104 protein-coding genes, 2 tRNA genes and 1 riboswitch (2 of these 107 running past the window's edge) are annotated in these 112,290 nt (G+C 68.1%); of the genes, 38 read left to right on the forward strand and 68 right to left on the reverse strand.

Annotation, left to right across the window (positions count from 1 at the left end; all coding sequences use genetic code 11):
* The 6 genes from pheT to thrS all read right to left on the reverse strand — a co-directional run.
* On the reverse strand, positions 1–1,151 hold the 5' portion of the coding sequence (gene pheT, locus ACS5PN_RS24675) for a phenylalanine--tRNA ligase subunit beta (protein WP_439466677.1). It extends 1,276 nt beyond the left edge of the window; the window shows 1,151 of its 2,427 coding nt (coding positions 1–1,151); it begins with the start codon at positions 1,149–1,151; its stop codon lies beyond the left edge, outside the window.
* A 13-nt stretch (positions 1,152–1,164) separates the two neighbouring features.
* Positions 1,165–2,208, reverse strand: a complete 1,044-nt coding sequence (pheS, locus tag ACS5PN_RS24680) for a phenylalanine--tRNA ligase subunit alpha (RefSeq protein ID WP_439466678.1) — start codon at positions 2,206–2,208, stop codon at positions 1,165–1,167.
* An 84-nt stretch (positions 2,209–2,292) separates the two neighbouring features.
* Complete coding sequence (gene rplT, locus ACS5PN_RS24685) at positions 2,293–2,649, reverse strand: 50S ribosomal protein L20 (protein WP_025564000.1); 357 nt, start codon at positions 2,647–2,649, stop codon at positions 2,293–2,295.
* Between the two features lie 26 nt (positions 2,650–2,675).
* On the reverse strand, positions 2,676–2,879 hold the full coding sequence (gene rpmI, locus ACS5PN_RS24690) for a 50S ribosomal protein L35 (RefSeq protein ID WP_119042821.1): 204 nt from the start codon (positions 2,877–2,879) through the stop codon (positions 2,676–2,678).
* Positions 2,880–3,002: 123 nt separating this feature from the next.
* Positions 3,003–3,548 carry a translation initiation factor IF-3 gene (gene infC, locus ACS5PN_RS24695; protein WP_082532663.1) on the reverse strand — a complete coding sequence of 182 codons (546 nt, stop codon included), beginning with the start codon at positions 3,546–3,548 and terminating at the stop codon, positions 3,003–3,005.
* A gap of 68 nt (positions 3,549–3,616) precedes the next feature.
* Positions 3,617–5,524, reverse strand: a complete 1,908-nt coding sequence (gene thrS / locus ACS5PN_RS24700) for a threonine--tRNA ligase (protein ID WP_439466679.1) — start codon at positions 5,522–5,524, stop codon at positions 3,617–3,619.
* 261 nt (positions 5,525–5,785) lie between these two features.
* Between thrS and ACS5PN_RS24705 the strand changes: the two genes are divergently transcribed.
* Complete coding sequence (locus ACS5PN_RS24705; RefSeq protein WP_439466680.1) at positions 5,786–6,706, forward strand: PEP-CTERM sorting domain-containing protein; 921 nt, start codon at positions 5,786–5,788, stop codon at positions 6,704–6,706.
* Here ACS5PN_RS24705 and ACS5PN_RS24710 read toward each other — a convergent pair.
* From ACS5PN_RS24710 to ACS5PN_RS24725, 4 genes are all read right to left on the reverse strand, one after another.
* Entirely contained in the window at positions 6,703–7,791 is a 1,089-nt protein-coding gene (locus ACS5PN_RS24710) for a patatin-like phospholipase family protein (RefSeq protein WP_439466681.1), read from the reverse strand. The genes ACS5PN_RS24705 and ACS5PN_RS24710 overlap by 4 nt on opposite strands.
* A gap of 138 nt (positions 7,792–7,929) precedes the next feature.
* Positions 7,930–10,182 (reverse strand): TonB-dependent receptor plug domain-containing protein, encoded by a 2,253-nt coding sequence (locus tag ACS5PN_RS24715; protein ID WP_439466682.1) that lies wholly within the window; start codon positions 10,180–10,182, stop codon positions 7,930–7,932.
* A 183-nt stretch (positions 10,183–10,365) separates the two neighbouring features.
* Complete coding sequence (locus tag ACS5PN_RS24720) at positions 10,366–12,696, reverse strand: Tex family protein (protein WP_439466683.1); 2,331 nt, start codon at positions 12,694–12,696, stop codon at positions 10,366–10,368.
* A gap of 45 nt (positions 12,697–12,741) precedes the next feature.
* A complete protein-coding gene (locus ACS5PN_RS24725) occupies positions 12,742–13,509 on the reverse strand; it encodes a substrate-binding periplasmic protein (RefSeq protein WP_439466684.1) in 768 nt (255 codons plus the stop codon).
* 203 nt (positions 13,510–13,712) lie between these two features.
* On the opposite strand from ACS5PN_RS24725, the gene ACS5PN_RS24730 reads away from it, so the two are divergent.
* The 3 genes from ACS5PN_RS24730 (at position 13,713) to ACS5PN_RS24740 (ending at position 16,504) form a co-directional block, all read left to right on the forward strand.
* Entirely contained in the window at positions 13,713–14,567 is an 855-nt protein-coding gene (locus ACS5PN_RS24730) for a hypothetical protein (protein ID WP_439466685.1), read from the forward strand.
* A complete protein-coding gene (locus ACS5PN_RS24735) occupies positions 14,564–15,736 on the forward strand; it encodes a hypothetical protein (RefSeq protein WP_439466686.1) in 1,173 nt (390 codons plus the stop codon). The genes ACS5PN_RS24730 and ACS5PN_RS24735 overlap by 4 nt, the downstream gene beginning before the upstream one ends.
* A gap of 138 nt (positions 15,737–15,874) precedes the next feature.
* Positions 15,875–16,504 carry a hypothetical protein gene (locus tag ACS5PN_RS24740; RefSeq protein WP_439466687.1) on the forward strand — a complete coding sequence of 210 codons (630 nt, stop codon included), beginning with the start codon at positions 15,875–15,877 and terminating at the stop codon, positions 16,502–16,504.
* A 24-nt stretch (positions 16,505–16,528) separates the two neighbouring features.
* Here ACS5PN_RS24740 and ACS5PN_RS24745 read toward each other — a convergent pair whose 3' ends face one another.
* Positions 16,529–17,410: an AraC family transcriptional regulator gene (locus tag ACS5PN_RS24745; RefSeq protein WP_439466688.1), complete on the reverse strand. Its 882-nt coding sequence runs from the start codon at positions 17,408–17,410 to the stop codon at positions 16,529–16,531.
* Between the two features lie 132 nt (positions 17,411–17,542).
* Between ACS5PN_RS24745 and ACS5PN_RS24750 the strand changes: the two genes are divergently transcribed.
* Entirely contained in the window at positions 17,543–18,298 is a 756-nt protein-coding gene (locus ACS5PN_RS24750; RefSeq protein ID WP_439466689.1) for an SDR family NAD(P)-dependent oxidoreductase, read from the forward strand.
* On the opposite strand, the gene ACS5PN_RS24755 is transcribed toward ACS5PN_RS24750, so the two are convergent.
* The 14 genes from ACS5PN_RS24755 to kduD all read right to left on the reverse strand — a co-directional run bounded on the left by ACS5PN_RS24755 (position 18,278) and on the right by kduD (position 32,226).
* Positions 18,278–19,534: a TIGR03862 family flavoprotein gene (locus tag ACS5PN_RS24755; protein ID WP_439466690.1), complete on the reverse strand. Its 1,257-nt coding sequence runs from the start codon at positions 19,532–19,534 to the stop codon at positions 18,278–18,280. The two genes, ACS5PN_RS24750 and ACS5PN_RS24755, sit on opposite strands and share 21 nt — an antisense overlap.
* 27 nt (positions 19,535–19,561) lie before the next feature.
* Positions 19,562–20,377 (reverse strand): DUF6585 family protein, encoded by an 816-nt coding sequence (locus ACS5PN_RS24760; protein ID WP_439466691.1) that lies wholly within the window; start codon positions 20,375–20,377, stop codon positions 19,562–19,564.
* An 85-nt stretch (positions 20,378–20,462) separates the two neighbouring features.
* A complete protein-coding gene (locus ACS5PN_RS24765) occupies positions 20,463–21,353 on the reverse strand; it encodes an SDR family oxidoreductase (protein ID WP_439466692.1) in 891 nt (296 codons plus the stop codon).
* Positions 21,350–21,802 (reverse strand): GNAT family N-acetyltransferase, encoded by a 453-nt coding sequence (locus ACS5PN_RS24770; RefSeq protein WP_439466693.1) that lies wholly within the window; start codon positions 21,800–21,802, stop codon positions 21,350–21,352. The genes ACS5PN_RS24765 and ACS5PN_RS24770 overlap by 4 nt, the downstream gene beginning before the upstream one ends.
* Positions 21,802–22,821, reverse strand: a complete 1,020-nt coding sequence (locus ACS5PN_RS24775) for an NADP-dependent oxidoreductase (RefSeq protein ID WP_439466694.1) — start codon at positions 22,819–22,821, stop codon at positions 21,802–21,804. The genes ACS5PN_RS24770 and ACS5PN_RS24775 overlap by 1 nt, the downstream gene beginning before the upstream one ends.
* A gap of 86 nt (positions 22,822–22,907) precedes the next feature.
* Positions 22,908–23,708 carry a DNA-binding transcriptional regulator KdgR gene (kdgR, locus tag ACS5PN_RS24780; protein WP_439466695.1) on the reverse strand — a complete coding sequence of 267 codons (801 nt, stop codon included), beginning with the start codon at positions 23,706–23,708 and terminating at the stop codon, positions 22,908–22,910.
* Positions 23,709–23,752: 44 nt separating this feature from the next.
* Positions 23,753–25,006 (reverse strand): pectate lyase family protein, encoded by a 1,254-nt coding sequence (locus tag ACS5PN_RS24785; RefSeq protein WP_439466696.1) that lies wholly within the window; start codon positions 25,004–25,006, stop codon positions 23,753–23,755.
* On the reverse strand, positions 25,003–26,088 hold the full coding sequence (locus ACS5PN_RS24790; protein ID WP_439466697.1) for a pectinesterase family protein: 1,086 nt from the start codon (positions 26,086–26,088) through the stop codon (positions 25,003–25,005). Before ACS5PN_RS24790 ends, ACS5PN_RS24785 begins: the two co-directional genes overlap by 4 nt.
* Positions 26,085–27,251 carry an oligogalacturonate lyase family protein gene (locus ACS5PN_RS24795; protein ID WP_439466698.1) on the reverse strand — a complete coding sequence of 389 codons (1,167 nt, stop codon included), beginning with the start codon at positions 27,249–27,251 and terminating at the stop codon, positions 26,085–26,087. The genes ACS5PN_RS24790 and ACS5PN_RS24795 overlap by 4 nt, the downstream gene beginning before the upstream one ends.
* Positions 27,252–28,541 carry an ABC transporter substrate-binding protein gene (locus tag ACS5PN_RS24800; RefSeq protein WP_439466699.1) on the reverse strand — a complete coding sequence of 430 codons (1,290 nt, stop codon included), beginning with the start codon at positions 28,539–28,541 and terminating at the stop codon, positions 27,252–27,254. It lies immediately after the preceding gene.
* Positions 28,538–29,644 (reverse strand): ABC transporter ATP-binding protein, encoded by a 1,107-nt coding sequence (locus ACS5PN_RS24805; RefSeq protein ID WP_439466700.1) that lies wholly within the window; start codon positions 29,642–29,644, stop codon positions 28,538–28,540. Before ACS5PN_RS24805 ends, ACS5PN_RS24800 begins: the two co-directional genes overlap by 4 nt.
* Before the next feature lie 3 nt (positions 29,645–29,647).
* Positions 29,648–30,520 (reverse strand): carbohydrate ABC transporter permease, encoded by an 873-nt coding sequence (locus ACS5PN_RS24810; RefSeq protein WP_439466701.1) that lies wholly within the window; start codon positions 30,518–30,520, stop codon positions 29,648–29,650.
* A complete protein-coding gene (locus ACS5PN_RS24815) occupies positions 30,517–31,404 on the reverse strand; it encodes a carbohydrate ABC transporter permease (protein WP_439466702.1) in 888 nt (295 codons plus the stop codon). Before ACS5PN_RS24815 ends, ACS5PN_RS24810 begins: the two co-directional genes overlap by 4 nt.
* A 60-nt stretch (positions 31,405–31,464) precedes the next feature.
* Positions 31,465–32,226 carry a 2-dehydro-3-deoxy-D-gluconate 5-dehydrogenase KduD gene (gene kduD, locus ACS5PN_RS24820; RefSeq protein WP_439466703.1) on the reverse strand — a complete coding sequence of 254 codons (762 nt, stop codon included), beginning with the start codon at positions 32,224–32,226 and terminating at the stop codon, positions 31,465–31,467.
* A gap of 546 nt (positions 32,227–32,772) precedes the next feature.
* Between kduD and ACS5PN_RS24825 the strand changes: the two genes are divergently transcribed.
* The 4 genes from ACS5PN_RS24825 (at position 32,773) to ACS5PN_RS24840 (ending at position 39,892) form a co-directional block, all read left to right on the forward strand.
* Entirely contained in the window at positions 32,773–35,667 is a 2,895-nt protein-coding gene (locus ACS5PN_RS24825) for a TonB-dependent receptor (protein ID WP_439466704.1), read from the forward strand.
* Between the two features lie 138 nt (positions 35,668–35,805).
* Entirely contained in the window at positions 35,806–36,372 is a 567-nt protein-coding gene (locus tag ACS5PN_RS24830) for a PEP-CTERM sorting domain-containing protein (RefSeq protein WP_439466705.1), read from the forward strand.
* Complete coding sequence (locus ACS5PN_RS24835) at positions 36,369–39,179, forward strand: pectinesterase family protein (protein WP_439466706.1); 2,811 nt, start codon at positions 36,369–36,371, stop codon at positions 39,177–39,179. Before ACS5PN_RS24830 ends, ACS5PN_RS24835 begins: the two co-directional genes overlap by 4 nt.
* Positions 39,180–39,205: 26 nt before the next feature.
* A complete protein-coding gene (locus tag ACS5PN_RS24840) occupies positions 39,206–39,892 on the forward strand; it encodes a rhamnogalacturonan acetylesterase (protein WP_439466926.1) in 687 nt (228 codons plus the stop codon).
* 6 nt (positions 39,893–39,898) lie between these two features.
* On the opposite strand, the gene ACS5PN_RS24845 is transcribed toward ACS5PN_RS24840, so the two are convergent.
* The 6 genes from ACS5PN_RS24845 to ACS5PN_RS24870 all read right to left on the reverse strand — a co-directional run bounded on the left by ACS5PN_RS24845 (position 39,899) and on the right by ACS5PN_RS24870 (position 43,883).
* On the reverse strand, positions 39,899–40,822 hold the full coding sequence (locus tag ACS5PN_RS24845; RefSeq protein ID WP_439466707.1) for an ADP-ribosylglycohydrolase family protein: 924 nt from the start codon (positions 40,820–40,822) through the stop codon (positions 39,899–39,901).
* Positions 40,823–40,866: 44 nt separating this feature from the next.
* Positions 40,867–41,193 carry a divalent-cation tolerance protein CutA gene (cutA, locus tag ACS5PN_RS24850; protein ID WP_439466708.1) on the reverse strand — a complete coding sequence of 109 codons (327 nt, stop codon included), beginning with the start codon at positions 41,191–41,193 and terminating at the stop codon, positions 40,867–40,869.
* A gap of 22 nt (positions 41,194–41,215) precedes the next feature.
* The gene (locus ACS5PN_RS24855) at positions 41,216–41,881 is read right to left on the reverse strand and encodes a hypothetical protein (protein ID WP_439466709.1); all 666 of its coding nucleotides are present in this window, start codon (positions 41,879–41,881) and stop codon (positions 41,216–41,218) included.
* Positions 41,878–42,192: a hypothetical protein gene (locus ACS5PN_RS24860; protein ID WP_439466710.1), complete on the reverse strand. Its 315-nt coding sequence runs from the start codon at positions 42,190–42,192 to the stop codon at positions 41,878–41,880. Before ACS5PN_RS24860 ends, ACS5PN_RS24855 begins: the two co-directional genes overlap by 4 nt.
* An 81-nt stretch (positions 42,193–42,273) precedes the next feature.
* Complete coding sequence (locus tag ACS5PN_RS24865) at positions 42,274–42,678, reverse strand: hypothetical protein (protein ID WP_439466711.1); 405 nt, start codon at positions 42,676–42,678, stop codon at positions 42,274–42,276.
* Positions 42,679–42,776: 98 nt separating this feature from the next.
* Positions 42,777–43,883 carry an alpha/beta hydrolase family protein gene (locus tag ACS5PN_RS24870; protein WP_439466712.1) on the reverse strand — a complete coding sequence of 369 codons (1,107 nt, stop codon included), beginning with the start codon at positions 43,881–43,883 and terminating at the stop codon, positions 42,777–42,779.
* A gap of 71 nt (positions 43,884–43,954) precedes the next feature.
* Here ACS5PN_RS24870 and ACS5PN_RS24875 point away from each other — a divergent pair, with 71 nt between their 5' ends.
* The gene (locus tag ACS5PN_RS24875) at positions 43,955–44,713 is read left to right on the forward strand and encodes a substrate-binding periplasmic protein (RefSeq protein ID WP_439466713.1); all 759 of its coding nucleotides are present in this window, start codon (positions 43,955–43,957) and stop codon (positions 44,711–44,713) included.
* On the opposite strand, the gene ACS5PN_RS24880 is transcribed toward ACS5PN_RS24875, so the two are convergent.
* The 8 genes from ACS5PN_RS24880 to ACS5PN_RS24915 form a co-directional block, all read right to left on the reverse strand.
* Positions 44,710–45,990 (reverse strand): TRAP transporter large permease, encoded by a 1,281-nt coding sequence (locus ACS5PN_RS24880; RefSeq protein ID WP_439466927.1) that lies wholly within the window; start codon positions 45,988–45,990, stop codon positions 44,710–44,712. The genes ACS5PN_RS24875 and ACS5PN_RS24880 overlap by 4 nt on opposite strands.
* A 25-nt stretch (positions 45,991–46,015) precedes the next feature.
* Complete coding sequence (locus ACS5PN_RS24885) at positions 46,016–46,510, reverse strand: TRAP transporter small permease (RefSeq protein ID WP_439466714.1); 495 nt, start codon at positions 46,508–46,510, stop codon at positions 46,016–46,018.
* On the reverse strand, positions 46,507–47,460 hold the full coding sequence (locus tag ACS5PN_RS24890; RefSeq protein ID WP_439466715.1) for a TRAP transporter substrate-binding protein: 954 nt from the start codon (positions 47,458–47,460) through the stop codon (positions 46,507–46,509). The genes ACS5PN_RS24885 and ACS5PN_RS24890 overlap by 4 nt, the downstream gene beginning before the upstream one ends.
* Before the next feature lie 10 nt (positions 47,461–47,470).
* The gene (locus ACS5PN_RS24895; RefSeq protein ID WP_439466716.1) at positions 47,471–49,066 is read right to left on the reverse strand and encodes a family 43 glycosylhydrolase; all 1,596 of its coding nucleotides are present in this window, start codon (positions 49,064–49,066) and stop codon (positions 47,471–47,473) included.
* Positions 49,063–50,376: a pectate lyase family protein gene (locus ACS5PN_RS24900; protein WP_439466717.1), complete on the reverse strand. Its 1,314-nt coding sequence runs from the start codon at positions 50,374–50,376 to the stop codon at positions 49,063–49,065. The genes ACS5PN_RS24895 and ACS5PN_RS24900 overlap by 4 nt, the downstream gene beginning before the upstream one ends.
* A gap of 269 nt (positions 50,377–50,645) precedes the next feature.
* A complete protein-coding gene (locus tag ACS5PN_RS24905; protein WP_439466718.1) occupies positions 50,646–51,599 on the reverse strand; it encodes a sugar kinase in 954 nt (317 codons plus the stop codon).
* A 239-nt stretch (positions 51,600–51,838) separates the two neighbouring features.
* Positions 51,839–52,603: a hypothetical protein gene (locus ACS5PN_RS24910; protein ID WP_439466719.1), complete on the reverse strand. Its 765-nt coding sequence runs from the start codon at positions 52,601–52,603 to the stop codon at positions 51,839–51,841.
* Between the two features lie 297 nt (positions 52,604–52,900).
* Positions 52,901–53,539 (reverse strand): TetR/AcrR family transcriptional regulator, encoded by a 639-nt coding sequence (locus tag ACS5PN_RS24915; RefSeq protein ID WP_439466720.1) that lies wholly within the window; start codon positions 53,537–53,539, stop codon positions 52,901–52,903.
* A 51-nt stretch (positions 53,540–53,590) separates the two neighbouring features.
* Here ACS5PN_RS24915 and ACS5PN_RS24920 point away from each other — a divergent pair, with 51 nt between their 5' ends.
* From ACS5PN_RS24920 to ACS5PN_RS24940, 5 genes are all read left to right on the forward strand, one after another.
* Positions 53,591–54,871, forward strand: a complete 1,281-nt coding sequence (locus ACS5PN_RS24920) for an MFS transporter (protein WP_439466721.1) — start codon at positions 53,591–53,593, stop codon at positions 54,869–54,871.
* Entirely contained in the window at positions 54,868–55,929 is a 1,062-nt protein-coding gene (locus ACS5PN_RS24925) for a dipeptidase (RefSeq protein WP_439466722.1), read from the forward strand. Before ACS5PN_RS24920 ends, ACS5PN_RS24925 begins: the two co-directional genes overlap by 4 nt.
* Positions 55,926–57,896, forward strand: a complete 1,971-nt coding sequence (locus ACS5PN_RS24930; RefSeq protein WP_439466723.1) for an amidohydrolase family protein — start codon at positions 55,926–55,928, stop codon at positions 57,894–57,896. Before ACS5PN_RS24925 ends, ACS5PN_RS24930 begins: the two co-directional genes overlap by 4 nt.
* Entirely contained in the window at positions 57,893–58,285 is a 393-nt protein-coding gene (locus ACS5PN_RS24935) for a RidA family protein (protein WP_439466724.1), read from the forward strand. Before ACS5PN_RS24930 ends, ACS5PN_RS24935 begins: the two co-directional genes overlap by 4 nt.
* 99 nt (positions 58,286–58,384) lie before the next feature.
* Positions 58,385–59,482 (forward strand): hypothetical protein, encoded by a 1,098-nt coding sequence (locus ACS5PN_RS24940; protein ID WP_439466725.1) that lies wholly within the window; start codon positions 58,385–58,387, stop codon positions 59,480–59,482.
* A 120-nt stretch (positions 59,483–59,602) separates the two neighbouring features.
* On the opposite strand, the gene ACS5PN_RS24945 is transcribed toward ACS5PN_RS24940, so the two are convergent.
* Complete coding sequence (locus ACS5PN_RS24945; RefSeq protein WP_439466726.1) at positions 59,603–60,373, reverse strand: hypothetical protein; 771 nt, start codon at positions 60,371–60,373, stop codon at positions 59,603–59,605.
* A 329-nt stretch (positions 60,374–60,702) separates the two neighbouring features.
* Between ACS5PN_RS24945 and ACS5PN_RS24950 the strand changes: the two genes are divergently transcribed.
* Positions 60,703–60,858, forward strand: a complete 156-nt coding sequence (locus ACS5PN_RS24950) for a hypothetical protein (RefSeq protein ID WP_439466727.1) — start codon at positions 60,703–60,705, stop codon at positions 60,856–60,858.
* 103 nt (positions 60,859–60,961) lie between these two features.
* Here the strand turns inward: ACS5PN_RS24950 and ACS5PN_RS24955 are convergent, their stop codons facing one another.
* From ACS5PN_RS24955 to ACS5PN_RS24970, 4 genes are all read right to left on the reverse strand, one after another.
* Positions 60,962–61,534, reverse strand: coding sequence for an ABC-type transport auxiliary lipoprotein family protein (locus ACS5PN_RS24955; RefSeq protein ID WP_439466728.1), 573 nt, complete (start codon positions 61,532–61,534; stop codon positions 60,962–60,964).
* Positions 61,531–62,487: an MlaD family protein gene (locus ACS5PN_RS24960; RefSeq protein ID WP_439466729.1), complete on the reverse strand. Its 957-nt coding sequence runs from the start codon at positions 62,485–62,487 to the stop codon at positions 61,531–61,533. Before ACS5PN_RS24960 ends, ACS5PN_RS24955 begins: the two co-directional genes overlap by 4 nt.
* A 6-nt stretch (positions 62,488–62,493) precedes the next feature.
* Complete coding sequence (locus tag ACS5PN_RS24965) at positions 62,494–63,342, reverse strand: ABC transporter ATP-binding protein (protein ID WP_439466730.1); 849 nt, start codon at positions 63,340–63,342, stop codon at positions 62,494–62,496.
* Positions 63,343–63,456: 114 nt separating this feature from the next.
* Entirely contained in the window at positions 63,457–64,638 is a 1,182-nt protein-coding gene (locus ACS5PN_RS24970) for an MlaE family ABC transporter permease (protein ID WP_439466731.1), read from the reverse strand.
* 85 nt (positions 64,639–64,723) lie between these two features.
* Between ACS5PN_RS24970 and ACS5PN_RS24975 the strand changes: the two genes are divergently transcribed.
* The 13 genes from ACS5PN_RS24975 (at position 64,724) to ACS5PN_RS25035 (ending at position 78,543) form a co-directional block, all read left to right on the forward strand.
* The gene (locus tag ACS5PN_RS24975; protein ID WP_439466732.1) at positions 64,724–66,931 is read left to right on the forward strand and encodes a hypothetical protein; all 2,208 of its coding nucleotides are present in this window, start codon (positions 64,724–64,726) and stop codon (positions 66,929–66,931) included.
* 95 nt (positions 66,932–67,026) lie between these two features.
* Positions 67,027–67,665 carry an RNA polymerase sigma factor gene (locus ACS5PN_RS24980; RefSeq protein ID WP_439466733.1) on the forward strand — a complete coding sequence of 213 codons (639 nt, stop codon included), beginning with the start codon at positions 67,027–67,029 and terminating at the stop codon, positions 67,663–67,665.
* Positions 67,665–68,285, forward strand: a complete 621-nt coding sequence (locus tag ACS5PN_RS24985) for a zf-HC2 domain-containing protein (RefSeq protein ID WP_439466734.1) — start codon at positions 67,665–67,667, stop codon at positions 68,283–68,285. Before ACS5PN_RS24980 ends, ACS5PN_RS24985 begins: the two co-directional genes overlap by 1 nt.
* The gene (locus ACS5PN_RS24990; RefSeq protein WP_439466735.1) at positions 68,282–69,493 is read left to right on the forward strand and encodes a S8 family peptidase; all 1,212 of its coding nucleotides are present in this window, start codon (positions 68,282–68,284) and stop codon (positions 69,491–69,493) included. The genes ACS5PN_RS24985 and ACS5PN_RS24990 overlap by 4 nt, the downstream gene beginning before the upstream one ends.
* Complete coding sequence (locus ACS5PN_RS24995) at positions 69,493–70,197, forward strand: TorF family putative porin (protein WP_439466736.1); 705 nt, start codon at positions 69,493–69,495, stop codon at positions 70,195–70,197. Before ACS5PN_RS24990 ends, ACS5PN_RS24995 begins: the two co-directional genes overlap by 1 nt.
* A gap of 70 nt (positions 70,198–70,267) precedes the next feature.
* Complete coding sequence (locus tag ACS5PN_RS25000) at positions 70,268–70,717, forward strand: hypothetical protein (protein WP_439466737.1); 450 nt, start codon at positions 70,268–70,270, stop codon at positions 70,715–70,717.
* Complete coding sequence (locus ACS5PN_RS25005) at positions 70,714–71,796, forward strand: hypothetical protein (protein WP_439466738.1); 1,083 nt, start codon at positions 70,714–70,716, stop codon at positions 71,794–71,796. The genes ACS5PN_RS25000 and ACS5PN_RS25005 overlap by 4 nt, the downstream gene beginning before the upstream one ends.
* Positions 71,783–72,775, forward strand: coding sequence for a radical SAM/SPASM domain-containing protein (locus ACS5PN_RS25010; RefSeq protein WP_439466739.1), 993 nt, complete (start codon positions 71,783–71,785; stop codon positions 72,773–72,775). Before ACS5PN_RS25005 ends, ACS5PN_RS25010 begins: the two co-directional genes overlap by 14 nt.
* The gene (locus ACS5PN_RS25015; protein ID WP_439466740.1) at positions 72,772–73,437 is read left to right on the forward strand and encodes a class I SAM-dependent methyltransferase; all 666 of its coding nucleotides are present in this window, start codon (positions 72,772–72,774) and stop codon (positions 73,435–73,437) included. The genes ACS5PN_RS25010 and ACS5PN_RS25015 overlap by 4 nt, the downstream gene beginning before the upstream one ends.
* Complete coding sequence (locus ACS5PN_RS25020) at positions 73,434–74,546, forward strand: amidohydrolase family protein (protein ID WP_439466741.1); 1,113 nt, start codon at positions 73,434–73,436, stop codon at positions 74,544–74,546. Before ACS5PN_RS25015 ends, ACS5PN_RS25020 begins: the two co-directional genes overlap by 4 nt.
* Positions 74,543–76,021: a B12-binding domain-containing radical SAM protein gene (locus ACS5PN_RS25025; protein WP_439466742.1), complete on the forward strand. Its 1,479-nt coding sequence runs from the start codon at positions 74,543–74,545 to the stop codon at positions 76,019–76,021. Before ACS5PN_RS25020 ends, ACS5PN_RS25025 begins: the two co-directional genes overlap by 4 nt.
* A gap of 3 nt (positions 76,022–76,024) precedes the next feature.
* Entirely contained in the window at positions 76,025–77,134 is a 1,110-nt protein-coding gene (locus ACS5PN_RS25030) for a glycosyltransferase family 4 protein (protein WP_439466743.1), read from the forward strand.
* On the forward strand, positions 77,131–78,543 hold the full coding sequence (locus ACS5PN_RS25035; RefSeq protein ID WP_439466744.1) for an oligosaccharide flippase family protein: 1,413 nt from the start codon (positions 77,131–77,133) through the stop codon (positions 78,541–78,543). The genes ACS5PN_RS25030 and ACS5PN_RS25035 overlap by 4 nt, the downstream gene beginning before the upstream one ends.
* Here the strand turns inward: ACS5PN_RS25035 and ACS5PN_RS25040 are convergent.
* A complete protein-coding gene (locus ACS5PN_RS25040) occupies positions 78,504–79,319 on the reverse strand; it encodes a class I SAM-dependent methyltransferase (RefSeq protein ID WP_439466745.1) in 816 nt (271 codons plus the stop codon). The genes ACS5PN_RS25035 and ACS5PN_RS25040 overlap by 40 nt on opposite strands.
* A 14-nt stretch (positions 79,320–79,333) precedes the next feature.
* Between ACS5PN_RS25040 and ACS5PN_RS25045 the strand changes: the two genes are divergently transcribed.
* On the forward strand, positions 79,334–80,425 hold the full coding sequence (locus ACS5PN_RS25045) for a glycosyltransferase family 4 protein (RefSeq protein WP_439466746.1): 1,092 nt from the start codon (positions 79,334–79,336) through the stop codon (positions 80,423–80,425).
* Here ACS5PN_RS25045 and ACS5PN_RS25050 read toward each other — a convergent pair.
* Complete coding sequence (locus ACS5PN_RS25050; protein ID WP_439466747.1) at positions 80,401–81,648, reverse strand: nucleotidyltransferase family protein; 1,248 nt, start codon at positions 81,646–81,648, stop codon at positions 80,401–80,403. The genes ACS5PN_RS25045 and ACS5PN_RS25050 overlap by 25 nt on opposite strands.
* A gap of 13 nt (positions 81,649–81,661) precedes the next feature.
* Here ACS5PN_RS25050 and ACS5PN_RS25055 point away from each other — a divergent pair, with 13 nt between their 5' ends.
* Positions 81,662–82,669, forward strand: coding sequence for a hypothetical protein (locus ACS5PN_RS25055; RefSeq protein ID WP_439466748.1), 1,008 nt, complete (start codon positions 81,662–81,664; stop codon positions 82,667–82,669).
* Here ACS5PN_RS25055 and ACS5PN_RS25060 read toward each other — a convergent pair.
* Both ACS5PN_RS25060 and ACS5PN_RS25065 read right to left on the reverse strand, forming a co-directional pair.
* A complete protein-coding gene (locus tag ACS5PN_RS25060) occupies positions 82,659–84,059 on the reverse strand; it encodes a B12-binding domain-containing radical SAM protein (RefSeq protein ID WP_439466749.1) in 1,401 nt (466 codons plus the stop codon). The genes ACS5PN_RS25055 and ACS5PN_RS25060 overlap by 11 nt on opposite strands.
* A 68-nt stretch (positions 84,060–84,127) precedes the next feature.
* Positions 84,128–85,585 carry a PLP-dependent aminotransferase family protein gene (locus ACS5PN_RS25065; RefSeq protein WP_439466750.1) on the reverse strand — a complete coding sequence of 486 codons (1,458 nt, stop codon included), beginning with the start codon at positions 85,583–85,585 and terminating at the stop codon, positions 84,128–84,130.
* 156 nt (positions 85,586–85,741) lie between these two features.
* Between ACS5PN_RS25065 and ACS5PN_RS25070 the strand changes: the two genes are divergently transcribed.
* Positions 85,742–88,993, forward strand: coding sequence for a di-heme oxidoredictase family protein (locus ACS5PN_RS25070; RefSeq protein WP_439466751.1), 3,252 nt, complete (start codon positions 85,742–85,744; stop codon positions 88,991–88,993).
* A gap of 90 nt (positions 88,994–89,083) precedes the next feature.
* On the opposite strand, the gene ACS5PN_RS25075 is transcribed toward ACS5PN_RS25070, so the two are convergent.
* From ACS5PN_RS25075 to ACS5PN_RS25100, 6 genes are all read right to left on the reverse strand, one after another.
* Complete coding sequence (locus tag ACS5PN_RS25075; protein WP_439466752.1) at positions 89,084–90,016, reverse strand: hypothetical protein; 933 nt, start codon at positions 90,014–90,016, stop codon at positions 89,084–89,086.
* A gap of 134 nt (positions 90,017–90,150) precedes the next feature.
* Complete coding sequence (locus tag ACS5PN_RS25080; protein WP_439466753.1) at positions 90,151–90,762, reverse strand: immunity protein Imm33 domain-containing protein; 612 nt, start codon at positions 90,760–90,762, stop codon at positions 90,151–90,153.
* 125 nt (positions 90,763–90,887) lie between these two features.
* Positions 90,888–90,963, reverse strand: a tRNA-Asn gene (locus ACS5PN_RS25085).
* Positions 90,964–91,016: 53 nt separating this feature from the next.
* Positions 91,017–91,092: transfer RNA gene (locus ACS5PN_RS25090), tRNA-Asn, on the reverse strand.
* Positions 91,093–91,128: 36 nt separating this feature from the next.
* The gene (locus ACS5PN_RS25095; RefSeq protein ID WP_439466754.1) at positions 91,129–93,252 is read right to left on the reverse strand and encodes a TonB-dependent siderophore receptor; all 2,124 of its coding nucleotides are present in this window, start codon (positions 93,250–93,252) and stop codon (positions 91,129–91,131) included.
* A gap of 66 nt (positions 93,253–93,318) precedes the next feature.
* Positions 93,319–93,424: riboswitch (TPP riboswitch) on the reverse strand.
* Positions 93,425–93,474: 50 nt separating this feature from the next.
* On the reverse strand, positions 93,475–93,906 hold the full coding sequence (locus ACS5PN_RS25100; protein WP_439466755.1) for a YciI family protein: 432 nt from the start codon (positions 93,904–93,906) through the stop codon (positions 93,475–93,477).
* 258 nt (positions 93,907–94,164) lie between these two features.
* Here ACS5PN_RS25100 and ACS5PN_RS25105 point away from each other — a divergent pair, with 258 nt between their 5' ends.
* Positions 94,165–94,557 (forward strand): DUF2845 domain-containing protein, encoded by a 393-nt coding sequence (locus ACS5PN_RS25105; protein WP_439466756.1) that lies wholly within the window; start codon positions 94,165–94,167, stop codon positions 94,555–94,557.
* Between the two features lie 24 nt (positions 94,558–94,581).
* On the opposite strand, the gene ACS5PN_RS25110 is transcribed toward ACS5PN_RS25105, so the two are convergent.
* From ACS5PN_RS25110 to ACS5PN_RS25170, 13 genes are all read right to left on the reverse strand, one after another.
* Positions 94,582–95,670, reverse strand: coding sequence for an NAD(P)/FAD-dependent oxidoreductase (locus ACS5PN_RS25110; protein ID WP_439466757.1), 1,089 nt, complete (start codon positions 95,668–95,670; stop codon positions 94,582–94,584).
* A 16-nt stretch (positions 95,671–95,686) separates the two neighbouring features.
* Positions 95,687–96,010 carry a ferredoxin FdxA gene (gene fdxA / locus ACS5PN_RS25115; protein WP_310268918.1) on the reverse strand — a complete coding sequence of 108 codons (324 nt, stop codon included), beginning with the start codon at positions 96,008–96,010 and terminating at the stop codon, positions 95,687–95,689.
* 27 nt (positions 96,011–96,037) lie between these two features.
* Entirely contained in the window at positions 96,038–96,799 is a 762-nt protein-coding gene (gene cobA / locus ACS5PN_RS25120) for a uroporphyrinogen-III C-methyltransferase (protein ID WP_439466758.1), read from the reverse strand.
* Positions 96,799–98,088: a sulfate adenylyltransferase subunit 1 gene (locus ACS5PN_RS25125; RefSeq protein WP_439466759.1), complete on the reverse strand. Its 1,290-nt coding sequence runs from the start codon at positions 98,086–98,088 to the stop codon at positions 96,799–96,801. The genes cobA and ACS5PN_RS25125 overlap by 1 nt, the downstream gene beginning before the upstream one ends.
* Complete coding sequence (gene cysD, locus ACS5PN_RS25130; protein WP_439466760.1) at positions 98,088–99,053, reverse strand: sulfate adenylyltransferase subunit CysD; 966 nt, start codon at positions 99,051–99,053, stop codon at positions 98,088–98,090. The genes ACS5PN_RS25125 and cysD overlap by 1 nt, the downstream gene beginning before the upstream one ends.
* Entirely contained in the window at positions 99,050–99,808 is a 759-nt protein-coding gene (locus tag ACS5PN_RS25135; protein ID WP_439466761.1) for a phosphoadenylyl-sulfate reductase, read from the reverse strand. Before ACS5PN_RS25135 ends, cysD begins: the two co-directional genes overlap by 4 nt.
* Complete coding sequence (locus tag ACS5PN_RS25140; protein ID WP_439466762.1) at positions 99,805–100,299, reverse strand: DUF934 domain-containing protein; 495 nt, start codon at positions 100,297–100,299, stop codon at positions 99,805–99,807. The genes ACS5PN_RS25135 and ACS5PN_RS25140 overlap by 4 nt, the downstream gene beginning before the upstream one ends.
* Positions 100,300–100,304: 5 nt before the next feature.
* The gene (locus ACS5PN_RS25145) at positions 100,305–102,020 is read right to left on the reverse strand and encodes a nitrite/sulfite reductase (RefSeq protein WP_439466763.1); all 1,716 of its coding nucleotides are present in this window, start codon (positions 102,018–102,020) and stop codon (positions 100,305–100,307) included.
* Between the two features lies 1 nt (position 102,021).
* The gene (locus ACS5PN_RS25150) at positions 102,022–102,789 is read right to left on the reverse strand and encodes a sulfite exporter TauE/SafE family protein (protein ID WP_439466928.1); all 768 of its coding nucleotides are present in this window, start codon (positions 102,787–102,789) and stop codon (positions 102,022–102,024) included.
* Positions 102,790–102,904: 115 nt separating this feature from the next.
* A complete protein-coding gene (ybiB, locus tag ACS5PN_RS25155) occupies positions 102,905–103,828 on the reverse strand; it encodes a DNA-binding protein YbiB (RefSeq protein WP_439466764.1) in 924 nt (307 codons plus the stop codon).
* Between the two features lie 63 nt (positions 103,829–103,891).
* Positions 103,892–104,476 (reverse strand): outer membrane beta-barrel protein, encoded by a 585-nt coding sequence (locus ACS5PN_RS25160; protein WP_439466765.1) that lies wholly within the window; start codon positions 104,474–104,476, stop codon positions 103,892–103,894.
* 21 nt (positions 104,477–104,497) lie between these two features.
* Complete coding sequence (locus ACS5PN_RS25165) at positions 104,498–105,133, reverse strand: outer membrane beta-barrel protein (protein ID WP_439466766.1); 636 nt, start codon at positions 105,131–105,133, stop codon at positions 104,498–104,500.
* A gap of 91 nt (positions 105,134–105,224) precedes the next feature.
* Positions 105,225–105,800 carry an outer membrane beta-barrel protein gene (locus tag ACS5PN_RS25170; protein WP_439466767.1) on the reverse strand — a complete coding sequence of 192 codons (576 nt, stop codon included), beginning with the start codon at positions 105,798–105,800 and terminating at the stop codon, positions 105,225–105,227.
* Between the two features lie 239 nt (positions 105,801–106,039).
* Between ACS5PN_RS25170 and ACS5PN_RS25175 the strand changes: the two genes are divergently transcribed.
* Positions 106,040–108,262 (forward strand): GAF domain-containing protein, encoded by a 2,223-nt coding sequence (locus ACS5PN_RS25175; protein ID WP_439466768.1) that lies wholly within the window; start codon positions 106,040–106,042, stop codon positions 108,260–108,262.
* Positions 108,252–108,974, forward strand: coding sequence for an HD-GYP domain-containing protein (locus ACS5PN_RS25180; protein ID WP_439466769.1), 723 nt, complete (start codon positions 108,252–108,254; stop codon positions 108,972–108,974). Before ACS5PN_RS25175 ends, ACS5PN_RS25180 begins: the two co-directional genes overlap by 11 nt.
* A 1-nt stretch (position 108,975) precedes the next feature.
* Here ACS5PN_RS25180 and ACS5PN_RS25185 read toward each other — a convergent pair whose 3' ends face one another.
* Positions 108,976–110,013, reverse strand: coding sequence for an ornithine cyclodeaminase (locus ACS5PN_RS25185; RefSeq protein WP_439466770.1), 1,038 nt, complete (start codon positions 110,011–110,013; stop codon positions 108,976–108,978).
* 124 nt (positions 110,014–110,137) lie between these two features.
* Here ACS5PN_RS25185 and ACS5PN_RS25190 point away from each other — a divergent pair, with 124 nt between their 5' ends.
* The 3 genes from ACS5PN_RS25190 to ACS5PN_RS25200 all read left to right on the forward strand — a co-directional run.
* The gene (locus ACS5PN_RS25190) at positions 110,138–110,563 is read left to right on the forward strand and encodes an Lrp/AsnC family transcriptional regulator (RefSeq protein WP_439466771.1); all 426 of its coding nucleotides are present in this window, start codon (positions 110,138–110,140) and stop codon (positions 110,561–110,563) included.
* A gap of 90 nt (positions 110,564–110,653) precedes the next feature.
* Entirely contained in the window at positions 110,654–111,541 is an 888-nt protein-coding gene (locus tag ACS5PN_RS25195) for a patatin-like phospholipase family protein (RefSeq protein ID WP_439466772.1), read from the forward strand.
* A 165-nt stretch (positions 111,542–111,706) separates the two neighbouring features.
* Positions 111,707–112,290, forward strand: partial view of an LON peptidase substrate-binding domain-containing protein gene (locus ACS5PN_RS25200; RefSeq protein ID WP_439466773.1) — the 5' portion only. 52 nt of this gene lie beyond the right edge of the window; the window shows 584 of its 636 coding nt (coding positions 1–584); the start codon lies at positions 111,707–111,709; the stop codon falls past the right edge of the window.

Consider the following 112,290-nt stretch of genomic DNA (forward strand, 5'->3'; position numbering starts at 1 on the left):
ATGAGCTGGGTGATGCGCTCGATGTGCTCGACGGTCTGCGAGGCATCGACGCCGCGCTCGAAGCGGTGGCCGGCGTCGGTCGAGAAGTTGTAGCGGCGGCCGCGGCCCATGACGGCCTCGGGCCACCAGAAGGCGGCTTCGACGTAGACGTTGCGCGTGTCATCGGACACGGCCGTGTGGTCGCCGCCCATGATGCCGGCGAGGGACTCGACCTCGCGCGCATCGGCGATGACGCCGACCTTCTCGTCGACTGTGATGGTGTTGCCGTTCAGCAGCTTGAGCTGTTCGCCCGCCTTGCCCCAGCGCACGACCAGCTCGCCGCTGATCTTGTCCAGGTCGAAGATGTGCGACGGGCGGCCGTACTCGAACATCACGTAGTTCGAGATGTCCACGAGTGCCGTCACCGAACGCTGGCCGCAGCGCTCCAGGCGCTGGACCATCCAGGCCGGCGTCTTGGCCTGGGTGTCGATGCCCTTGACGATGCGGCCCGAGAAGCGGCCGCACAGGTCGGTGGCTTCGACGCGCACGGGCAGCTTGTCGTCCAGCGTCGGCTTGACGGCCGGGAACTCGGCCTTCAGCAGCGGCGAGCCGGTCAGCGCGGCCACTTCACGGGCGACGCCGAAGACGCTCAGGCCGTGACCCAGGTTGGGTGTGAGCTTCAGCGTGAACAGCGTGTCGTCGAGGTTGAGGTGCTTGCGGATGTCCTCGCCGATGACGGCGTCGGCGGGCAGTTCCAGCAAGCCGCCATGGTCTTCGCTGAGCTTGAGCTCACGGGCCGAGCACAGCATGCCGAAACTCTCGACGCCGCGCAGCTTGCCGACGCCGATCTTGAAGGCCTTGCCGTCTTCACCGGGCGGCAGCTCGGCGCCGACGGTGGCCAGCGGCACCTTGATGCCGACGCGGGCGTTGGGAGCGCCGCAGACGATCTGCAGCGGTTCACCGCCGGCATTGACCTTGCAGACGCGCAGCTTGTCGGCGTTGGGATGCTGCTCGGCTTCGAGGATTTCGGCGACGACGATGCCGTGGAAGGGCGGCGCGACCGGGCGCAGCTCTTCCACCTCCATGCCGGACATGGTCAGCAGTTCGGCCAGTTTTTCAGTGGACAGCGGCGGATTGCAGAACTCGCGCAGCCAGGACTCGGGGAATTGCATAGCTCTTGTCGAATTACTTGAACTGGGCGAGGAAACGGAGATCGCCGTCAAAGAAGGCGCGCAGGTCGTTGACGCCATAGCGCAGCATGGCCAGGCGGTCGATGCCGGAGCCGAAGGCGAAGCCGATGTAGCGCTCGGGGTCCAGGCCCATGTTGCGGATGACTTGCGGGTGCACCTGGCCGGAGCCGGAGACTTCCAGCCAGCGGCCCTTCAGCGGGCCGCTCTCGAACATGATGTCGATCTCGGCGCTGGGCTCGGTGAAAGGGAAGTAGCTGGGGCGGAAGCGCAGCTGCAGCTGGTCGGTCTCGAAGAAGGCGGTGATGAAGTTCAGGTAGACCGCCTTCAGGTCCTTGAACGAGATGTTCTCGCCCACCCACAGGCCTTCGACCTGGTGGAACATGGGCGAGTGGGTGGCGTCGCTGTCGACGCGGTAGGTGCGGCCCGGCGCGATGACGCGGATCTCGGGCATGGTCTCCTGGCCGGCATAGCGCTTGGCGTGGGCCTGGGCGTAGCGGATCTGCATCGGGCTGGTGTGCGGGCGCAGGTTAAGCCACGAACCGTTCTCGTCCTTCATGTCGACGTAGAACGTGTCCTGCATGGAGCGGGCAGGGTGGTTCTCGGGGTTGTTCAGCGCCGAGAAGCTGTACCAGTCCGTCTCGATCTCGGGACCGTCGGCGACGTCGAAGCCCATGGAGGCGAAGATGGCCTCGATGCGCTCCATGGCGCGCGTGATGGGGTGCAGGCCGCCGGTGCCGCGGCTGCGGCCGGGCAGGGTCACGTCCAGGGCCTCGGCCTTGAGCTGCTTCTCGAGTTCGGCGGCGGCCAGGGCGTCGCGGCGGGCGGTCAGGGCGGCCTCGATGGCCACCTTGGTCTGGTTGATCTCGGCGCCGCGGGTCTTCTTTTCCTCGATGCTGAGGGCGCCCAGGCCCTTCATCAGTTCGGTCACGCGGCCGGACTTGCCGAGGAAGCGGGCCTTGGCGTTTTCCAGTTCGGCGGGCGTCGGCGCGGAGGCGAAATCAGCCTTGGCCGCTTGCAACAGGGCGTCGAGATCAGACATCAGGAATTTGGAATGAAAAAGGGCCGACCCAGTGGGGCCGGCCCTGAAAGTTTGCGTATCCCGACGGATCGGGATGATTCGCAATCAGGCGAGCGCGGCCTTCACCTTGGCGAAGATGCTGGCGAAACCAGCCGGGTCGTTCACGGCCAGATCGGCGAGGACCTTGCGGTCGATCTCGATCTGGGCCTTCTTCAGACCCGCCACGAACTTGCTGTAGGACAGACCCAGACCACGCGATGCAGCGTTGATACGGGCAATCCAGAGCTGACGGAAGACGCGCTTCTTGGTGCGGCGGTCACGGTAGGCGTATTGGCCCGCCTTCATCACCGCCTGCTTGGCGATGCGGAAGACGTTCTTACGACGACCGCGGAAGCCCTTGGCCAGAGCCAGGACCTTCTTGTGACGGGCACGAGCGGTTACACCACGTTTGACGCGAGGCATGTGTTTCTCCTTGAGTCGTTAGTGGATTACAGACCAGCAAAGGGCAGCATCTGAGCGATGTGACCCATGTTGGTTTCGTGCACGTTCACAGCGCCGCGCAGCTGACGCTTGTTCTTCGTGGTCTTCTTGGTCAGGATGTGGCGCTTGAACGCCTGACCGCGCTTGACGGTGCCACCCGGACGAACGCGAAAACGCTTTTTCGCGCTGCTCTTGGTCTTCATCTTGGGCATGTGAATGCTCCTTTTAAGTGTGTCCCTGGGGCGGTGACGAAAGAGCCCGTCACGCTTGTTGGCCTCAGGAGACTTGTGAACCGGCAGGCGACCAAACCTGCCGGTTGAACTTCAAAAACCTGCTTACCGCTTCTTGGGGGCCAGCACCATGATCATCTGGCGGCCCTCAAGCTTCGGCATGTTCTCGACGATCGCCACGTCGGCCAGTTCGTCGCGGATCCGTTCCAGCAGGCGCATACCGATGTCCTGGTGGGTGATCTCACGGCCCCGGTAGCGCAGCGTGACCTTGCCCTTGTCACCGTCTTCGGCAATGAAGCGGCGCAGATTGCGCATCTTGATCTGGTAGTCGCCTTCGTCCGTGCCCGGACGGAATTTGACTTCCTTGATTTCGATGATCTTCTGCTTGGACTTGGCTTCGGCGGCGCGCTTTTGTTCCTGGTACTTGAACTTGCCGTAGTCCATCAGCCGGCAGACCGGCGGATTGGCGGTGGCAGAGATCTCGACCAGGTCCACATCCATGTCGCCCGCCATACGCAGGGCTTCCTGGATGCTGACGACCCCGATGGGTTCATTCTCGGGACCGTTCAGACGGACTTCGGGAGCCATGATTTCGCGGTTCAACCGGTGCTTGCGCTCCGGAATCGCACGACGGTCGGCAAACGTAGCGATGGTGTAGACCTTTCAGCGGGCCCCAGGCGATGGGGCCCCAACAAAAACAAATCGCGCCCGGGTGGCTTTCAGACCTTGTTGGTGATGTCTGCGGAGATCCGATTGAGGAAGTCCTGCAGGGGCATCACGCCGAGGTCTTGGTTGCCACGGGCGCGGACCGCAACGCTGCCATTCGCCTTTTCCTTGTCACCCACGACGAGGATGTACGGCAGCTTTTGCATGGAATGCTGGCGGATTTTATAGGTGATCTTCTCATTGCGCAAATCCGCTGAGGCCCTAAGCCCTTGTTTTTGCAGCGATTTCACAATTTCAGACACGTAATCGGCCTGGGAATCCGTGATGTTGGCCACCACAACCTGCGTCGGCGCCAGCCAGACGGGCAGGGCGCCCGAGTGCTGTTCGATCAGGATGCCGATGAAACGCTCCAAGCTGCCGACGATGGCGCGGTGCAGCATGACGGGCGTCTTGTGCTGGCCGTCCTCGTCGACAAACTCGGCGCCCAGGCGGCCGGGCATCGAGAAATCGACCTGCATCGTGCCGCACTGCCACTGGCGGCCCAGGGCGTCCTTCAGCGTGTATTCGATCTTGGGGCCGTAGAAGGCACCGTCGCCCGGGGCCATGACGAAGTCCACGCCGGAGGCGCGCAGCGACTCCATCAGCGCGTGCTCCGCCTTGTCCCAGACCTCGTCGGAGCCGATGCGCGCCTCGGGGCGCGTCGCGACCTTGTAGATGATGTCCGTGAAGCCGAAGTCCTTGTAGACCTTCTGCAGCAGGGCCGTGTAGGCGACGCATTCGGCCAGGATCTGGTCTTCTGTGCAGAAGATGTGGCCGTCGTCCTGCGTGAAGCCGCGCACGCGCATGATGCCGTGCAGGCCGCCCGTGGGCTCGTTGCGGTGGCACTGGCCGAACTCGCCGAAGCGCAGCGGCAGGTCGCGGTAGCTCTTCACGCCGTGCTTGAAGATCAGGATGTGGCCTGGGCAGTTCATCGGCTTGAGCGCGTAGTCGCGCTTTTCCGATTCCGTCGTGAACATGCCGTCGCGGTACTTGTCCCAGTGGCCCGTGGCCTCCCACAGCGACTTGTCCAGCAGCTGCGGGCCCTTGACCTCCTGGTAGCCATTGTCGCGGTAGACGCGGCGCATGTACTGCTCCACCTCCTGCCACACCGTCCAGCCCTTGGGGTGCCAGAAGACGACGCCGGGGGCGTGCTCGTCGATGTGGAAGAGATCCAGTTCCTTGCCGAGCTTGCGGTGGTCGCGCTTCTCGGCCTCCTCCAGCATCGTCAGGTACTTCTGCAGGTCGTCCTTCGTCGCCCAGGCCGTGCCGTAGACGCGTTGCAGCATCTCGTTGCGGTGGTCGCCGCGCCAGTAGGCGCCGGCCACCTTCATCAGCTTGAAGTGCTTGAGCTTGCCCGTGGACGGCACGTGGGGCCCACGGCACAGGTCCTCGAACTTGCCCTCCGCGTACAGAGACACGTCCTGGTCGGCCGGGATGCTGCCGATGATCTCGGCCTTGTAGGCCTCGCCCATGGCCTTGAAGTGTTCGACGGCCTCGTCGCGCGGCAGCACGCGGCGCACGACCTTCTCGTCCTTCCTGGCCAGCTCCGTCATCTTGGCTTCGATGGCGGCCAGGTCCTCGGGCGTGAAGGGGCGCTTGTAGGCAAAGTCGTAATAGAAGCCGTTCTCGATGACCGGGCCGATGGTGACCTGGGCGTCGGGGAAGAGTTCCTTGACGGCATAGGCCAGCAGGTGGGCCGTCGAGTGTCGGATCATGTCCAGGCCGTCTTCGTCCTTGTCCGTCACGATGGACAGCTGGACGTCGTGGTCGATGACGTGGGACAGGTCGACGACCTTGCCGTCGACCTTGCCGCCCAGGGCGGCCTTGGCCAGGCCGGCGCCGATGCTGGCGGCGACATCGCCGACCGACAGCGGGGCCGGGAATTCACGGCGCGAGCCGTCGGGGAGTTGAATCGAGATCATGGGTGCTCCGGGAGCGAGAAACAAAAAAGCGCGGCCACTTGCCGCGCTTGATTGGTGAAGTCCGAAAAGGACTGGCGTGACGAGCCGCGGCCGACTAGGTACCTGTGAAGGTGGTCGTAGTTCGCGGTGTCATAACCAGGGTGCCTTTCTCGCTCTTGTGAGGGGAGGAGGGGTAATTCTAACGTCCCCTAGCTTGCAGACTATTGCGCTGGGGCCGCGAAGCGTAGCCTGCGGCGCATTGTTGCCAGCTGGAGTTCCGCCATGCGCCTCGCCGCCATCGCTCTCTGTGCCCTGCTGTCGGTCGGTGTTCAAGCCGCGCCGCGCCAGCTGGACGTCGTGCCGCCGGGCGGTTTCCTGAACGTCTGCGCCTCCCCCATTGGCGGGGGTAGCGGCTTCTGGGCTGGGGATGACATCAGCAGCCAGTTCAGCGGCGGTGTCTGCAACACCCACTACTTCAGCAGCGGCACGGTGTCGGACACGGCCAGCTCCAGCGGCGTGCAGATCAGCAACAGCGCCGCGGGCGCCGCCCGCATGGGCTGGGTGCAGATGAGCGCCGAGAACCATTCGCCGGCAGCGACCTGGTTTGCCCACGGCGGCGTCAATGGCGGCTACACCGACAGCCTGTCGGTCAACGCGGCCGGGCATGCGGGCGAGTCGGGCTATCTGCTGCTGCGCGTTGCCGTCGTGGGCACGATGTGGGCCACGGCGGAGGCCGGCGGTACCGGCTTCGAGGTCGTGCCCTATGTCAACCAGGCCCAGCTCAGCGCGGCCAACCCGGGTTATGACGACGGCACGTCCAACCACCTCTGGGCCACGGACCGCCAGGTGGGCGCCTGGGGCGTGGGCTCCGCACCCGATTCCAGCCTGGCCATCAACGAGGTCATCACCTTCAGCCTGCCGGTCGTCATCGGGCAGAGCATGGACGTGGGCATCTACACCCAGGCCGACGCCGGTCAGCGCGCGTCGGGCGGCTTTCCGGGCTGGATGGCCAACAGTGGCCTGTCCTTCACCAGCTATCTCGCCGGTGCCAGCCTGGTGCTGAGCGGGCAGAACGTGGCGAGCTTCAGCATCGCGTCGGCCTCGGGCGCTAACTGGGCGGTGGCGGCCGTGCCCGAGCCTGGCGTCTGGCTGCTGATGCTGGCGGGTCTGGGTATGGTGGTGCTGCGCCGCCGCCGCGGTTAAAGAGGCAAGGCCTGGAGGCTGTCACGCTGCGCCAAGGCAGCGAATTCGTCGGCCAGGCGCTGGCTTTCACTCACGGCGACGCGCCAGCGCTTGCGGCGCTCGTCGGCCTCCAGGGCCATGAAGTCATTGCGGTCGGGCAGCTTGGCGCCGGGCAGCTGGGCGATGAACTCCGGTGAAGGGCAGAGCAGCACGACGTTGTCGAGGAACTCGGTCGAGCGATGGCGGTGCTTGAAGGCCTTGTCCAGCCAGCCGGGTACGACCTGGCGCTGGAAGTGGGGATACAACACCAGCGGCGCCTGTGCCTGCTGCAGGGCCCGGTAGTCCAGGTGCAGGTGGTAGTCGGTAATGCCGCCGTCCCAGTAGGCGCCGCGCGGCGCGCCGGGCAGGTCATGCTGGGCCTGCAACCAGAAGGGGATGGAGCAGCTCGCCAGCAGCGCACCGCGCAAATTGGCGCGCGACAGATGCACCTCGCGGCTGGTGAAGTCGGACAGCTTCAGCGGCAGACGGTCGCGGGGGTCGGAGAAGACGACGCGCTCCAGGAAGCGCCCCAGCAGCGGCCGCGACACGGCATTGGCTGCGAAGGCACCGAGATAGCCCAGCGGCGTGCGCAGCTTGCCCTCCCGGGCCAGCAGGCCGGCGCGTCCACGCGAGGTGACGACATGCAGGCGCAGACGCGGGTGAGCCAGCACCTCGGATTCGCGGCCCTGGAAGATCTCGCCCAGGATCTCGCCGAAGCGCTTGCTGACGCCTTCGGGGCGTGGCCGCTTCTCGCCCGGCAGCACGTCGTACTCCTGGGTGACGTAGGCCTCGGCCATGGTGTTGAAGGCGCCGGCCACGTCGCGATGGGCGAGGGCGGCCGTGGCCATGCGCCAGGCGCCGATGCTGGCACCGACGAGGTGCACGGTCTGGCGGCTCTGCGGCAGCCAGTCGCCGAAGACGAAACGGTCCAGGCCGTTGAGGATCAGCCCCTTGGGGCCACCGGCGGCGGCCGGCATCAGGCCGACGTCCTCGGCGCGCAGGCCGCGCTCGGCCAGGCGTGCGCGGGCGGCCGGGCCGGCAAAGATTTGAAGTGCTGCGGAAGTCATTTCCCGGCAGCGTAGCCGAGACCGCCAGCATCTCATGACGCGGTCGGGACGGCGCGCCGGATCATGCCCCGTCGCTGGCAGGCGCCGGGTCCTTCGGCAGCCGTCGCACAGGCCGCAGGGCCTGTGCTCGGTGCGGCCTCAGAACTTGTGTTCCCAGTTCACGGCCCACCAGGCCACCGGCTTGCGCTCGTTCAGCACGAAGTCCTGCAGGTTGGTGTAGGTCACCAGCGTGCCCTGCTTGGGCTGGAACAGGCCGTTGACGCTGAGGCGCACGCCGTCCTGCTTGCTGACCTGCATGGCCGCGAAGGCGTCCAGCGAGCGTGAAGGCAGCGTCTGCTGAGCCTGCAGCGCGCTCTGCTGCACATTGAAGCGGGGCGCGATCTGGGCGCTGAAGCCCATGTTGATCGGCATGCTCTTCATGCGGTAGTCGGCGCCGAAGTTGAACTGCCAGGGCTGCTGGCCTTCGAGGCGGTTGTCCGGGCCCTGGATGTCCTGGACCTTGGAGCGGTAGAGGTTCAGCGAGGCGCGCAGGCTCAGCGCCGTCGTCGGCTCGAACAGGCTGGGGAAGAGTTCGCCGGCGCGGCCCTTGATCTCCAGCTCCAGGCCGTCGGTCGTGGCCTTGGCGAGGTTGATCTGGGTGATGACCCAGCGCTGCGCCAGCGTGCCGTCGGGGTTGTGCGGGACCCAGTCCACGGCCAGCAGGCGCGGCTGGTCGGTGCGGATCAGGTTGGTGATGCTGCGGTGGAAGACACCCACCGACACCAGGCCGCCGGCCGGCAGATAGCTCTCGTAAGCAATGTCCAGGCCGGTGGCCAGTTCGGGCTTGAGGCCGGGGTTGCCGATACGGTCGGGCGTGGTGCGCGTGTTGCCCGAGGTCAGCGGTTCGGTCGTGTTGATGGACGGGCGGTTGATGAGTTGCTGCACATCGGGCGCCTTGTAGCTGCGCGTCAGGCTGGCGCGCACCAGGTCGCGACCCTTGGGATCGGGCTTGAAGTTCAGGTGCAGCAGCGGCGTGGTGACCTTGCTGGTGCTCTGGAAGTCGCTGTTGCCGACCGTGCCACTGCCTTCACTCTCGGTCTTGATCTGCTCATGGCGCACGCCGAAATAGGCCGACCACTGCTTGTTGATCTCCCACTCGTCTTGGGCATAGACCGCCGTGCGCGTGATGGTGGCGTTGAAGGGCTGGCCTTCGATGCCGGGCAGCAGCTCGACGCCGTTTTCTAGGGTGGTGCGGTTCTCGTCGCGCACGCGGCGCTCCAGCTCGCTGCCGACCGTGACGGTGTGGGCCTCGCCGGCGTACTGGCTGTACTTGCCGCCCAGCGTCGCTTGGTGGTTGCGGTTCTTGCCGGTGGTGCGGCGCGAAATGGGCGTGGGGCCGTTGCGGCCTTCGAAATCAAAGTCGAAATCGGCGCCGCCCGAGCCCGCACCGGCGCGCAGCTCGATGCGGCGGTCCTCGTTGAAGCGGTTGTTGTATTGCAGATTGAGGCGGTTGGCCGCGAAAGTGCCCTTGTTGTACGTCGTCTCGTCGATGGTGCGCGGCGTGTACAGCGGGTCGTTGTCCGGCCGCTTGGTGACGGTGTTGGCGCCGTCGGTGCGGAACTGGTTGTTGACGAAGAAGCCCTGCAGGGTCAGCGTCTCGTCGTCGCCCAGCTTCCAGTTCAGGCGCGGCGACACATTGAAGCCGCGGCCATGGTTGTGGTCATAGCCTTCGTTGCTGACGTGCTGGCGCAGTGCCAGCGGCGGCGTCGGCGTGGCATTGGTCAGGCGCTCGCCGTCCACGTCGTTCTTGAAGTTCCACTGGTAGACCGAGATCGGGATGACGAAGCCCATGCCGCCCAGCGCCCGGTCGCCATAGGTGAACCCGGCGTTGATGACCGGCTTCTCGCTGGCATAGGCCACGCCAAGCCGCAGGTCCTTCTGCACGACGCGCGGCGCGTCCTTCAGGATGATGTTCAGCGTGCCGGCGATGGCCTGAGCGCTCTGATCGGCCGTCGGGGCCTTGGTCACTTCCAGGCGCTCGACCTGGGCGGGGTTGAGGTTGTCCAGGCTGAACCCCGGGGGCGCTGGCTCGCCGTTCACCAGGATCTGGGTGTACGCGCCGCCAAGGCCGCGCATGCGCAGCTGGCCGCCCGAGACATTGATGCCCGGCAGGCGCTTGAGCACGTCGCTCAGCTGGGTGTCACCGTATTTGTCCAGCTCGTCGCGGCCGTAGAGCTGCTTGGCGACGGGCTCGCGCCGGCGCAGGTCGGTGTCGGTCTGCTGGCGCGTGACGGAGACACGCTCGAGCTGGTTGCCCTGCGAAGGCGAGGTGGCAGCGCGGTCGACCTCCTGCTGGGCCAGGACGAGGGCCGGGCAGAGCAAGAGCAGGGAGGCGAGGGCGGGGGTTTTCAAGACGAACTCCGGGGATGCTTCGAGGCGGCGCGCACCATAACGGCAGCGCTGTCGTGGCGCAGCGGCGCTGCGACCAGTTGCGGGTTTCAGGGCGCCAAGCGACGGCCCGTGGTGCGGGCCGCGATCATGGCAAAGAATTGTTGCAATGACGAAGGTCAGGCCCCGTGGGGCCTGTGTCCGCCGTCAGCGCTTGAGCTTGGCAAATGCCGCGGCCATGGCGTTGCCGCCGGTCGGCTGGGCATCACGCGAACCGCCGCCCTGGCGCTCGTTGCGCGCTGCAGGGCGGAAGCCGTTGTCGGTTTTCGGACCGCGCGGCGCCTGCGCATCCAGCTTCATCGTCAGCGAGATGCGCTGGCGGGCCAGGTCGACCTCCAGCACCTTGACCTTGACGATGTCGCCCGTCTTGACCACCTCGCGGGCGTCGTTGACGAACTTGTTGCTCAGCTGGCTGACGTGGATCAGCCCGTCCTGGTGCACGCCGAGGTCGACGAAGGCGCCGAACTGCGCGACGTTGCTGACCGTGCCCTCCAGCAGCATGCCGGGTTGCAGGTCCTTGACGTCCTCGACGCCATCGTTGAAGCGGGCCACCTTGAAGTCGGGGCGCGGGTCGCGGCCGGGCTTTTCCAGTTCGGCCAGCACGTCCTTGACGGTGATGAGGCCGAACTTGTCGTCGGCCAGCAGTTCGGGCTTGAGCGTGCGCAGCACCTCGCTGCGGCCGACGATCTCATCGGCCGTGCGCTTGAGCAGGCCAAGAGCCTTCTCGACCAGTGGGTAGGTCTCGGGGTGGACGCCCGAGAAGTCCAGCGGGTTGTCGCCGCCGCGGATGCGCAGGAAGCCGGCCGACTGCTCGAAGGTCTTGGGGCCGAGGCCCGTCACGTCCAGCAGCTGCTGGCGGTTCTTGAAGGCGCCATTGGCGTCGCGCCAGCGCACGATGCTGCTGGCGACCGAAGCCGACAGGCCGGACACGCGGGCCAGCAGGGCCTGCGAAGCGGTGTTCAGGTCCACGCCCACCTTGTTCACGCAGTCCTCGACGACGGCGTCCAGGGCGCGGGCCATCTCGCTCTGGTTGACGTCGTGCTGGTATTGGCCGACCCCGATGCTCTTGGGGTCGATCTTGACCAGCTCGGCCAGCGGGTCCTGCAGGCGGCGGGCGATGGACACCGCGCCGCGCAGGCTCACGTCGAGGTCGGGCAGTTCCTTGGAGGCGAACTCGGAAGCCGAGTAGACCGAGGCACCGGCCTCGCTGACGACGACCCGCTCGATCTGAACGTTCGCATCCAGGGTCTGCAGCTTTTTGATCAGCTCGCCAGCCAGCTTGTCGGTCTCGCGGCTGGCCGTGCCGTTGCCGATGGCGATCAGGTTGACGCCATGCGTGGCGCACAGCTTGGCCAGGGTGTGCAGCGCGCCGTCCCAGTCGCGGCGCGGCTCGTGGGGATAGACGGTGGAGGTGTCCAAAACGCGGCCCGTATCGCTCACCACCGCGACCTTGACCCCGGTGCGGATCCCCGGGTCCAGGCCCATGACGACGCGCTTGCCGGCGGGGGCAGCCAACAGCAGGTCGCGCAGGTTCTCGGCAAAGACCTTGATGGCGGTGGCCTCGGCAGCCTCGCGCAGGCGGGCGAACAGGTCGCGCTCCAGGCTCAGCGACAGCTTGACCTTCCACGTCCAGGCCACGGTCTTGCGGATCAACGCGTCGCTGGCGCGGTTGGCATGGCGCCAGCCCAGGTGAGAAGCGATGCGGCCTTCGGCAAGGGTGGGTTGGCCGGCGACGACTTCCTCGTCCAGCACCAGCTTGGCATCCAGCAGTTCCAGCGTGCGGCCGCGGAACACGGCCAGCGCTCGGTGTGAAGGCACGGTGCGGATCGGTTCGGCGTAGTCGAAGTAGTCGCGGAACTTGGCGTTGTCGGGCGTGTCGGGGCTCTTGCCGTCCATGATCCTGGACTGGAACAGGCCTTCTTCCCACAGCCATTCGCGCAGCTTGCCCACCAGCACGGCGTCCTCGGCCCAGCGTTCGGACAGCAGGTCGCGCACGCCATCCAGCACGGCAAAGGCATCGGCAAAGCCGCCCTCGGCGTTGATGAACTTCGCCGCTTCGTCCATGGGCACGAGCGTCGGGTCGGCGAACAGCAGGTCGGCCAGCGGCTCCAGGCCGGCCTCGCGGGCGATCAGCCCCTTGGTGCGTCGCTTGACCTTGTAGGGCAGGTAGAGGTCTTCCAGCTCCTGCTTGGTCGGCGCGGCGTGGATGGCGGCAGCCAGTTCGGGCGTCAGCTTGCCTTGCTCGGCGATGCTCTTCAGCACGGCTTCGCGGCGCTCGGCCAGCTCGCGCAGATAGGCCAGGCGGGCGTCCAGCTCGCGCAGCTGGATGTCGTCGAGGCCGTCGGTGGCCTCCTTGCGGTAGCGGGCGATGAAGGGCACGGTGGCCCCGCCATCCAGCAGCTCGACGGCGGCCTGCACCTGGGCGGGCCTGACCTTCAGTTCGGCGGCAATCTGGGAAACGATCAGCTTGGTGTCCAAAACGGGCTCTGGGGATACGGCGAAAAGCCCTCGATTTTGCCAGGGCTAGCGCGGCTGCTTCCAACGCTCCTGGATGGCCCGGAAGGTGCCATTGGCCTGGATGAGCTTCATGCCTTCGTCAAAGGCCGCCAGCGCCTGGCGTGAGTCTGGATGCGTGCGCGAGAAGGTCGTGTAGATGCCGAAATAGCTGAGCGCTCCGACCACCTTGAAACGGCCAGCCATTTCCGGGCGGCGTTGCAGCAGCAGCCGGGTGTTGGCGTCGGGTGCCAGCGTGTAGCGGGCGCGGCCGCGCAGCAGCAGCTCGAAGTTGTTCTCGTCGTGGCTGGTGACGACGCGCAGCACGCGCGGGTTGGCGTCGAACTCGCTGCCGTATTCATAGCCGCGCGTGACCGCGACTTTCTGGCCTTCCAGGTCCTTCACGCGCAGCGGCGCGGCCGGCTGGGCCTCGTCCGTACGCGCATAGATCAGGAAGCGCTCGTTGAACATGGGTTTGGCGGGCCAGAGGTAGTCGCCATCGATCAAGGCGGTGCGCGTCGTGTTGAAGCAGGCCACCAGGGCTCCCGTGCGCGTCTGTGCCATGCAGCGCGCATAGGGCAGCAGGTCGAGCTGCACCTCGATGCCCACCGCCGCATAGGCCGCGGTGACGATGTCCACCGTCATGCCCTGGGCGCGGCCCTCGCGCTCGCCGGAGTAGGGGTACCAGTCGTTCTCGGCGCCGATGACGACGCGCTTGAGCCCGCTCCAGGGCTGTGCCGTGGAGCCCGCGGCCACCAGCGCAAGGGTCGAGGACAGCAGGAGATCGCGCCGGCGCATGGCGGAGATGGGCAAGGGTAGGGAGGATTTCAGTCTAGGCGTGGCGCCTGTTTCCACCCTGGCAAGGTTGCCGGGATTCGTGATTTCTGCGGGTTACCGAGGGTTTGCCAGGGCGATGGTCTCAATACAGTCCGCCGCGCAGTACCGACAGATCAATAAAACAGGAGACAAGGATGCGGAAGTTTTTTTCTCGCCGGTTTCTGATGGTTCTCGGTGCCGCACTCGTGGCGGGAGCCGCGTTTGCGACCAACTACTCGTTGTGGATCAATGGCCGTACCGGCGGCGGCGTGGCCGGCAACTATGCCGACTTCACCTACTGGGGGCCGGCCGGTACGGCGGCCGGCGTCAACAAGAAGGCCGTCAACTGGGACGGCTACAGCCATGTGTCGGACAAGAACTATCTTGTTCGCAACGCGCTGGACTGCTACTGCACCGGCAGCAACTGGTGCTACATCGCCGTGCACAGCGCCGGCAACCTGCAGATCGGCTACACGCTGTCGCTGTACGGTGGCACGGCGCGCTACAAGAAGAACGCGTCGCCGGCCAGTGACGGCAGCTGCGCCAACAGCGACGGCACGACCCAGACCGGCTGGAACATCAAATGGGTGGACGTGGCCGCGGGGGCCGCAGGCGGCAGCGAGCTGGCCAACGCCGGCGACTGGGCCTTGAGCGAGCCGCTGGTCAGCGACCTCAAGACCGGCACGGCGCGCGCCATGTACGACCACAACAACACCCGCAGCAAGATCTTCTACCTGTGGGCCGGCGCCAAGGGCACGCTGTATTCCGGCATCCTGCCGGGCCAGGATGACGAGGCCGTGGCCTACCACTCGGCCGGCGGCGTCTCGGGCAGCGGCGGCGGCAGCTACTGCAACCCCAGCGACTGGTTCTGCAACGACCTGACCCTGGGCACGGCGCCAGCCGAAGGCGGCACGGCCAAGTGGAGCAACCACAGCGTCGTCTTCCGTGACGATGCCGAGGCCTACAACCACTACACCAACGGCAACTGGCAGGGCACCGTCGGCCTGGTGCGCGCCGACATGGTCAATTACGCCAAGTGAAGCGCGGGTTCTGGCTGGCCGGCGCCGCGCTGGCCGGCCTGATCGCTTGGTGGGCCTGGCCACGCGCGGCCGCCGTGCCTGAGGCCCGGGCCTCGGTGCCGGCGGGCAGCCATCTCGCCTTGCCTGCGGTGGCGTCGGCCGGCGCTTCGCGCCCATCGGGCTCGCCCTTCACGGACGCCGCGCTGCGCGAGCGCCTGTCCCAGCGTGACCAGCTGCTGCAGCGCCTGGAGCGCGCCAAGCTGGCGCTGGCCACCTACCGCGACCAGACCCGCTACCCGCACGAGTCGCGGCCCATCGCCGAGCATCCCGACCAGGTCCATCCCTTTGCGCCCATCCGCGAGAGCCTGCCGCTGCGCTTCCCCGGCAGCAAGGGCGCCATTCCCGGCGTGCGCATCCTGACGACGCAGGACCGCGTCTTCATGAGCGGCGACGAGGTCGTCAAGGTCAGCGTCAGCGCCCAGGACGACAGCGGCAAGACCCTGCCCCTGCTGATCACGCGGGCCGTCGCCTTCGATCTGCCCGACCCGCGCCAGGCCGTCGGCCGGCCCCAGATGGCGTTGGACTTCACGGGCGGGGACGGCGTCTACAGCGCCACGTTCCAGCCCTCGCACACCGCCTTCGCCGACTTTGCCGGCACGCTGCGCCTGCAGGCCACGCTGAGCCAGGACGGCCGCCAGGGCGTCGTCAACTTCGACATCGTCTACCAACCCCAGGTGCCGGCCGAATGGGGGGCCATCACCGAGCGCGTCGCCGACGGCTCGCTGGACTTCCTCGTCGGCATCCACGTGAAGCAGCCGGGCCGCTATGTCGTCAATGCGCGTGTCGACGATGCCAAGGGCCAGCCCTTTGCCCTGGTCAGCTTCAACGAGGAACTGGACAGCGGCGCGCAGACGGCGCGGCTGCGTGTCTTCGGCAAGCTGCTGCGCGACGGCGCGCCGGCCATGCCGCTGAGGCTGCGCGATCTGCAGGGCTTTCTGCTGATGGAGGACCGCTTCCCGGACCGCGCCATGCTGGCTCGGCGCGAGGGCGTGGTCTACAGGAGCGCCAGCTATGCGGCCAAGTCCTTCTCGGATGCCGAGTGGACGAGCGAGGAGCGCGACCGCTATCTGGCCGAGCTGGGCAAGGACGTCAGCCAGCTCGAAGCCCAGCTCCAGCCACCCGGGCGTTGAGCCCACGCGGTGGCCGGCCGGGCCGGGGCGAGGCTCGTGGCGACATCGATCCAGGGGGGTAACCCCCGCCGCGATGTGCGTGCCCCTGCTTAACATCGCGCCGCCTGCGGGCATTCCATATTCAACACAGGGAAGAACATGAAGATCCAGACAAAGAACTTGGCGCTGGCTGTGGCCTTGGCGCTGGGCAGCTTGGCGGGCGCAGCGCAGGCTGCGCTCGTCACGACGAGCCGCACCTGGGACCTCAGCAATGGCCAGGCGGGCAACAACGGGCCGCTGAACGGTGGGCCGGTGAGCGTCGCCAGTGGGGACCACGTGGTCTACACGGTGGATTTCACGGGCAATCAGGTGCTGACCATCGCCGACGGCCACGAACTGCTCTGGACAGCCCTGGAGGCCGGCGACAACAACAGCTCCTACACCATCCAGAACGTTCACCTCGACTTTCTGGGCGCGACTGCCGTGGGCGGCGCGGCGACCAGCCTTTTCAAGTCCATTGAAAGCGGCGGCATGGCCCACCTGGGCACGGCCTGGCAGCAATTCCTGAACCCGGGCCAGAGCATCAGCTTTTCATCGTTCCAGCTCAGCTTCGACGTGTTGAGCATCGCCGTCAGCCCGCACGGCTATGCCCGTTCCCTGGACTACGCTTCTGGAGACCACGTCAGCTTCAGCGTCAACACCGTGCCGGAAGGCGGCAGCATCGGCCTCGTGGCCGCCGCGCTCGCGATGTTGACGGGTGTGCGCCGGGCCCGGCAGCGCCGCGCCTGACCCCGCCTTCGGCTCGGGGACGCCCTAGGCAGCCCTGAGCCGCGCGGCCGCCACGTCGCGAACCGGCGGCTGGCCGAACAGCCGGCCGTATTCGCGGGTGAATTGCGGCACGCTCTCATAGCCCACGGCATAGGCCGCGCTGCTGGCGTTGGCGCCTTCGGCCAGCATCAGCCGGCGGGCCTCGATGAGGCGCAGGTTCTTCAAGAACTGCAGCGGCGACAGCGAGGTCGTCGCGCGGAAATGGCGATGGAAGGCCGAGGCGCTCATGCCGGCCACCTCGGCCAGCTCTTCCACCGCCCAGGCGCGCGCGAACTCGCTGCGCAGCCGGGCTACGGCGCGGGCAATGCGCTCGGCATGGCCGCCCGGCCAGCCCAGCTGGCGTATGCCCGCGCCGTGGCGGCCGGCCAGCAGCCAGTAATGCAGCTCGCGCAGCAGCGACGCCTGCAGCACCGGCAGCGCCTCAGGCCGTTCCAGCAGGCGCATCAGCCGCAGCGCGGCGTCGGCCACCTCGGCATCGGTGGGCAGCATGCGCAGCGGCAGGACATGCTCGGCTCGAGCGGCCTGCATCTGCGGGGCCAGCTCGGCGATGACGGCCGCGTCCAGTTCCAGCGCCAGGGAGTAGTAGGGCGCTGCCAGCGTGGCCCGCACGACCTGGCTGATGGTGGGCACGTCGGCGGTAATCAGCAGCGACTGGCCGGCCGACAGGTCCAGCACTTGCGACCCCATCGTGACCTGCTTGCGACCCTGCAGCGTGATGGCCACCAAGGGCCGCGAGATGGCGTGGACGATGTCGCTGGGCGCCGTAGCGCGAACGGTGGTCATCCCGGTCACCGGCGTGCGGGCGATGCCGTGGGCGTCGGCATGGGCGTCGCTGTGGCGGCGAACAGCATCGAGCAAGTCATTCATGGGGTCAGCCTACAGCGCCCTGGCTCGCTTCGGGTGGCCGGCGGCAGGATCAGGCAAGCAATGACGAGCTTCCGGCAACCCGGCTCGTGCATCGAAATCGAGCATGGAGGCCTGTTTCAACCGGAGTCCTTCATGACCACCATCAGCCTCATCACCGGCGCCAGCCGCGGCCTCGGCCGCAACACCGCCCTGGCCATTGCCCGCCGCGGCGGCGACGTCATCGTCACCTACCAGAGCCGTGCCGACGCGGCCGAGTCCCTCGTCGCCGAGATCCGCGCCCTGGGCCGCCAGGCCGTGGCTCTCCCGCTGGACGTCGGCAACGTCGCCAGCTTCGGCAGCTTTGCCGGCCGCCTGCGCCATGTGCTGCACGACAGCTGGGGCCGCGAGCGCTTCGACCACCTCGTCAACAACGCCGGTCATGGCGACTACGCGCTGATTGCCGACACGACCGAGGCGCAGTTCGACGGCCTCGTCAACGTGCACTTCAAGGGTGTGTTCTTCCTGACCCAGGCCCTGCTGCCGCTGATCGAGGACGGCGGCCGCATCGTCAACCTGTCCTCTGGCCTGACGCGCAAGTCCTTTGCCGGCTACGCCGCCTACGCAGCCGTGAAGGGGGCGGTGGAGGTGTTGACCGTCTATCTGGCCAAGGAACTGGGCACCCGCGGCATCGCCGTCAACACCGTGGCGCCGGGCGCCATCGAGACCGACTTCGGCGGCGGCGCGGTGCGCGACAACCCCGAGGTCAACCAGCTCTTTGCCGGCATGACGGCCCTGGGCCGCGCCGGTGTGCCGGACGACATCGGGCCCATGGTCGCCAATCTGCTGTCGGCCGACAACCGCTGGGTCAACGCCCAGCGCATCGAGGTCTCAGGCGGCCAGGCGATCTAGGACGCCAAGCGCTGCCGCGCGGCCGCTGGCCATGCTGGCCGTCAGCAGATAGCCGCCGGTGGGTGCTTCCCAGTCGAGCATCTCGCCGGCGACGAATACACCGGGCAGGGCCTTGATCATCAGGCCGTCGGTCAGTGCCTCGAAACGCACACCGCCAGCCGTGCTGATGGCCTCGGCCATCGGCCGCGCGGCCTGCAGGGTCAGCGGCAGGCGTTTCAGCGCGGCGGCCAGCGTCGCCGCGTCCAGCATCTGCTCGCGGGTCAGCAGCTCGTGCAGCAGGCCCATCTTCAGCGGGCTCAGGTGCAGGCGGCTTTTCAGGTGGGACGACAGCGAGCGGCTGCCGCGCGGGTGCTTGACCTCGGCGAGCACGCGCTCTGACGCCAGCTGGGGCAGCAGGTCCAGGTGCAGCGTGGCCTGGCCGTCGCGCGCGATGTGGTCACGCAGCGCGCTGCTGGCGGCGTAGACCAGCGAGCCCTCGATGCCGGTGGCCGTGATGACGAACTCGCCGGGGCGGCTGGCGAAGCCTTCGGTGGCCAGTGCCACCGGCTTGACCGGCTGGCCGGCGAAATCGGTGGCAAAGCGCTCGCTCCAGCCGGGGCTGCCCGCGTGCGCGGCCGTGGCGCCGACATCGAAACCGCAATTGGCCGGCTGCAGCGGCGCCATGTCAACGCCACGCTCGGCCAGCCACGGTGCCCAGGCGCCGTCGGAGCCCAATTGCGGCCAGGAGGCACCGCCCAGCGCCAGCAGCGTGGCTTCGGGCGTCACGAGGCGCTCGCCTTCCGGCGTCTCGAAGCGCAGCGCGCCAGAGCCGGCTTCAGCGGCCCAGCCCGTCCAGCGATGCCGCATGGCGAACTTCACACCGGCCGAGCGCAGCCGGTGCAGCCAGGCGCGCAGCAGCGGCGCGGCCTTGAGGTCGGTGGGGAAGACGCGGCCCGAGGTGCCGACAAAGGTCTGCACGCCCAGCTCCGCCGCCCAGGTGCGCAGGGCATCGGCGTCGAAGCCGCGCAGCAAGGGCTCGATCTGTGCGGCGCGCGCACCGAAGCGGCCGACAAAGGGCTCGAAGGGCTCGGAGTGGGTCAGGTTGAGCCCGCCCTTGCCGGCCAGCAGGAATTTGCGGCCGACGCTGGGCTTGGCGTCGAAGACGGTGACGGCGTGGCCGGCTGCGGCCAGCACTTCGGCGGCCATCAGGCCGGCGGGGCCGCCGCCGATGACGGCGACCGGATGAGAAGAAGGCATGCGCGATTTTAGGGACCGCGCCGGCCTTCAGGCCTTGGGCGTCTTGCGCTCCTGGATGCTCTGCATGATGTCCAGCAGCAGCACGATGTTCTTCACGTGGAAATGGAAGACGCGGGCCCAGGTCCTGCCGGACTTGTCGAGCAGCAGCAGGCAGCCGTTGTCGAACTTGAACGAACCCAGCTTCTGCCAGGCCAGGAATTTGCGCCCGGCAAAGACATGCCAGTTGCCGATGCTGAGCCGCGCTGCCTGCAGGCCCTTGGAGTTCACCTTGAAGGCGCCGAAATCCAGGGTCTTGCCGGCCCGCAGCTCGGCCAGGGTGCCGGGCGACAGATGCTCGGCCAGGCGCAGGCTGATGGCATCGCCCAGGGCGTCGAGGCGCTGGTAGTTGTTGAACTGCAGCCGGGTGCCGGACTTGGTGGTGACGGCGATGTAGGTGCGCTTGGGCAGCTTGCCCAAGTTCACCCGCAGCTGGCGGCGTTCCACCGTGACGTGGTCCAGGTCCTCCCAGGGCAGGGTCCATTGCTTGCCGGCAAAGGCATGCTGGATGCCACCCTCATGGATGTTCACATAGGCGCCGCGGCCTCGGCGCCAGCGCAGCAGCAGGAACAGCCCCATGCCGGACGTGATGCCCATGGCGATGATGAAGAGTTCGGACATCAGGGCCGCGCTGGCGGCACCGCGGCGCGGCATGTCCTGCCATTCGTAGGCCATCAGGGCGGTGCAGACCAGCAGGCCCGCGCCGATGACCAGCAATGCGGGGCCGGCCGCCCCGATCGGATGTTCTGCGACCAGCGACCCCAGGGGCGTGGTGGCGCTCTGACTTTGTGCTGCGTGTTCGGACATCCCGTAAGTGTCGACGGCGGCAGCGTTGTCGGCCGCATGGCCGCAGGCGCGCAATGCCAAGCATTGCACGGCCGCGGCGAGGTCTTCAATCGGCGCGCAGCTTGGCCTTCAGTGCTTCGCCGATGTCCGGCCGCGCGGCATAGGGGTCGGTCGGGTTGCGCTGCAGCATGGCGTCTTCCATGCGCGTCTGCACGCCGGCCAGGGCCTTGGGGTGGCTGAAGATCCAGAACTTGCGCTGGTCCATGGCGTCGAACACCATGGCCGCCACGTCGGCCGCGGTCAGCTTGCCGGAGGACACGGCCTTGTCGGTCTGTGCCTGCGAGACGATCTGGCTGACGGTCGGCTTCGCGCCGGGCATGTCGCTCGGGCGGTTGCGCTGGCTCTGGCTGATGCCGGTGGGCACGTAGAAGGGGCAGAGCACCGAGGCGTGGACCTGCTCGGTGACGAGGCGGAGGTCGTGGTGCAGGGTCTCGGTCAGGGCCACCACGGCGGCCTTGCTGACGTTGTAGACGCCGGAGACGGGCGGGACCAGCAGGCCGGCCATGGAGGCCGTGTTGACGATATGGCCCGAGTAGCTCGGGTCGGCCTTGGCGGCGGCCAGCATCATGGGCGTGAACAGGCGCACGCCGTGCACGACGCCCATCACGTTGACGCCCATGACCCAGTCCCAGTCGCTGAGGGCGTTTTCCCAGATCAGGCCGCCCGAGCCGACGCCGGCGTTGTTGAAGACGAAGTGCGGGGCGCCAAAGCGCTCTTCGACCGCCTTGGCCAGCGCCTCCATCTGGTCGGCCTTGGCGACGTCGACGATGCGCGACAGCACCTCGACGTCCTTGAACTCCGTCACCGCTTTTTCAAGCGCATCGGCCTGCACGTCGACGAGGACGAGGTTCATGCCGCGCGCGGCGGCGATGCGGGCCGCCTCCAGGCCGAAGCCCGAGCCGGCGCCGGTGATGACAGCGGTTTGTTTCTTGCTCATGGCGTTGTCTCCTTGTGCATCTCAATGTGTTGGATGCCGTCTTCCATGTAGTACTCCCCAACGGGAGCGAAGCCGAAGCTGCCGTAGAAGCGTTCCAGGTGGGCCTGGGCATGCAGCGTGATCGGGTGGCGTGGCCACAGGCGCTCGCATTGCGTCAGGGCCTCGGCCATCAGCACACGCCCCGTGCCGCCGCCGCGCGCCGCGGGCGAGGTGACGACGCGGCCGATCAGCGCGTCGGGCGCCTTCAGCCCCGGCGGGATCAGGCGCAGATAGGCCAGCAGCCGGCCGTCATCGCCATGGCCCAGCAGATGCCAGGTCTGGCGGTCCAGGCCGTCGATGTCGAGGAAGACGCAGTTCTGCTCGACGACGAAGACCTCGGAGCGCAGGGCCAGCACGTCGTAGAGCTGGTCGACGCTCAGCTCCTTGAACGGAACACAGGTCCAGCGCATCAGACCAGCTTGACCAGCTGCTTGCCGAAGTTCTTGCCCTTGAGCAGGCCCATGAAGGCCTCGGGCGCGCTGGCGATGCCTTCGGACACGGACTCGCGGAACTTCAGCTTGCCGGTGGCCACCATGCCGCCGAGTTCCTTCAGCGCCTCGGGCCAGACTTCCATGTGCTCGGACACGATGAAGCCCTCGACCTTCATGCGGTTGGTCAGGATGAGCTGGGGGTAGGTCAGCGGGATGGGCTCGCCGTTGTAGCCGGAAATCATGCCGCACATGGCGATGCGACTGAAGGCGTTGGCGCGCAGCAGCACGGCGTCCAGGATGATGCCGCCGACATTCTCGAAATAGCCGTCGATGCCGTTCGGGCACTCGGCCTTCAGCGCGGCGGACAGGGACTTCACGTCGGGGTGCTGCTTGTAGTCGATGCAGGCGTCAAAGCCCAGCTCCTCGACGACATAGCGGCATTTGTCGGCGCCACCGGCCAGGCCGACCGCGCGGGCGCCCCGCGCCTTGGCGAGCTGGCCCACCACGCTGCCGACGGCACCGCTGGCGGCGCTGACGACGACGGTCTCGCCGGCCTTGACGTTGATGATCTTCATCAGGCCATACCAGGCCGTCACGCCGGGCATGCCGACCGAGCCGAGGTAGGCCGACAGCGGGATGTGGGTGGTGTCGACCTTGCTCAGCACGCCGCGCTGGGTGGCGTCGACGGTCTGGAACTCCTGCCAGCCGCCCATGCCGACGACCTTGTCGCCCACATTGAAATTGGCGTTCTTCGACTCGACCACTTCGCCGACCGTGCCGCCGATCATGACTTCGTCGATCGCCTGCGAGGCCGCATAGCTCTTGCTGTCGTTCATGCGGCCGCGCATGTACGGGTCCAGGCTCAGGTAGTGGTTGCGCACGCGCACCTGGCCTTCGGCCAGCGGGGCCAGGGCAGCCTCGACGAGGCGGAAGTTGTCGGGCGTGACCTCGCCCTTGGGGCGGGAGGCGAGGACGATCTGGCGATTGACTTGGCTCATGGGGGGCTGTCGGTTCACGAAACAGCCGCCATTGAAGCATTGCAGGGTAGGGCCCTGCGTCCCTGGGGCGACAACGCCCTAGGGAGTCACGTCGAGATCGGGTAGCTGGTGCAGCCCAGCTTCTCCGAGATGTCCTTGCTGGCCGCCTGCAGCATCTTGACGACCTCGGGCGCCTTCTCGACGTCGAAGCGGAAGGTCGGGAAGGACACGCTCATGCCGGCGATGGGCTGGCCCAGGCGGTCGAAGATGGGCACGCCCAGGCAGCGGATGTGGTCGTCGAATTCCTCGCGGTCCTCGCCGAAACCCTGCTTCTTGACCTGCTCCAGCTCGGCCAGGAAGGCCGGGCGGGTGACGATGGTCTTGTCGCGGAAGCGCTTGAACTCGGCGCCGTCCAGGATGCGGTCGCGGCGCTCGGGGTGTTCCCAGGCCATCAGCACCTTGCCGATGGCGGTGCAATGCAGCGGCGCGCGGCGGCCGATGCGCGAGTACATGCCCAGCATGTGGCGCGAGTCGACCTTGTGGATGTAGATGATCTCGCTGTCGATGAGGCTGCCCAGGTGGACGGTCTCGCCGGTGGCGTCGGCCAGCATCTGCATGTGGTGCTTGGCCAGGTCGACCAGTTCGGGCGAGGGCAGGGCCTTGGCGCCGATCTCGAACATGCGCATGGCCAGGCCGTAGCGCTCGCTGTCGGCCTCCTGGCGGACATAGCCCAGGCCCTTCATGGTCTGCAGGAAGCGGTAGACCGTGGCCTTGGGCATGGCCAGGCGCACCGAGAGGTCGGTGATACCGATGTCACTGCGCTCACCGAGGGCGTTCAGGATGGCGAACACCTTGAGCACCGCGGCAACCGACTCGGGCTGCTTTGAATCCGCAATGTCGTCGTCCATCGTTTCGATTCTTTCGGGTGCGTGTTTCAAGGCTGGATTCTGACTCAGGCCCGGCGGGGACCGACGCCGTTGCGGATTTGCCCAGGCAGCTCATCGGGCTGGGCGGGGCGCAGGGCGGCGGCGTCGTAGAACTCGTCGGGGCGCCAGCCGACGTCAACGGTCAGGGGCTCGGCGGGGTGGGCGGCGGCCCAGGCGGCGAGGATGTCGACCTGCTGGCCATTGAGCCGGCTGCCCTGGTCGAAGAAGGCTTCGCCCTTGAGCCGGCGGATCAGCTTGTCGGCCGTGACCGAGGGCGGCAGTTCCCAGCGGTTGTGCTCGCTGTAGAGGCGCGAGTGGATGCCCACGCCCAGGGAATAGCCGAAGTCCTCGGCGCGGTCGGCGCTGAAGAGGTTGCTGACGACATGCACGCGGCCGTAGCGCACCCGCGGCGTGCGCTCCTTGCAGGCATGGAAATGGTTGTGGTGCAGGGTCACGCGCAGCAGGCCTTCGTCGGTCGTCCTGCTGTCGCTGCTGCCGATCAGCATGGTCTTGTCATGGGCCTGGAAACGGCACCAGGACACGGTGACGAGGTCGCTGCCGTTGGTGATGTCCAGCAGGCCGTCGTGGTGCTGCACGCGCTGGCCGAGGCGGATGGGCTCGAGCCTGTCGGGCCGCTGGCCGTCGTCGAAATGGCAGTGGTCGACCCAGACGCGGTCGGCACCGCGCAGCGACACGTTGTCGTACTCCGAGTTCCACTCGCCATGCCCGTTGTCGCGCGGCTGCCATTCGGGGAAATAGTCGTAGGCGTCCGAGAAGCGCAGGTCGCGGATGACGATATTGCTGACCTTGTCCAGCAGGAAGCCGCCGCGATCGAAGCCGGCACCGGGCGCGACGCCGATCAGCGTCGTGTTGGACGGCAGGCGCACCTGGGCGACTTCGGCATGGCGCCGGGCCGAGTGCTTGCGGGCGTCTTCCAGCGCGCCCTTGGGATCGTCGCGACCCCAGGTGGCGGGATCAAACGCGCGGTCGAAGGCGTCGAAGCTGAAGCCCGGCTCCATGAAGGTCTCGGGGCCGGCGGGGCAGAGGTTGATGAAGCGGTGGACGCGGATGATCTTGGGCTTGTCGCCCAGGCGCAGGGCCGCGTCCAGGCCGGCGCGGTCGTGGACGTCGAAGATGTGTTCGGGGATGGCCCTGGCGCCGCCGGTGGTGTTGCCAACGCCGGCCCAGCCGAGCGGGTTCTCCACGGGAGCATGCGGCGTGCTGGCGCAGCCGCCGAGTGCGGGCAGACCGGCGAGGGCGAGGACGTGGCGGCGTTTCATGGGCGGCTGTTGTTGAACTCGTTCAGGCGGTTGGTGGCCGCGTCGAAGGGGCGGCGCGAGGTGCTGGCCGACCAGGGGCCAACGTGTGCACCGATCTCGCTGTCGCGCACGACGGCGACGCCGTTGGGACTCGTGCCGGCGATCCAGGTACCGGCCTTGACGCCGGCATCCCAGGCGCGGCCGATCGAAGTGCCCCCGGGCGCGATGCCGGGCTCGCCGACGATTCGGCTGTGTGTGACCAGGAAGCCCTGGGTCACGTCTGGCGCCGTGCTGGGCGCCAGCATGATGCCGCCGTGGCCGGGCGTGCGCCGGTTGGCCCGCGTGAGGATGGTGCTGTGCTCGATGACGAGGACGGCATTGCCGAAGATGAAGTCCACGTCGCCGGCGATGAGGCTGTGGCGGATCAGCTGCCGGGCCGGCTTGTCGGGCGCCGCACGCTTGGCGAACAGCGTGTCCTGGTGGCCGAGCAGGCGCACATTGTCGAGCTGGATGCGGTCGCCGGAGAGGGTGAGCGCCACGGCCTGGGCGCCCCCGCTTTCACCCGCGCCGGGTGGGTAGGTCTCGCCGAGGCGCACGCCGTCCATGGTGTCGTTGGCGATGGTCAGCGAGATCAGCTGCACGTCATTGCTCTGTACCAGCATCGTCGTGCTGCCACTGGTGCCGATGGTGGTCTTGCCCAGCTCGGGAATGCAGGGGTGGGCAGCCTCGTTTTCACCTTTGGGCTTGCCGGCAAAGCGGTTGTCCACCAGCACGACGGCGGCGGCGTCCCGTGGCGAGCCGATCAGCGCGAGGGGCGCCTTGTCCTTGATGCACAGCGGCCCGCGGTAAGTGCCCGGCTGGATGTGGATGACCCAGCGCTTGTTGCCGTTCGCGGGCACCTTGTCGATGGCGGCCTGCACCGACTCGCCTGGCTTGACGATGAAGTCCGGTGAGGCGGCTGACAGGTCGGCCAGAGGCGCGGGCTTCCAGTCGCCGAGATAGGCCGCCGTCGTGTGCGCGGCCGCCTGCTCAGGCGTCAGCTGCGGGCGCTGGGCTTGCGCCGACATCGCCAGACAGGCCAGGGCCAGCGCCAACAGCTTCACAGGTCAGCCAGGTAGAGGGCGGGCTCGACGCCGTTCGCGCGCTCCTTGTCGCAGCTGAACAGCACCTGCTTCTCGTCCGGCGTGAAGCTGGGGTGGGGGTGGGTGACCTGGCGGCTGTCCTTGTAGACGTCCCAGCCGCTGTCGTGGCGGGCGATGGGGCGGGTCTTGCCGGCCTTCAGGTCGAAGAGATGCAGATAGGGGTCGCCCACCAGCATCTCGTTGCTGGCGTCGCCACTGCTGGCCTTGCCGCAGCCGTCGCCGACGATGAGGGTGCCGTCATGGTTGCTCATCAGGTGCGAGCACTGCGGCATGGCGGTCAGCAGCTTGTTCTCCAGCGTCACCGGGTCCAGGCTGTAGATCCAGCGCTCGGGCGATTTCTCGTTGTAAGACACATAGATCATGGCGCTGCCGTCCGGCACCCAGAACTCATGGGTGCAGCTCTCGCCGTCGCTGTGCTCCTTGCCGCAGCGGCGATTGCTGCCGTCCTCGTCGATGAACCACATGCGGGCGTCGATGAGGTCGTGCGGGCCCTCATGACAGTAGGCGACCGTGTTGTCGTCAAAGGGCCGGTACTGCGGGTGGCCCAGCCAGCCGCGCTGCTCGAGGATCACCGTGCGCTGGCCCGTGGCCAGGTCCACGCTGAAGAGCCGGCACAGCGGCTTCTTGTGGAACATCTCGTTGAACTTCTGCCAGGTGTTCAGCGGGAACCAGTCGGCGGCGGCGATCTCGATGCCGACCATCTTGGTGCAGGCGCTGTTGGCCACCCAGGTGCCATAGCCCACCCAGCCGTCGGGCACGACGTAGGCGACTTGCTCTTGTAGCGTCGCCAGTTCCAGGCGGATCAGGTTGCGGTCGCCGCGCACGAAGTAGACGAAGCGATCGTCCGGACTCATGAAGGCGCCGAACGTGTTCTCGCGCGCACCGTCGGTCAGTTGGATGGCCGTCTGCGAGGGCAGGTCCAGCAGGTGCAGATTCCAGTTCGGGCTGGGCTGGGGGCCGAACTCGCCGCCGAACATCAGTTTGGAGCCGTCATTCGTGAAGCACTTTTGATAGAAGTAGTTGCGATGGCAGGTGACATCGGGCGGCGTCAGGCGTGTGACGCGTGCACCCGTGTCGGGGTCCTCGTGCGTGACGAACTGGAATTTGCGTTCGGTGGACTTCATCTAGTGGATCCTCTGCAGCAGGGCATTGCCCTCTTCGACGAGGCGGCGCGCGGCCTCGGCATCGGTGGTCTTGTTGTAGGCGACGGTCTCGAAGACCTCGCGCATGAATTTCTGGAAGCGGGCGTGCTCGAACAGCGGCGCGGGGCGGATCAGCCGGCCGGCATCGCGCTGGGCCTGGATCTGGTCGTGGGCGGCGAGTTCCAGCGGCGGCAGGCCGCCGGCTTTCTGCAGTTCTGCGAGTGCGTTCTTCGCGCTGGGCAGGCCGCGCGTGCGGCCGAGGATGCGCGCGGCCTCGGTATCGGTCAGCAGGAAGTTCATCAGCTTGGCCGCCAGCTCGGGCTGCTTGCAGTTGCGGCCGATGGTGTACATGACCGTGGGCCGGCCGAAGAGGCCGCTTTCCTTGCTGCCCGGCAGCGTCGGGAAGGCGCCCAGGGCCAGCTTCTCGCCCGGCGCCAGTGTCGAGCCGCGCAGGCCGATGACGGAGTCCCAGGTGTAGTTGCCCGCCCAGCGGCCAGCCACCCAGTCGGGTTGCTGCTCGGTCGGCTTCTCGGCGCCGCCCAGCGACGCGCGCAGCGGCAGCGGGGTGGCGACATGGCTGTCGACGACGCGCTTGTAGGTCTGCACCCATTCCAGGGCTGCGGCCTGGCTCATGGCCACATGCGGTCTGGCCGGGTCGACGAAAGGCGTGCCGTGCTTCTGCTGGATGAAGCTTTGCGACAGCAGGATCATGTCGTAGAGCTCGCCGTCCAGCGGGTAGGCGTTGTCGCCCAGCTTGGCGCGGAAGGCCGGGCCGGTGGCGAAGAGCTCGTCCCAGGTCTCGGGCAACTTGACGCCGGCACGGCCGAAGGCGGTCTGGTTCCACAGGAAGACGCGGGCGCTGAAGGACGTGGGCAGGGCGTTGAGCTTGCCCTGCACGCGGCCGTAGGCGAGGTCGTCTTCAGTGAATTGATCAAGAGCCAGGTCCTTGGTCAGCCCGTTCAGGTCGGTGAAGCCATTGCCGCGCTTGCTGAACATGGCCAGCCAGGCCCAGTTGATCTGCATCACGTCGGGTTCGGAGCGGCCGGCGATCTGGGTGGTCAGCCGCTCCAGATAGCCGTTGAAGCCCATGTACTCGGCCTTCACGCGCACGCCGTGGCGTTGCTCGAAGACCTTGAGTGCCGCCAGCGTGGACTGGTGGCGGCTGGCACCGCCCCACCAGGCGAAGCGCAGCACGGGGCGCTCCTGCGCGTGAACGAAAGGCGCAGCCAGAGCGGCGCCGCTGGCGATGATGAGGCGGCGGCTGATGCTCATGCGAGATAGCTCGGGCCGTCGTCGCCCGCGGCAAACAGATGGGCTTGGTTCATCTGGAAGTGAAGGCTTAGCGCCGAGCCACGCGGCAGTGTCGACAGCGCGAGGCCTTCTTCCGCGGGAATGCGTGCGCTGAAGGCCACGCCGCCGACATCGAAGTAGGTGAAGACCTCGGCGCCCATGTTTTCGCAGAACTTCAGCGTGGCCTGCACGGCGACGCTGCCGGGCTTGGCTTGCAGACCGATGTGCTCGGGCCGCAGGCCGAACTGCACGGCGCCCTGTGGCACGGGGCCAAAGCGGCCGCGCGACAGGGGCAGGCTGACGCCGCCCAACACCACGGAGTCGTCGTTCAGCGTCGCGTTGACGATGTTCATCTCGGGCGAGCCGATGAAGCTGGCGACAAAGGCGTTCGCGGGGCGGTCATACAGCGCCGTCGGCGTGTCGACCTGCTGGATGATGCCGGCCTTGAGCACGCAGATGCGCTCGCCCATGGTCATGGCTTCAGTCTGGTCGTGGGTCACGTAGATGGTCGTGGCCGGCTGGCCGGCGTCACGCAGGGACCGGTGCAGCTCGGTCAGGCGCACGCGCATGGCGGCGCGCAGCTTGGCGTCGAGGTTGGACAGCGGTTCGTCGAACAGAAACACCTCGGGCTTCTTGACGATGGCGCGCCCCACGGCCACGCGCTGTGCCTGGCCGCCCGACAGCTGCTTGGGGTAGCGCTCCAGCAGATGCTCCATCTCCAGCAGCTTGGCGGCGTGGCGCACGCGCTGGTCGAGTTCGGCCTTGCCCGTCTTCGCCAGCTTCAGGCCAAAGGCGAGGTTGTCGTAGACCGTCATGTGCGGGTACAGCGCGTAGTTCTGGAACACCATCGCGATGCCGCGGGCCTTGGGAGGCAGGTCATTGACCACGCGCCCGCCGATGTTCAGCTCGCCGCCGCTGATGGATTCCAGCCCCGCCACCATGCGCAGCAGCGTGGACTTGGCGCAGCCCGAGGGGCCGACGAAGACCATGAATTCGCCGTCACGCACGTCGAGGTCGACGCCGTGCACGGCCTTGAAGCCATTGGGGTAGGTCTTTTCGACCTTGCGCAGGGATACGGCAGCCATGGATCAGCCCTTGACGCCACTGCTGGTGGCGCCCTCGATGAAGTGTTTCTGTGCCGCGAAGAACACCGCGACGGACGGGATCAGCGCGACGACCGAGATCGCGATGACATTGGCCCACTCGACCTCCTCGGTCGCACCGATGCTCATCTTCAGCGCCAGGCTTACCGGGTATTTCTCGACCGAGGCGAGGTAAATCAGCGGGCCCATGAAGTCGTTCATGGTCCAGATGAACTGGAAGACGACGACGCTGATGATGGCCGGCTTGAGCAGCGGCACGATGATGTGCCAGAGCAGCTGCAGCGCGTTGCAGCCGTCGATCAGCGCGGCCTCTTCCATGTCGCGCGGGATGCCGCGCAGGAACTGCACCAGCATGAAGACGAAGAAGGTGTCGGTGGCGAAAGCCGAGGGCACGATCAGCGGCAGATAGCTGTCCAGCCAGCCCAGTTCGCGGAACACCAGGTACTGCGGCAGGCGCAGCACGATGAGCGGCAGCATCATGGTGCCGACCATGATGCTGAACAGGATCTTCTTGCCCCAGAACTCGAAGCGCGCGAAGGCATAGGCCACCAGCACGCAGGAGATCACCGTGACGATGATGCGCGGGATGGTGATCAGAAAGCTGTTCAGGAAATAGGTCGCGAAGGTGTACTCGGTGCTGGTCTTCCAGCCCTTGGCGTAGGCGTCGAAGGAGAACTTGCTGGGCCAGAAGCCGGCCGACGTGAAGATCTCGCTGTTGCTCTTGAAGGAGGCGCCGATCAGCCACAGCAGCGGATACAACATGACGACGGCCGTGGCCGCCAGCAGCAGATAGCGCAGCCAGGGCGTCTTGCCATCGTCGCCGACGGCGCGTTCATTGATCTCTGCGGCGGCGCTCATTTCTTGATGTCCTTTTCGCCGGCGTAGAAGACCCAGTACTTGCTGCTCCAGAAGGAGATGGCAGCCAGGCCGGCGACCAAGGCGAACAGCACCCAGCTCAGCGCCGCGCCATAGCCCAGGTTGAAGAAGCGGAAGCTCTGGTCGTAGATGTACAGCGCCAGCACGTAGGTGGAGTGCAGGGGGCCGCCTTCGGTGATCAGATAGGGCCCGTTGAACTCCTGGAAGGCGTGGACCATCTGCATGATCATGTTGAAGAAGATGACCGGCGTGATGAGGGGCACGGTGATCTTCCAGAACTGCTGGTTGACGCTGGCGCCGTCGATCTCGGCGGCCTCGTACAGCGACTTGGGCACGTTCTGCAGCGCGGCCAGGAAGATGACGCAGGCTGAGCCGAACTGCCAGGTGAAGAGCAGCACGATGGTCCACATCGAGTAGTGTTCGTCGGCCAGCCACGGGATGGGTTCGAAGCCCAGTTTGCCCAGGATGATGTTGACCAGGCCGTACTTGGCGAACACGAAGCGCCACAGCACCGCCACCGCAATCGAGCCGCCCAGGATGGACGGGATGTAGAAGGCCGCGCGGAAGGCGTTAATGCCCTTGAGGCGGAAGTTCAGCACCTGGGCGACGACGAGGGCAAAGCCGACGCGCAGCGGCACGGCCAGGATCGCGAAGGTCAGCGTCACGCCGAGGGATTTGCGGAACAGCGGGTCGCCGGTCAGCATCTCCTCGTAGTTGCGCAGGCCGATCCACTCGGGGGGATCGATGAGGTCGTACTGCGTGAAGCTGAGCGCAAAGCTCATCACGAAGGGGAAGAGCTTGAACAGCAGCACGCCCAGCACGAATGGCAGGACGAACATGAAGCCCAGCTTTTTGTTCTCGTACATCGCCCGGTGTCTCCGTCCGCGGCTTGGGCCCGCATTCTTGCGGGCCTTGTTCTTGTCGGCTCAGCGTGCCAGCCAGCCGCCGTCGACGGCGAGTGTGTAGCCGTTGACGTAGTCCGAAGCCGTCGACGCCAGGAACACGACCGGACCGGCCAGGTCCTCGGGCTTGCCCCAGCGCGCGGCCGGGATGCGTTCGAGGATGGCGCTGTTGCGCTGTTCGTCGGCGCGCAGGGCGGCGGTGTTGTTGGTGGCCATATAGCCCGGGGCTATGGCATTCACATTGATGCCGTGCTGGGCCCATTCATTGGCCATCAGCCGCGTGATGCCCATGACGCCGCTCTTGCTGGCGGTGTAGGAAGGCACGCGGATGCCGCCCTGGAAGCTCAGCATGGACGCGATATTGATGATCTTGCCGCCGGTCCCCTGAGCCATGTACTGCTTGGCCACAGCCTGGGACAGGAAGAACACCGACTTCAGGTTCAGGTCCATCACGTCGTCCCAGTCGGCCTCGGAGAACTTGATGGCGTCCTCGCGGCGGATGATGCCGGCGTTGTTGACGAGGATGTGCACGGCGCCGTTCAGCGCCTTGGCCTGGGCCACCAGGCCGGCGATGCAGCTGACATCGCCCAGGTTGGCGCGCAGATCCAGGAAGCGCCGGCCCAGGGCCTCGACGCCGGCCTTGGTCTCGTCGGGCTCGGAGACGTTGACGCCGACGATGTCGGCCCCCGCCTGTGCGAGCGCCAGTGCCATGCCCTGGCCCAGTCCGGTGTTGCAGCCCGTGACGATGGCCGTCTTGCCGGCCAGGTTGAAATTGTTGAGCACCATAAGTTCTTGTGTCCGATCTGCGCAGAGGGTCGTGGGCAGGCGGTTCAGTTTGTTGAAACGCGGTTCCACTTTTGCCGATGCCACGACTTTAGGCAGGCCGGAAGTGTTGCGGAATCATGGTTTCTAATTAGTGAACCAGTGTTCCGATTTTTGCATCTTCCCCCTATCATCGTTCACAAGCGAGACAAGAACGCACAACTTTGAGCGGTTGTTTCTTCACCGAAGAGGCACTGCCCGACCCTTTTTCACCTCGCTGCGGCGGCTTTCAGCCATCGCGGTGACCGACCCGGCGCACGCACTGCAGCGTCTCCGGCCTTGGAAATCAACGGGTGCCCTGCGTGCGCCCGGGTTCAAAAAGCCTTGCATAACCCGAGAGCCATCGGCGCCAAGCGCGCTCAGATGGCCTGCACCAGGAGACATCCCATGCCCGCATTCCGTCCATCCCGCCATCTGAGTCACAGTGCCCCCAGGGCCGAGCTCAGCCCGGCCCGCCCCCCGAGGGGGTCAAGGAAGCTTGGGGCGGCCCGGCACTTCCTTGCGAGCCCCGTGGCCCTGGCCGTCGCCTTCGTCGCCGCCCCCGCGTGGGCCCAGACCGCGCCTGCCGCCTCGCAGCAGCTCGAGACCGTCACCGTCACCGGCATCCGCGCCTCGCTGGAGAGCGCGCTGAATGCCAAGCGCCAGGACAAGGGCATCGTCGATGTCATCAAGGCCGAGGACATGGGCAAGTTCCCGGACACCAACCTCGCCGAGTCCCTGCAGCGCATCCCCGGCGTGGTCATCGACCGTGACGCCGGCGAAGGCCGCAACATCACCGTGCGCGGCCTGGGCGGCGACTTCGCCCGCACCCGCATCAACGGCATCGAGGCCCTCGCCACCACCGGTGGCACCGACAGCTCGGGCGGCGCCAACCGCACCCGCGCCTTCGACTTCAACGTCTTCGCGGCCGACCTCTTCAACTCGCTGACGGTGCGCAAGAGCAGCTCGGCCGACGTCGACGAAGGCTCGCTCGGCGCCACCATCGACCTGCAGACAGCCCGTCCCTTCGACCTGAAGAACTTCGCGGCCGCCGTGTCGTTGAAGAGCACGTACAACGACCTGTCCGGCAAGGCCACGCCCAAGGCCGCCTTCCTGATCTCCAACACCTTCGCCGACAAGAAGGTCGGTGTGCTGCTGTCGGGCGCCTACTCCGAGCGCAAGGTCTATGAAGAAGGCTTCAGCACGGTGCGCTGGGACAACGGCCCCTCCAGCGGCAACACCTTCAGCGGCTGGTGCCCGCCCCAGGGCGTGACGGCCAATCTGCCCACCGGTTCAACGGCCACCACCTGCGGCCCCGCTGCCCAGGGCGTGCCGCGCCTGCCCAACACGCCGGAAAACCTGGCCGCCTACAACGAGGCCAGCAAGGCCACCAACTTCCACCCGCGCCTGCCGCGCTACGGCCGACTGACGCATGACCAGAAGCGCCTGGGCATGACCGGTTCCGTCCAGGTGCGGCCGGCCGACAGCATGTTGATCACCTTCGACATGCTGTACAGCAAGCTCGACGCGACCCGCCAGGAGGACTTCCTGGAAGCCATCTCCTTCAGCCGCGCGCTGTCGGCCGGCGGCAAGCAGCAGACCAGCGTGCTGGAGGCCCAGTTCGCGCCCAGCGGCCAGATGCTGTATGGCAAGTTCAATGGGGTGGACGTGCGCGCCGAGTCGCGTTTCGACAAGCTTTCCACCACCTTCACCCAGCCCACGCTGACCATCGAGCAGGACGTCACCGACACCCTGAAGCTGACCGTGCGCGGCGGCCGCGCGACGTCCCGGTTCAACAACCCCATCCAGACCACGACCACCCTGGATGCGCCCAACGTCAACGGCTATGTGTTCGACGCCCGCGGCGACGACCGCGCGCCGCTGCTCGGCTACGGCAACCTGAACCCCGCCGACCCCAACGGCGGCCTGAAGATCTACGGCGTGCCGGTCGGTGCCACCAGCATCGCCAATTTCACGCCCAGCGAGATCCGCATCCGCCCCAACGGCGTGACCAACCGCCAGGACGTCGCCACCGCCGACGTGGCCTGGGAAATCATCCCCGATGCGCTGACCCTCAAGGGCGGCGTCAGCTACAAGCAGTTCAAGTTCACCAGCTTCGACATCCGCCGCACCGTCGAGACCATGAACACCCTGCCGGCCGGCGTCGATGCCGCCAGCCTGACGACCACGCTGACGGGCTTCGGCAAGGGCCAGAACCTGCCGGGCGGCTCCATCACGTCCTGGGTCATCCCCAACCTGGATGCCATCGCCAAGGCTTACGACATCTACTGCAACTGCCTGAAGACCGGCCCCGCCGGCGGCCCTGGCGACTTCTCGCTGACCTCCATCACCAACGGCTCCGCCCGTGGCGGCAACCGCGCCATCTCCGAGACCGACACCGGCACCTGGCTGATGGCCGACTTCGAGACCCGCCTGGGCGGCATGGCCGTGCGCGGCAACCTCGGCACCCGCTATGTGAAGACGTCCATCGTCGCCAGCGGCTACCTGGCCACCGGCGGCGGCAGCCCCGTCACCGCCTCGCGCGACTACGGCGACTGGCTGCCCTCGGCCAACGTCTCGCTCAACCTGACCAAGGACATCATCCTGCGCGCCGCGGCGGCCAAGGTCATGTCGCGTCCGCCGCTGCAGAACCTGAACCCGGGCGGCACCCTGTCCACGACCGGTTCGCTGACCTACACCGGCGGCAACCCGGCCCTGGACCCCTTCCGCGCCACCACCTTCGACCTCAGCGGCGAGTGGTACCACTCCAAGAACGGCTTCATTGGCCTGGGCCTGTTCCAGAAGGACATCAAGAGCTATGTGCTGACGGTGGGCCGCAACGTGGCCTACAAGGACACCGGCCTGCCGATGTCACTGCTGCCCAGCAACTTCACGGGCGACGAGATTTTCCTGGTCAGCGCACCGGTCAACAGCCCGGGCGGCAAGCTCACCGGCTTCGAGATCAATGTGCAGCAGCCCTTCAGCTTCCTGCCGGGCTGGGGCAAGAACTTCGGCGTGCTGGCCAACTACACCCAGGTCAAGTCCAAGATGGACTATGTGATCTCGGCCGCCGTCGGCGCAGCCACCGTCACCGAAGACCTGGTCAACCTGTCGCCGCGCTCCTGGAACCTGTCCTTCTACTACGACGACGGCATCTTCAGCGGCCGCGTGTCCACCTCGGCGCGCTCGGCCTTCCTGCAGACCATCCCGGCCGGCAACAACCAGGACGTGGCGGGCAAGAACAAGACCTTCAACGTCGACCTGTCGATGGGCTACCAGCTCAACAAGCAATTGCAGCTGACCTTCGAGGCCACCAACCTGACCAACCAGGCCAATGACCAGTTCATCTCCCGCGCGATGAACAACGTCGTTGTCAACAACTACACCGGCCGCGAGTTCATCATCGGTGGCCGCTACAAGTTCTGAGGCGAGCATCGCCTGAATCCGCAAAGGGCACGGACCTGTCGTCTGTGCCCTTCCTTGCTGGCGGGACCCTGCAGGTCTCCTGATCCCGAAGAAGTGCCGGCCGCCCGAAGCGGGTCAGGCCTCACCCCGGAGACAAACATGAAGACCTACAGGACCCTTGCGGTCGCAGCCGCCGCATGGCTGGCCGCGGCCTCCGCCCAGGCGGCCTACAGCCTGCCTGCGGCCACCGTCATCACCGGCCAGGTCAGCGGCGCCACCACGACGCTGCTGGGGCTGGACCATGGCTTTGCCGATGAGCCGGGCAGCAACACGACGGCGCTGGCCGTGGCCGACCTCGAATTCCTGACCGGCGACGCGGCCGTGGCCATCGACTTCTTCAGCGATGGCCAGGTGCAGGTCTGGAACAACAGCGGCGCCACCAGCCTGACCGGCAGCTACAGCTTCAACTTCAGGCTTGCCGGCATCGGCCTGCCCATCGCCAGCTTCGCGCTGCTGGACCTGAGCGGCATCAACGGCGGCAGCGTGAGCGTCAAGCTCCTTGGTCCCGACAGCATCAGCCTGACGCTGAACAACCTCAGCTTCACGAGCGAGTTCGGCAGCTTCACGACGCAGTTGACCGTCAACGCGGTGCCCGAACCCGCCAGCCTCGCCCTCGTGGCTGCGGGCGTCGGCCTGCTGGCCCTGCGCAGGAGGGCTCGCGCATGAAGCTCTTCCAACAACTGGGCGGCCTGGCCGCGCTGCTGGCCCTGAGCCTGCCCGCTCATGCCGTCGACGCCGCATTGCAGGTCGCACCCACCGACGGCTGGGGTGCCGGCACCGTCGGCGGCAGCGCCGCCACGCCGGAGCACATCTACACGGTGCACAACCGCGCCGAGCTGCTGAACGCGCTGGCCAATGCCGGCAACGCGGCCAAGATCATCAAGGTGGCCGGCACCATCGACATGACCGAGGGCACGCCCTTCGCGAGCACGGCCGACCAGAAGGTGAGGGCGCGCGTGCGCCTGACGAGCAACACCACGCTGATCGGCGAAGGCCCCGGCGCCGGCTTCGTCAATGCGTGGTTGGACATCACCAGCGTCAGCCAGGTCATCGTGCGCAATCTGCACCTGGTCGCGCCCTGCGATGTCGGCCCCATCTGGGACCCCACCGACGGCGCCACCGGCAACTGGAACTCGCAGTACGACGCCATCGGCATCGTCACCGCCACCCAGGTCTGGATCGACCGCAACACCATCACCGACGCACCGGTCACCGACGACACCTTGCCCGTCGAGAACGGCAAGACCAAGCAATGCCACGACGGTGCCATCGACATCACCAAGGGCGCAGACCTGATCACGGTCTCCTACAACCTCGTCACCCAGCACGACAAGTCCATGCTGATCGGCGGCTCGGACAGCCTCACGAGCGATCTGGGCAAGCTGCGCATCACCATCGCCAACAACGTCTTCAACGGCGTGACCCAGCGCGTGCCGCGCGTGCGCTTCGGCCAGGTCCACGTCTTCAACAACTACTTCGTCGGCAGCAAGACGGCCAGCCCCTATGCCCACAGCTACAGCATCGGCGCGGGCAAGCAGGCCAACATCCTGTCGCATGCCAATGTCTTCGCCATTGACGGCGCAGCCGGCTGCGACAGCGTCGTCAGCTATCCGAGCTCCGACCACACCGGCGTCTTCCAGGACAGCGGCTCGACGCTGAACGGTGCGGCTTTCGGCAGTTGCAGCGTCCAGCCCGGCGCGGCCTTCACGCCTGGCTATGCCTACAAGCCGCGGCCGGCGGCCCTGGTCAAGGCCAACAACCTGGCCCTGGCCGGTGCCGGCAAGATCTCGACGCAGATCAGCGGCAGCGGCAATGTCAGCGAGGTCGGCGGCACCAAGGTACCGGCTGCCAACGAGACCGGCGTCCACACCGACACGCGCCTGTCGCTGAGCTTCGACTCGCCACCCGGCATCGGCACGACCGGCAAGATCAATGTCTACCGCACGAGCGACGATGTGCTGGTGGACAGCATCGACGTCAGCACCGCGCCCTCGGCCAGTGACACCCAGGCCGTGCTGGCCCGCAACAACCTCGAGATCGATGCCCTGGGCCTGGGCGCCATGCCCGATGGGGCGACGTTTGCACGCTATGTCTGGTACCGGCCCGTCAGCGTCAGCAACAGCACGGCCTCGGTCAAGCTGCACAACAACAAGCTGGACTTTGGCACCGGCTACTACGTGACGATGGACGCCTCGGTGCTCGTCGGCACCATCAAGGGTGCCGCCTTCGCCGGCATCACCAAGGCCGACGGCTGGAAGTTCACGACCCGCGCTGCGCCAGCCAGCTTCACGAACTTGAACGTCGACGATGGCGGCACCACGGCCGACTTCCGCACCCTGCAGGGCGCGCTGAACTGGGTCATGAAGAACTGCTCGACCAACAGCCCGGCGATCAACGGCTGCAACACGGTGGCGACGGCCAAGACCATCCACCTGGCCAATGGCAGCTACCCCGAGCTGAACATCCTGCGCAAGGTGTCCAACCTGACCATCGTCGGCGAGAGCCGCGACGGCGTGGTGGTGGGCGACGTCAATTTCGAGTCGCTGAACTCGGGCAGCGGCGCCAGCGCGGCGGCGGCCGGCACGGCGCTCAGCACCTCGGGCAAGACCCTGGGCCATCGCGTGCTCGGCGGCGGTCGCGCAGCCCTGCTGGTCGAGACGGCCGACCTGCTGACGCTGACCAACTTCACGCTGCAGAACCCGCATGGGCGCAGCAGCAGCTGGGACAACCAGGCCGAGGCCATCTACTTCAACACCAGCACGACGGCCGTCGCCGCGCGCCTGGTCGCCAAGCAGATGAACTTCCTGAGCCAGCAGGACACCCTGCAGCTCAAGGGCTACAACTGGATCTACCAGTCGCTCGTCGCCGGCAACGTCGACTTCATCTGGGGCAGCGTGATGGCCAGCCTGTTCGAGGACTGCGAGATCCGCTCGGTGGCCGACACGGCCAGCAGCTCGGCCGGCTACATCCTGCAGTCGCGTGCCACCGCGGGCGACAAGGGTTTTGTCTTCCTGAACAGCCGGCTGACGGCCGACCCGACGGTGAGCCAGGCCTACCTCGCCCGCAGTGGCGGCACGACGGCGACCACCTATATCGACCATATTGCCTTCGTGAACACCAAGATGGGCTCGCACATCCTGCCCGTGGGCTGGTGCGTGGGCACGGGCACGAGCAAGACCGGCGTCGGCACGGGCAGCTGCGGCAGCAACCCGCCGTCCTGGGCCGGCACGGCCGACGGCGGTACGACCGATACGGTGGGATGGCGCGAGTTCGGCAGCATGGACTTGAGCGGTGCGCCGCTGGACGTCGGCGCTCGCTTGGGGCTCGCTTCGGTCAAGGTCAACAACGTGGCCACCAACGTCGTTCTGGCCAAGCCCCTGGGCTCGCCGGCGGGGCTGACGACAAGGGCCGAGATCTTCCAGAACTCCACCATCGCCACCGGGGTGCCGGGCGGCTGGGTGCCTGCGCCATGAGGTGGGCGGCGGCCCTTCTTGGCTTGGTGTGCAGCTTGGCGCAGGCCCAAGGTCAGCCGCCGTCCGGGCCTCGCTTCATCCTGGTCGGTGACTCGACGATGGCGCCGCGCAGCGGCTATGGCAATGCGCTGTGCGCGCGCCTGCAGCAGGTGGCCTGCATCAACCTCGCACGCGGCGGCCGCTCCAGCATGAGCTTTCGTGCCGAGGGTCTGTGGGACACGGTGCTGGCCCTGCTCAACGAGCGCGGCGAGAACGGCGCGAAGCAGAAGACCCTGGTGCTGATCCAGTTCGGCCACAACGACCAGCCCGGCAAGCCCGGCCGCTCGACCGACCTGGCCACCGAGTTCGGTCCCAACATGGCGGGCTATGTGAAGGAGGTCAAGGCCGCCGGCGGTGAGGTGGTCCTGATCACGCCCTTGACGCGCCGGACTTTCAAGACTGGCGACCTCGACAACGACCTGCGCCCCTGGGCCGAAGCCGTCATCAGGGTGGGCGCCGAGCAGGGCGTGCCGGTGCTGGACCTGAACGCCATCAGCCATGCCGCCGTCGCTGCGATGGGCCAGCCTGCCGCCGACACCCTGGCCGAGGCGCCGCCGCGCTTTGACCGCACCCATCTCGGGCCCAAGGGTGCAGAGCTGTTTTCGGGGCAGGTGATGGAGGGGCTGATCAAGCTGAGGCCGGAGCTGGCGACGGCCAAGACGCTGGGACCTTGAATCAACTCAGGGCGCTCTGGCATGCAGGGCAGCGGCCAAGGTCAGCAACCTATCGAGTTGCTCAAGTCTGTCGAGGCCGTCGGCCGGGAGGTTGGAGCGGCCTCGTGTTGCCCCCCAGAGGGCTCCCGCCATTGACCCTATCGTGTCGACGTCTCCACCACAGTCTGCGATGAAGGACAGCAGGTCGCTGAAAGGTTCGTTCAGAAAGCGCCCGGCCAGATAGATGGCCGTGACGCAGGATTCGACCGCCGCAACGCCATTCCCGAGTCGCCGTGACACTTCGCCCGGACCGGGCAGCGCGCCTTGCTGCATCCACTGCAGGGCGATATCCAGGCGCTGGCGCATCGGCGCCTGTGCAGTTCTTGATCTGCAATCTTCCAGCCATAGCGAGGGCTCCGGGCCGAGCAGCGCACGCGCCGTGGCAGCCGCGATCAGCAACGCACCTTCCACGCCGAGTGCATGGGCATGAGTGACGGCGGCGACCTGCCTGGCAGCTTGGGCCATCGCAGCTGGATCGCCAACGTGAAACAGAGCGACGACGGGCGACCGCATGGCGCCGCCGTTGCCGAAGGAGCCTTCCGGGTAGACGGAGCAGCTCGCGTGGCGCCAATCCTCGCCCTTGGCGAGGCGTTTCAGCAGTTTCGCGGTTCCCGGCCCGTAGCCCCGGCTCCAGCGATAGCCGTTGGCAAACCTCCGGGCGAGGTCATCGCCATCGAAGCCGCCGCGTGCCAGCAGTGATTCGGCGACATCGATGGACATCTGCGTGTCGTCCGTCCAACGCGTCTCGCCTGATGATGTCTTGCCGATGATTGCCCACAGCAGCCGTTCGAGCGGACCGCCTTCGCGAGGTGCACCCATCGCATCGCCCAGGGCCAGCCCCAGCAGGCAGCCTTCGAACTGATCGAGCGTCGGGCGGTATGCGGTATCCAAATGACTTGTTTCGTGAGTGACCACGCCATGCGTGGCGATACACATCACTGTGCCGGCACGCCAGCAAGCGAGTCCCTCACCCAGGCCGCGTATTCGGCAGTGCCGGCAATGACGGGCAGCGCAAAGATGGCCGGCAGCTCATAGGGATGACGCTCGCGCAGCAGCGTCTCCAGCGCGGGGTAGTGCTGTCGCGTCGTCTTGAACATCAGCCTGACCTCGACTTCACATTCGACGGCGCCCTGCCAGCGATAGGTGCTGCGGATGGCTTCGGTCTGCACGCAGGCAGCGAGGCGCTGCTCGACGGCGGCGCGGGCCAGGGTGTCGGCCTGCTCCTGGGTGGCGACGGTGGTGAAGACGGCCAGCAGGTCCATGCGGGCTACCCGGCGCGCCGCTTCACCAAAACTGCCACCATGGCTTGCGATCCACGGATGGCCGAGGAGGGACGGGCGGCGCCGCCTGGAACCATTCGATGGTGGCGAGCAGGCCGTCCGGCATGTCATCCCGCTCAGACGGATCGATGCTCCAAAGACCTGCGAGCTGCATGACGTCCGTTTCGCTGACGTGCCGCAGATCGGTACGCTCCCAATAGGTGTCGCCCTCGGCCTCGGCGCCGGCCGGGTTGAAGAAGCGATGACCCAGGGCCACTTCCTGTGCCGTCGGTTCGCCGTGGTCGATGACGATGTCTCCGGACGACCCGTCGTAGCAGTAGGCGCGGCTGAGTTCTCCCTGTGTCGCACGGGCCCAGCCATGGACTTCGCAGACGCGGTAGCTGGCGAAGAACTGGACTTCGGTGCGAAGTTCGGCAGATGCCTTGCACAGCAAGTCGACGAAGGAAGGCGGGCTGCCACCGGCCAGGTCAAGGAAGTCCTTGCTCATCACCAGTGTCCAGCCCTCGAGGACGGGCGTGATGAAGGCATTGCCTGTGTCGTGCTCGTACGCGGCCGCGGTGGCGACGTCTGCCGGTGCCGGCCTGAGGTTTGCAAGGCCCAGTGCATGCGCCAGCGCTGTGGCGTCGGTGGTGCGTGCGGCAAACCACGCCGTCTTGTAGCCGAAGCTCACTTCTTGGCCGCCGGCCTGTGGATCATGGTCTTCTGGTACCAGGCCTCGTTCATGCGAGCCAGGAATTCGGGCGTGATCAGGATCCCGCAGCCATCACCCAGCACGGCCTCGGAGCCGCAGTGAGGGCACATGGCGGTCTGGTCAGCGATCGCCTTGGGATCGTCCATGTTCTGCATCGTCAGCCCGGTCCAGCCGACGATGGCGTCGGGCTTGAAGATCTGCACGCAGTTGCAGCAGCCGCAGCGCTTGCTCTTCTCGATCTGGGCGTAGTTGTTGGTCGTGTAACGGTAGGCGGCGAGCAGTTCGTTCATGGCGGGGCGTTGGAGGGCGCTGATGGGTGGAGTGTGGCGCCGCAGCACACATTGCGCCATCGCGCTTCTATGGATTCGGCGTCACGAGCCGCTGTGTTGCGGCGGCGCGCGCTTGCCGTCGGGATCGGGCGCCAGCAGGGTCTGGGCGGCCGACCGCAGCATGGGCAGGGTGGCCAGCAGCAGCATATTGGGCAGCCAAGGGTCCCAGAAAAGCGCACTGACAAGCCCGACGCCGAAGAGCGCACCGGCGAAAAGCACCGCGCTGAAGCACTGGACTGCCTCCTTGCCGGTGCGGATCAGGGCCAAGCCCGCACTCAGCAGGATCAGCAGCGTCCAGCCCGCGAAGGGATCGTTCACCAGGCGCCACGGCGTGGTCTTGGCCTTCCAGTCGCCGTTGATGCCGAAGGCGGAAAGGACAAGCAGGATGGCAAGCAGCAGCGTGACGGCAAGCAATGCTGCCGAGCCGCGGTGGTTCAAATGCTTCATGACGCCGATGTCGCGTGGATTCCTGCAGGACTATGCCAACAAAGCCGGTGCCGGCCCGTGGCGCGGACGTGAAAACTCGCCTTCCTCCCTTCCGTCGGTCAGGCCCGCGCCTGTTCTCGAGGGTGCAGGCCTGCCAGCCATGCCACTGCCGCGCGCTGCTGTTCGGCGTTGAACAAATGCCCGCCCGCCGTCACGCGGGTCTGCATGCTCCCGGGCTCCCAGGCCTGGCGCAGTTGCGCCCAGGCCCGCTGCACCGCATCCCACGGGAACAGCCGGTCGTCCGGCGATCCGAACAACATCGAGGGCCGCGGTGCCACCAGGGCCGCCACGTCGGGATGATCCAGCTCGGCGGCAAGGCCCGGATGAAGCATGCTGAAGGCCGACTGCCCGACCAGCGTGTGTTCGCCCGGCCGCAGCAGGCCTTCGCGCGTGCACATCCAGTGCGCCGCAACGCAGGCCGACACGTCCTCGCAGACCGCCGCGAGCTGCCAGGCGCGCAAGGCGCCCATTGAAAACCCCAATACAGCCACCCGCTTCGCATCCACGTCCGCCTGCTCGCGCAGCCAACGGTGCGAGCGCAGGTCGTCGCTGGCGATGAGGCCGGCCCAGCTGTGGCCGAGCTGCAGCAGGTGGTTGGCCAGGGCCTGCTGGTCGTCGCGGGCGAAGCCGGTGCGGCTGCGTTCGCCCCAACCCAGGGCATCGATGGCCAGCACGGCAAAGCCGGCCTCCACCAGCGTGTCGCCGACGAACCGGCCGCCGAAGTAACGCTGCACCCAGGCGTCAGCCGCCGCACTGGGTTGAAGGGGCCGGATCAGCTTCTCCTTGCCGATGTCAAAGCGCGCACCGTGGTCGTGCAGCAGCAGCACGGCCGGATGCGGACCGGGGCTGCGCGGGCGCAGGAAGAGGGCGGGCACCCGCTCGCCCAGGGCGCCGCGCAGCGTCAATGCCTGGGCCAGGTGGGCGCCGCGGTCCTGTTCCGCCTGCACTTCGGTGGCAAAGCCGCTGCCGTCGTCACCCGGCTGCAGGATGAGGCGCGTCGCTGTGGCCAGGGCCTCGCGCCGCCAGCCGGGATCGGGTCGCCAGGCCAGACGGGGGCGCCAGGCCTGCTGCAGGCGTACCAGGCTGTCGTCCAGGCCGGCGGCGCGGGTCAGCAGCGGCCATAACGACAGGCCGGCAATCAGGCGGCGACGGACGGCGTCACTCATGGTCTGACTGGAGCCCCAAGGCGGCCGCGCTGTGCCAGAGTCGGCAGGCGCCACCCTGAGAGCCCATTGAAATGCCGTGCCGCCGCGATGCCTGCCTGTTGTTCTTGGCTCTGCCATGGGTGGGTGCGCGGGGCGAGGACAGGGCGCCCCTGCGCATCGGCTGGAGCGACTACCCGCCTTTCCAGTACCCCGGACCGGCTGGCCCGCAGGGTCTGGACGTCGAATTGCTCGATTTGCTGGCCACGGCCGCCGGCGAGCGCCTGCAGTGGTTGCGCCGGCCCTGGGCCCGCCAGATGACGGACGCCGCCCAGGGTGAGCTGGACCTCATCGCGTCGGCGACGCCCACGCCCGAGCGACTGGCCTTTGCCGAATTCACCCAGCCCTATCGCAACGAGCGCGTCGCCTTGTTCGGATTGGCGGGGGCGGCGCCGCTGCACAGGCTGGCGGAGCTGAAGGGGCGGTCGGTCAGGATCGGCTATATCCGCGGCGTGGCCTTTCCGGCGGCGGTGCGCCGCGAGCTGGAGGACCCGGAGCTGCAGCGGCTGCTGCAGCCGCTCTACGCCAACGACCTGACGCTGTCGGCCTTGCGGGGGCACAAGGTGGACTACGTCATCGACGACCCGGCGACGCTGCTGCTGCGTGCCGCGCGCGAACCCGGCGAGGCGCTGGAGATCGTGCTGGAACTGGCGGTGAGCCCCGTGCATCTGCTGGTGTCCAAGCGGGCGTTGGAGGCTCGGCCCGACCTGCTGACGCGGCTCAATCACGGCCTGCAGCGGGCGCGCCTGCAGCCCGAGTGGGGTCAAGCCCTGGCTCGCCATCCCGGTGTCTAGCCGGCAATCCATCTCGGCAGCGCCATCGACAGCGCCGGGATGTAGGTGGCGGCCAGCAGCGTGACCATCAGCGCGCCGTAGAAAGGCGCAATCGAGCGCATGACCTGGCCGACGCTGACGCCGCCGATGGCGCAACCGACGAATTGCGTGCTGCCCACGGGCGGCGTGTTCAGGCCGAGGGCGCAGTTCAGCAGCATGACGACGCCGAACTGCGTCGGGTCCATGCCGGCCTTCATGCAGATGGGCAAGAAGATGGGCGTGCAGATCAGGATGGTGGCCGCCATGTCCAGGAAGGTGCCCAGCGCGAAGAGCAGCACGTTCACCCACAGGAAGATCAGCCAGGGCTGGTTGCCGCTCATCTGCTCCAGCCATTCGCCCGTTTTCTGGGGCACCTCGTACAGGGCCATAAAATAGCCGAAGGCGGCCGAGATGCCGATCAGCAGCAGCACGACGCCGGTCGTCTTGCAGGCCTTGGCGCAGGCCTCCAGGAAGCCGCGCCAGGACAGCGAGCGATAGACCGTCGCGGTGACGATCAGCGCCCAGCACACGGCGGTGGCGGCCGACTCGGTGGCCGTGAACACGCCGCTGAGGATGCCACCCAGGATGATGGCGATGACGAGCAGCCCCGGCAGGGCCGCGACGAAGGCCGAGAACACCGCCGCCCAGCCGGGGAAGGCGCCATGCGTCGGGTAGCCGCGCTTGCGCGCCACGGCGTAGGCGGCGACCAGGTTGGACAGCGTCAGTAGCGCTGCCGGGATCAGGCAGGCCAGGATGAGGTTGAAGACGCTGAGCGCCGCGATGCCGGCCGTGGCCAGCACATAGATGATGAGGTTGTGGGAGGTGGGCATCAGCGCGCCGACGAGGGCCGCATGCGTCGTCACATTGACCGCGTAGTCGGCGTCATAGCCCTCGCGCTTCATGAGCGGGATCATCACCGAGCCCATGGCCGACACATCGGCCAGCGGCGAGCCGGCCACGCCGCCGAACAGCGTGCAGCCCAGCACATTGCTCATCCCTAAGCCGCCGCGCACATGGCCCACCAGGCGGTTGGCGAAGTTGACGATGCGCTCGGCGATGCCGCCATGCAGCATCAGCTCGCCGGCAAAGATGAAGAAGGGAATCGCCAGGAAGGAGAAGACCTGCATGCCGCCCACCATCTTCTGGAAGACGATGGCCATGGGTAGGTCGGCCGCAAAGGCCGTGGCGACGGAGGACAGGCCGATGGCAAAGGCCACCGGCACGCCCAAGAGCAGCAGCAGCACGAAGCTGCCGCACATGATCCAGAGTTCGAGTCCCTCCACCTCAGACCCCGGCTTCTTCGATGGCAATGCCGCGCCACAGCGCGAGCAGATGCTCGATGCAGAACAGCACGATGAGGACGCCGGAGATGACCAGGGGCAGGAAGTCCAGGCCTTCGGGCATGCCCAGCATGGGCTTGGGCTCGTCCCATTTCAGCGTCAGCCATTCCCAGCCGGCCACGGCCATCAGCACGGCGAAGGCGATGACGCCGACATGGATCAGGCCTTCGGCCACGCGCTGGGCGGCTTTGGGCAAGAGAACCACGATGGACTCCATGCCCAGGTGGCCGGCGTCGCGCACGCCCACGGCGACGGCCAGGGCCGTGATGTAGAGCACCAGCAGCAGGGCGAAGGGCTCGGTCCAGGTGGGCGAGTCGTTCAGCAGATAGCGGCCCAGCACCTGCCATTGCACGCAGATGATGAGCACGACGAGGCCGAGCACGGCGGCGCGCAGCGACCAGCGCGACAGGGCCGCGCAGAGTTGGGTGTAGGCCTTCATTTCGTGTCCTGGATGGACTTCACCAAAGCCTGAAGCTCGGGCGTGTTGACGAATTTGGCGATGACCGGCTGCACGGCCTGGCGGAAGGCCGCGCGGTCGGGCTCGACGATCTCGGCGCCCGCGGCCTTGACGGCGGCCAGGGCCTTGGCCTCCTGGGCGTCCCAGCGCTCGCGCTCGACGGCGACCGAAGCCTTGGCGGCCTCGCGCAGCAGCTTCTGCTGATCGGCCGTCAGCTTGTCCCAGATGCGCTTGCTGATGAACAGCCCCTCGGGCGTCATCGAATGCTCGGTGCGGCTGTAGAACTTCGCCGCTTCGAAATGCCGGAAGCCCTCGTAGCTGGGCACATTGTTCTCGGCCGCGTCGATGAGGCCGGTCTTCAGCCCGGTGTAGACCTCGCCGACGGGCATGGGCGAGGGATTGGCACCCAGGGCCGTCATGGCGGCCACCCAGAGGTCGGTCTGCTGCACGCGGATCTTCAGGCCCTTCATGTCAGACAGGGTCTTGATGGGCTTGCGCGCGTAGACGGAACGGGAGCCGGAGTCGTAGAGGGCCAGGCCCACCATGCCCTGGTGCTCGCAGGCCTTCAGGATCTCGTCGCCGGCCGGGCCGTCGAAGGCCTTGCGCATGTGGGCCGTGTCGCGAAACAAAAAGGGCAGGGAAGGCACCAGGGTCTTGGGGCACATCGCCGCCAACGGCGCGAGGTTGACGCGCGTCATGGCCAGCGCACCGAGCTTGACCTGGTCGATGGTCTCCTTCTCACTCCCGAGAGCCCCCTTGTTGAAGACCTTGACCGTCAGCGCGCCGCCGCTGCTCTTGGCGAGCAACTGGCCCAGGTGCCTGACGGCGACGACGGTGGGGTAGTCGTCGCTGTTGTGCACGTCAGCGGACTTCAGCTCCAGCGCGCTGGCCGAGGTGGCCAGCAGTGCGGCGCAGAGGGCGAGGGTCTTCATCTTTGTCTCCTTAGTCGACGGCGCGGTAGCGCAGCTTGGCGAAGCGCGCCTCGCCATTGCCGGCCGCGTACAGCGCCGGCCTCAGGCTGGCAAAGCCGCCCGCGGTGTTGTGGTGGTAGCCGCTGACGTCCATCTGCACCGGGAATTTGCTCCAGGGCTGGGTGGCGTCGGGACGCGAGAACAGCGTCAGCACATGGCGCACGCAGCGCAGCCTGAGCTGCATGCGCCGCGCGATGCCGGCAGGCTTGGGCACGGCGCGGATGTCCTGGCCGTAGCGGTGCAACTGGAAGCTCTTCGCGTTGGCGCCCATGCCGGCGTAGAGCCGCGGGCTGTAGAACATCAACAGGCCGACCTGCACGGCTTCGTCGAATTCCACATCGACCTCGACCTCGAAGGCCGGGTCGCCCTGAATGAAGCCCAGCGGCGGGCTGTCGCCCGGACCCTTGCCGGTGGCGGCCAGGTGCAGCCTGCCGTCGGCGATGCGCACGCGCTGGGTTTGCGAGCTGCCGCTGAGGAATTGCCAGTGCGTCTTCAGCGTCTTGCCGGCGAAGTCATCCGACAGCGCCAGGCCATGCGGCAGGGCCTGGCCGCCGACGGGCTTGGGCAACGGCGCGCCGTCATCGGCATCGACATGGAACCAGCCCTCAGCACCAAAGCGCGCCGGCGCCAGCAGCATCTGCCGGCCCAGCGTATGAAAGCTGTTCTCGTAGCCGTGATACAGCATCCACCAGTCGCCGGCAGGACCCTGCACCAGGCTGCCGTGGCCGCGCGACCACCAGCGCTCGCGCGGCGAGCGGGTGCGCATCAGCGGGTTGTGGGGCGCCTGCTCCCAGGGGCCGTCGAGCGTGCGGCTGCGCGCGGCGATGACCATGTGGCCGGTGGGCGGACCGGCCGTGCCGCCGACGGCCAGCAACATATGCCACCAGCCACCGTGGCGCAGCATCTTGGGGCCCTCGGGCGAGAAGCTCTCGACGTCCCAGTCGTCCGGATAGCGCCAGGGGTCGTAGACATGCTCGATGGGACCGGCAAGCTTGAGCCCGTCGTCGCTGAGGCGCACGCGGTCGCCACCGCTCAGGAACAGCCAGCGCTGGCCGTTGTCGTCGGCGACATGGGTGGGGTCGATGTGCCGGGGCAGGCCCAGTGGCACCGGCCGGGACCAGGGCCCTTCGATGCGGTCGGCCCACATGACGAGGATGTCGTTGGGCTGGGCCTTGACCGGCAGATAAACGTAGTAGCGGCCGCCGTGCTTGCACAGGTCCGGTGCCCAGACGCTGCCGACCGCCTCATGCAGGGCGTTGGCAATGGGCTGCCAGTTGACGAGGTCACGTGAATGCCAGATCAGCAAACCCGGCACGGCCTCGAAGCTGGAGTGCGTCAGGTAATAGTCGTCACCGTCCTTCAGCACCGACGGGTCGGGATGGTCGCCCGCCAGGACGGGATTCAGGTAATGGCCATCGCCCAGATCCGCCTTGCGCTGGCCTTCGAGACCTTTTGGCCACGGTGTGCACGGTGGCAGATAGGGCTGGCCGGGCGCGTCAGCGCAGTCGGCCGCGAAGGCGTGTGGCGCCGCAAGCAAGGCCAACAGCTCGCGGCGCAGCAGGCTCACTTCGAGACCTGGGTGAACAGCGAGGCCCAGCCGGCCTTGGGGCTCATGTCGGCGAGATTCCAGTCGGCCTCCACAAAGGCGCGTTGCGTTGGCTTGCGCTTGGGCAGACCCTCTGGGTTGTTCTGGCTCTCGTCGTCGATCAACTGGCCGCGGTCCTCGGCGATATCGGACAGCTGCTTGAAATCCAGCGGGTCGCGTGCCCAGGGCCGCGAGCCGACGTACAGGGGCAGCAGCTTTTCCAGCTCGCGCGGCGGCAGCCAGTTCAGGCCGGCCGGCAGATAGGGCTGGCGCACCGGGACGATATCGGCGCTGGTGGTGTATTTGCCCGTCATGGGCAGGGGCTGGCCCTGGCGATCGACGGCGAGGTTGTCCTGCTCGTAGAGCTGCACATCGCCCACGCCGCCCAGCGTGAAGAAGGGCAGGTTGCGTTCCGTGCCGGGGCCGGCGCGGTAGACATTGCCGGCCAGCGTGATCTTGCCGACCTGGTAGGGCCGGCCTACCCATTCGTGGGCGATGAGGTTGTAGTGGACGGCGCGCCAGCCGGGGTTGTAGATCAGGTTGTTGACCATGGCGCCCCAGACGCCGCCCTTGAACAGCGCGTTGCGCTCGCGGTTGGAGGCGTAGACATTGCCCAGCAGCAGGATCTGCGTGACGTTGTCGTGGATCAGCGAGCCCTTGCTGTGCTCGCCCTTGATGTGCACCGCCTCACCCAGACCCTCGTAGATGAGGTTGTGGCTGTAAGTGATGGCGTGCGAGGTGCGGGCGCGCCAGTCGTCGGGCGTGGCGCCCTCGAAGCGCTTGCCGCTGGCCGACAGGTTCTCGTCGGTGGCCCAGGAGAACGTGCAGTGGTCGACGATGACGCGCTCGGCGCCATCGCCGGTGGACAGGCCGTCGTGGTCGTTGCCGCTGCGCTTGGCCCGCCCGTAGGCGCCGGGCCGGATGCTGACGTGCTGCAGGATGACGTCCTTGGCGAACACCTCCAGCTCGCCCTTGACCAGGGTGATGCCCGGATCGGGTGCCGTCTGGCCGGCGATGGTGATGCGGCCCTCGCGCAGCTTCCAGCTCTTGCCGCCGAGGTCGATGACGCCGCCTACCTCGAAGACGACGATGCGTGGCCCTGGCGTGTCCAGGGCTGCCTTCAGGCTGCCGGGGCCGTCGCTGGCCAGCGTCGTCACGCGCAGGATCTTGCCGCCCTGGCCGCCGGTGGTCTGGGCCCAGCCGGCGTGGACATAGGTGGCCGGGTGCAGTGGGCCGTTGCCCTCGGCATGGCAAAGGCCGGCCGCGAGGGCCAGGGTCCAGAGCAGTCGCATGGGTGAGGGCCTGTTCACGCTACGGGGATCGGTGCGAGGGGGTCTGCGCGGGCGCAGGGCTAGACGCGCGACGCCTCCTGGGCTCGTGCCCAGGCCAGGCGCGCAACAACGCCATGCGCTCGCGCAGCCCCTCTCCCGAAGGGTTGTCACTCAAAAGCCCGCGCGCGGCGTTGCAAAGCCTCGCTGGGGATGACCCCAGCTTCGACTTCACGCCTTGCTCGCGGACTTTTGGGTGGCAACGCATCCGATTCCCGTAGTGTGAACAGGCCCTAGCCGATCAGGTCTTGCATGGCCTCGCGCGGGATCAGGGCGCCGGGATGCTGGATGACGCGTGCGGCCAGCCGGTTGCCGAAGGCCGCAGCTTCGGCCGGTGCGCCGCCGCGCAGGCGGCGGCTCAGATAGCCAGCCGCGAAGGAGTCGCCGGCTGCGGTGGTGTCGACGACGCGCGGCACGCTTTCGGTCAACACGTCCTGCCAGATCTGGTGGAGGCCGACGCGCGCCGGCAGGGCGCCGCGCTTGATGGCGATCTCGGCCACCGGCAGGGCCTGGGCGGCAGCGACCGCGGCGTCCAGGTCAGCGAGGCCGTGCAGGGCCTGGTGGTCGTCGGCCGTGATGAGGGCCACCGTGGCGGCGGCGAAGGCGCGCTGATACCAGTCGCGGGCATCGGCCACCGATTCCCAGAGCCGCGGGCGGTAGTTGTTGTCGAAGGCGACCAGCTTGCCGCTGGCCCGCATGCGGGCCATCAAGGCCAGGGCCCGCTCGCGACCGGCCGGCGGCAGGATGGCCAGGCTGATGCCCGACAGATAGAGGGCATCCAGTGCGTCGGCCTGCGCCTCCAGGGCAGTGACCGCCGCCTCGAAATAGGAACGTGCCGCCGCCTGGCCGCGCCAGTAGTGGAAGCGCCGTTCGCCGCCTTCGTCGAGTTCGATCAGGTAGAGGCCGGGCAGGCGGCCGGGCAGGCGCTGCACCAGGCCGGTCAGCACGCCCTCGGCTGCCCAGCGCTCCAGCAGGCCGGCGCTCAGCGAGTCGTCGCCCAGGGCCGTTGCGTAGTGCACCTGCAGTCCAGCACCGCCGCAGCGGGCGAGGTAGACGGCGGTGTTCAGCGTGTCTCCGCCAAAGCTCTGGCGCAGGGTGCCGAAGGCCTGGCCTTGTAGTTCCAGCATGCATTCGCCCAGGGCGGCGATGGACACCGGCCGACGCGTGGCCGAGGAAGAAGTGTTCACAAGTCAAAAATGAAACGGCGGTTCAATAAAGATAGCGCGCCTGGTTCATTTCGGGTCACATGGTTTACCCATGGCCGACCCACGGCCTGATCACTGCGCTGGCCTTTGCTGGGGCGGGGCTTCCGCCCAGGCACCCCTCTGGGGGCATGGCTGTGCTCAGTCAATGATTGGAAATTGAATATCTGAAAAACAAATAAGGCCGCGTCCGCGGCCTTATTCATATGGGTGCAGTCGCTGCTTTAGAAGCGCCTGATGATGGTCTGGCGTTGCTGGCCGGGAATCTTCACCTCCCAGCCCAGCGGCAACGGCGAGCCGAATGACACGGAGATTTCGGTGCCCACCGGCAGCCCCTTGATCTTGGTGATCCGGTTGTAAGCGCTGCCGGTCGTCGTGATCACCCAGCCGGTCGGAATGGGCGAGCCGATGGTCACGCCGATTTCGGTGCGATCGGGAACATTCTTCACCTTGGTGATGGTATTCCAAGTGCTGCCGGCTTGAGTAATCACCCAGTCTGCCGGAATGGGGGAGCCATAGCGGACATTCACGTTGGTGTAGTCGCTGACAGTTTCGACATAAGTGATCTGATTGCGGCTGCTGCCGGCATCGGTAATCACCCAGCCGCTCGGAATCGGGGAATCCGTGGTGACGTAATACACCGTCCACGCTGGCGATCCGGCCAGTTTGGTGATCTGGTTGGTGGTGCTGCCGGCCTGGGTGATGCCCCAGCCCTGCGGGATGGCGACGGCGCCAAAACCGGAGCTGAAGTAGACGTAGAGCACAGTGCCGGTGCCAAATCCCGTGGTATTGGTGATTTCCCAGCTGTTGCTGGTGGCCAGCCGGGTGACGACCCAGTTTGCGGGCACTGACGAATAAGCGGGAATAACCTGTGTCTGCTGCGCCTGCGCGGCGCTGGGTGCCAGGGTCAGGAAAGAGGCGGTAATAGCCAAAGCCGACAGGCAGGCCTTGGACGCCGTTCGTATTTTATTCAAGAAAACATTGATCAATCTAATCTCCCAATGGGTCTGAAGCGGTCCGGGATGGACTCGGACATCCTATGCCGCGTTCCTGCGGGGCTCATACCCCTAACTTTCAGACTGAAAACCTTTCCAGGTGTGCTGGATCGGGAGTTGTAGTAGCCATGCCTGGTTATCAAATACGTGCTTGTGCGTCAGGTTTTATTCAATATCGCCGGCAATGGAAGTTCTCGCCACAAATTTGAGGCCCGCCTCGAATTTATGAGATTGCCTCCGAATTTCAGCACCGCCGGCGAAGGTGAATCGGCACCTCGCGGCCGACGCGCCCTAAGCCGCGATGCTTCGCCAAGCCGCCTCGGCCAGCACGCCGGCATAGGCGCTCGGCTTGGCGTCGCGTCGCCCGGCCAGCCAGCCGCGGCAGTAGGACTCGGCACCACCCAGCACCAGCGCCGGGATCAGTTCGGTCGGCAGCTCGGTGATGAGGCCGGCGTGCACGCCCTCGGCCAGGCGGGTATCGATGGGGTCATAGCGTGCTTCCAGCCGCTGGCGCAATTCGTCGCCATAGGGGCCCTGGGCCACGGTCTCGCGGGCCATGAACAGGAAGGCCGCCAGCTCGGGCAGGGCGCTCACCCAGTCCACGTAGGCCCCGACCAGGGCGACCACCATGGCGTGCGCGTCCGCCGCAGTCTCGGTGCGCGCGGCGATGGCGCGGCTCTGGTCGTCGAAGCCGGCGAAGAACAGCGCCGCGGCCACGCCTTCCTTGTTGCGGAAGTGGTGGTAGATGGTGCCCACGCTCTGGCCGCTGCGCTGGCGCAGGTCCTCGATGGTGGCCGCCTCGATGCCGCGTGCGTTGAAGCACGGCAGGGCATGGGCCAGCACCGCGCGCCGGCTGGCGCCGCGCTCACCCGGTGAGGCGAGCTCGATGACCTGGGCGAGGCAGCTGGTGGAACCACGGGGCTTGCTCATTAGAACAATATTCTAGAATCGTCCGGCGACCACGCGAAGAGGATGAGGGCAATGCCACTGCCGAATCTGCTGGCGTCCCGCAAGGGGCGTATTGCGGCGTTCTTCCTGATGTACCTGACCGAGGGCCTGCCCATCGGCTTCGCGATGACGACGGTGGCGACCCAGCTGCGTCGCCAGGGCGTGGGCACCGCCGACATCGGCGGTTTCCTGGGCCTGGTGCTGCTGCCCTGGGCCTTCAAGTGGGCCTATGGACCCTTCATCGATCTGATCGCCTCCAAGCGTCTCGGGCCGCGTCGCGGCTGGATCCTGGGCGCGCAGTTGATGATGGTGCTGACCCTGCTGCCGCTGGCCGGCCTCGATCTCGCGACGCAGCTCGGTCTCTTCACGGCCCTGTTGGTGGTGCACAACCTCTGCGGCGCTTTGCAGGACGTGGCTGTCGACGCCATGGCCGTGACGACGCTGCACGAGGACGAGCGCGCCTTCGCCAGCGGCATGATGTTCGGTGGCCAGTCCCTGGGCGTGCTGGTGGGCGGCGGCGGGGCGCTGCTGCTGATCGGCAGCATGGGCTTCCAAGCCTGCATCGTCGTGCTCGCCCTCATCATCGCGGCCGTCATGGCTGGCGTGGTGTGGCCGATGCGCGAAGTGGAGGCGGCGGTGGAGCCCGCATCCAAAGGCCTGGCCGCCGCGGGCCACGAGGTCGTGGCCTTCCTGCGCCGGGCTCTGCAGGCCCTCGTCGGCTCGCGCCTGGCCGTGGCCGGCCTTTTGTTCGGCCTCCTGCCCATCTCGGCCATGGCCCTGGCGCGCGGGCTGCAGTCCAACCTCGCCGTCGACCTGGGGCTGTCCAACGAACAGATAGGCTGGCTGGCCACCGTCTCGCAGGCGGCCACGGCCGTTACCTGCATCGTCGGTGGCTGGCTGTCGGACCGCGTCAACCTGCGCCGCGCGCTGGCGACCTATGTGGCGCTGTTGAGCCTGCCGGGTCTGTATTTGATGTGGGAGCTGCAGCGCCAGGGCTGGGCGCCGGGCCAGGCCGCGCCGGCCGCTCTCGTCACCGCCTTCATGGCGGCCTGCGTCATCTACCAGCTGCTGTTCGGCTTCATCTACGGCGCGCGGGTGGCCGTCTTCATCGGCATCACCCAGCCGGCCGTCGCCGCCACGCAATTTGCCGCCTACATGGCCCTGACCAATCTCTCCATCACCTACAGCGTGGTCTGGCAGGGCTATGCGGTCCAGCACTGGGGCTATGCCACCACGCTGGGCCTGGACGCCCTCGTCGGCCTGAGCTGCCTGCTGCTGCTGCCCCTGCTCCAGATCAAGAAGCCCTCCCCATGAACCTCGTCATCAACGCCCTGGGTGTCCTCGACAACCCCAACATCCGCATCCAGCCCAGCGCCGGCGACCGCAGCGCCATGGCCTACACCAGCACGGGCCAGAACGTCGACGCGCGCTCGCTGGACGATGCCCGCGCCGCCGGTCTGTCGGCCGTCAACATCACGCTGGGCCATGTGGCCGGCAGCGCCGAACCCTTCGAGGCGACGGTGGGCGACATCGCCGGCTGGGATGCCTTCATCCGCGCCCGGCCCTCGGCGCTGCGCAAGGTCCACACGGCAGCCGACATCGATGCCGCCCGTGCGGGCGGCCAGATCGGTGTCATCTACGGTTTCCAGAACACCGAGATGCTGGGCACGAACAGCGACCGCGTCGCCCTGTTCGCCAACCTCGGCGTGCGCGTCATCCAGCTGACCTACAACGGCCGCAATGCCGTCGGCTGTGGTGCCACCGTGCCCGACGACACCGGCCTGAGCGCCTTTGGCAACGAGATCGTCGAGCGCCTGCAGGCCGAGAGCGTGTTGGTGGACCTCAGCCACAGCAGCGAACAGACCTGCCTGGATGCTCTGCGTGTCGCCCGCCGTCCGCTGGCCATCACCCACACGGGCTGCCGCGCCGTGGCTGACCACCCGCGCAACAAGAGCGATGCCGAGCTGCGCCTGCTGGCCGAACGGGGCGGCGTCGTGGGCCTGTATTTCATGCCCTATCTGCGCCTGGCCGGCCAGCCGATGGCGTCCGATCTCATCAACCACCTGGAGCACGCCATCCAGGTCTGCGGCGAAGACCATGTGGGCCTGGGCACCGACGGCGGCACGACGGCCATCGACGACATGGCCGCCTACCGCGCCATGCTGGCCGCCGAGACCGAACTGCGCCGCAGCATGGGCATTGGCGCGCCGGGCGAGACGCCCGACGTCAGCCTCTTCCTGCCCGACCTCTGCGGGCCCATGCAGTTCATCGAGCTGGCCCAGCTGCTGGCCCTGCGTGGACACTCGGACGCACGCATAGCCAAGATCCTCGGTGGCAACTTCCGCCGCCTGATGCAGGAGGTCTGGCAATGAAGCGACTGCTGCTTATCCTGACCCTGGTGGCCGGCATCGCGCAGGCGCGCGAGGACCAGGTCCAGATCCACGGCAACGCGGCCGGCACGCAGGCCGTCACGACGCCCGAGCCGGGCTTGACCGCCGCCGACTACCGCTACAACGACCGGGGCCGCGGCGACGTCATCCAGGCGCGCTGGCGGCTCGATGCGAACGGCCTGCCGATCAGCTACGAGGCCAAGGGCAATGACTACTGGAAGGTCGAGTTCAGCGAGAGCTTCAGCCGGGATGCCCAGGGCCTGGCGCGCTGGAAGAACCGCATCGAGGCGGGCGAGACGAAAGCCGCCGGCTTCTACCTGCCCGCCAATCCGCCGCCCGAATTTATGGGCGTGCTGGCCCGCGCGCTGCTGAGGGCACCAGGCCGGCGCCTGCCGCTGCTGCCGACCGGCGAAGCCCGGCTGGAAGGTGGCGCCGATGTCGACGCATCCGGCCGCAAGCTGACCCTGTATCGCATCAGCGGCATCGAGTTCACGCCGGTGCCGGTGTGGTTGGACGACAAGGGCGAGACGGCCGGCGTCATCGATGACTGGTTCGAGGTGCTGGAGGCCCCGCTGCTGCCGGCCCTGGCCGAACTGCAGCGCGCCCAGCAGGCGGCCGACCAGGCCTGGCATGCCAGGCTGGCCCAGCAGCACACCCACAGGCCGCAGGGCGCGCTGCTGATCCGCAATGCGCGGCTGTTCGATCCCGTCAGCGGCAGCGTGCGTGCCGGCATGAGCGTGCTGGTGCGCGGCGAGCGCATCGTGCGCGTCGAGCCCGATGCCGATCTAGAAGCGCCGGCCGGCGCCGAGGTCCTCGCTGCCAACGGCCGCTTCCTGATGCCGGGCCTGTGGGATGTGCACCAGCATTTCGCCGACGTGCATGGCGTCTTCGACCTGATCGCCGGCGTGACCAGCGCGCGCGACATGGCCAACGACAACCTGCCCATGCTGGCGCGCGTGAAGCGCTTCGACACTGGCACGGAGCTCGGCCCGCGCGTGACGCTGGCCGGCATCATCGAGGGCATCGGTCCTCTCGCCGGCCCGACCGACGTCAAGGTCGACACGCCGGAGAAGGCGCGCGCCGCGGTGGACTGGTATGCCGACAACGGCTATGCCCAGGTCAAGATCTATTCCTCCTTCAGCCCGGCCCTGGTGGCCACCGTGGCCGACCGCGCCCACGAGCGTGGCCTGCGCGTCAGCGGCCACGTGCCGGCCTTCACCTATGCGCGCGCCTTCGTCGAGGCCGGGGCCGACGAGATCCAGCACCTGAACTTCGTCCTGCTGAACTTCTTCCCCGACGTGAAGGACACGCGCACCCGGGACCGCTACACGGTGCTGGCCGAGCGCCTCGCGCAGTTCGATTTCAATGACGGGCGCAAAGCCGAGTTCAGCGACTTCGTCGCCTTCCTGCGCCAGCACCAGACCGTGCTGGACCCGACCATGGTGGTGTTGGAAGGCCTGTTCTCCGGCGAGCCCGCACGCGCCGCCCCCGCGCTGCGGCCGGTGGTGCAGCGCTTTCCGGCCGTCGTCAAGCGCCGCCAGCTGTCCGGCGCCGTCGCCGTGCCGGCGGGCAAGGAGGCCGTCTATGCCCAGGCCCTGCCGGGCCTGCTGCGCATGCTGAAGAAGTTGCACGACGGCGGCGTCACGATCATGCCCGGCAGTGATGGCTTTGCCGGCTACAGCCTGCACCGCGAGCTGGAGCTCTACGTCCAGGCGGGCATCCCGAATGCCGAGGTGCTGCGCATCGCGACCCTGGTGCCGGCGCGCGTGCTCGGCGTCGAGAAGGACCGCGGCACGCTGGTACCGGGCAAGCTGGCCGACATGATCCTCGTCGATGGCGACCCGCTGAAGGACATGGGCGACATCCGCCGCGTCTGGCGCACCCTCAAGGGCGGCCAGGTCTATGACCCCGCCGCACTGGAACAAGCTCTTGGAATGAGTCCCCGATGAACAAGATCGAACGCTTCAACAGTGGCCAGGTCGTGCCGGCCACGGTGCCTTTTCCCGAAGGCGTGCGGGTCGGCCCCATGCTGTATCTGTCGGGCCAGCTCGGCAATGTGCCGGGCCAGCTCAAGCTGGTCGAGGGCGGTCTGAAGGCCGAAGCGCGGCAGACGCTGGAGAACATCCGCACGGTGCTGCGCGGCCAGGGGCTGGATATGCAACACCTGGTGCGCTGCACCGTCATGCTGGCCGACATGGCCGAGTGGCCGGCCTTCAACGAGGTCTATCGCGAGTTCTTCGGCGCCACGCCGCTGCCGGCGCGCAGCGCCCTGGGCTGCAACGGCCTGGCCCTGGGGGCGCGGGTCGAGATCGAGTGCATCGCGACGACCGAAGCCTGACGACCTAGGGATCATCCTCAAGTCAGCTATTGGTCCTGGGCAGCGCCGGGTTCATGCTGTGCGTGCTGCGATTGGCAGCACCGCCCGGTGGAGACATCCATGGCAAGCAAGACCAAGCCCAAGGCAGACAAGGCCAAGACACCCGCGAGGCCGACCCCCAAGCCGCTGTGCAGCACGCCGCCGCGCATCAAGCCCAGCCTGCCGGCCGTCATCGCCAACGACCCGCGCCGCGCCCGCGCGATATTGAACACCCAGGGCAAGTGGCTGAACGGCACGGTGCTGCACTACTGCTTCTTCAAGACCGGCCACTACGCCGTGGCCAAGAAGCAGGCCGACGCAATACGCGCCGCCTTCGCCGAGTGGAAGGCCGTCGGCATCGGCCTGGTGTTCACGGAGGTCACGCAGATGAGCGAGGCCGAGGTGCGCATCGGCTACTCCGAGCCCGACGGCAGTTCGGCCTCGGCGGTCGGCCGCGACGTGCTGCATGTGCCGGCGACGGAGCCCACCACCGTCTACGGCTGGGACCTGACCACGCCCTATGGCCGCGGCACGGCCCTGCATGAGCTGGGCCATGTGCTGGGCATGGAGCATGAGCACCAGAACCCCTTCGCCGGCATCAAGTGGCATGAGGAAGCCGTCTACACCTCGCTGGGCAAGCCGCCCAACAGCTGGTCGCGCGAGACCACCTTCCACAACATCCTCGAAAAGCTCGACCCCAGCCAAGTGCAGGGCTCGAGCTGGGATCCCGACTCCATCATGGAGTACGAGTTCGAGCCCGGCCTCATCGACGAGCCCGAGCAGTACGACGTCAACGGCCTGGTGCCGCCCGGCAAGCTGTCCAAGGCCGACAAGGAATGGGTGCTGAAGTGGTACCCGGCCCTGGCCGCCCAGCCGCCGGTGCTGGAGGCGCGCAAAGCGGTGTCGGTCACCCTGGCCGCCGGCCAGCAGGTGGACTACCTCTTCAAGCCCACCGAATCACGCAAATATGTCGTCTCGACGACGGGCGCCACCGACACCTTGCTGGGCCTGTTCGAAGAGGTCAACGGCGTGGCCCGCTTCCTGGCCTCCGACGACGACAGCGGCGAGGACCGCAACGCGCAGATTGCCTACAAGCTCTTCTCCGGGCGCCGCTATCACGTGCGTTTGCGTCTCTACAGCGCGGGCCAGACGGGCATCACGTCAGTGATGATCAGCTGAGGCGGTTCTTTCATGCGTCACCTGGATGACGCGATTGCGCTCTGTCAAGAAGGTAGCGCATGGCGCGCTGACTGAGCAACCTGACGGTGTTGCCAGACGTCAGCGCGCTGCGATGGAGCGTCAGCCTGTGGAGCCGTCGTCCGGCCGCGGCAGCACGTCCAGGCGCCATGGTGCGCTCCAGCGGCTGGGCGCTGACGGTTCGTCGGCCGATGCCACGACCGCATCCAGCGTGCGCAGCGCGGCTTGCAGCGCCGGCCAGAACTGCGGTCCGCAGGCCAGCCGGGTGCCGTTGTCCAGCAGCAGCGTCGCGCCGTGCTTGTTGTTGGGCAATGCCTCCAACACGTGGGACGGGGCCACTGCGGTGCGGTTCTGGCAGCGCAGCATGCTGGCGGGCGGGAGGTCGTCCAGCAGCCCGCCGAGGCGGCGGTGCATGACATGCCGCCCACTGAAACCGTGCAGCAGCAGTGCCGGATGGCGGGCATCGGGCAGCTCCAGCCAGCGGATGTCGTCCAGGTCCAGGGTCGTGAAGAAGCCATGTTCCAGCACGACGAGCCGGCGCACCTCGACCCCCAAGCGGCGCCGGGGCAGGCGCATCAGCGCGGCGTTGACGCGCTGCGAACCCTCGGCGGCCAGGCAGCGCCGCACGACGTCATGCGTGAGCCAGACGATCTGGGGCGCGGGATCGTGCAGCGAGGCTGCCAGTTCCGCCGCGCCCACCGGCTTGAGGCCGGGGTCCAGCAGCATCAGCTCGGGCTGCAGGGCCAGGGTCATGGCCAGCGCCTCGGTCGCGTTGTGCGCATGGTCCAGCACCTTCAGCGCGGCGGCGTCGATGAGGCGTTGCGCCAGGGCACAGGCCGGGCTGTCGGAGCGGGCGACGAGCAGCGTGCGCATGGCGGTCAGCGGCGATGCCAGCAGTCGCAGGGTTCGGCTTGGCGCGCGGCTGAGAGGAATTCCATGGCCCGCGATCATGGGCTCGACAGCGCACTCTGCCGTTGGTCATGCGAGCCCCTTCGTGGCCTTCGTGGCGGAAGTTGTCAGCGTTGACGACGGCCGGAGGCCGGGCGGTATTCGGCGCTCGGCCCCCATCATCGGGGCAGGGCGAAGATGAGAGGTGCCTTGCCGCTGGCGCCACGCGGCAACTCGGCCACCCGGCGCACGTCCACTCGCACCGGGGCGGCGCCGCGGCCGGCAGATGCAGCGCTTCCTTGACGCGGCCCTCGATGCGCGCCAGTCGCCAAAAAGGCCGGCCGCAAGGGCTGGCGTATGGCTGGGTCGGTCACGAGGCGGTCGAACTCGGCCTTCAGCGTGGTCTTGGCCAGGATGGGCAGCTCAGCCAGGCCGCGCGGCTGGTGCCGACGCTGCCGTTCGGTGCTTAGAGCGAGCTGGCGTCCTGGCGGGCGCGTTGCAAGCCGACGCGCAGCAGCAGACCGAGTTGACTCATGCCCGGTGCTGCTCGGGGCCGGGTCGTCCGGATTCAGTTCAGCGGCAGGCCGAAGCCGTCAGCCAGGTGACGAGCTGCGGCGTCCATTCGTCCACGGCTTGGGCCAGGGCCCGCACGGCGCCGGCGGCATCGGGCGCGGCCGCGCGCTCAACGCGCCAGTGCTGCTGCACCGGACTGCCAGCACCGGCCGGCCACAGCGTGGCATGCAGGCGCAGCACGGCCTGGCTGTTGCTGGGGCTCGTGAACACCTGCTCGAACTCGTCCAGGTTGACGGTCAGCAGGGCCGCGGGTTTGCCGGCGCAGCCGGGCGTGCCGGCCAACTGCTCGCGCAGCCTTTGCGTCAACAGCGCCGGCGGCGGCGCGGCCCAGAGGCTGTCGCGGTAGTGCTCCAGACGCTGGGTCTGCTGGAAGCTCAGGCGGTAGGCGATGCCTTCGCTGGACAGCTGCGGCGGTGCGGTCACGTCGGCGATGCGCCAAGCGAGAGCCCCGCCCGCAGCCGTGGCGGCGGGCGCGGGGCCGAGGTCGTAGACGGCCTTGGGCGGCACCGTCGGCGCCAGCGAACAGGCGCTCAACGTGAGGACCGCCGCAAACAGGAGGAACGTGGTTTTCATTTCTTGATTCGATCCGCGAAGCCGGCCTCGCCGGGGCCGGGCGGCTGGGCGCCGCGACCAAAGATCAGGCTCTGCGGCTGCTCGCCCAAGGCGTCAGCGGCGCGCTCGATGCTGCGGCTGGCAGCCGACACGTCGGCCAGCACGGGGCGGGTGCGCGGCGAGGTCTCGCCGACCAGGGCGAGTTCGAGGTTGCGGCTGGTCGCCTGCACCTGGGCGGCGGCGGCCTGCAGATCGTCGAGGGCCTTGGCGCGGGTCTTGAGCTCCTGGGCCAATTGCTGGCCATCGACGGCGAGGGCCTCGATGCGCGTCAGCGCGGCCTGGGCGCGCAGGGCCGTCGCATCGGCGTCCTTCAGCAGCACGGGCAGTTGGCGGGCACCGGGCTGCAGGGCGGCCATCAGCTGGCTGGTGTCGGTGGCGGCTTGCTGCAGACCGGCCAGGGTGCGGGCGAGCTGGGCGCGGTTGTCCTCGCTGAGCAGGGCGTTGATGCGCACGGCCGTTTCGGCAAAGCCGGTGACCAGGCCGGGGCCGCTTTCGGCCAGGCGGTCCAGCAGCGTCGGGTGCAGGGCCAGGCGGGCGCCCGGTTCTGCGCGCTTGAGCGGCGATTGGGTGTCGGCCTCCTCCAGGCCGACGAAGGACAGGCCGGTGACGCCCTGCAGGCCGAGCTGGGCATAGCTGCTGGTGGACACCGGCGCGGCCGCGTCGACGGCGATGCCGACCAGGATCTGGCGCGGGTCCTTGGGGTCGAAACCTATGCTCTCGACCCAGCCGACCTCGACGCCGCGCAGCTTGACCGGCGCCTTCAGGTTCAGACCCGGCACGCCACCGCGGGCGACGACGGTGTAGTGGACGCGCTCGGTGCGGTCGCCCTGGAACCAGGCGACGGAAGCGGCCAGGCCCAGGCCGAGCAGCAGCAGAAAGAGGCCGGCGACCAGGGCGTGGGCTTTGTTTTCCATGCGGGATTAGGCGGTTTGTTCTTCGCGGAGGACGGCCGGAATGCCACTCTCGTCGCTGGTGTCGTCCAGGCTGAGGCGGAAGCGTTTCACATCATCCTCGGCGCAGCGCTCGACATGGCCGAGGAAGAAGTTGCGCACGAAGGGGTGCGGCAAGCGTGCGACTTCGGACAGCGGGCCGCTGGCAATGATGTGCTGGTCGGCCAGCACGGCGACGCGGTCGACGACGGCGAACAGTGTGTCCACATCATGCGTGACCATGACGACGGTCAGGCCCAGCTCCTGGCGCAGCCGGCGCAGCAGCTTGACGAACTGCTTGGCGCTGTCGGGGTCCAGGCCGGCCGTCGGTTCGTCGAGAAAGAGCAGCTGCGGGTCGAGGATCAGCGCCCGCGCCAGCGACACGCGCTTGACCATGCCGCCCGACAGCTCGGCGGGCCGCTTCAGCGCGTCCTCGGGCTTGAGGCCGACCTGGGCCAGCTTCAACATGACCAGAGGCTTGACCAGGTCCGGCGGCACGCTCTTGAGCTCGCGCAAGGGCAGGGCGATGTTGTCGTAGACGCTGAGCGCCGAGAACAGCGCGCCAGCCTGGAACAGCACGCCCCAGCGGTAGCGCACGCGCTCCAGGTCGCGCACCGCGCAGGCGCCCAGCGGGTGGCCGAAGATCTTGACCGTGCCGGCCTTGGGCACTTCCAGGCCGAGCAGCAGGCGCAGCAGCGTCGTCTTGCCCGAGCCCGAGCCGCCGATCAGCGCGACGACCTCGCCGCGGTGCACGGTCAGGTTGAGGTTGCGATGGATGACATGGCCGCCAAAGGCCGTCGTCACGTTGTCGACTTCGATGATGGCTTCGGGGTTGTTCATCTCAGGCCGTGTCGCGCACAAGGAACACAGCCACAGAGGCACTGAGACACAGAGAGACCTTCATCCCGCCGCCTCTGTGTCTCTGTGTCTCTGTCGCTTTGTTGGGTTTTCATCTCAGACGCCAATGTTCGAAAACAAGACCGCGAAGATGGCATCGACGACGATGACCAGCGTGATGGCCGTGACGACCGACTGCGTGACGCTCTGGCCCAGGCTCTCGGTGTTGGGCTTGACCCGCAGCCCGAAATGGCAGGCCAGCAGGGCGATGAGGCCACCGAACAGCACCGACTTGGCCCAGCCCAGCCACAGGTTGACGGGCTCGACGACGCTGGGCAAGGTATGGACGAACTGCATGGGGTCGAGCTTGAGCTCCGCGGCGGCGGCCGCCATGCCGCCGAGCAGCATCATGGCGCTGGTCCACAGGGCTACCAGCGGCAGCGAGACGGCCAGGGCAACGACCTTGGGCACCACCAGACGCACCGTGTGCGAGATGCCCATCACGGACAGCGCGTCCAGCTCCTGCGTCACGCGCATGACGCCGATCTGGGCCGTCATGGCCGAGCCCGATCGGCCCGCCACGATGATGGCCGCCAGCAGCGGCCCCAGTTCGCGCAACACCGCCAGGCCGAGGATGTTGATGACGAAGATGTCGGCGCCGTAGGTCCTGAGCTGCTTGGAGATCAGATAGGACAGGGTCAGGCCGACCAGGAAGCCCACCAGCGCCGTGATGGGCAGGGCCTGGGCGCCGGTGCGGTAGATGTTGGCCGAGATCTCGCGCCAGCCGATCAGCGAAGGCTGGCGCAGCATCTGCACGAAGTCCAGCAGCAGCCGGCCGACCAGGGCGACCAGGTCGACCGCATGGTGGGTGAAGTTCAGCACCCTGAGGTTGGCCAGCTCGATGCCGGGCTTGAGGCTGCGCTTGCGCCGGGGCAGGGCACCCGGTTGCATGAACTGCGAGAACAGCGTCACATGCTCGGGCAGCCACAGCAGGCGCTGCGGCGGCTTCAAGCCCCAGCCCTGCCACAGCGTCAGCGCGCCGGCCGTGTCCAGGCGGCCCAGGCCGCGCAGGTCCCACAGCGCGTCGGGCGTTTCCTTCACGGCGGTGGCCACGCGCTGGCGGAACTCCTCGTAGCGCTCGCGCAGGGCCAGCACCGTCCAGTCGCCGCTGACATGCCATTCGCGGGTGAGGCCCACCGCACCGCCGCCGGACTGCAGCTGGGGTTCGGCGTCGGCGCTGCTGCCGCCCACCCAGACCGGGGCGGCGTTGTCCAGGGGCAGGGCGCCGGCTTCGCTCATGCCGCAACGATAGCGCCTCCCAAGCTTTGATGAGGCAATGTGTTCTGGGGCTTGATAGCGTGCCGGCGTTGAACCTGGAGCACCCATGGACCGTTTCATCCGCCGCGCCGACCCCCGCACCCTGAGCGTGCGTGACCTGCTCGAGGCCCGGGACCAGTACCACGTCCATATCGCCAACCTGCCCACCGTCATTGGCACGGCCATCGGCCGCTACCGCATCCGGCTCAGCGACCCCAACTTCACCGACGAGCACACCGAGCAGACCGGCAAGGAGCTGGGCGCCCGCACGCTGGCCAACAGCGACTTCCGGCCCTGGTCCTGGCCCTGCGTGCTGGTCTTCGTCAGCGAATGGCTGGACCGCAGCAAGCTGTCCCGCCACCCCGAGCTGGCCGTGCCGCCGGTCCTCTACCTGCCCGACGGCCGCCAGGTGCGCACCTGCCCCGTCCTCGTGCAGCGCCGCGTCTCCAATCTGCCGCCGGCCGACACGGCCCTGTACGCGGCCGACAAGTTCGGCCCCAATTTCCAGGTCCATGTGGCCGACCAGGGCGCGACCCGCATGGGCGTTGCCTCCGCCGTCGTCGAGGACGGCGCCTGCGCCTTCGCCCTGGTCAGCCGCCACCTGACCTCGGGCACCGAGCCCGGCGCGCCGGTGTTCGCGCTGCCACGCGGCAAGAAGGTCGGCATCGGCCACATCACGGCCCACGGCGTCGATTCGCTGCCTCTGGCCGACATCTATCCCGGCTTTGCCGGTCGCGACACCAAGCTGACGCTGGACGCGGCCCTGGTCAAGCTCGACAGCGTCGGCTCGACCAACTCCCAGTACCTGGGCGTCGGCGGCTTCGGCCCCGTCATCGACCTGAGCTCCGACAAGATGAGCCTCAACCTCATCGGCTGCCCGCTGTTCACGGTGCTGCCCGGCGGCATGCGCACCGAAGGCTGCGTGCACGGTCTGTTCTACCGCCACGCCAGCATGGGCGGCGTGGACTCGCTGGCCGAATTCCTCATCGGCCCGCGCCGCGCCGGCGAAACCGTGCAGACGCGGCCGGGCGACTCCGGCGTCACCTGGTTCTGGGATGAGATGGCCGACCGCGGCCCCAAGGACGCCGGCCTGCCGCCGCCCACCGCCTTTCGCCCGCTGGCCGTGCAATGGGGCGGCCACGGCTTCGGCACCCTGAATTCCAGCCGCGCCACCGAGTTCGCGCTGGCCACCGGCTTCAGCTCGCTGTGCAAGGCGCTGAACGTCGAGCTCGTCGAGGACTGGCGCAGCGGGCAGAGCCGCTACTGGGGCAAGGTCGGCCACTACAACATCGGCTTCGCTGCCTGCTTTGCCCTGCAGACGAGCAAGGCCAAGGCCGTCTTCAAGGCCAACGCGCAGGCCATCGGCGTCAGCGACGCGGACATCGTCGCCGGCAAGCTGCCCGCCGCCACGCAGACCAGCCAGTTCATCGCCCTGGCCGACGTGCCCGACCTGGTCTGGCGCCGCACCCGCGGCAAGGACAAGGCCAACCATTTCGCCGACATGGACGAGGCCGGCCGCGACGCCTTTGCCGGCAAGACGCTGATGCAGCTGTGGCAGCAGGCGCCGGCCACGCGCGATCCCCAGGTCTGGGACCAGTTCTACAGCAGCATCGACCCCGCCCGCAAACCCGAGCATCGCGGGGCGCTGCCTTTCCGGGTGGCCGAGCTCTACAAGGTCATGGTCCAGGCCGTGGCCGCCAAGCAGCTGGACGCCTATATCTGCGCCGCCGGCGTGCTGGCCCACTACATCGGCGACGCCTGCCAGCCCCTGCATGTGTCCCAGTTCCACCACGGCCAGGCCGACGACGACACCGACGACGCCGTGCATGCCGTCTACGAGGACGACATGCTGAACCAGGCCGCCGACGAGGTCGTGGCCGGCGTCGGGCAGCGCGTCGCGGCTGCGCCGGTGCGCCCGCTGTTCAAGGGGCCCATGGCGGCGGCCGACGCCATCGTGCAGCTGATGCGGCGCACCATCACGGAGCTGCCGCCGACCGAGATCCTGGAGGTCTACCAGCGCGTGCACGGCCGCGGCCAGGCGGCGGCCATGTGGTCGGCCCTGGGCGAGCGCACCCTGAACCGCATGGCCGACGGCGCCGTGACGCTTGCGACCGTCTGGCAGTCGGCCTGGAAGGAAGGCAAGGGGGAGCAGAACTTCACCCTGGCCGCGTGCAAGGTGGCGGTGCCCACGACAAAGCTGAAAAAGCTCTATGACACCAAGGGTTTTGCCGAATCCCGCTGGTTGAAAGAGATGACGCTGGCTGATCTTTCGTGAAGGAATCCCCGGGGTAGAGGGGGCTCGCTACCATCGCCTTTGAACCTCCTGGCGCCCCGCCGGGACTCATGGGCAATGGAAACCCGCAGGCGAGCATGTTGAAGTGGCCCAGCATCAGGAAGCAAAAGCGTGACGACGCCCCGGCGGCGCCGGTAAGCGCTGTCCGTGGCCCGGCCGCCGAAGCGCTGGAGCTGGCCCTGTTGGAGGGCATCAAGCGCGGCCAGCGGGCCGAATTCGATGCCCTTTACCGCCTCTACCACCCCCGGCTGTGGCGCTTTCTGTCGCACTTGATGCGCCAGGCCGACGCCATCGAGGAGGCGTTGAACGACACCATGATGGTGGTCTGGCAGCGCGCCGAGGGCTTTGACGGGCGCAGCAAGCTGTCCACCTGGATCTTCGGCATCGCCTACCGCAAGGCCCTGAAGGCCCTGAGCCGCCAGGACCTGCCGGTCGACGGCGACGAGGTGGAGGAAACGTCCGACCCGGGGCCGGGGCCGGAACAGCAACTGGGCCTGGTCCAGTTGCGGGGGCGGCTTCGACAGGCCATGGCCGAGCTGTCGCCCGAGCATCGCGCCGTCGTGGAGCTGTGCTATTTCCACGACATGGCCTACGCCGAGATCGCCGACATCGTCGGCTGCCCGGCCGAGACCGTGAAGACGCGCATGTTCTATGCACGGCGCCGGCTGCGCCTGCTGCTGGACGACCTGGCGGGGCTGGAGCAAGGAGAACAATGATGAGTGTGGTGATTCCCATGGAGCATGACGAGCACGCCGCCGTGCAGGCCCTGCTGCCCTGGTATGCGCGGGGCCAGCTGGGCGAAGACGAGACCGGCCAGGTGCAGCGCCATCTGCTGCACTGCCAGGCCTGCCGCAACGAGCTGGCGGCCGAGCAGCCCATGCAGACCTTGCTGAGCGTGGCCGGCACGCCGGACGCCGGCGGCGACGTCGAAGCCGGCCTGGCCCGCATGCATGCGCTGATGGACCCGCCCAAGTCCAAGGGCAAAGCCGCCAGCCTGCCGCGTTGGATGCCCTGGGCCCTGGGCCTGCAGGGCGCGGCTGTCGCCCTGCTGCTGGTCCTGGTGCTGATGCCGCGCCAGGAAGATCAGGCCGCCTACCAGGGCCTGTCCGCCGCCGGCACGGCACCGGTCGTGGCGGATGCCCTGGTCATGTTCAAGCCCGGCACCACCGAGAAGGCGGTGCGCGAGCTGCTGCGCGCCCAGGGCGCCGGCGTGGTCGCCGGCCCGACCGAGACCGGTGCCTGGCTGCTGCGCGTCGATGCCCGTGGCCTGGCGGCCCTGCGCACGGCGCCCATCGTTCAAATGGCCGAGCCGCTGCAACCGGGACCGGCACGATGAAGCTCTGGCTGAGCCTGCTGGCCCTGCTGCTGAGCTGCTTCGGCAGCCCCGCGCGCGCCCAGGCCGAGGAAGCCCAGCGCCAGGTCCTCGTCATGCTGCAACTGCCCAAGGCCCATTACCGGCCCGACGGCAGCTATGCCGGCACCTATGGCGAAGGCGTGGGCCGGCAGTCGCGCCAGCAGATCGCCCAGGCCCTGGCCGACGCGCACAAGCTGGAAATGCGCAGCGAATGGGCCATGCCGCTGGCGGGTGTGGATTGCTTCGTCATGCGCCTGCCCGAGGGCGACACGCGCAGCCCTTCCAAGGTCGCCGAGGCCGTGGCCGAGGACAAGCGCGTCGCCTGGGCCCAGCCCGTCAGCCTGTATCGCGCCCAGGGCAGCGAGCAGGAGCCGCTCTACCCGGCCCAGCCGGCGGCCCGCCAATGGCATCTGGCGGAGCTGCACCAGCTGGCCACCGGCAAGGGCGTGCGCGTGGCCATCGTCGACAGCGGCGTGGAGACCAGCCATCCCGACCTGGCCGGCCAAGTCGCCTTCAACGGCAATTTCGTCGACGACCGCGCGGTGCCGCCCGAGGGGCATGGCACGGCCGTGGCCGGCATCATCGCGGCGCATGCCGACAATCGCCTGGGCATCGCCGGCATCGCGCCCCAGGCCAAGTTGCTGGCCCTGCGCGCCTGCTGGCAAGCGGCCCAGGCAGGCAGTAGCCAGACGCTGTGCACCAGCCTCGGCCTGGCCAAGGCCCTGTACGCGGCCATCCAGCAAGGGGCCCACATCATCAACATGAGCCTGGGCGGGCCCGACGACCGCCTGTTGGCCCTGTTGATTGACCAGGCCCAGGCGCGCGGAGCCACCGTCGTTGCGGCCATGCCGGGTGAGAACGGGCCTTTTCCGGCCAACCATCCGGGTGTCCTCGTCGTCGGCAGCGCACCGCCGCTGCCGGCCGGCGTCGTCATCGCACCGGGCCGCGACGTGCCCAGCACTGCGGTCGGCGGCGGCTGGTCGCTGGTAACGGGGTCTTCCTTCGCGGCCGCCCATGCCGCCGGCCTGCTCGCTCTCGTGCGCGAGCTCGACGGCACGCGCGGCACCCTGGCCTTGAAGACGGCCCTGGTCACGGCAGCCCAGGGACGCATCGACAGCTGCGCCACGCTGGCCCGCCATGCCGGTACGCGCGCTCCCACCTGCACGACGCAAGGACTGACTCCGGACTGATGCCTCCTGCGCAACTGGCCCGACTGACGACGCTGGTCGCCACGCTGTGGGCCTGCGCGGGCGGAGCCTGGGCCGATATCGGCGGCACGCTGTCGCTGCAGACGGATGCACGCGAGCGCGGCATGTCCTACAGCGCCAACAAGCCGAGCGCGCAACTGGGCCTGGCCTGGGATGGCGACGCGGGTTGGTATGGCGGTGCGCAGCTGGGCCATGCGCGCTTCTCGCAGCATCAGGGAGCGGCGCTGCAACTCTATGGCGGCCGTGTCTTTGGCGTGGCACCGGGCCTGGACGGCGAGGCCGGCGTCGTTGCCCACGCCTACGAGAACGTGTCGAGCTACGACTACCAGGAGGTCTATGCGGGCCTGCTGGGCGAACGCTGGAATCTGCGCGCCTATTTCTCGCCCGACTACTACGGCATCGGCCAGCGCAGCCTCTACACCGAGTTCAACCTGCGCTGGCCCTTGGCGCCGCGGCTCGCGGCGCTGGGCCACGTCGGCCTGCTGCACGGCTCGGGAGAACCGCCCTCCTATGTCGAGTCACGCGGCTCGACGCGCCTGGACCTGCGCGTCGGCGCCTCCTGGCAATTGGGTGCGAGCAGCGAGTTGCAGCTCGTCTGGATCGCGGCCGGCCGCGGCGGTCCCTACACATGGACAGACGCGACACGGCGCCGAACGGTGGTGCTGGGTCTGACGACAGCTTTCTGACCCCTAGCTTCTCTTGAACCCGCGCTGAGCGGGCCGGCACTCACGGCGCAGTGAGTTGCAGGAGATGCTGATGAGAAGGTCGAGATTGCTTTGGGGGGCGCTGGCCGCCACGGCCGCGCTGGTCGCGGGCTGCGGTGGCGGCAGCGGCGCGGGCCTGGATGCCAACGGCCGGCCGCTGGGCGAAGGCGACGATCCCGGCGGACCGATGACAGCGAGCTTCAGCTCCATCCAGTCCCATGTCTTCACGCCCATCTGCACGGCCTGCCATGCCGGTGGCGCGGCGCCCCAGGGCTTGCGGCTGGATGCGGCCAACAGCTTCACGATGCTGGTCGGTGTATCGAGCGCCGAAGTGCCCGGGCTCAAGCGCGTGGCCCCGGGCGATGCCGCCAACAGCTACCTCATCCACAAGCTGGAAGGCCACCAGTCCGTCGGTGCACGCATGCCTTTTGGCGGCCCCTACCTCGACGCGCAGACCATCAATCTGATCCGCCAGTGGATCGACAACGGAGCGCAGAAATGAAGGCCGCGCGAATCCTCTTCGGCCTGGTGCTGCTGGCACTGATGTCGTTGGCAAAGGCTGAACCCTATATCGCCATTCGCAGCGGCCTCAAATGCGTGGCCTGCCATGTGAACCCCACGGGTGGCGGCCTGCGCAATGCGGTGGGCAATACCTTTGCGCAGAACGTCATCCCGGCCAACGGCCTGCCCGATGCGCTGCAGGGCTGGAACGGCTCGCTCTTCGACGACCGCCTGCGCCTGGGCGGTGATCTGCGTACTGCGACGACGCGCACCTCGGTCTCGGGCCAACCGACGACCAGCGTCGGCGGCACCGAGCAGACGCGTCTGTATGCCGATGTGCAGCTCATCAAGGACTACCTCGGCGCCTATCTCGACCAGCAGGTCGCGCCGGGCAAGTCCGAGCGCCAGGAGGCCTATGTGCGGCTGTCGACGCCGGGCCTGGGCTGGTATGCCAAGGCCGGCCAGTTCTACCTGCCCTTCGGCTGGCGGCTGCAGGACAGCCTGGCCTTTGTGCGCCAGTTGAGCGGTGTCAGCATGACCGTGCCCGACAAGGGCCTGGAGCTGGGGCGTGAAAGCGACGAATGGTCCATCCAGCTGGTGCGCAGCAACGGCCCCGGCAACAAGGGTGGCACCACCGGCCACCAGACCACGGCCCAGGCCATCTGGATGCAGCCCTGGGGGCGTGTCGGTGCGGCCGCGGCCCAGGTCAAGTCGACGGCGGGTGACCGCCAGGCCTATGGCCTCTTCGCGGGCACGACGACGGGACCGGTGACCTGGCTGGCCGAGCTCGACATGGTCAGCGACGCCGGCTATCCGGAAGGCCGACGCAAGCAGTACGCGACGCTGCTGGAAGCCAACTGGCTGGTGCAGCAGGGCCACAACCTGAAGCTGACCAGCGAGTACCTCGACCCCGACCGTCGCGTGGCCCACGACAACAAGGTGCGCTACAGCCTGGTCTACGAGTACACGCCCTGGGCTTTCGTGCAGCTGCGCGCGGGCTATCGCAAGTTCGGCGGCATCCCGCAGAACGCCATCGACAACCGGCGCCAGAGCTTCGCCGAGCTGCATGCCCTGTTCTAGCGTCATCGAGCGGCCCATTGCCCTCGCCGAACCCTTGACGCGGCTGCCGCTGGCCACGCTCTACCTGACCGAGCGCTGCAATTCACGCTGCGTCAGCTGCGACTGGTGGCGGCATGGGCGGCGCGACATCGAGATCGAAACCGTCAGGCGCTTGTTGCCGGGCTTGAGCGAACTCGGCACGCAGACGGTGCTGGTGTCGGGCGGCGAGCCGTTGCTGCATCCGCAATGGGCCGAGATCGCGGCCCTGCTGCACGGCCAGGGCCACCAGCTCTGGCTGCTGACCGCCGGCCTGGCCCTGGCCAAGCAGGCGGCGGAAGTGGCGCGCTGGTTCGATCAGGTCACCGTGTCGCTGGACGGCAGCACGGCGGCCAGCTATGCGGCCATACGCGGCCTCGACGCCTTCGAAGCCGTCTGCGCCGGCATCCGCGCGACGGTGCGCGAGGGCGTGGACGTGACGCTGCGCGTGACGGTGCAGCGCGGCAACGCGGGTGAACTGGCCGAGTTGGTCAAACTCGCCCACAAGCTCGGCGTGGCGGGCATCTCCTTCCTGGCCGCCGATGTCAGCAATGCCGAAGCCTTTGGTCGCCACGGCGAAGCCGTCGATGGCGTGGCGCTGCGGGCCGAAGACCTGCCGGTGCTGGCCGCCAGTCTGGACGCGCTGGACGCGGCCGACTTCGCCAGCGGCTTCATCGTCGAGTCGCCGGCCAAGCTGCGCCGCATCGAGGCCCACTACCGGGCCCGGCTGGGCCTGGGCGCACCGCCGCCGGTGCGCTGCAACGCGCCCGAACACTCCGCCGTCATCGAGGCCGATGGTGGCCTGCGGCCCTGCTTCTTCATCGCCGGCAATGCCAGGCTGGGTGATGGCGGTTTGAGCGAGGGCTTGAACTCGCCTTCCATGCGCCGCCTGCGCGCGAGCATCCGCGCCGGCCGGCGACCCGAGTGCGCACATTGCGTCTGCTCCAAGTGGTTCACGTCATGAGCGCCCTCGCCAACGTGGCCGCCTACGACCTCTGGGCCGAAAGCTATCCGCCGCTGCCGCACAACCCGTTGATGCGCGCCGAGCAGGCCGCGGTGCTGGAGCTCTTGCCCGAGGTGGCAGGACTGCGGGCCTTGGACCTGGCCTGCGGCAGCGGTCGCTACGGCCTCTTGCTGCAGGAGGGCGGCGCGGCCCTCGTCGTCGGCAGTGACCTGTCCGCTGGCATGCTGGCGCGTGCGCCGCTGGCCCATCGCGTGCGGGCCGACATGACGAGCCTGCCTTTTGCCTCGGCCTGCTTCGACCTCATCGTCAGCGGCCTGGCCGTCGGCCATGCGCCCAGCCTCGACGCCTGGATGGCCGAGGTCGCCCGTGTGCTCGCGCCGGGCGGCGTGCTGGTCTATTCCGACTTCCACCCCGATGCCGCGCGCGCCGGCATGACACGCAGCTTCAACGACGCCAGCGGCCAGCGCCACGAGCTGCTGCACGCCCTGCACGATCTGGACGCCCATCGTTCCGCCGCCTGGCGGGCGGGTCTGGTGCTGGAGGATCAGCGCGAAGTGTGTGTCGGCCAGCAGCTGCGCGAGGCCTTCACCGGCTCCGAGGCCTTTTATGGGCGCTGGGGCGGCTTGGCCGTCGTCCTGGCCTTGAAGCTGGTCAAGCCATGAGCTTTCATTTCTTCAATGCGGCCGCTGGGGTGACCTTGAGCACCTGCGGCGACCGCATCGTGACCGTGCCAGGGGAGCAGCGTGTCGACCTCGGTGCTGCCCGCCTGCTGCCCGGCCTCATCAATGCCCACGACCATCTGCATCTGAACGGTGCGCTGCCGCGGCTGAAGTTCCGTGAGGTTTATCGCAACGCCAGCGAATGGATCGCCGATATCACGCCACGGCTGTCGACCGACCCGGGTCTGCTCGCGCACCGGGCCCGGCCGCGCGCCGAGCGGCTGCTGGCCGGAGGCCTGAAGAACCTGCTGAGCGGCGTGACGACGGTGCTGCACCACGACCCCCGTCATGCCGTGCTGGACGAGCCCGACTTCCCGGTCAACGTGCCCGAGCTGGGTGGCTGGGCGCATTCCCTGGCCCTCGAAGGCGAGGAGGCCGTTCGCGCTTCGCACCAGGCGATGTCGGCCGGCCAGTCGTGGGTCATCCATGCCGCCGAAGGCGTCGACACGCTGGCGGCGCTGGAGTTCGACCGCCTCGAAGCTCTGGGTTGCATCGCGCCCGGGACCCTGCTCGTGCATGGCCTGGGCCTGAGCGCAGCGCAGCAGAGCCTCGCCGTCGAGTCGGGCGCCGTCGTCGTCTGGTGCCCCGGCTCCAACCTGCATCTCTTCGGTCGCACGCTGGACCCGGCGTGGCTGTTCGCGCAAGGCCGTCTGCTGCTGGGCAGCGACTCCCGCATCAGCGGTGGCCGCGACCTGCTGGCCGAACTGGCCCTGGTGCGAGAACTGACGGATTGGCGCGAAGCCGCCCTGGAGTCCTGGGTCACCGAAGATGCCGCGCGCCTGCTGGGTCTGCACGACCGCGGTCGCCTGGAGCCCGGCCTGCGCGCCGACTTCATTGCCTTGCCCCCCGGCCTGCCGCTGTCGCGCGCCACGCGGGCCGACCTGCGCCTCGTCGTCGTGGGCGGCCGGCCTCTCTATGCGGACGCCGACCTGGGCGAGGCACTGGGCCTGGTGCCCGTGCGCATCGACGGCCGAGCCAAGGCCCTCGCCCCGCATCTGCTGGTGGCCGAGCCCGGCCTGCAACTGTTGAAGGAAGAAGAGGCCCTCGCATGAAGCGCCTGCTGCTGATCAACCCGCGCATCACGTCCAACGCGCGCTTCCCGCTGGCCGTCATGCATCTGGCTGCGGCGTTGAAGGAGCGCTATGCGGTGCGCATACTCGACGGAAACCTGGATCGTCATCTGCCCGAGACGGCCGCTGCTGCTGTCAAGGAAGGCGGCTATGTGGCCGTGGGCCTGTCCGTCATGGGCGGGCCGCAACTGCCGGCAGCCCTGGCCGTGTCGCGCGCCATCCGCGCCGTCGCGCCGGACCTGCCCATCGTCTGGGGCGGCTATTTCCCGACGCTGTGCACGGATGCGGCGCTGAACAGCGACTGCGTCGACTACGCCTTGAGAGGGCAGGGCGAACAGGGCTTGATGGAGCTGCTGGACGCGCTGACCGAAGGCAAGCCGCTGGAGGAGGTGGCCGGTCTGTCCTGGCGCCGCGACGGTGAGGTCGTGCACAACGCCGACCGTGCCTTCTCGACGGCACCGCTGCGCATGGATGTCAGCTACGACGAGGTCGACGACCCGCAGCGCTATCTCGGCCCCACCTATCTCGGCCGGCGCACCACCGGCTATCAGGCGGCTCTGGGCTGTCGCTACCGCTGCAGCTTCTGCGGTGTGGCCGCCATGTTCCGCGGCAAGACGGCCCTGCCCGAGGCTGAGCGCCTGGAGCGCGACCTGCGCGGCCTGCAGACGCGCTTCGGCGCCGACTCGGTGCAGTTCTACGACCACAACTTCTTCGATCGCGAGATCGACATGCAACCTTTGCTGGAGGTGCTGGCGCGGCTGCAGATGCCCTGGTGGTGCTATGCCCGTGCCGACGCGCTGCAGGGCATGTCGGCCGACTCCTGGGCGCTGGTGCGGCGCAGCCGGCTGCGCATGGCCTACATCGGCGCCGAGTCGCCCAACGACAGCCTGCTGCGCGACATGCGCAAGGGCACGCGCTCCGACCAGACCCTGGCCGTCGTCGAGACCTGCCGCGCCAACGGCGTGGTGCCCGAGCTGTCCTTCATGCTGGCGCCGGCCGTGGACCCCGAGGGCGAGACGGAGCGGACCTTCGCCTTCATCCGCCAGATCAAGCGCCTGCACCCGGCCGCCGAGATCATGCTGCACATCCACACGCCGCTGCCGCCGCGGCGTCTCGGCGATGGGCGCTGGACACCGCGCGACCCGGCCCTGCCCAAGGGCTTCGCCTTCCCCGACAGCGCCGACGGCTGGGCGCAGAAGGAGTGGGTGGACTACTGGTGCCACAAGGACGCGCCCTGGCTGAGCCCCGCGCTGCGCCAGCGCATCCACGACTTCCGTACCGTGCTGGGCTGCCGCTTCCCGACGCTGACCGATATCCGCGCGCCGGGCTGGCAGAAGGCCGCCCTGCGCGCCGCCTCGGCCTGGCGCTATCGCACGGCGCGCTACAACAGCCCGCGCGAGCTGCGCTGGCTGGAACGGGCCGTGAAGCTGTGGGACCCGCAGCTTCATGCCCTGTGAGCCATGCGCGTCGCCCAGATCAACCCTTTCCTCGACCCGACGGATCGGGCGCCTGAGCAGTTGCTGCGCGACTGGCCCACGCTGGGCCATTGCGCCCGTGCTGCCGCCGACGCCGGTGCCCACGTCGACGTGGTGCAGTGCTGCGCTCGGCGCGACTTCATGCGGCGCGACGAGGTGGACCACCACTTCCTGCCCTTCGATGACGGCGGCGGACAGCCATCGACGCGGCTGGCCGAACTGCTGGACCGGCTGCAACCCGATGTGATCCATCTGCAGGGCCTGGGCTTTGCGCGCGAGGTCCACTGGTTGTCAACCCTGGCGCCGCACGTGCCGCTGCTGCTCCAGGACCATGCCGATCGGCCGCCCCGCCGTCCGCTGGCGTGGTGGCGCTCGCGCCGCGCCTTTGCCAGCGCTCGCGGCCTGATGTTCCATGCGCGCGAGCAGGCCTTGCCTTTTTTTCGGCACGGTCTCGTGAGTGCCCGCACCCGCATCTACGAGGTGCCCGAATCCAGTTGCGACTTCCAGCCGCGTGACCGCGACGAGGCGCGGCGAGCCACCGGGCTGACGGGCGACCCCTGCCTGCTGTGGGTTGCCCATCTGGACGCGAACAAGGACCCACTGACGGTGCTGGACGGCATCGCGCTCGCCGTGCCGCGGCTGCCCGGCCTGAAGCTGTGGATGTGCTTCGGCAAGGCGCCGCTCTATGAAGCCGTTCGCGATCGGCTGCGTGACCCCCTGCTGGCCGGCCGCGTGGAGCTGCTGGGGGTCGTGCCCCATGCCCGCATCGAGATGTTGATGTCGGCCGCCGATGCCCTGGTGCAGGGCAGCCATCGCGAGGGTTCGGGCTACAGCGCCATCGAGGCCCTGGCCTGCGGCCTCAGCCCCGTCGTGACCGACATCCCGGCCTTCCGCAGCCTGTTGGGGCCTTTGTCCGTGGCGCGCTTGTGGCCGACGGGCGATGCGGCGGCGCTCGCCGCGGCCCTGGTCGAGCTGGCCGGCACGCCGGCCGCCGAGCGTCGCGCGGCGGTAAGGGCCCGCTTCGACGCGCATTGCTCACCCGCGGCGCTGAGCCGCAGCCTCGCCGCCGCCTACGCGGACGCGCTCGCGTCATGACCACGCTGCCGCTGCCGCTGGCGCGCACCGATGTGCGGCGCGCCTTTCTCGGCAACCTGGCCGCGTCCAGCGGCGAGACGGCGATGCGCTTCCTGCTCGGGCTCGCGCTGGCGCGGCTGCTGCGGCCTGCCGAGCTGGGCTTGTTCGCGATGGCGGCGGCCGTGTTCGGCATCGTCCAGCTGCTGCGCGACTTCGGCATCTCGGCCTATCTGCAACGCGAGCCGGCGCTGACGGCGCGGCGCTTCTCGGCCTGCCTCGGCCTGCTGGCCTGCACGACCGTGGTGGCCCTGCTCGCGCTGCTGCTGCTGGCCGAGCCGCTGTCGAGGCTGTTCGGCCAACCCGGTCTCGCGCCGCTGTTGCGCGTGCTCGCCGTTGGCCTGCCGGTCTCGGCCTTTGGCAGCGTGATGGCGGCCCTGCAATTGCGCGATCTCGCTGCGGCACGCATTGCCAAGGTGTCGTGGCTGGGCGTCGCCGTCCAGGCCATCGTGGCCCTGAGCCTGTCCGCCGAAGGCGCTGGCGCGCTGGGGCTGGCCTGGGCCCAGGTGGCCGCGACCGTCACCTGCGGCCTGGTCTACGCCGCCTGGCGTCCGACCCGGCTGCCGTGGCGACCGACCTGGCAGGGGTGGCGCGAGGTGCTGCGTTTCGGCGGCGCTTCGTTGCTTGCCAGCGGCCTGGCCGGCCTGCATGCCGCGCTGCCGGATCTGCTGCTGGGCCGGTTGGCGGCGCCGCACCAGCTCGGCCTGCTGGGCCGCGCGCAGGCGACCGTCAGCCTGCTGCAGGCGGTGGCCGGCCAGGCCCTGACTTTCGGAGCGCTGCCGCTGCTGTCGAGTCGGCACGCCAGTGGGCAGGCCCTCGCGCCGACCCTGCAGCGCGCGACGGCGCTGCTGACCGGCCTGGGCTGGCCGCTGCTGGCGCTGACCGTGGCCTACCGCGAGCCCCTGGTGCGGCTGCTCTACGGCCCGGCCTGGCTGGACTGCACGCCGGCCGTGCTGCCGCTGGCGCTGGTGGCCGGGCTGGCGCTGGCTTTCACGCAATTGGGCGCCGCGCTCGCGGCGGTGGGGCGGCCCGAGCTGGCGGCCTGGCCCACGGCGGTGAGCCTGCTGGCACGCATCGGCTTCGGTGTGACCTTGTTCGATGGCAGTCTGGCGTCCTTCGCCTGGGCCCTGTGCGCGGCCGCGATGCTCGCCTTGCCGGTGCAGTTGGGACTGGCTGCGCGCCATCTGGGCCAGGCGCCGCGCGCCCTGCTGGGCGCGGTGGGCGGCAGTGCGCTTGCGACCCTGGCGGTGCTCGTCGTGCCGCTGAGCGTCGCGCCGCTGGTCTGGCTGGCGGCCCTGCGCTGGAGCCGCCATCCGCTGCTGGACGAAATCCTTCAGCTGCTGGCGCGACGCCGCATGACGAGCAGGAAATGATCTCCCATCCGATTGATCAGCGGCCAGCCGGCCACACGCCGATCCAGGGCCCACAGACGCTCATGCCAGCGCGGGTGGCGTTCGGCCAGCCAGGTCAGATAGGGCGGCGGCACGAAGACGCACAGGCCGCGCTGCACCTCCAGCTCGAAGTGTTCGGCAAAGGGGGCATGGAACTCGGCGGGCGTGTAGTAGCGCGTCCAGATCGTGCGGCCGTTCATGCCGACGGCCACGGTGTCGCGCGCGAAGCGGATGCCGGCACGGGCCCAGCGGCGCTGGCGCGCATAGTGGGCGACCTCCCAGGGGCAGTAGCGGCCGATGACGGTGAAGACGAGGCGGCCACCGGGCTTGATCAGCCGTGCGCACTGGCTCGCGACCGCATTCAGGTCGGGCACGCAGTTCAGCGGTCCCAGGTTGGAGTAGGCGCCGTCGAAGGCGGAGTCGCCCTCGAGGCGCTGCAGTTCGTGGGCGCCGACGGCGCGCGCATCGACGTCCAGCCCGGCATCGCGCGCGCGGTCCCGGGTGCGTTCCACCATGCGCTCGGACCAGTCGGTCGCCGTCACGCGGTGGCCCTGCGCGGCCAGGTGCACGGCGTCCAGCCCCGTGCCGCAGCCCAGGTCGATGAGGCGGCTGCCGGGCGCGAAGCTGCGGTCCAGCCAGCGCCACATCTCGTCGCGCATGTCCTGGATGGCGAGGTTGTTGCCGCGCGGGCCGTCGTAATCGGCGGCGACGCTGTCAAAGGCCTCTTGGGTGTCGAGCAGTCGGGTCTGGGTGTTCATGGGAGGGCTTGCGGTTGAAGATCGCGGTCGTCGTGCCCGGCGGCGTGGACCGCTCGGGCGAGGTGAGGGTGGTGCCGGCCCTGCTGGCCCTGCTCAAGCGCCTGGCGCTGAGGCACGAGGTGCATGTGTTCGCCTTGCGGCAGGAGGTCGAGCCCGGCGAGTGGTGGCTGCATGGCGCGCGCGTGCACAACATCGGCGGCCGGGCCACGGTGCTGCGGGCCGTCAAGGCGGTGATGGAAGAGCATCGGCGCGGGCGCTTCGAGCTGGTCCAGGCCATCTGGTCCGGCAGTGGTGGTGCAGTCGCCGTCGCAGCGGCGCGGCTGCTGGGCCTGCGCTGCGCCGTGCACGTGGCGGGAGGCGAACTCGTGGCGCTGCGCGACATCGGCTACGGTGGGCGCCTCGCGCTGCGCGGCAGGCTGCGCGAGGCCTTCGTGCTGCGCGGTGCGGATGCCTTGACGGCGGCGAGCCAGTGCGTCCTCGACCAGATTGCCGCCCTCGGGCATGAGGCACGGCGCCTGCCGCTGGGCGTCGATCTGGATGTCTGGCCGCAGCGCGCGCCGCGCCCGCGCGAGGCCGGTGCGCCGCTGCGCCTGGTGCAGGTGGCCAGCCTGAACCGCGTCAAGGACCAGGCCTGCCTGCTGCAGGCGCTGGCCCAGGTGCCCGGAGCCGAGCTGGACCTGATCGGCGAGGACACGCTGGGCGGAGCCGTGCAGGCGCTGGCCGCCCAGTGGGGCCTCGCGTCGCGGGTGCGCTTCCACGGCTTCAAGACCCAGGCCGAACTGCCACCTCTGCTGGCCCAGGCGCATCTGCATGTCATCAGTTCGCGGCATGAGGCCGGCCCCCTGGCGGTGCTGGAGGCGGCCGTGCTGGGCCTGCCCAGCATCGGCACGGCGGTCGGCCATCTGGCCGAATGGACACCCGATGCGGCCCTGGTGGCGGCCCCCGGCGATGCTGCCGGCCTGGCCGCGCTGATCGCCCGCGTGGCGGGCGACGAGGCCTTGCGCCTGCGCCTTGCCTTCGAGGCCCAGCGGCGCGCGCTGGCGGAGGATGCAGCGTTCTGTCATGACCGTTTCGAGCAGCTCTACGCCGGGCTGTTGGGGCGGTAGCCGAGGGCCTGATGCAGGGAATACATCGTCTGGGCCCGCGGTGGCGTGCCGAACAGAAAGCTCAGCGTTTTGAGCCAGCTCGGCCGGTGCGTCCATGGCGAGCTCGCCAGGGCGTGCACGGACTGCACCTGCAGGCGTGTGGTGGCCTGTTCATCGCGGCGTGGATGCAGACGCCGTATCGCGAAGCGGCCGGCCTCGGCCAGGGTGTGGGACCACTCGAGGCCCGGCAGCATCGAGATGCCCAGGCGCGACACGCTGGCACCGTGCAGGTCATAGCGGGCTGCCGCGGCCCGCAGCCAGCGGGGGCAGGCGGACATCGCGCGCTGCATGGCCCGGGGTGTCGACCGGATCCGTGCCGGGAACAGTCGTTGCGCGAGGGAGAAGGGCGGGACGGCCCACCAGGCCGGCAGGCCGTCGCTGGCCGGGACCAGCGCGTCGCTCCAGTCGCTCTCGCTCAAGCGCGGTGCCAGCGCAGCGATGTCGTTGAGATGGACCAGGCGGATGGTGTATTCACAGAGATTGCCGGCCGCGTGCAGCAGCAGGTGCCGCATCAGCGCCGCCGGGCTGGCGTAGGCGTTGAGGCCGGCGCTCGCATCGGGCGCCATGACCTGGGTGGCGACGTCGATCTCGCGCACCGGCAACCGCTCCGGCAGGGCCGTGTGCAGCTCGATCTTGATGGGGTTGTCTGCATGCTCGCCGAAGCCGCGCCGCGCCGGTGTGTTCAACGGCAGGTAGTCGCGGTGCTTCCAGCTGGTGATGCCTTCCGAAAATCCCTGGCGCATGACGATGGCATGCGCGATCTCGAAATCGGCCTTGCGCATCAGCAGGTCGATGTCACTCATCGGTCGTTCACCGGCGGCGTAGAGGCCGAGGTCGAGCAGTGCCGAGCCTTTCAGCGCGACCAGTGGAATGCCGGCTTCGCGGGCCGCCGCGTCGAGCCTGGCGAGCAGGTCGCGGACCTTGCATTCACGCTGCCGGCTGTGCGCCAGCTGGTCGGCGAGGAAGGCCTGCCAGTCGGACGGACCTTGCCACAGCAGCCTCCCGGCCAGCAGGCCGCTGATGCCGTGCATGACGGCGATGGCCATGGCGGCACGCCACTCGAAGGCGCTCCATGCCGGCGCGACGGCCAACGGGCTGGCCAGCTCCGCCGCCAGCCGGTCCGTCGTTACCCTCAGCGTGGCCTGCAGGACCTTGGCGTCGGGCAACTCATTCATCTCTTTCATGGAAACCCCCTGCATGAACACCTGGCGCGCTGATCCCCGGCAGATTGCCGATCCCTTTGGCGAACGCGCTCCGCTGGCGCTGCGGCGCGGCTACACGCTGCTGGGCTGTGCCATCGAATTCCGCAGCGACAGCGCTGAGCTGCTGGACCTGGTGGATGCGGCCTACCAGGGCTTGCCGGCGCACCAGTGGGGCGGGCTGGCCTTGCAGATCGAGTTGCGGCTGGTGGAGGGCATTGCACCCTTCGACGTCGAGCCGCCGGCGGCGCGCATGCTGGGCGGCGCTGGCCTGTGCGGCATCGCGATGGACGAGAGCCACGTTGCGCTGGTGAATGCCGCCGCTGGACGCGCCGTGGTGCAGATGTCGCGTGCGCTGCTGGCCTGGCCCTACCACGCGCGCTACGAACTCATCGAGTTCGCCGTCTTCACGCTGGCCTGCCGCGCCCAGGGCCTGGTGCCGCTTCATGCGGGCTGCGTCGGGACGGGCGGTGCGGGCGCGCTGGTTGTCGGGGAGAGCGGGGCGGGCAAGTCGACGCTGGCCCTGCATGCGATGCAGCAGGGCCTGAATTTCCTGACCGAAGACGCCAGCTTCGTCGAGCCGCAGGCCTTGCGCGTCACCGGCATCGCCAACTACCTGCATCTGCGCTTTGATGCGCTGCGCTGGATGGATGAGGCGGCCCTGCGAGAACGCGTGCAGGCCGCGCCGGTCATCCGACGCCGCAGCGGCGTCGAGAAACACGAGGTGGACCTGCGCGGCGGCTGGGCGCCGTTGGCGGCCGAGCCGTTGCGGCTCGAGCATGTTGTTTTCGCCGCGCCCGAGGCCGCGGCCGATGACGCACTGCTGCGGCCCCTGCCCACCGACGAGCTGCTGGAGCGGCTGCACATCACTCAAGCCTATGCCGTCGGCCAGCCGGGCTGGGCCGCCTTTGTCGAAGGCTGCAGCCGGCTTCATGGCTGGGAGCTGCGCCGCGGCAGCCATCCGCGCCTGGGCGCCCAGGCCTTGCAGGTCTTGCTCATGGCGTGACGGCGGCGGCCGGGCTGAGCTCGGCGATCAACCGGTTCCAGCGGCCCTTGATCTCGTCGCCCGCGCGTCGACGGGCCGATGCGTCCAGCCGGCCCAGGTCGACCTGGGCATGCAGCAGGTCGCGCACCTTGCGATAGACCTCGCTGCCGAAAGTGCCGCGGAACATCATGGCCAGGTCGGCGCTGTCGTCCCAATGCGTCTTCGCGCCGAGCTGGGCCTTGACCTGCTCGTGGAAGCGCGTGCCCGGCAGCGGGTAGGAGACGCTGACGCCGATGTCATCGGGCCGGGCTTCCTCGATGAGCTGGCGGGTCTGCAGCAGTTCGTTCAGACCCTCGCCGAGATAGCCGAGCTGGATGAAGAAGCAGACGCGCACGCCGACGGCCTGCAGGCGTTCGCGGGCCCGGTGGATCTCGGCCACAGTCGTGCCCTTGTTCATCGCGTCCAGCACCTGCTGGCTGCCGCTTTCGGCGCCTATCCAGGCCTCACGGCAGCCGGCGTCGGCGAGGGCCTGAGCCATCGCGTCGCTGATCAGGTCGGCGCGGGTCTGGATGGTAAAGGGCAGGCCGCCACCGCGGGCCTTCAGCTCGGCGGCAAAACGCTGCACCCAGTCGGCGCGAAAGCCGAAGATGTCGTCCGCGAACCAGACATGGTCGGGCGCGAAGCGGTCTTTCAGCTCCACCATCTCCGCCGCCACGGCGGCGGCGCTGCGCTGCTGGTAGCGCTGGCCCCAGATCGGCTTGGCGCACCAGTTGCAGCGGAAGGAGCAGCCCTTGGACGCGGCCATGTTGAGGCTGAAATAACCATGGGCCGCCACCCAGGTGGCGCGGTAGCGCTGCATGCTGACGAGGTCCCAGGCGGCCGGGGCTTCGAGCTCGGCTTGGTCGCCGCGCGGCTGCAGTGTGACGGGCTGCTCCAGGCCGGCCAGCAGCTCGCTGCCGGGCCGCGAGGGCTCAGCTTCCAGGCGACGCAGCAGGGCCGGCAGCACGTCCAGGCCCTCGCCGCGCAGCGCCACGTCGGCGCCGGCGCACAGATAGGTCTCGGGGGCATCGCTGGCGTCGGAGCCCGCCACGATGACGCGCACGCCGGCGCGGCGGGCGCTGGCGATCATGGCGCAGGCGGCCTCGCGCATCTTCGCCAGGCACATCTTGCTGAGGTAGTTGTAGTTGTCCTCGTAGAGCAGCACGACGGCCGGCTGCCCGGCGGCGAGCTGGCGGTCGAAGTCCTGCGTGCCGGTGGCCAGCATGGCGTCGAAAAGGGCGACCTCGTGGCCCTGGCGGCGCAGCAGCTCGGCGACCTGCAGGGTCGCGAGCGGGGGATAGGGTTTGGCGCGGTCGAACTGCTTGGCGTCGAAGCGCAGGAAGAAACTGTGGCCGACCAGGATGGAAAGCACGCCTTCTCCTTGAGTTGGAGTTCGGCGTGGGTGCCGGCTCGAGGCCGGCAGGTTCAACTAGCCTGACTTCAAATGAGGGCTTGCGCGAGCTTGTGAACGCCGCTGCGGATGCTGGCCTCGGAGAAAGCGGCGAAGCCGAAGCGCAGGCCGGCTGGTGCCGGGTGCTGCAGGCGGTAGGAGGTCAGCGGCGCGACGATGACGCCGGCTGCGGCGGCGCGGCCGGCCAGGTCGGCGTCGCGGGCCGAGCCGGGCAGCCAGGCCGTCAGGTTGAGGCCGCGGCGCGAGGGCGTGAACTGCAGCCACTGGCCGAAGTGCTTGTCCAGGCCGTGGCGCAGGGCCTCGGCGCGGGAGCCGTAGACAGAGCGCAGCTCGCGCAGATGGCGCGCCCAGTGGCCGTCGGCGATGAAGTCGTGCAGCACGGCCTGGTCCAGCAGCGAGGGCTGGGACTGGGTCAGGGCCAGGCTGGTGCAGACCGGCTCGACCAGGCGGCGCGGCAGCACCAGATAGGCCAGGCGCAGGCAGGGCGCCAGGCTGAAGGCCAGGCTGCCGAGGTGGATGACGCAGTCGCCGTCGTCGTCGGCCTTCAGTGCACCGGCGCCGCTGCCATCGAAGACGAAATCGCCGTCACGGTCTTCGTCGATGACATAGGCGCAGGACTCGCGCGCCCAGGCCAGCAGGGACTGACGGCGTGAGGCCGACATGACGTGGCCCAGCGGCATCTGGGCCGCGGCCGTCGTGCAGGCCAGACGGGCGCGTGGCGCCAGGCGCAGGGCCGCGGCGACGTCCAGGCCTTCATCGTCCATCGGCACCGGCACGACGCGCGCGCCGGCGGCCGTCAGCAGGGCTTGCACGGCGGGTGAGCCGGGGTCTTCCACCCAGGCTTCCTCGCCGGGGTTGAGCAGCAGCCGGGCCAGCAGGTCCAGGGCCTGGCGGGTGCCGGGCACGATGACGATCTGGTCGGCGTCGCAGCGGATGCCGCGTGTCAGCGCCAACTGCTGGGCCAGCAGTTCGCGCAGGGGTGCCAGGCCTTGCCATTCGATGCCCTGGACGATGCGGCTCTCGTACCAGCGCACCCGCTTGGCCGCGAGCTTGGTCCAGACGGCGGTGGGGAAGAGGCCGGCGTCGACGCGATCGGCCTCGAAGGTGCGCGGCAGCGGTCCATTGCGGTGCATGACGCCTGCACCGGCCTCGCTCATCTGTCGGCCGCGGCGGGACAGCGCAGGGGCCAGGGCTTGCGGCGGGGCTTCAGAGGCAGACGCCAGCGGCACTTGCGGCGCGACAAAGCTGCCGCGACCGACATGGGCAGAGATGTAACCGTCAGCAAGAAGTCGCTCAAAGACCGCAGTGACGGTGGACCGCGAGAGGGCGTGATCGCGGGCCAGGCTGCGGCTGGTGGGCAGCCGGGCGCCTGCGGGCAGCCGGCCATCGCGTATCGCTTCGCAAAGGGCCGCATGCAGCCATTGCTGCAGCGTGACGCCGACAGGGCGAGGGCCGAGGGCCAGGGAATGTTCAGCAGCGCGGCGCAAGACGGGCTCGAATTGGTTTGGTCTGTGACAGCTGAATTGGCCCGCGACTGCGGACTAGGGGGTGGGCAGCATGCGCGTCGTTCACAGGCCGTTCGGCCGCGGATGACGACGATGTCATCTTAGGCGGGTCATCTCAAACACGATGAAGAGGGATCAATGAAGCCACACGGTTTACGCAATCTTTCAAGCCTCGGCCTGCCCTTCGCGGTCAGCCTGCTGGTCTCGGCCTGCGGCGGCGGCTCGGGCGGTTCCGGTGACCCGGCCCAGCCCCAGGCTCAGAGCAGCGAGGCCGGCCCGACCATGCGCGTCCTGGCGGCCAGCGTGGGCGAGTCGGAGGCGGCGCTGACACCGGTCAACGCGACGGCCAGCGCCTCCGAGCGCGCCGACCTCGGTCCGGCCAAGGCCATCGACCATGACGACAACTCGCGCTGGAGCAGCGGCTTCAGCGACGACCAGTTCCTGGTGCTGGACTACGGCCGCGTGGTGACCATCAACCGCGTGCACATCGACTGGGAACGCGCCCACGCCAACCAGTACGAACTGCAGGTCTCGAGTGACGGTGCAAACTGGACGACGATCAAGTCGGTCCCCAACAGCCAGGGCGGCAGCGAGGACTGGACCGGCCTGTCGGGCCAGGGCCGCTATCTGCGTGTGAAGGGCATCCAGCGCTCTTCGGGTTATGGCTATTCCATCTTCGAGATCCAGGCCTTCTCGGGTGTTGCACCCGCGCCAGCGCCGTCCCCCGCACCTGCGCCTTCACCGGCCCCCGCTCCTAGTCCCGCCCCCGCTCCGGCACCGGCGCCCAACCCGGGCCAGCCGGGCGTTGCGGTCAAGCCCGTGACGGCGACCTCGTCGGCCGTGGAGAACCAGGGCAACAACGCCTTGCAGGCCATCGACGGCAAGCCCGGCACGCGCTGGGCCAGCACGTTTGAAGACGGCGCCTGGATCCAGTTCGACTTCGGCGCCAAGACCGCGGTCGGCTACATGAAGCTGGTCTGGGAGAACGCCTACGGCAAGGCCTATTCGCTGCGCGTGTCCGACGACGGCCAGAACTGGACCGAGCTGCGCAACGTCGCCAACGGCCGTGGCGGCACCGAGGAGTTCTTCAACCTCAATGCCAATGCGCGCTTCATCCGCCTGCAGGGCATCGCACGTGCCACGCAGTACGGCTATTCGCTGTTCGAGGTCGAGTTCAAGTCGCCGGGCAGCGACAACACCATCGCCGACGTCGCCACCTCGGCCATCAAGTTCCCGGCCAGCGGCACCGGCATGGTGCCGCTGCCCACCAGCGCCGAGCCGCTGGAGTCGCTGCAGTTCACGCTGCCCGACGGGACCCTGGTCACGCGCTTCGGCGTGCGCGGCCTGGCCCGCCACGGCCGCGAGCGCGGCGAGGACTGGAACGAGATCGGCTACGGCCCCAACGAGACGGTGGATGCCCTGGGCAACCCCGTCGACAAGGGCCCGGGCAACTTCCTGACCTTCGTGCCCCAGTACTTCAAGAACCGCACCTGGGGCTTCGAAGTCGTCGACAACAGCCGCGTGGCCGGCGTGACCAAGCCGACGCTGCGCGTCAACCAGTACTTCACGCAACCGCAGCTGCCGGGCGGCGTGGCCTGGTTCCGCGCCTTCGACCGCGTGGGTGTGACGGGCTATGGCTGGATGAACCCCGGCCAGCTGGCCGACCAGAACATCACCATCTGCCCGCCGGTGGCCTACCCGCCCAACGGCAGGCTGCTCAACCCCGGCACGGTGCTCAACAACGGCTGCAGCTTGACGGTCAAAGAGTACCCCGGCCACGGCGACATCGGCGCCGACGGCTTCCCGAATGGCAAGAACGTGCCGGCCCGGCCCCTGGTGGTGGGCGATGTCATCGAGGTCTCGCCGTCCTTCTTCTCGACGACCCAGGCCATGCAGGCCATCGGCGACAACGGCGGCATCCGCTACTACGCCGGCGAGTGGACCTATGTGGTGGGCGTCGGCCTGCGGCCCTCCTATGGCGTGCAGCCGCGGCTGATGAATGCGCCGCTGCCGGCGGCGACGCTGTCGGGTGGCGACGGCTCGGTGTCGTACAACTATTCCGACAACGGCCTTTTCATGTTCCAGCAGCCGCACAACAACGCCGGCATGCAGAACGTGCAGCGCTTCGTCGAAGGCCGCCGCCTGGTGCACACCAACTTCACGACGGGCGACCACAACGAGCCTGGCAACGATCGCTACCAGGCGGCCGTGGGGCTGCAGGGCACGCGCTTCAACCAGTCGGCCTGCATCGCCTGCCACACCAACAACGGCCGCAGCCCGGCGCCCACGGCGATCAACCAGCGGCTGGACATGATGTCCGTGCGCGCCGCCATGCTGGACGCCAACGGCCAGCAGGTGCCGCATTCACGCTATGGCACGTCCATCCAGATGAATGCGCAATCGGCCACCGGTGCGCCGCAGGACTGGGGCAACGGCGTGCGCGTCGCCGGCTTCGAGACCAAGAACGTCAAGCTGGCCGACGGCACGGCGGTGGAACTGCGCAAGCCGCAGCTCGCCTTCGACGGCCCGGTGCCGGCCGTGGTCTCGCTGCGCGCGGCCCAGCCCATGATCGGTGCCGGCCTGCTGGAGGCGGTGGCCGAGGCCGACATCCTGGCCCTTGCCCGTGCCACGCCGGATGCCGACGGCGTGAAGGGCGTGCCCAACTACGTCTACGACCCCGAGACCGGCGCGGTGCGCCTGGGCCGTTTCGGCTGGAAGGCTTCCAAGGTGTCGCTGCGCCACCAGGCCGCTGCAGCCCTGCTGCAGGACATGGCCGTGACGTCGCCCGTCTACCCGAGCCGTGCCTGCAACAACGGCCCGACGGCCTGCGCAGCGGGCAAGGCCGAGCCGGGCATTTCCGAGGCCGATCTGCAGCAGGTGTCGCGCTATCTGGCCCTGCTGGCCGTGCCGGCCCAGCGCAGCCTGGCCAGCGGCTTTCCCAAGGGCGTGGCACCGCTGGACGAGCACCGCGTCGACCCGTTGCAGGTCACGGCCGGCAGCCGCCTGTTCGACCAGGCCCGTTGCACGGCCTGCCATACGGCTTCCATGAAGACCGGCCCGGGCCATCTGTTCGCCGAGCTGCGCAACCAGACCATCAAGCCCTACAGCGATCTGCTGCTGCATGACATGGGCACGGGCCTGGCGGACAACTACGTGGAAGGCCAGGCCAAGGGCGGCCTGTGGCGCACCGCGCCGCTCTGGGGCATTGGCTACACAGACAAGGTCATGGGCAACGCCGCCCGTGTCGGCTATCTGCATGACGGTCGCGCCCGCAACCTGACGGAGGCCATCATGTGGCACGGCGGCGAAGGCGAGAAGTCGCGCCAGCGCTTCGAGGCGATGAGCAAGTCGGATCGCGAGGCGATGCTGGCCTTCCTGAAGTCGCTGTAAAGCATGACGAGCCAGGCAGGGCAGTAGTGCCTGGTAGACGGCAGCATCGGCGTGAGCCCTGCTGCCGTTGCTTTTCAGGGTGGCTTGTCGCTACGGCGCTTGCTTGGACATCCGCCGCCAGTTCCTTGTGGAACCGGCATTCGGGTCGATGCCCGGATCGTTGGTCCCGAGGATGGTGCCCTGCTCGTTCACCCAGAAGTGCTGGTAGGTGTTGGGCAGTTCGACCGGCGTGCGCTGGTCGTGTGGGTTGGCGTAAGTCTGCACATTGCCCAGCGTTTCGCGGAACTGGCGGTTGTTGCGGTCGTTTGAGTCTCCCCGCGCATCGGTCACGGCCTGCCAGTTCTTTTGCGACCAGGCGCGATATTCCTTGGCGGCCTGGGCATAGGCGGTGGAGTTCTGCAGGTTCTGCTGCATGACGCCGCGCATGCCGAAGGCCGCGCCGTCGCGGGCGGCCACCTGGGCCGCGACCAGCGGCAGCCAGGAGGCGTAACCCTCCCATTGCCGGGCGTCGGACAGGGCTGCCGTCATGGCAAAGACTGCGGAGTCGTAGGCCGGGGCGATGTGCACGGTGGCGACACCGCGGCAGGGCACGCCGCCCGCGATGTAGGCCACGGGGAACTCCCAGGCCTGCGCGAAGCCAGAGATCGGGCGCACCTGGCGAGGCGCGCCCAGCTGCAGGCCCTGGGGTCGCATCGCCATCAAGCGTTCGTAGGCGTACTGCCCAGGCGGGTAGCGAATGGGCATACCGGCGTTGCCGACCATCACGGTCAGCGCGTGCCTGTCCGGCGCCACCAGCGTCAGCGCGAACTGGCCGTCCTCGCCCAGGCGCCAGCCTGCCGGCAAGGCATAGGTGAAGAACCGGGTCGAGGCGAGCGTCAGGCTCGCGCCGGCATTGGGCGTAGCAGCTGGCGTGACCGGGTGGACTTCGACGAAGCCCCTGGGAACGCCTTGCGCCGCTAGCAGTGGGGCGGCGGTCAATCCGCCCGCGAGTATCAGGGCCACGAAATGCTTGCGCGACATCATGCGTGCTCCATTCCCGTCTGCGAGGGCGGTCCGCGACGTGGGGACTCTATCGCTTCGGGCGGGGCGAGGGCGTGGCGCAGGATCAGAGCGCTTCGCCGGCATGGCGGCGCGTGCTCAGGCGTTCCGTTGGACGGTCAGTCGGTGCAAGCAACGAACGCGCCGGTCTCGGTATCCCGCACGAATGCCGACCCTGCCGGCGAATCGAGCAGGTGGATGAATGAAGCATCCTGGTTCAGCACCGCGCCCAGCGAGACGTAGGCGCTGTTGTCCGGGTCATCCATGTACTCGTCGGACTCCTCGTTGGCCGTGATGCGCCAGCCGCTGTCATCTTCCTGCTCCGGCTCTTCCCGATAGAGGTAGCCCGCCGGCACGCCATCGCGAAGAACGCGCTGGGTGACGAAGCAGCGCTGGATGTAGCGCTCGACGATGTTGTGCGGTTCCTCATGCGCCGTATTGATGATGTGGCAGGCCGCGAACTCGATGCAGTCGCCCGCCTTGAGATCCGCGATGTGCCGCGGGTCGTTGTCGAGCCGCCCTCTGAAGCTGTGATCGGGCCCAATCTCATCGACCAGCACCCACATGCGTTCGGCCCCGGGGGCCTCGGGATCGTCGCTTTGGAAGCGGAAGATCAATTTGACGTTCTCGCCGACGGCGATCTTCGCGAGGGTTTCCGCGGCCGGTTTGAAGAACGTGTATCGGAACTGGGCCGCAAGTTCGTCGGCATTCGCAAGGTGCCAGGAGGGCATGCTGATCTGAGGCCTGTTGTGATCCGCGAAGAGGGTAGCAGCTCGCTTTCAGGGCGAATCGTCAGTTCAGAACTCGCTGCCGCAAAGAAAAAGCCCCATCCGCTTGCGCGAATGAGGCTTTGATTTGGCTCCCCGACCTGGGCTCGAACCAGGGACCTACGGATTAACAGTCCGGCGCTCTACCGACTGAGCTATCGAGGAAAAGTTCTATGTCGGCATGACAAGCGGTTGCGTCATGCGTCTTGGGTTTCTGTTGGCTCCCCGACCTGGGCTCGAACCAGGGACCTACGGATTAACAGTCCGGCGCTCTACCGACTGAGCTATCGAGGAACAGAGCCCGTGACTATAGCAGTTTTTTCAAGAGTCTCAGAGTCGGACCTCGAGACTCGTGCGGAAAGTCCGCGGCGCGAGGGGGTAGAGGTAGCTGTGCTCGTACTGCCAGGGCGACTCGCGCCAAGCGCGGCGGTTGGTCAGGTTGTCCACGCCGGCGCGCCAGATCCAGCTCTGATTGCCCACGTTTTGCAGATAGCGCAGGCCGGCATCGGCCACCGTCCAGGCGGGCACAGAGACGCTGTTGTCGGGCGTGGCAAAGCGGCTGCCCTCGTAGCGGACACCGAGCTGGGCCTGCAGCCCGGGCAGCAGGTCCTGGCGCACATGGGCCTTCAGCGTGGTCTCGGGCACATTGGGCGGCAGCTTGCCGTTGAGGCTGGCGTCGATGCTGCCTTCGCGGCGCGCCTGCAGGCGCATGGCGCTAGCGAACAGGCCGCCGCCGCTCCACTTCAGGTCGGCGCTGGCCTCGATGCCGCGATGGCGGGCATAGCCGTCGGCGCGGTGTTCGCAGCTCAGGTCGACGTCGCAGCTGCCGATGTCGCGCCACAGCGGGCGGCGGATGTCGAAGGCCGTCAGCGAGCCTTCGACACGCTGGGTGCCGGTCTTCAGGCCGATCTCGGTCTGGCGGCTCTTCAGCGCGGGCAGGGCCTGGCCGGCATTGACGTAACGGGCGCGGTTGGGCGTGACTTCACTTTCAACGCCCTCGCCCCAGCTCGCATAGACCAGCCAGTCGCTGGCGATGGCGTGGCTGAGCGCGATCCACGGCGTGGTGACGCCCTGCGAATAGTCGGTGCGCCGGCCACCATCCGTGCGCACGCTCTCGCGGTGCAGACGCGTGTAGCGAGCGCCCAGCCAGGCGGTGGTGCCGGCGCCGAGGTCCACGCGGTCGCGCAGATAGAGCTCGTTGCTGCGCTCGTCGCGGTTGGTGTTTTCGTCGGTCAGGTCGGGCTGGGCCGCGGTGACGGCGCTGCCGTCGATATTGCCGGTGCCGGCGTAGTTGTAGGCCTGGCGCTGGAAGCGGCTCTTGAACTGGCTCGTCAGCCCGCCGACGGTGAGGTCATGGCGCATGCCGGCGAGCTGCACGGGGCCGGTCGCGGAGATGTCCAGGGCCGTCGTGTCGCGATGCTCGTTCTCGCTGCGGAAGTCGTAGAGGTCGTAGCTGCCATCGGGGCAGAAGCGGTCGGCGTAGTAGTCGCCATTGGCGGCGCTGCAGCCATAGGCATAGGCCAGGCGGTCGTCGGTGCGCAGGCGCTGGATGCCGAGGATGGCTTGGGCGCGCCAGTCGCCGGAGAGCTTCTGCTGCACGCGCAGCGAGGCGTGCGTGTTGTTGAAGACAACCGGCAGGCTCCAGGGCTGGTTGTTCAGGTTCAGGTTGGGGTCGACGCTCTTGGCATCGGGCAGGCGGTCGCCGAGCAGGCTGAAGCCCTGCTGGCTGGGCTGGCTCTGGCGGTTGAACTCGACTTCGGCCTCGACCAGGGTGTCAGCGCTGATGCGCCAGTCGGTGGCGACGGCCAGCGTGTGCGAGCGGCCCTTGCTGTCGCGCAGCGTCGGGTCCAGACGAGCAGCGGCCACGTTGACGCGCAGGCCGAACTCGCGGTTGGCACCGAAGCGCTGCGAGTGGTCGAGGCTGGCCTGCACCGTGCCGCCCTGGATGGCCTCCAGCATCAGCGCCGTGCCGTCTTCGGCCAGCGGGCGCTTGACGACGAAGTTGACGATGCCGGCCGGCGAGCTGGTGCCGGCCTGCATGCCCGAGCTGCCCTTGAGCACCTCGATGCCCGACTTGTTGACCAGCGACAGCGCGGTCTCGCCGCTGATGGGCAGGCCGTCGCGGCGCAGGTTGAAGCGGTTGTCGAGGTCGAAGCCGCGTATCTTCAGCTGCGACCAGTAGCCCACGGCGTTGTAGGCGTCGGAGACGGAAGCATCGAGCTTGGTGATGCCCGAGAGCTGGCTGATACCGAGGTCGTCCAGGCGCTCGGCCGACAGACTCAGGGCCTGCATCGGCAGCTTGGCCGGCGGGTCGTTGAAGCCCGACAGGCTGGGCACGGCCTCGGTGGCCTTGCCGGTCACGCTGACCTGGGGCAGGGACTGAGCCGAAGCGAGATGCGACGCCAGCAGCGCCGTGGCGGCTGCGATGGAGGAAAGAGAAAGAAGTCGTGCCATCGGAATGCAAAGCGATGGCAGGTCGGCAAACGACAGAGCTCAGGGGCGGGAGACGAAGATTCGGCCTGGGCGTTCAGCGTGCTTCCCTGCGCGAGGATTACCTCAGTCAGGTTCAAAGGGACTGTCTCAGTCGCGCGCCGCCTTGGCAGGCGCAACACCCCTAGCGAAACGCCTGGTTGCCCAGGCGCGGTGTGGATTCTAGTCGCGGGCCTGTTTCAGGCCTCAGCTGCGCTGTTGCGCGTCCATCTTGGCGCGCAGCTTGTCTTCCTGTGCCTGCAATTCGGGCGTGAACGTCTCGCCGAAGTCTTCCGCCTCATAAAACGGACGGATCTCGATCTCGCTGTCGCCGGGCATCGGGTTGGGGCAGCGCTTGACCCAGTCGACGGCCGCATCCATCGATGTGACGTTCCAGATCCAGAAGCCCGCGATCTGGTCGTTGGGCGCACCGAAGGGACCGTCGATGACGGCGCGGTCCGGGCCGGAGAACCGCACGCGCTTGCCGGCGGACGTCGGCTTCAAGCCATCGCCGCTTTGCATGACACCGGCCTTCACCAGTTCCTCATTGAACGCGCCCATGGCGGCGAATTCTTCGGTGCTGGGCAGGCGGCCCGCTTCGGAATCGGCAGTGGCTTTCACGATCACCATGACGCGCATTTCAGTCTCCTTGACGGTGGCGGTGGGGCAGGGACGATGAGCGAGCATGCCCGGTTTGGACGGCAGCGGATGTAGGAAAGCCGCCCGTGAGCGGTTGGGCAGGCGGTTTCGAAACGGCCGGGCCGCGGCGTGAGCTCGCCGATACTTCCACCTCGTCTCAAAGCTAGGCGCGCTCGTGGTTCAGCCTGTCAACGTGAACGTCCCTGCGGCGTTCTGCCCGGACATGTGAGCGGCGCATGGCCGTCGAAGGAGGAAGCTATGGGACTGATTCACGCGCTGCGCTTGGGCTTCAAGGCAGGCGCGCTGGCTGCTCTGCTGGGCGAAGGAGGCGCCGTTCACGCCGACCCCTTGCGATGCAACGACACCAGCATCAACGAAGGCGATGCCAAGGTGTGGTTGATCCGGTCGTGCGGGCAGCCCACGGTCTCGGACTCGTACTGCGCCCGGATCCCGCAGCCGCTTCCTGCGCAATACGGCTATCCGACCTATCAGCAGGTTCAGCCGGTTCAACAGGTTCAACCGGTGTGCGTGGTGACGGAGGAGTGGCTGTACGACCGCGGGCCGGGAAATCTCGTCGCGGTGGTGCGGATTCGCGAGGGCAAGATCATCTCGATCCGCTACGGCGAGCATGGGCGGTCCGAGCCCCGCTAGCCAGCCTGCTGGGGAAGCCAGGCCTCAGTCGAACACTGGCGACTCCACGCCCAGCACCTTGTGCAGCTTGGGGCTGGTCGTCGTGTACTGCAGGTGCACGCGCTTGTCCGGGAAGACGTAGGGCGCCGCGCCGAAAGCGGCCAGCGCGCATTCGTGGAAGCCGGAGAGGATGAGCTTCTTCTTGCCCGGATAGGTGTTCACGTCGCCGACGGCAAAGATGCCCGGCACGCTGGTCTCGAACTTCTCGGTGTCGACGACGATCTGCTTGCGCTCCAGGGCCAAGCCCCATTCGGCAATGGGCCCAAGCTTGGGGCTGAGGCCGAAGAAGGCCAGCACCTGGTCGCAGGGCACCACACGCGTGATGCCGTCGTTGCCGGCGATCTTCAGCCCGGTGAGTTGGCCATCCGCCTCGGTGATGCCCACGGTCTGGCCGACGATGAACTGCATCTCGTGGGCGTCGCAAAGCTCATGCATCTTGGCAACGCTGGCGGGCGCGGCGCGGAAGCCATCCCTGCGGTGCACGAGGATGACGCTCTCGGCCTTGTGCGGGTTGCCGTCAGGGTTGGCGGCACAGAAGTTCAGCGCCCAGTCCAGGGCCGAGTCGCCGCCGCCGATGATGAGCAGGTTCTTGCCGGCAAACTGGTTGGGCGCCTTGACGCGGTAGTGGACCTGGGTGGCCTCGTAAGGCTCGACGCCTTCGACCTTCAGCGTGCGCGGCTGGAAGCTGCCGACGCCGCCGGCGATGAAGACCGTCTTGGTGACGAACTGCGTGCCCTTGTTGGTCTCGACGATGAAGCCGCCATCCTCGAGCTTCTGCACGACGGTGACTTCCTGGCCCAGGTGGAAGGTCGCGCCGAAGGGCTCGATCTGCTTGAGCAGGTTGTCGGTCAGCTCCTTGCCGGTGCACACGGGCACGGCCGGGATGTCGTAGATGGGCTTGTCGGGATACAGCTCGATGCACTGGCCACCGGGGTAGGCCAGGCTGTCGATGATGTGAGCCTTGATCTCCAGCAGGCCCAGCTCGAAGACCTGGAAGAGCCCGACCGGCCCGGCACCGACGATGACGGCGTCGGTGTGGGTGGCATCGGGCCTGATCGCTACGGCTGCCTGCATAGGAAAGGAAAAGCGATCAGCGGATCAGCTCGGGCAGCTTGCCCGTCTTGTCTTTCCACTCGTCGGCGTCCGGCAGGGCGGGCTTGCGCTTGGTGATGCTGGGCCAGCCCTTGGCGAGGTCGGCGTTGATCTTGATCATGTGGATCTGATCGCCCGGCACATCCTCCTCCGGCATGATCGCGTTGACCGGGCACTCGGGGATGCACACGGCGCAATCGATGCACTCATCGGGGTCGATGGTCAGGAAGTTGGGGCCTTCGCGGAAGCAGTCCACCGGGCAGACGTCGACGCAGTCGGTGTATTTGCAGCGGATGCAGGCTTCGGTGACGACGTGGGTCATGGGCAGCTCTGAGAAGTAAGGGGCGCCTTAGATGGGCAATGTTTCAGGCGAAACGATGATTTTAGCGGCGGGCAGGTTTTGATCCTGCGCCGCGACGGGACTGGCACCTGTCCCCACCGTGACGACCGTGGGGCGGCCGCGATGCAGCAGCGCGGCGTGGGCGAGATCGGCCAAGGCGTGCTCGCTGGTGATGGCGTCGGCGCAGCCGGCGCGGCTGACGACCAGCGTCGGCGTGTCAGCGGGCCAGCCCGATGCCAGCAGCTGGCGGCCCAGGGCAGCCAATTGGCGCCCCGCCATGTAGAAGACCTCGGTGTCGGCCGAGCGGGCGGCGCGCAGTTCGCCGGCCTCGGTCATGGCCGTCGTCATGCTGACGCTGCGACCACGGCCGCGGCGGGTCAGCGGGCGTTGGGCCTGGGCGGCGGCGGCCAGAGCAGCGGTGACGCCGGGGACGACTTCGCTGGCAATGCCGGCCTCGGCCAAAGCGATCAGCTCTTCCTCCAGGCGACCGAAGACGCTGGCGTCGCCACCCTTGAGGCGCACGACAAGAGCGTGCTCCCGGGCGGCCTTGACGAGCAGCGCATTGATCTCGGTCTGCTTGGCCGAATGCTCGAAGCCGCGCTTGCCGACCGAGATCCAGCGGGCATTTGGGGCGAGTTCGCGCAAGGCCGGATCGGCCAGCGCATCGGCGAGCACGACGTCGGCCTCCGACAGCGCCCGTGCGCCGCGCAGCGTGATCAGGTCGGCGGCGCCGGGGCCGGCGCTGACGAAGATCACTTTGGCGGCAGACATCACCAGGCCTCTTCCGCCGGCGCGGCGGCTTGCACGTCCACCAGCAGCGCGCCGCTGGTGCGGTGGCTGGCGGGGTCGACGACGATCAGCGCACCACCGACGCGGTTGTCCACGAAGGGCTCGACGGGCAGCTCATGCTGCACCTCCATCTGCACGCGGCCGATGGTGTTGACGGGCAGCTCGTGCGCGTCCTGCGGTTGCAGGGTGTTGATGTCCAGCACCGAGGCTATGGCCGAGATGCGGGCCTGCACCCAGCGGTTGCCATGGCGCACCCAGTATTTGCGGCCGGGCTTGGCGGCTTCGGTGTCCAGCCAGGCCAGGGTCGCCGGGAAGGTCTTGGTCTGCGATGCCGAGCCGGGCGTGACGATCCAGTCGCCGCGGCTGACGTCGAGCTGGCGGTCCAGCACCAGACCGGCCGAGTCGCCGGCCTCGGCGCTGGGCACGGTCTCGCCGGCCAGGCGCACTTCGGACACGACGGCGGTCTGCTTGGACGGCAGCACCTCGATGGTGTCCCCGGCCTTCACGGCGCCATGGGCGATGCGGCCCCACAGCACGCGCGGCTGCACGCCGGTGCCCTTGGACTGGTAAGCGTCCTTCTGTACGTATTGCACGGGCAGGCTCAGCGGTGCGTCGGCGCGTTCGCTCAGCGTGGGCAGGCGCTCCAGCACCTGCAGCAGGCTCTCGCCGTTCCACCAGGGCGCGTCCAGCGGCTGGGTGACGTTGTCGCCGCGCAGGGCGCTCACCGGCACGGTGGCGGCCACGTTCAGGCCGGCCGCGGCGGCGAACTTGTCCAGCGCCGCCTTGACCTTGGCAAAACCGGCGCCGGCATCGTCGAGCGCGTCGATCTTGTTGATCGCAAACACGATGCTAGGCACGCGCAGCAGCTGGGCCAGCAGAGAGTGGCGGCGGGTCTGCGGCAGCAGCACGACCTCGTCCTGCGTCAGGTCCAGCTTGGTGATGTCCACCAGCACGACGGCGGCATCAGAGCCAGCGGCGGCCGTGACCATGTTGCGGGTGTACTGCTCATGGCCGGGGGCGTCGGCAATGATGAACTTGCGCGTCTTGGTGGCGAAGTAGCGGTAGGCCACGTCGATGGTGATGCCCTGTTCGCGCTCGGCCTCCAGGCCGTCGGTCAGCAGGCTCAGGTCGATGGGGCGGCCGGCGGCGCGGCGCTCCAGCGTGTCGAGCTGGTCGGCGAGGATGGCCTGGCCGTCGAACAGCAGGCGGCCGATCAGCGTGGACTTGCCGTCGTCAACGGAGCCCGCCGTGAGGAATCGCAGCGCCTTCATCAGAAATACCCTTCCTTCTTGCGCTTCTCCATGGAAGCTTCACTGGTGCGGTCGTCCATGCGCGTGGCGCCGCGTTCGCTGACGGTGACGGTCAGCGTCTCGGCCACGACCTCGCTCGCGTTGGCGGCGGGGCTCTCGACCGGGCAGGTGCAGGTCATGTCGCCGACAGTGCGGAAACGCACGGTGGCGGTCTCGACGGTCTCGCCTTCCTCCGGCGGCGTCACGTCGGTCAGAGGAACCAAGAGGCCCTTGCGGCGGATGACCTGGCGCTCGTGGGCGTAGTACATCTGCGGCAGCGGGATGTTCTCGCGGGCGATGTAGAGCCACACGTCCAGCTCGGTCCAGTTGCTGATGGGGAAGCAGCGGAAATGCTCGCCCGGGCGGATGCGCGTGTTGAACAGCGTCCACAGCTCGGGGCGCTGCTCCTTGGGCTGCCATTGGCCGAAGCTGTCGCGGTGGCTGAAGATGCGCTCCTTGGCGCGCGCCTTCTCCTCGTCGCGGCGGGCGCCGCCGATGAGAGCGTCGAACTTGTGCTCTTCGATGGTCTCCAGCAGCGTCACGGTCTGGTGGCCGTTGCGGCTTTCAAGCGGGTGGCTGAGGCGGATGGTGCCCTTGGCCATACTGTCTTCCAGATGGCCGACGACGAGACGCTCGCCCATGTCCGCCACGCGCTGGTCACGGAAGGTGATGACCTCGGGGAAGTTGTGGCCGGTGTCGATGTGCACCAGCGGGAAGGGCAGCTGGCCCGAGTAGCCGCTCGGGTGGGCCGCGTTCTTCATTTTGAAGGCCTTCTCGGCCAGGCGCAGCACGACGCAGCTGTCCTTGCCGCCGGAGAACAGCAAGGCGGGGCGCTCGAAGCTGGCTGCGACCTCGCGCAGGATGAAGATGGCTTCCTCTTCCAGCGCATCCAGATGGGCGTGGTCGACGTCGGCGATGAGTTGTTCGGGTTTCACAGCAGCATTCATGATTTGGCGTGCAGTCCGCATTCCTTGGTGGAGTCTTCCCACCACCAGCGTCCCGCTCTGAAGTCTTCACCGACCGCGATGGCGCGCGTGCAGGGTGCGCAGCCGATCGAGGGCATGAACTGGTCATGCAGCGGGTTGTACGGCACGGCGTATTTTTCTACATAGGCCCAGACCTCGGCCCACGTCCAGTCGGCGATGGGGCTGATCTTGCGGCGGTTGTTGCCGTCGTGTTCATCAAAGGCCACGTCACCGCGGGCACCGCTCTGTTCGCGGCGCAGGCCGGTGATCCAGGCCGAGCGGCCCTTCAGCATGCGACCCAGCGGCTCCATCTTGCGGATGCCGCAGCAGGCCTTGCGCAGCTCGATGCTCTTGTACATCGCCTCCTCGCCCTCCTTGCGGACGAACTGGATGACGGCGTCGGCCACAGGCTTGAAGACCTCGACCTCGCGGCCATAGCGCTCCTTGATGCGCGGGATCAGGGCCAGCGTCTCGGGGTGCAGCTTGCCGGTGTCCAGCGTCGAGATGGCGATGGGCAGCTGGGTGCGGGCGATCAGGTCGGTGATGACCATGTCTTCCACGCCCAGGCTGCTGCTCTGCACCAGGCCGTCGCCATGCTCGATGCTGGCGTCACGCAGGCGCTGCAGGGCGGCCTCGATCTTGGCGTCCAGGGCCGTTGTCCATTTGGCGTAGAGGCCGATGGCGCCGCCGACCGCCGGCGCAGCGGCCCAGGGCAGGCTGCTGACTTCGTCGCTCATGCTGCGCTCCGCAGGAACCACGGGCGCGTTTCGGCCACGTCGCCTTGGTAGAAGCCGACGGGCTCGAACAGGTCCAGGGCCTTCTGGGCGAAGACGGGAGACTGGTCGCCGCGCAGGATGACTTCGTCGAAGCCGGTGCGGGCCAGCAGCTGCATCATGTCCACCAGCACTTCGCCGCGGGCGCGGATGGCGCCTTTGAACTTCATGCGAATGCGCAGCAGGTGGGCCTGGCTGTAGGCGCGGCCATCGGTCCACTTGGGGAATTCGAGCACGACCAGGGCGATGCGGTGCAGGTCGGGCGCCAGCTCGCGGATGTCCACGTCATTGGGGAACTCGATGCCGACCTTGAGATCGTTCGGCCAGTGGTCCTTGACGGCATGCCATTGCTCCAGCGTGAGCAGGCGGTTCGGCGCCGGATCCGGGTCGGGCTTGGGGCCGTCCTCGCCAACGGCGTGGTGCCAGGTGCAGGTGGTGGCGTTGATGAACTTCATACGGATCAGGCCTTGGCAGTCGAAACACGCACGGCGTTGGCCGCGGTCTTGAACGGATCGAGGCCCAGGCGCTTCACCGCGTCGATGAAGTGCTCGCCACTCAAGCGCTCGCGCTTGAAGGTGTCGATGACGGCGTCGATGGCGTCGGCGATCTCGTCGGCTGCAAAGCTCGGGCCGATGACCTTGCCGGCCACGGTGCCGCCGGCCAACTTCGTGCCGTCACCGCCGCCCAGGGTCAGCTGGTACCACTCGGTGCCGTCCTTGTCGACGCCGAGCACGCCGATATGGCCGCTGTGGTGGTGGCCGCAGGAGTTGATGCAGCCGCTGATGTGCAGGTCCAGTTCGCCCAGGTCCTCGAGTTCGTCGATGTCCTGGTAGCGCTCGGCAATGGTGGCGGCCAGCGGCAGCGAGCGGGCATTGGCCAGGGCGCAGAAGTCGCCGCCGGGGCAGGCGATCTGGTCGGTCAGCAGGCGGGCGTTGGGCGTGGCGAAGCCGGCGGCGCGGGCAGCCTGGAAGAGTTCGGGCAGGTCGGCCGCCTTGACCCAGGGCAGCACCAGGTTCTGGCGGTGCGACACGCGCAACTCGCCATGGCTGAACTGCTCGGCCAGGGCGGCGGCGGTGTCCATCACGTCGGCCGTCGTGTCGCCGGGGGCGATACCGACGCGCTTCAGGCTCAGCGTGACAGCGCGGTAGCCGGCAACGCGGTGGCCGTCGACATTGCGCTTGAGCCAGCGGGCGAAAGCGGGGTCGCTGGTGTCGAGCGTGGGCTCGGCGATGGGCGTCACGCCTTCGGGGTCGACAAAGCAGGCCGCCACGCGGTCCAACTCGGCCTGGGGAATGATCTGCTCGTGGCCGGCCGGGTCGTCGGCCAGGATGCGGGCGAACTCCTCGTTGACGGCGTCGAAGAACTTCTGGCCCTCGGCCTTGACGAGGATCTTGATGCGGGCCTTGTAGAGGTTGTCGCGGCGGCCGGCGAGGTTGTAGCAACGCACGATGGCCTCGATGTAGACGAGGATCTGCGCCCACGGCACGAAGGCGTTGATCTCGGTGCCGGGAATGGGCGTGCGGCCCATGCCACCGCCGACGAAGACCTGGAAGCCGACCTCGCCGGCCGCGTTCTTCTTCAGCTGCAGGCCGATGTCATGCCAGCCGATGGCCGCGCGGTCTTCGGCAGCGCCGCTGACGGCGATCTTGAACTTGCGCGGCAGGTGGGCGAACTCGGGGTGCAGCGTGCTCCACTGGCGCAGGATCTCGGCGTAGGGGCGCGCGTCGACGACTTCATCCGGCGCGATGCCGACAAAGGCGTCGCTGGTGATGTTGCGGATGCAGTTGCCGCTGGTCTGGATGCCGTGCATGTCGACCTCGGCCAGCAGCTCCATGACGGTGGCGCTGTCTTTCAGCGGGATCCAGTTGTATTGCAGGTTCTGGCGCGTCGTGAAGTGGCCATAGCCGCCCTGGCCGGCAAAGGGGCCGTCGGGCTGGCGGTCGTACTCGCGGGCGATGCGCGCCAGCTGGCGCAGCTGGCGGGCTGACAGCTCGCCATAGGGCACGGCCACGCGCAGCATGGGGGCGTGACGCTGGATGTACCAGCCGTTCTGCAGGCGCAGCGCGCGGAAGTCGTCGGTGCTGAGCTGGCCAGCGTAGTGGCGCTCGAGCTGGTCGCGGTATTGCGCGGCGCGGGCGTGGACGAAGCGGCGATCGAAGTCGGTGTACTTGTACATATCAGTGGATGACCTTCCAGCCGGCCATCAGAAGAGAAACGCAGAGCAGGCTGCGGACAACGCCGTCGGGCAGGCGGCGGGTCAATTGGGCGCCCAGCCAGATGCCGGGTAAAGAGCCAATGAGCAGGGAAACGAGCAATTCCCAGTTCACGTTGCCGAGGCTGGCGTGGCCGATGCCAGCCACCAGCGTCAATGGCACCGCGTGGGCAATGTCGGTGCCCACGATGTCGCGGGCCTTCATGCGCGGGTAGATCAGCAGGATCAGCGTCGCACCGATGGCGCCGGCGCCGATGGAGGACAGCGACACCAGCACGCCCAGCAGCAGGCCCAGGGCCACCATCAGCGTCGGCTTGCGCGACTCGGGAATCCAGCGTTCCAGCTTCAGGCCCAGGGGCTGCCAGCTCTGCTTGAAGGCGACGACGACGGCCGTCAGCAGCAGGGCGATGCCCAGAGAAAAGGTCAGCGCCGAGGCCCAGCCCTTGGTGATGCCGGTCAGGTGCATCAGCGCGATGGTGGCGATGGAGGCCGGGATGGAGCCCATCAGCATGCGGCGCACGATGGCCCAGTTGACATGGCCGTGGCGCGCGTGCGCCACCGAGCCGCTCATCTTGGTCAGGGACGCGAACCACAGGTCGGTACCGATGGCGACCGCCGGATTCAGCTTGAAGACGGACAGCAGCAGCGGCGTCATCAGCGAGCCGCCGCCCACGCCGGTAATCCCGACGATGAGGCCGACGCCCAATCCGCTCGCAATCGCAATTCCGTCCAGCACATGCGCTCCAGGGCTAGCCCCATGCCACCCGAGGGCGCGACTCTAGGGAATGTTGCAGTGCCGCAGAACTACATTCTTCTTGGGGCTATATGCCCAAGCTGAATAAGCAACCTCAGTTTGTGGCCAAAACCTTCAGGGCGGCGACCTGTTCAGCGATCCGTATTGGCACCATTTCGGTGCCCTTCAGCATAGCGCGGATGAGGGCGGCGTTCTCTGCCGGCTCACAGGCGGGCGACAGCGGCCAGTCCAGGTCGGCCGTGTCGGCCGGGTGCAGCGGCGCGGTCTGGCCGCCCTGGAAGCCGATCAGATGGGCCTTGCGGCGCAGATGGGCATAGGCCTCGCCCTCGCTGGCGCGCATCAGCAGGGCCCGGCCGCCACCCGTCGTCAGGCCGGGCAGGGCGGCACCCATGCTGTCCAGGTATTCCGGATGGGTCACGGCGACGACGCGAACGCCGCGACCGGCGGGGAAGGGGTCGAGCAGCTTGGCCAGGCTGTGGGAGCTGTTGCGCAGGCCCAGGCGGGGGCGCAGGGCCATCAGGCTGTTCAACCCAGGGTTGAGCATCTGCAAAGGCAGGACGGCGAGTCTGTCGCTTGCCAGCCGCGTCTCGGCGTCGGCCAGCGAAGTGCTGGCGGGCAGGCCCAGGGCGTCCAGCAGCTGGAAGGGGCTGTGGCGGCTGTCGAAGTCGTGCCGGCCGAAGATCAGCACCGGCACGCCTTCTCGAGCCAGCAGCAGGGCCACCAGGGGCATCAGATTGGCCTGCTTGCGGGCGCCGTTGAAGCTGGGCAGCAGCACGGTGCGCGGGCCAGCGGGTGCGGTCAGCGAGGTCGTGCGCGCCTGCATGGCGGCCAAGAAGCCGGCCACCTCATCAGCGCTTTCGCCCTTCACACGCAGTGCGATCAGCATGGCGCCCAGCTCCATGTCCGGCACCTGGCCGTCCAGCATCTCGCCGAAGAGCTCTTCAGCCTGCTCGCGGCTCAGGTCGCGCGCTCCCCGGGCGCCGCGGCCCATTTCCTTGATCAGCGGGGCGTAGTTCATGGCGCCAGTGTAGAAACGACCAAGGCCGCGCGAGGCGGCCTTGGTGGATGACCCGCTCCGCAATCAGAACGCGTAGCTGGCGCCGAGCGTGACCAAGCTCAGCCTGGCTTTGTTCGAGAAGCGGTCGTACCGGTACTCCGTGGTGTTGAAGCCCAGTTCCAAGCGTGTCGATGGACTGACGGCATAGGTCAGGGCCAGGCCGGCATAAGGCTTCGCAACACTTTGGGAATCGGACCCGCTCGTGACCTGAGTGTGGGTCACTTGCACAATGGAGTTCGTGAACTTCACCTGCGCCACGCCAAGACGGAAGTCCAAACCCCAGTCTGCTCCCAGATTCCAGCTATAGCGAGCACCCAGCGTGAGCGCCTTCGCCTGGAATCGGACGTAATCCAAAACCAAGTTTTCGGGAACGCTGGCTGGAGAAGCAATATCGTTGTCGTCGCTTTTGCCGAAATCGACGTAACCGGCTTCCACACTCAAACCGTTGCCGAAACTGTAGCCGCCAGTCAGCTTCGCGCCGGTCTGGCGACACGAACCTATGCAGTTGTGCACGCGCGACTGGCCGGCGGCGACGCCAGCGTAAAACTGCGCCTGGGCGGACGCGGCGCTGACCATCGCGGCCAGTGCGATGACATGCTTTGTGTTCATCGTGAGGCCTTGGCTCGGGAATCAGAACGCGAAGGTCGCGCCGAGCGAGATCAGGCGCACGTTGCCCGTCTGTCCCTCGAAATGCGCTTTGGTGGAATCCACGCCCAGCTCGAGCTTGATACGGTTGCTGACGGCATAGCTCACGGCGACGCCGGCAACCAGCTGGGTCTCGCTCTCGGACGCGGAGCCCTGTTGCGGGCCGTCGATCAGGTCGGCCCGGACCTTCACCTGTGCGACGCCGAGGCGAACGACCATGCCCCAGTCGCTGGCCAGGGGCAGCGAATAGGCGCCACCCAGCACGAAGGCCGAGGGCTTGAGTCTGATGGAGCTGGCGGCGTTGCCAACGTGGGCCTTGCCGAAGTTGATGTAGCTGCCCTCGAGGCTGAAGCCATTGCCGAAGCTGTAGCCGCCCATCAGCTTGCGGCCGTTATCGCTGCTGTCGCAGATCGTGGTGCCGGTGCAGTCGACGTTCAAATGAGTCGAACCCGCAGCGGCGCCAATGTAGAACGCGCTTGGGTTGGGTTCAGCGGCTTGAGCGGTAGCAGCGCCGAACAACGCGGCGACCACGAAGGCATATTTCTTCATGAGAGATTCCCTGTATTGCAAGGGCGGGCCGGCGTGTGGCCGGCCCGCCTGCCTCCTCGAGGCGGCACGCATGCTAACGGTGCTGTGCGTGCTGCTTCGGGTCGGCTGTCCTGGGAATCAGGCTCAAGTGAAAAAGCCCGTTATTGGATAGCGCTTTCAGGCGTCAGAACGCCATGCGGGCACCCACGGAAACCATGCGAACGTTGGTGCGTTCGCCTTGCAGCTCTGCGCGCGTTGCGTCCACGCCCAGTTCCACGCGGGCATTCGGCGTCAGCGCATAGTTGACGGCCAGGCCGGCGATGGGCTGCGTCGTGCTGTCGCGGGTCGAGCCTGTCAGCACGCCGACTTCGGCATTGGCCTTGGTGCGCACGCGGGCCACACCCAGGCGGCCGACCAGGCCCACGTCCGGACTGAGGTTGGCCGTGTAGGCGCCGCTCACGGACAGCGCTTCCGGCCTGCCGGTCAAGCCGACGGCGCCTTGCGACGCGTGGAATTTGCCGAAATTGGTATAGCCGCCTTCGATGGCAAAGCCATTGCCGTAGGCGTGGCCGAACATGATCTTGCCGCCGGCGGCGTTGCGATCGCAGCTCTGCACGCCGGTGCAGTCGACGTTCAGATGTCCTTGGCCGATCGACGCGAGGCCGTAGTTGTGTTCGGCATTGCTGCCGGAGCGGTTGGACTGGGCCTGGGCACCGGCGGCCAGGGCGAGGGCGGCAAGACTGAGGGCGATCTTTCTCATGGGTACTGCTTTCATTCGAACTTCATCCATCGGAGCGCAATGGCCGGGTGAGGCCGCTGCGGCGATACGCGACGCGGTCGTCGCTGCGCTCATCCTCTGTGCCTCGCAAGCCCGCACCTGTAGGACTTGGACACCCTGGGGCGACGGAGAGGTTCGCCGTGGCCAGACCGCGGCGTAACGACAGGCAAGTTCCTCGCGGGACGGGGATACTGGTGCAACGCCGCTGCCATTCGGGTCTCATGCCGCACATCAAGCCCAAGACGCTTTACATCACGCTGAGCTTTCTGATGGTGGGCCTGGTGGCGCTGGTGTACGGCGTGCTGCTGCTGCACGAGCGCTCGCGCAGCGACGCGCTGATGCTTCAGCAGGCCGGCGCGGCGGCCAAGCGCATCGGCCGCGAGGCGGCGGCGGCCGTCGAGACCGAGCTGAGGCCGGCGCGTGTCAGCGTGGCCTTGCTGGCCACCGGCGCCCTGGGCCGGGCCGGCAGTGAGGCCGAGCGCCTGGCGGCCCTGCCGCAGATGGCCGCGGCCCTGCGCGTCAATGCCTCGGTCTCAGCCGTCTACGCGGGCACGACCGGTGGTTCCTTCGTGCTGCTGCGCCGCCTGGGCGACGCAGCCACGCGCAAGCGCATGGACGCGCCGGCCGAGGCCGCCTTCGGGCTGCAGAGCGTGAACCGCGACGGTGGCTCAGCCCCGCGGGGCAGCTATCGCTTCTATGACGCGAATCTGCGCGAGCTGCAGCAGCGCGATCGCCCGGAGTACGACTTCGATCCGCGCACCCGGCCCTGGTTCGCATTGGCCAGCCAGGCCGGCGAGGGCAGGCTGGTGCAATCGGCGCCCTACCGCTTCTTCACGACGGGCGAGCCCGGCGTCACCCTCGCCCAGGCCCATGGCGGCGCCATCGTCGGCGCCGACGTCAGCCTCAAGGCCTTGAGCGACATGCTGAGCAAGCCCCAGATCAGCCGCTCGGCCGAGCTGCTGATCGCGACCCAGGGCGGCGAGATGCTGGCTGAAGCCCGGCGCGAGAAAGGCGCGGCTCTGAAGGATGCACCAGGCCTGCCGCGCGTGGTCGAGGCCGCCTCCCCGCTGATGCGCGAGCTGTGGCAGCGTCGCGATGAGGCGGGTCATCTCGCGCCTGTGCAGCCCATTGAAGGCCGTGAGTGGGTCAGCCATGCGCTGCCGCTGCAGGGCGCCGTCGACGCCGGCGCGCCCTTGGTGCTGCTGATGTCCGCGCCGCGCGACGAGTTGCAGGCCTTCCAGCTCGAGAGCCGCCGCCACAGCTTCTACATCTCGCTGGCCTTGATGCTGCTGCTGCTGCCTCTGGTGCATCTGCTGGCCGACCGCGTGTCGCGGCCGCTGCGCCACCTGGCCCGCCAGGCCGAGGCCATCGAACGTTTCGAGTTCGATGGCCCCGACCCCCAGCGCAGCCTGATCCGCGAGGTCGACCGCCTGGCCATCGCGATGACGGCCATGAAGCATTCGCTGCGGCGCTTTCTGGACATCAGCGATGCACTGAGCGCCGAGCGTGATTTCGACACCCTGCTCGACCTCATCCTGCGCGAGACCATCGCCGTGGCTGGCGCCAGCGGCGGCTCCATCCACCTGCTGTCGGCCGACGGCCTGACGCTGGAGCCGGCGGCCTCGCGCATCGGTGGCGAGACCTCGTCGCGTCGCGGCCTGACCTGGCAGGTCGACGCCGCCGACAGCGTCGCCGCGCCTGTGCATGCCCTGCGCGCCAACGGGCCGGTTGAAGTCGACCTGAGCTGGGACGACCCGGTCCATCTGGCCGCCTACGAGCGGCTGTTCGCGGGCCTGGGAGCCTCTCACATGCGGCTGCTGTCCATGCCGCTGAAGAACAGCCAGCACGAGACCATCGGCACGCTGACGCTGACCTTCCCGCGCGCGGCAGAGCGGCCTTTCGAGCCGCTGGGCACGGCCCGCGTGGCCTTTGTCAGCGCGTTGTCGGGCACGGCCGCCGTGGCCATCGACAACCAGTTGCTGCTGCGCGCCCGCAAGGAATTGCTGGAGAGCTTCATCCAGCTCGTCGCCGGCGCCATCGACGCCAAAAGCCCCTACACCGGTGGTCACTGCCAGCGCGTGCCCGAGCTGACCAAGATGCTGGCCCAGGCCGCCTGCGAGGCGAAGGATGGCCCGTATGCCGGCTTCACGATGGATGCCGACCAGTGGGAGGCCCTGCACATCGCGGCCTGGCTGCACGATTGCGGCAAGGTCACGACGCCGGAATACGTCGTCGACAAGGCCACCAAGCTCGAGACCCTCTACAACCGTGTGCACGAGATCCGCACCCGCTTCGAGGTGCTCAAGCGCGATGTGCTGATCGATAAGCTGGAGGCCGAGCTGGGCGAGGTAGGCGTGCAGCGGGCCCGCGCCGCGGCGTCAGGGCCGCAGGCCGAGCTGGACGCCGACTACGCCTTTGTCGCGGCCAGCAAATGTGGGCGGTGAGACCCTCGATGCCGCGGCTGTCGCCCGGTTGCGCAGCATCGGCGAGAAGCGCTGGTCGCGCACCTTGGACGACAGCCTGGGCCTGTCCATCGACGAGCTGCGCCGCCAACCCAAGCCGCGGCCGCCGCTGCCGGCCACGGAGCGCCTGCTGCAGGACCGGCCGGAGCACATCCTGTCGCGGCCGGCTGACGACCAGCTGGGTGATGACAACCGCTGGGGCTTCAAGCTCAGACAGCCCGAGTACCTCTATCACCGCGGCGAGCTGCACAACCTGGCGATCGCGCGCGGCACGCTGACGGACGAGGAGCGCTACAAGATCAACGACCACATCGTGCAGACGCTGAAGATGCTGCACGAGCTGCCTTTCCCCAAGCATCTGCAGGATGTGCCCGAGATCGCCGGCGGCCACCACGAGCGCATGGACGGCAAGGGCTACCCGCGCGGACTGATCGGCGAGCAGATGAGCCCGCAGGCCCGCATGATGGCCGTGGCCGACGTCTTCGAGGCGCTGACGGCCGACGACCGGCCCTACAAGCCCGGCAAGCGTCTGTCGGAGGCCCTGTCCATCATGCGGCGCATGGTGGGCGAGGGCCATCTCGACCCCGACCTGTTCACGCTTTTCCTGCGTTCCGGCGTCTGCCTGGCCTATGCGCGGCGCTTCATGGCAGAGCCGCTCATCGACGTGGCGGACGTCGAGGCCTATCTGCCCTGATTCAGGCGGCCTGCAGCTGGCCGCTGAGGCGCAGCTCGCCGAACAGGTCCTTGGGATCGGCCATGCTGGGGATCAGGTCCAGCGGCGCGCCCAGGCCCAGCTGGCGGGCCAGCTCGTGCAGCAGGCGCAGCGCGGAGAAGTCCTCCAGCGCGAAGCCCACCGAATCGAACACGGTGACCTGGGCATCGCTTTCGCGGCCCGCGGCTTCGCCGGCCAGCACGCGCCAGAACTCGGTGACCGGGAAGTCGGCCGGCATCTGCTGCATGTCGCCCTCGATGCGCGACTGCGGCTCGAACTCGCAGATGACGCGGGCCATCTCGAGCACGCCGCGATGCAGCTCGGTCTTGCCGGGGCAGTCGCCGCCGACGCCGTTGATGTGCATGCCGGGCTCGATCAGATCCGGCGTCAGGATGGTGGCGTTGGTCTTGTCGGCGGTGACGGTGGTGACGATGTCGGCACCCTTGACGGCCTCGGCGATGGAGGCGCAGACGGTCAGCGTCAGGCCCGGCGTGGCCTGCAGATGGCGCACCAGCTTGGCTGTGGCGGCGGGGTCGATGTCGTAGAGGCGCAGCTCGCGGATGCCGAGCAAGTGGTGGAAGGCCAGGGCCTGGAACTCGCTCTGGGCACCGTTGCCGATCAGGGCCATCACGCGGCTGTCGGGGCGGGCCAGGCGCTTGGCCACCATGACGGAGGTGGCGGCGGTGCGCATGGCGGTGGTCAGGGTCAGCTCGGAGAGCAGGGCGGGCGAGCCGGTCGCCACGTCGGCGAGCACACCGAAAGCCATCACGGTCGGCAGACCGAAGCGATGGTTTTTGGGGTGGCCGTTGACGTATTTGAAGCTGTAGAGGCTGGCGTCGGCGATGGGCATCAGCTCGATGACGCCGTCGGCCGAATGGGCGGCGACGCGGGGCGTTTTGTCGAATTCGGCCCACCGCAGGTAGTCGGATTCGAGGTTGACGACGAGGCGGCGAAGTAAATCGGGAAGTCCGACGCGCTGCACGATTCGGGCGACGTCTTGGGTGGTGAGGACGGTGGTCACGAGGGTCTCCGGGAGTTGTTGAAGCGATTCTTCCGAGGCGGCGTGCCAAACAGAAGCGCAACTCCTGATCAGTAATGCATGCCAATTTGGCAAAATGGCAGTGGAAATTGCCAATTTGCTCAAAATGGACGCTCTCGACCAGCAACTCCTCGCCCTGCTGCGCACCGATGCGCGGGCCAGCGTCGCCTTGCTGGCGGCCAAGCTCAAGGTGTCACGCGGCACCGTCACCAACCGCATCGCGCGGCTGGAGGACAGCGGCGTCATCACCGGCTACACCGTGCGTCTGCGGCCCGACTCGGTGCCCGACGAGATCACGGCCTGGATGAGCATCACGGTGGAGGGCAATCGCACCCGCGAGGTGGTGTCTATCCTGCTGGGCGAACCCGGCATCACCGGTCTGTTCGACACCAATGGCCGCTGGGACCTGCTGGCCGAGATCCGCAGCTCCAGCCTGCAGGAGCTGGCCGACGTGCTGGAGCGGGTGCGCCTCATCAAGGGCATCGCCGGCACCGAGACCTCCATCCATCTGCAAAGCTACAAGCTCGGCTGAGGCCGGGGGCCTGCCCTCGGGTATCGTGCGGCGCGTTTCTCCGTTTTTGACATGACTCCTGTTCTTCTTCGTCGCGCCGGACTTGCCGCCATGGTTGCCGTTCTGGCTGGTTGCTCGGTGCTGCCGAGCCAACCGACCCAGCCTCCGGTGCCGCCGCCGGTGCAGCCCGATCCGCAGCCGCCCGTCATCAAGCCGGCACCCAAGCCTCCGCGCATCGGCCTGGCCCTGGGCGGTGGCGCCGCGCGCGGCTTTGCGCATATCGGCGTCATCCAGGTGTTCGAGGAGAACGGCATCAAGGTCGACCTCGTCGCCGGTACGTCGGCGGGCAGCCTGGTCGCGGCCCTCTACGCCTCGGGCAAGAACGGCAAGGAGATGCAGACACTGTCCGACACCATGGACGAGGGCGCCATCACCGACTGGTCCTTCCCGCTGCGCGGGCTGATCCGCGGCGAGGCGCTGGCGCGCTTCATCCGCGACAAGACCGGCGGCAAGAACATCGAGCAGATGAGCCTGCCGCTGGGCATCGTCGCGACCGACCTGTCCGATGGTTCGTCCATCCTGTTCCGCAGCGGCGACACCGGCACGGCCGTGCGTGCGTCGAGCGCCGTGCCTGCCGTCTTCCAGCCGGTGCGCATCGGCCAGCGCGAGTTCGTCGACGGCGGCCTGGTGTCGCCGGTGCCGGTGCGCTTTGCCAAGGAGATGGGCGCCACCCTCGTCGTCGCGGTGGACATCACGTCGCCGCCCGAGAAGGACCCGCCTGGCGACGCCTTCCGCATGCTGATGCAGACCTTCTCCATCATGGGCCGCAGCATCAACATGTTCGAGCTGAGGGACGCCGACGTCGTCATCCGGCCCAAGCTCGACAATGTGGGCAGTGCCGACTTCACGGCGCGGCGCCGGGCGGTGCAGGCCGGCCGCGAAGCCGCGCAAGCCATCTTGCCCATCTTGCGGCAACGCATCGCCGAAAAGACTCGCTGATGAAGCCCCTCGTCCAAGGAATACCTTGGCCGGTCCCCCGAGGGGACGGTGATGCTTGCGGCGTCGAGCCGCAAGCACATCACCAGAGCGGGCCGGCTAGGGAGCGGCCCGGCGCTCGGCCCGCGGCGGTGCACCACGGCCGCGAATACGCAATGGGTCGCTGAAATGGATACCACCGAGACGCCGCTGTTCCCGCTACGCTCGGTGTTCTTTCCCGGCGGACATCTGTCGCTGCGCATCTTCGAGCCGCGCTATCTGGACATGGTGCAGCGCTGCCATGCCCGTGGTGAGCCCTTCGGCATCGTCGCCCTGACCTCGGGCGAAGAAGTACGCCGCCGCGAAGGAGAGGGCTTCCAGACCGAGGCCTTCCACGACATCGGTACCTTGGCGCATGTCGAGCATTTCGAGCAGGTCCAGGCCGGCCTCATCCAGATCCGCACGAAAGGCAGGCAGCGCTTTCGGGTGCTGGGCTCGCGCTGTCTCAGCCATGGCCTTTGGGTCGGTCGGCTGGAAATGTTGCCTGACGACCAGGCCGTGCCGGTGCCCGACGACCTGCGCCCCGCGGCGCGGCAGTTGCAGGACCTGGTGGCCGGCTGGACGACGCGAGCCGCGCTGGAGGACCTGCCGGTGCAGCCGCCCTATGAATGGGAAGACGCCGGCTGGCTGGCCAACCGCTGGGCCGAGCTGCTGCCCATGCCGGTCGAGGCGCGTCAGCGGCTGATGACGATGGACAACCCCTTGCTGAGGCT

Source organism: Roseateles sp. NT4, assembly GCF_051857475.1.
Classification (GTDB): domain Bacteria; phylum Pseudomonadota; class Gammaproteobacteria; order Burkholderiales; family Burkholderiaceae_C; genus Pelomonas.

Coding starts and splice junctions, on each gene's coding strand:
- pheS (WP_439466678.1), bottom strand. CDS start 2,208: ATGTCTGATCTCGACGCCCTGTTGCAAGCGGCCAAGGCTGATTTCGCC.
- rplT (WP_025564000.1), bottom strand. CDS start 2,649: ATGCCTCGCGTCAAACGTGGTGTAACCGCTCGTGCCCGTCACAAGAAG.
- rpmI (WP_119042821.1), bottom strand. CDS start 2,879: ATGCCCAAGATGAAGACCAAGAGCAGCGCGAAAAAGCGTTTTCGCGTT.
- thrS (WP_439466679.1), bottom strand. CDS start 5,524: ATGATCTCGATTCAACTCCCCGACGGCTCGCGCCGTGAATTCCCGGCC.
- ACS5PN_RS24705 (WP_439466680.1), top strand. CDS start 5,786: ATGCGCCTCGCCGCCATCGCTCTCTGTGCCCTGCTGTCGGTCGGTGTT.
- ACS5PN_RS24710 (WP_439466681.1), bottom strand. CDS start 7,791: ATGACTTCCGCAGCACTTCAAATCTTTGCCGGCCCGGCCGCCCGCGCA.
- ACS5PN_RS24725 (WP_439466684.1), bottom strand. CDS start 13,509: ATGCGCCGGCGCGATCTCCTGCTGTCCTCGACCCTTGCGCTGGTGGCC.
- ACS5PN_RS24730 (WP_439466685.1), top strand. CDS start 13,713: ATGGTTCTCGGTGCCGCACTCGTGGCGGGAGCCGCGTTTGCGACCAAC.
- ACS5PN_RS24740 (WP_439466687.1), top strand. CDS start 15,875: ATGAAGATCCAGACAAAGAACTTGGCGCTGGCTGTGGCCTTGGCGCTG.
- ACS5PN_RS24745 (WP_439466688.1), bottom strand. CDS start 17,410: ATGAATGACTTGCTCGATGCTGTTCGCCGCCACAGCGACGCCCATGCC.
- ACS5PN_RS24750 (WP_439466689.1), top strand. CDS start 17,543: ATGACCACCATCAGCCTCATCACCGGCGCCAGCCGCGGCCTCGGCCGC.
- ACS5PN_RS24755 (WP_439466690.1), bottom strand. CDS start 19,534: ATGCCTTCTTCTCATCCGGTCGCCGTCATCGGCGGCGGCCCCGCCGGC.
- ACS5PN_RS24760 (WP_439466691.1), bottom strand. CDS start 20,377: ATGTCCGAACACGCAGCACAAAGTCAGAGCGCCACCACGCCCCTGGGG.
- ACS5PN_RS24765 (WP_439466692.1), bottom strand. CDS start 21,353: ATGAGCAAGAAACAAACCGCTGTCATCACCGGCGCCGGCTCGGGCTTC.
- ACS5PN_RS24770 (WP_439466693.1), bottom strand. CDS start 21,802: ATGCGCTGGACCTGTGTTCCGTTCAAGGAGCTGAGCGTCGACCAGCTC.
- ACS5PN_RS24775 (WP_439466694.1), bottom strand. CDS start 22,821: ATGAGCCAAGTCAATCGCCAGATCGTCCTCGCCTCCCGCCCCAAGGGC.
- kdgR (WP_439466695.1), bottom strand. CDS start 23,708: ATGGACGACGACATTGCGGATTCAAAGCAGCCCGAGTCGGTTGCCGCG.
- ACS5PN_RS24785 (WP_439466696.1), bottom strand. CDS start 25,006: ATGAAACGCCGCCACGTCCTCGCCCTCGCCGGTCTGCCCGCACTCGGC.
- ACS5PN_RS24795 (WP_439466698.1), bottom strand. CDS start 27,251: ATGAAGTCCACCGAACGCAAATTCCAGTTCGTCACGCACGAGGACCCC.
- ACS5PN_RS24800 (WP_439466699.1), bottom strand. CDS start 28,541: ATGAGCATCAGCCGCCGCCTCATCATCGCCAGCGGCGCCGCTCTGGCT.
- ACS5PN_RS24805 (WP_439466700.1), bottom strand. CDS start 29,644: ATGGCTGCCGTATCCCTGCGCAAGGTCGAAAAGACCTACCCCAATGGC.
- ACS5PN_RS24810 (WP_439466701.1), bottom strand. CDS start 30,520: ATGAGCGCCGCCGCAGAGATCAATGAACGCGCCGTCGGCGACGATGGC.
- ACS5PN_RS24815 (WP_439466702.1), bottom strand. CDS start 31,404: ATGTACGAGAACAAAAAGCTGGGCTTCATGTTCGTCCTGCCATTCGTG.
- kduD (WP_439466703.1), bottom strand. CDS start 32,226: ATGGTGCTCAACAATTTCAACCTGGCCGGCAAGACGGCCATCGTCACG.
- ACS5PN_RS24830 (WP_439466705.1), top strand. CDS start 35,806: ATGAAGACCTACAGGACCCTTGCGGTCGCAGCCGCCGCATGGCTGGCC.
- ACS5PN_RS24835 (WP_439466706.1), top strand. CDS start 36,369: ATGAAGCTCTTCCAACAACTGGGCGGCCTGGCCGCGCTGCTGGCCCTG.
- cutA (WP_439466708.1), bottom strand. CDS start 41,193: ATGGACCTGCTGGCCGTCTTCACCACCGTCGCCACCCAGGAGCAGGCC.
- ACS5PN_RS24860 (WP_439466710.1), bottom strand. CDS start 42,192: ATGAACGAACTGCTCGCCGCCTACCGTTACACGACCAACAACTACGCC.
- ACS5PN_RS24865 (WP_439466711.1), bottom strand. CDS start 42,678: ATGAAGCATTTGAACCACCGCGGCTCGGCAGCATTGCTTGCCGTCACG.
- ACS5PN_RS24870 (WP_439466712.1), bottom strand. CDS start 43,883: ATGAGTGACGCCGTCCGTCGCCGCCTGATTGCCGGCCTGTCGTTATGG.
- ACS5PN_RS24875 (WP_439466713.1), top strand. CDS start 43,955: ATGCCGTGCCGCCGCGATGCCTGCCTGTTGTTCTTGGCTCTGCCATGG.
- ACS5PN_RS24880 (WP_439466927.1), bottom strand. CDS start 45,990: ATGTGCGGCAGCTTCGTGCTGCTGCTGCTCTTGGGCGTGCCGGTGGCC.
- ACS5PN_RS24885 (WP_439466714.1), bottom strand. CDS start 46,510: ATGAAGGCCTACACCCAACTCTGCGCGGCCCTGTCGCGCTGGTCGCTG.
- ACS5PN_RS24890 (WP_439466715.1), bottom strand. CDS start 47,460: ATGAAGACCCTCGCCCTCTGCGCCGCACTGCTGGCCACCTCGGCCAGC.
- ACS5PN_RS24900 (WP_439466717.1), bottom strand. CDS start 50,376: ATGCGACTGCTCTGGACCCTGGCCCTCGCGGCCGGCCTTTGCCATGCC.
- ACS5PN_RS24915 (WP_439466720.1), bottom strand. CDS start 53,539: ATGAGCAAGCCCCGTGGTTCCACCAGCTGCCTCGCCCAGGTCATCGAG.
- ACS5PN_RS24920 (WP_439466721.1), top strand. CDS start 53,591: ATGCCACTGCCGAATCTGCTGGCGTCCCGCAAGGGGCGTATTGCGGCG.
- ACS5PN_RS24925 (WP_439466722.1), top strand. CDS start 54,868: ATGAACCTCGTCATCAACGCCCTGGGTGTCCTCGACAACCCCAACATC.
- ACS5PN_RS24930 (WP_439466723.1), top strand. CDS start 55,926: ATGAAGCGACTGCTGCTTATCCTGACCCTGGTGGCCGGCATCGCGCAG.
- ACS5PN_RS24935 (WP_439466724.1), top strand. CDS start 57,893: ATGAACAAGATCGAACGCTTCAACAGTGGCCAGGTCGTGCCGGCCACG.
- ACS5PN_RS24940 (WP_439466725.1), top strand. CDS start 58,385: ATGGCAAGCAAGACCAAGCCCAAGGCAGACAAGGCCAAGACACCCGCG.
- ACS5PN_RS24945 (WP_439466726.1), bottom strand. CDS start 60,373: ATGCGCACGCTGCTCGTCGCCCGCTCCGACAGCCCGGCCTGTGCCCTG.
- ACS5PN_RS24950 (WP_439466727.1), top strand. CDS start 60,703: ATGCGCGCCAGTCGCCAAAAAGGCCGGCCGCAAGGGCTGGCGTATGGC.
- ACS5PN_RS24955 (WP_439466728.1), bottom strand. CDS start 61,534: ATGAAAACCACGTTCCTCCTGTTTGCGGCGGTCCTCACGTTGAGCGCC.
- ACS5PN_RS24960 (WP_439466729.1), bottom strand. CDS start 62,487: ATGGAAAACAAAGCCCACGCCCTGGTCGCCGGCCTCTTTCTGCTGCTG.
- ACS5PN_RS24965 (WP_439466730.1), bottom strand. CDS start 63,342: ATGAACAACCCCGAAGCCATCATCGAAGTCGACAACGTGACGACGGCC.
- ACS5PN_RS24970 (WP_439466731.1), bottom strand. CDS start 64,638: ATGAGCGAAGCCGGCGCCCTGCCCCTGGACAACGCCGCCCCGGTCTGG.
- ACS5PN_RS24975 (WP_439466732.1), top strand. CDS start 64,724: ATGGACCGTTTCATCCGCCGCGCCGACCCCCGCACCCTGAGCGTGCGT.
- ACS5PN_RS24980 (WP_439466733.1), top strand. CDS start 67,027: ATGTTGAAGTGGCCCAGCATCAGGAAGCAAAAGCGTGACGACGCCCCG.
- ACS5PN_RS24985 (WP_439466734.1), top strand. CDS start 67,665: ATGAGTGTGGTGATTCCCATGGAGCATGACGAGCACGCCGCCGTGCAG.
- ACS5PN_RS24990 (WP_439466735.1), top strand. CDS start 68,282: ATGAAGCTCTGGCTGAGCCTGCTGGCCCTGCTGCTGAGCTGCTTCGGC.
- ACS5PN_RS24995 (WP_439466736.1), top strand. CDS start 69,493: ATGCCTCCTGCGCAACTGGCCCGACTGACGACGCTGGTCGCCACGCTG.
- ACS5PN_RS25000 (WP_439466737.1), top strand. CDS start 70,268: ATGAGAAGGTCGAGATTGCTTTGGGGGGCGCTGGCCGCCACGGCCGCG.
- ACS5PN_RS25005 (WP_439466738.1), top strand. CDS start 70,714: ATGAAGGCCGCGCGAATCCTCTTCGGCCTGGTGCTGCTGGCACTGATG.
- ACS5PN_RS25010 (WP_439466739.1), top strand. CDS start 71,783: ATGCCCTGTTCTAGCGTCATCGAGCGGCCCATTGCCCTCGCCGAACCC.
- ACS5PN_RS25015 (WP_439466740.1), top strand. CDS start 72,772: ATGAGCGCCCTCGCCAACGTGGCCGCCTACGACCTCTGGGCCGAAAGC.
- ACS5PN_RS25020 (WP_439466741.1), top strand. CDS start 73,434: ATGAGCTTTCATTTCTTCAATGCGGCCGCTGGGGTGACCTTGAGCACC.
- ACS5PN_RS25025 (WP_439466742.1), top strand. CDS start 74,543: ATGAAGCGCCTGCTGCTGATCAACCCGCGCATCACGTCCAACGCGCGC.
- ACS5PN_RS25030 (WP_439466743.1), top strand. CDS start 76,025: ATGCGCGTCGCCCAGATCAACCCTTTCCTCGACCCGACGGATCGGGCG.
- ACS5PN_RS25035 (WP_439466744.1), top strand. CDS start 77,131: ATGACCACGCTGCCGCTGCCGCTGGCGCGCACCGATGTGCGGCGCGCC.
- ACS5PN_RS25040 (WP_439466745.1), bottom strand. CDS start 79,319: ATGAACACCCAGACCCGACTGCTCGACACCCAAGAGGCCTTTGACAGC.
- ACS5PN_RS25050 (WP_439466747.1), bottom strand. CDS start 81,648: ATGAAAGAGATGAATGAGTTGCCCGACGCCAAGGTCCTGCAGGCCACG.
- ACS5PN_RS25055 (WP_439466748.1), top strand. CDS start 81,662: ATGAACACCTGGCGCGCTGATCCCCGGCAGATTGCCGATCCCTTTGGC.
- ACS5PN_RS25070 (WP_439466751.1), top strand. CDS start 85,742: ATGAAGCCACACGGTTTACGCAATCTTTCAAGCCTCGGCCTGCCCTTC.
- ACS5PN_RS25075 (WP_439466752.1), bottom strand. CDS start 90,016: ATGATGTCGCGCAAGCATTTCGTGGCCCTGATACTCGCGGGCGGATTG.
- ACS5PN_RS25080 (WP_439466753.1), bottom strand. CDS start 90,762: ATGCCCTCCTGGCACCTTGCGAATGCCGACGAACTTGCGGCCCAGTTC.
- ACS5PN_RS25095 (WP_439466754.1), bottom strand. CDS start 93,252: ATGGCACGACTTCTTTCTCTTTCCTCCATCGCAGCCGCCACGGCGCTG.
- ACS5PN_RS25100 (WP_439466755.1), bottom strand. CDS start 93,906: ATGCGCGTCATGGTGATCGTGAAAGCCACTGCCGATTCCGAAGCGGGC.
- ACS5PN_RS25105 (WP_439466756.1), top strand. CDS start 94,165: ATGGGACTGATTCACGCGCTGCGCTTGGGCTTCAAGGCAGGCGCGCTG.
- ACS5PN_RS25110 (WP_439466757.1), bottom strand. CDS start 95,670: ATGCAGGCAGCCGTAGCGATCAGGCCCGATGCCACCCACACCGACGCC.
- fdxA (WP_310268918.1), bottom strand. CDS start 96,010: ATGACCCACGTCGTCACCGAAGCCTGCATCCGCTGCAAATACACCGAC.
- cobA (WP_439466758.1), bottom strand. CDS start 96,799: ATGTCTGCCGCCAAAGTGATCTTCGTCAGCGCCGGCCCCGGCGCCGCC.
- ACS5PN_RS25125 (WP_439466759.1), bottom strand. CDS start 98,088: ATGAAGGCGCTGCGATTCCTCACGGCGGGCTCCGTTGACGACGGCAAG.
- cysD (WP_439466760.1), bottom strand. CDS start 99,053: ATGAATGCTGCTGTGAAACCCGAACAACTCATCGCCGACGTCGACCAC.
- ACS5PN_RS25135 (WP_439466761.1), bottom strand. CDS start 99,808: ATGAGCGACGAAGTCAGCAGCCTGCCCTGGGCCGCTGCGCCGGCGGTC.
- ACS5PN_RS25140 (WP_439466762.1), bottom strand. CDS start 100,299: ATGAAGTTCATCAACGCCACCACCTGCACCTGGCACCACGCCGTTGGC.
- ACS5PN_RS25145 (WP_439466763.1), bottom strand. CDS start 102,020: ATGTACAAGTACACCGACTTCGATCGCCGCTTCGTCCACGCCCGCGCC.
- ybiB (WP_439466764.1), bottom strand. CDS start 103,828: ATGAACTACGCCCCGCTGATCAAGGAAATGGGCCGCGGCGCCCGGGGA.
- ACS5PN_RS25160 (WP_439466765.1), bottom strand. CDS start 104,476: ATGAACACAAAGCATGTCATCGCACTGGCCGCGATGGTCAGCGCCGCG.
- ACS5PN_RS25165 (WP_439466766.1), bottom strand. CDS start 105,133: ATGCGTGCCGCCTCGAGGAGGCAGGCGGGCCGGCCACACGCCGGCCCG.
- ACS5PN_RS25170 (WP_439466767.1), bottom strand. CDS start 105,800: ATGAGAAAGATCGCCCTCAGTCTTGCCGCCCTCGCCCTGGCCGCCGGT.
- ACS5PN_RS25175 (WP_439466768.1), top strand. CDS start 106,040: ATGCCGCACATCAAGCCCAAGACGCTTTACATCACGCTGAGCTTTCTG.
- ACS5PN_RS25190 (WP_439466771.1), top strand. CDS start 110,138: ATGGACGCTCTCGACCAGCAACTCCTCGCCCTGCTGCGCACCGATGCG.
- ACS5PN_RS25195 (WP_439466772.1), top strand. CDS start 110,654: ATGGTTGCCGTTCTGGCTGGTTGCTCGGTGCTGCCGAGCCAACCGACC.